Here is a 115,343-nt window from a genome sequence, read left to right as displayed (position 1 = left end):
TACAACGGCTGCTGCATCATTAGCGGCGTGTGAAGGTCCGGTAAGAAAATCAATCCCTTACGTAGTACAACCAAACGATATCGTTGTAGGTGTTGCTGATTGGTATGCAACTACCATGGCAGACGGATTTGATTTTGCAAACGTATTAGTTAAAACAAGAGAAGGGCGTCCTATTTTAGTAATGCCTAATAAAGAAGCAGGTGCAGATATTAATGCAAGAACCGTGGCTTCTATTTTATCTTTATATGATGAACGACTGCGTTTAAAAGATCCTAAAAAAGGAAGTGCTACTATTACTTGGTCAGAAGCTGACAAAGAAATTATGGCAACATTAAACGGGTTGAAAGAAGCAAATCAACCAGTAGTGTTACTAACAGGTACCCTTGCAAGTCCTTCTACTGAAAAAGTTATCGCTGATTTTATCGCAGCATATCCTAATGTGAAGCATGTAGTGTATGATGCCATTTCTGAAAACGGTGCACTAGAAGCTTTTGAAGCTATGTATGGCAAGCGTGCTTTACCGAACTATGATTTTAGTGATGCTAAAGTTATTGCTTCTGTTGGAGCTGACTTTTTAGGTGATTGGCATGGAGGTTTTGAGAAGAGTTATGTAGAAGGAAGAAAGGTGAACTCAGGCAAAATGTCATACCACGTTCAGTTAGAGAGTAACATGTCTTTAACCGGAGCGAATGCTGATAAGCGTCTGATTCTAAAGCCATCTAATCAGGTATATGCCTTAATCAATTTATACAACGAAATTACGGGAGGTAACTTACCTTCAAAAGCAACACCTGTAGATGCTGAAGTTAAGCAACTGGCAGTTGCTTTAAAGGAAGCAGGTTCTAAAGGAGTTGTGGTTACTGGAATAAATGATAAGAATGCACAATTGATTGCCTTAGCAATAAACAAGGCATTGAATAGTGATGTTATTGATGTAAACAAGCCGATTTATACTAGACAGGGTAATGATAAGGAAGTAGCGCAGTTAGCTGCGGACATGAAGTCTGGTAAAGTAGCAGGTTTGATTACGTATAATGTGAATCCAGTATATACATTACCGAATACGGCCGATTTTAACGAAGGATTAAAGAAAGTGAAGTTATCGGTTGCACTATCAACGCAAAATGATGATACCGCTAACATAACACAATATAGCTTACCTACACCTCACTATTTAGAATCATGGGGAGATGTAGTAATTGAAGAAGGGAAGTATAGTTTGGTACAACCGACCATACAACCATTATTTAATACGCGTCAGTTACAAGATGTATTGTTAAAATGGTCTGGAAGTACAACGAACTATTATGACACCCTGAAAGAATTTTGGGCGACCAATATTTTAGGAGGAAAGTCATGGAATCAAGCATTACATGATGGATTCTTTAAAGCTGAAGGAAGTTTAGACGCGCCAAAAGCATTAGAATCTTCAGTAGATTTAAGTGTAGTTGCTTCTGAATTGTTAACAGCAACGAAGACTTCAAAATACGAATTAAACTTATTTACCTCTACTGGTTTAGGAGATGGTAAACAAGCAAATAACCCATGGTTACAAGAATTACCAGATCCAATTACACGTGCTTCTTGGGATAACTACTTAACGATGTCAATGGCAGATGCCAGAGAGTTAGGTTTTGAGAATCCAGTAAAAGATAACGGAGCTATTGATGGTAATTATGCCAATGTAACCGTTAATGGAGTTACCATAAAAAATATCCCTGTAATAATACAGCCAGGGCAAGCTAAAGGATCTTTTGGTTTAGCTTTAGGATACGGTAGAACACACGGATTGAAAGAAGAAATGCAAGTTGGAGTGAATGCGTATCCATTTTACAAAGACGGAAGCAATATTCAGTACAACGTTTCTATAGAAAAAACATTAGGATGGCATAAGTTTGCCTGTATGCAGGTTCAAAGTACCTTAGCAGGGCGTCATGACATATTAAAAGAAGCTTCTTTAAAAGAAGTAAATGATAAGTCATTAGACCCAAAGCATACGTGGAACAAACCATATATGGTTTCTTATGACCACCAAGAAGTAGAAGGAAGTACCATTGATTTATGGGAAGACCATGATAGAAGTATCGGACATCACTTTAAATTATCTATTGACTTAACATCATGTACCGGATGTGGTGCCTGTGTGGTGGCATGTCATGCTGAAAATAATGTACCTGTAGTAGGGAAGCATGAAATGCGTGTAGGTAGAGATATGCATTGGTTACGTATTGATCGTTACTACTCTTCTAGAGTACAAGGAGATTTGTCGTTAGATGAGTTTAAGGAACAATACAGAACTAAACTAAACGAAAAATATTCAGCAAAGTACCCAGAGTCTTCAAAGGATGAAATTGAAGCGATGGTGAGCAAAGAGTTAGGGAATATCGCGAACCAAGAGTTGGAAAGAAAGTACACGGAAGATGTGTTAGGATTGAGCAAAGGAGACCTGTTTGATGCATTAGAAAATTCTGCAGAGAACCCACAGGTCGCTTTTCAACCAATGATGTGTCAGCACTGTAATCACGCTCCTTGTGAAACGGTATGTCCAGTAGCAGCTACATCGCACGGTCGTCAAGGTCAAAATCAAATGGCGTATAACCGTTGTGTAGGAACTCGTTATTGTGCAAATAACTGTCCTTATAGAGTTCGTCGTTTCAACTGGTTTAATTACTCAAACAATGACGAATTTGACTTCAATATGAACAATGAGTACGGTAAAATGGTGTTAAATCCAGATGTTGTCGTACGTTCACGTGGAGTTATGGAAAAATGTTCGTTCTGTATTCAATCAACGCAAGAAGTTATCTTAAAAGCAAAACGTGAAGGTAGAACTGTAAGAAAAGATGAATTTAATGATGCCTGCGCTTGTTCTGCGGCATGTTCATCAGGATCTATGGTGTTCGGAGACGTAAACAACCCGGAAGACCCAGTAACACCTTTAGTAGAAGACAAGAGAGCTTTCCACGTACTAGACTATATTGGAACAAAACCAAATGTAGTATATCAAGTGAAAGTAAGAAATACAAACGAAGCCTAATAATAATATAACTAAGTATATAGATTTATGTCGTCTCATTACGAATCATCTTATAGAGAACCTTTAATACTCGGTAGCAAGAGTTACCACGATATTACAGAGGATATTGCAAGGCCTATTGAAGGAAAAGCAAACAAGAATTGGTATATAGCATTCTATATCTCTTTAGCAGCAATGTTATGGGGGTTTGGATGTATCTTTTACACCGTAGGTACTGGTATTGGTGTATGGGGATTAAATAAAAACATTGGTTGGGCATGGGATATTACCAACTTCGTATGGTGGGTAGGTATCGGTCACGCAGGTACCTTAATCTCGGCCGTATTGTTGTTATTCCGTCAAAAATGGAGAATGGCAATCAACCGTTCTGCAGAAGCAATGACCATATTTGCCGTATTTCAGGCAGGGTTATTCCCAATTATACACATGGGACGTCCTTGGAATGGATATTGGGTATTGCCTATTCCAAACCAGTTCGGATCGTTATGGGTAAACTTTAACTCTCCTTTATTATGGGACGTATTTGCGATTTCTACCTATTTATCTGTATCATTAGTTTTCTGGTGGACGGGGTTATTGCCTGATTTTGCAACCATTCGTGATAGAGCTGTAAAACCTTTCCAAAAGAAAATATACGCCTTACTATCATTTGGATGGTCGGGTAGAGCTAAAGATTGGCAACGTTTTGAAGAAGTATCATTGGTATTAGCTGGTTTAGCTACTCCATTAGTACTTTCGGTACATACGATTGTATCGATGGACTTTGCTACCTCGGTTAATCCAGGATGGCACTCGACAATTTTCCCTCCTTATTTTGTGGCAGGGGCAATTTTCTCAGGGTTCGCAATGGTACAAACCCTTTTAGGGATCATGCGTAAGGTAACCAATATGGAAGCATACATTACTCGTTTGCATGTAGAGTACATGAATATAGTAATTATTTTAACGGGAGGGATCGTAGCAGTAGCCTATGCAACAGAATTTTTTATTGCATGGTATACAGGTTCACCTTATGAAAATTACACGTATTTATCATTTGGAGCAGAAGCTGGAGCTTATGGATGGGCATTCTGGTCATTAATGATTTTTAATATTATAATACCTCAGATTTTATGGATAAAAAGATTAAGAAGAAGCTTTATCGTTTCTTTCTTAGTGTCGATTGCCATTAATATAGGTATGTGGTTTGAGCGTTTTGATATTATCGCAATAGTGTTGAGTAAAGGACAATTACCATCTACGTGGTGGCGTTTTGAACCAACCTTTGTTGATGTAGGTATATTTATCGGAACTATTGGGTTTTTCTTTGTATTATTCTTATTATATGCAAGAACATTCCCTGTAATTCCTACGGCAGAGATTAAGACTATTTTGAAATCTTCAGGAGAAAACTTTAAAAAATTAAGAGAGGAGAACAATGAGCACTAATAAAGTAATTCACGCATTATATAATGATGATGATATCTTAATGGATGCCGTTAAGAAAGTAAAGGCTGATCATCACCATATAGAAGAGGTATTTTGTCCATTTCCAGTTCACGGATTAGATCAAGCAATGGGGTTAGCGCCAACGCGTTTGGCAATTACGGCTTTTTTATATGGAATTACCGGTACTTCAGTGGCTGTTTGGTTAACATGGTATACCATGATTGCAGATTGGCCTCAAGATATCGGTGGTAAGCCAAGTTTCTCATGGGCTTCTAATATGCCGGCATTTGTGCCTATTCTATTTGAATTAACGGTGTTTTTTGCAGCTCACCTCATGGTAATTACATTTTACATGCGAAGCAGAATATGGCCTTTTAAGAAAGCTGAAAACCCAGATCCAAGAACAACTGATGATCATTTTTTAATGGAAATTCCTGTTCATGGAAATGAAGAAGAATTAAAAAGTTTATTAGCAGAAACTGGAGCCGTAGAAATTAACGTAGTAGAAAAGCATTAATTAAGGAAAGTATGAAAAGTTTAAAAATAATTTTAGCTTTAATAGTAGTCGCAAGCATTGGTTCTTGTAATGACAAACGTAAACCTCAGGTGCAATATATGCCTGATATGTATGTGTCAGTTCCTTACGATGCTAATGGAGTTTCGTCTGCGGGTGGTGTAGTAGTGAACAGACAACCTGTAGCTGGTACGGTAAGTAGAAATGGTATCGTTGCCTATGATATTGCAGATACTAATGAAGGGTATGAAAAAGCCAAAACAGAATTAAAAAACCCATTAGAGCTTAATGAAGCCAACCTAGCGAAAGGAAAAGAGCTATATACCATCTATTGTGCAGCCTGTCATGGTAAAAAAGGTGATGGAAATGGAATCTTATCGCAAAGAGATAAATTTAGTGGAATACCTAAGTACAACGATGCGGCAAGAAATATTACAGAAGGAAGTATATACCACGTGATTATGCATGGTAAAAACTTAATGGGATCTCATGCTTCTCAGTTGAGATATGAAGAACGTTGGCAAGTTGTTCAGTATGTGGAAAAATTAAAAAGCGAATTAAAATAATTCTATAATAGATAGTTTAAAAGATATGTATCAGTTTACAGGAAAATTAAAAATATTTGCGCTCGCTTTAATGGTTATTGGTGTTCTAGGTACAGCGTGGAGTTTTATGACTACGCCTAGTTCTCTTGAAGAAGCAAAAGAAATTTTGGCAAAACAGCAGGATGCGCATCATGGAGGTCATGGAAGTGACTCAGCGCATGAAGAAGAGAAACATCATGCTGCAGAGACTAAAGTTGAAAGTCATGAAGCAGTAAAAGCACATAGTGAAGAAGGGAATGCTGAGCACGTAGAGGCAACTCATACAGAGGCTTCTGATGATAGTGCGCATGCAGCCGATACAGCACATGATGCTGAGAACGTAAAAGTAAGTACTGAAGTAGCTCATCACGAAGATAAGGTTACAGCACATCACGAAGAATCTAAAGATGCACATGGAGAAGCGCATGGTGAATCACACGATGCACACGCAGAACATGCCTTTCATCAAATGCAAAACAGACCTTGGTCGGCTTTTTATGTAGCCATGTTATTTTCTTTAGGAGTTACCTTATTAGTGTTAGCTTTTTACGCGGCACAAAGAGTGGCTCAAGCAGGTTGGTCAATTGCATTGTTTAGAGTAATGGAAGCAATCTCCAATAACCTACATTATGTGAGTGTTTTGATGCTTGTGTTTATCATACTAACAGTAATGCATCAAAATCATTTATTCCCTTGGATGGCAGACGGCGTATTTGATCCGCAAAGCTCAAATTATGATCCGATAGTTGATGGGAAAAAATGGTGGATGAATGTACCAGGTTGGGCAATGAGAAGTGTTTTTTACTTGGTAGTTTGGAATGTGTTTAGGTATATCTTAAGAAGAAAATCTATACAACAGGACAATGGAGATTTAAAATTACATAAGAATCTGTATAATATTAGTGTAGCATTTGTGCTTTTATTTATGATCACTGAGTCAATGATGTCTTGGGATTGGATTATGGGTATAGATCCTCACTGGTTCTCTACATTGTTTGGATGGTACGTATTAGCTACCTTTATTGTCTCTGCTTTAACAGTAATCGCTTTCGTAACTATTTATTTACGTGCGAAAGGAGCTTTACCATTTGTTAATGATAGTCATATTCACGACTTGGCAAAGTTTATGTTTGGTTTTTCTGTATTTTGGGCCTACCTATGGTTTGCACAATTTATGTTAATATGGTATGCTGATATGCCTGAAGAAACAACCTATTTTTTACAACGATTTAATGAATATAAATTACCGTTTTTAGGAATGGTAGTATTAAACTTTATTTTCCCAGTATTATTACTAATCAATAGTGACTTTAAAAGTATACCTTGGTTAGTACTTTTAGGAGGTATTGTAATCTTAATAGGTCATTATGTAGATTTATTTGTTATGATTATGCCTGGAACAGTAGGAGGTCAATGGGGCTTTGGTATAGGTGAAATGAGTGGAATATTATTCTTTATTGGATTGTTCATTTTTGCCACGTTTAGTGCATTTGAAAAGGCAAGTCCACTGCCTAAAGGGAACCCTTTCTTACATGAAAGTGAAACACATCATTACTATAACATCCAACACAGAGGAGAAGATAGTAATCATCATTAATAATAAAATTATAACAATAATAGTTTAGATATATTATGCTCGCTTTATTTTACATTTTTATAGCAGTTGCGATAGGAGTTAGCTTTTGGCAAATAACTCGTATTATGAATTTCCGTTCTGTAATTGCTACAGATAAAGACAACAATACTCAAGGTAAAATTGCTTTAGGGTTTCTTGTTTTTCTTTACGCAATGATGATTTATTGCCTAATTGGAATGAATGTTTATTTGTTACCAGAATCAGCTTCTGTAGAAGGAGAACACGATGATAACCTTTTTGATATTACATTTTGGTTGATTGGAGTTGTTCAATTCGCAATGCAATTTTTAATCTTCTTTTTTACGTATAAGTACAGAGGAAACAAAGATAAAAAGGCCTTGTTTTACGCAGATAGCCATAAATTAGAATTGTTATGGACCACCATTCCGGCGGTGACAATTGTTATACTAATCGGTTACGGTTTATGGCAATGGAACAATATAATGTATGTTGGTGACGATGAAAACCCAATTCTTATTGAAGTGTACTCACAACAGTTTAGATGGGATGCTCGATATGCAGGCCAAGATAATGAACTAGGTTTGGGTAATGTAAACTTCATTGATATTAACAAACAAAATACTATGGGAGTTGACATGTCAGACCCCAATGCTAAAGATGATAAGCAAGTTACAGAGCTTTATCTTCCTAAAGGCAGAAAGGTATTGTTCAAGTTTCGTTCACAAGATGTATTGCACTCAGCATACATGCCTCACTTTAGAGCACAGATGAATTGTGTACCAGGTATGGTAACTCAGTTTGCTTTTACGCCTAAGTATACGACAGAGGAAATGAGACAAAATTCTGAAGTGATTGCAAAAACCAAAGGAATCAATAAAATTAGAGCGGCTAAAGGAGAAGATCCTTATGAGTTTGACTACTTATTACTTTGTAATAAGATTTGTGGAGCGTCTCACTATAACATGCAAATGAAAATAACTGTTGTAGAGGAAGCCAAATACGAAGAGTGGCTAGCAGAACAAAAAACGTTAGCGCAAGTTATTAAATAAGATATTTTTAAAAATAGATATAAAGGTATAGATTATGTCAGATCATCACCACAAAGAAACATTTGTAACGAAGTACTTTTTCAGTACAGATCACAAAATGATCTCAAAACAATTCTTGATAACTGGAATGTTTATGGGTATCATTGGAGTATTTATGTCAATGTTATTCCGTTTACAGATTGCATGGCCAGAAACGTCTTTTTCGATAGTAGAAGCGTTTATTGGAGCAAATCATCAAACTGATGGAATTATGAATCCAGATATGTACCTAGCATTGGTGACAATTCATGGTACAATTATGGTATTCTTTGTATTAACAGCAGGTTTGAGTGGAACATTCTCTAACCTATTGATACCATTACAAATTGGAGCACGTGATATGGCTTCAGGCTTTTTGAATATGGTATCGTATTGGTTGTTTTTCTTATCATCGGTGATAATGGTAATTTCACTGTTTGTTGAAGCAGGACCTGCATCGGCTGGATGGACTATTTATCCGCCGTTATCAGCCTTACCACAAGCAATCCCTGGCTCAGGAACAGGAATGACACTTTGGTTAGTATCTATGGCGATATTTATTGCGTCTTCATTAATCGGATCGTTAAATTATATCGTAACCGTATTAAACTTGCGTACCAAAGGAATGAAAATGACTAGATTGCCATTAACAATGTGGGCGTTCTTTATTACAGCAATTATCGGTGTTATATCGTTCCCAGTATTATTATCAGCGGCATTATTATTAATTTTTGATAGAAGCTTCGGAACATCCTTCTTCTTATCGGATATTTTTATTTCTGGTGAAGTATTGCATTATCAAGGTGGATCACCTGTATTATTTGAACACTTGTTCTGGTTCTTAGGACATCCAGAAGTATATATTATATTATTACCAGCCTTGGGGTTAACCTCGGAAGTAATTTCTACAAATGCACGTAAACCTATTTTCGGGTATCGTGCCATGATTGGATCCATTATGGCAATCGCATTCTTATCAACGATTGTATGGGGGCACCATATGTTTATTTCAGGAATGAACCCTTTCTTAGGTTCTGTATTTACTTTTACAACGGTATTAATTGCAATTCCATCGGCGGTGAAAGCGTTTAACTACGTGACCACCTTATGGAAAGGAAATTTACAAATGAACCCTGCAATGTTGTTCTCAATAGGTCTAGTTTCGACCTTTGTAACAGGAGGGTTAACAGGTTTAGTATTAGGAGATTCAGCATTAGATATTAATGTGCATGACACTTATTTTGTAGTGGCGCACTTTCACTTAGTAATGGGAGTTTCTGCCTTATTCGGAATGTTTGCTGGTGTGTATCATTGGTTCCCGAAAATGTACGGTAGAATGATGAATAAGACTTTGGGTTACTGGCATTTCTGGATTACCATTATTTCTGCTTATGGGGTGTTTTTCCCAATGCATTTTATTGGGTTGGCTGGTTTACCACGTCGTTATTATACAAATTCAAACTTCCCAATGTTCGATGATTTAACCAATATTAATGTATTTATGACGGTAATGGCCATTATTGGTGGTGTCGCCCAATTAATATTCTTGGCGAACTTCTTTATTTCAATATATAGAGGGCAAAAAGCATCGCAAAACCCTTGGAAGTCTAATACTTTAGAGTGGACTACACCGGTAGAACATATTCATGGAAATTGGCCAGGTGCCATTCCAGAAGTTCATAGATGGGCATATGACTATAGTAAAACTGATGAAAATGGTGAATACCTGCATGGTAAAGATTTTGTATTACAATCAACACCATTATTAGAAGGAGAAGAACCTTCGTAACATAATAGCATAAAATTTACAAAAACCTTTACAGACATGTAAAGGTTTTTTGTTTTGTAACTTATACCATTTACCATTTGAATTTACCGTAATAAAACGTCCTTTTTCCCATTCTATTTCAATATATAAAGAAATCATAGCTACTGCTATTATTGATTTTTCTATCTCATATAAAGAAAAAAACACTCATTTTCTTTTACAGTAAATCGTATCAAACAATAACTGGTACTATTTTACTAGCATTTTGAAGCTTTTATAATCCTTTTTACCTCCCATTCTTACCATGTATGTACCAGGTGAAGTGTATGACATATCTAATGAATATTTATACATATCACCTTCTTTTGATATGTTATTAAATACTACCGTTTTACCTAAGATATCGTAAACTCTAAAACTGATAATGTCGGTATATGGCGTCGTTAATTGAAATTCAAATTGCTTATTAGCTAGAGTTAACACTTTTAATTCTGATTTGTTCAAGACAATATCATCTGTGCTTAATTCAGTGTCCACTATATTTACAATATAATCATGAACTTCCCCAAAGCGAAAATCAGAACAAGGATTATTGATATCACCTTGTGATGTTATATCAATAGCCTTAGCCCTTAAAACATAAGTTCCTAAATTGGCTGATTCAGGGATGCTAAAATTAAAGTCCTGTAAATCATTTGCTAAAGAGAATGATTCGCCCATAATTACTTGTTCAACAGATTCAAAGGTACCACTGTCGTCAAAATCTATCCAAACAGATAAACCTTCTCCACTTGGGTTGGTTTGCCAATTATGCTGGGCTTGTAAAAGATGTTCATCTGTAGCTTTATCGATGTCAGTTGATAAATGCTTTCTATCTACATAGCCCTTTATATCTCCTGTACTATTACAGCCATTGTCACCATTATCTGCATTAATGGAACCTAAAACAAACTTTTTAATTCCATCTACATTACATCCCTCTGTAGCAGTCGGAATACAATATTCTAAAGAGTTAGTTACGGTAATAGTGTTACTATTATTAGTGTTGTTTTCATCAGTGTCTAATTCAGTAAATGCTTCAATGGTATAGGTTTGGTTGTTGTTGGAAAAATCTGCGTTTTGAGTAAATGTATATTGAGCGGTACTATTTTGTGTAATTGTACCTGTATAAGTTTCAGTAATAATATTCCCGCCATCAATAGAATAGCTAACAGGGAAGTTAGATTGATTATTTTTGCCAAAATTTTTAATGCTTACAGTTATAGCTTCTGAGCTGGTTAAAGAACCATTAGTAGGTGCGTTAATACTTGTAATCCCTAGATCGTTGGTTAGAGGTTCGGACAGTTGAAAAACAGCGGCCATGTTACTTCTTTGATCGCCTTTAAAGAACTCACTAACAAACCAAAAATCTGAATTATTAGAAGGGTCAACAGTAAGATGGGAATAGTCTGCATATCGGTGTCCGGGACTATCAGTGTTACTTAGAACGATTAATTCTTCCAATGCAGTCATGGTATTTAACGGGTCGTCATGAAACCTTCCAGAATACCTTAGAGATATACGTTCTTCTGTGCTCAAAGAAGAGTAGCCCATTCCAATATTTCCATCACCATCCATCGCCATGCTTGCGGCAAAAGCATGTCTTCCCTCGGGAGCAGTATAAGTCCCTTCTTGATACACTGACCAAGGCTTTCCGTCTCCCTCCTGTCTTAATTCGTACCATCTAACACCTGCTAATTCGTCTTCGGAATTTGTATTTACGACAAAATTAAAAACAACAGAATTATGTGTGTCAAATTTTCTGAATTGAGCTTGATTCATAATAGCTCCTTGAATGACATCTATATCTATTCCATTGGGTTGCGTTAAGTTATGAAAAGATCCACCATCAAAAACAGAGATGAAAGGTGAGGTATGGATTTCAACGGGAGCTGATATTGTTGAATTACTCGAATCATCCCAATCAACATTTACAGTCCATAGTTTTAAATGGTCAGCATCAATGCCCTGCCAAGCATCGTCTTGCATATATACAAGGGTAGCATTACCTCTTGCTGGCAAATTACCATCTGTAACATTGAATACTTGAGGGCTAGCAAAACCATTTGTTACAATCCCTGGTAAATCAAAGGCTTGGATACCTGCATTAGGGTCTCCTGCAAGCATTTTATCTCTATCTAATACCCATATAGGTGCTGAACCTTGTGTATAGTTTGCGGTAACATAATATCCATCTGACCATATAGAAAACTTCGTGTAATCAGGAAACATTTCGGTTTGGAAAGAATCTGCACTATAAATATGCCAACCGCCGTTTACAGGATCGCTATTCTCGGATATAGCTACATGAAAGCCATTCGGATTATCTTCAAATTCAGTTACAATATATCTATCTACTGCAGCGTCGTAAAGAACTATTGGGTCACCATCTGCACCGCCAGGAAATAGTGTAGCTAAACTGGCCGCATCTGTGGCTGGAGTTCCATCTTTATTAAATATTCTGAAGGCAACATTCCATGCAGCAATGTAGTAATCTCTACCAATGGCCCCTGTAGGGTCAGACGGATTAGCGGTTAGATTTGTCGTTTCAAAAGTTAAACTTGTAGACCTTACACGTTGTTTAGCATGTCTATTTTGATGATGAACTAGAGGGTCAAATTTTTTCGGTAGCCCTTTACCAGGAACGACTTTGTTTCCTTTTCTTTTCTTGTCCTTTCCAAAACGATTGCTTTTATCAATTTTGGCAGGGATAAACGTACCTTGTTCTATTTGTTTTTTTATACTTGGTACAAATTGATATGTTAATTTTCCTTTCCAACTAACTTTGTTAGTTTTGTTTGGCCGTGAATTTTGCGCATACGCAATTGAAAGAAAAAATACTGTAATTAAAGATAATAAATGTTTACGGTTTCTCATGGTTAATTAGATATAAAGATTCCTATAAACTAAGTTTGATTACTATTTTATTATACAGCAGTAGTGATGTGAATAAGTTTTTAGTAGGTTAATAATTGATTCTGATGTTAAAACTACAAAAAAAAATCTCTTTAGGTGGTTTATAGTCAGTTATTTAGTTGTTTTCTTTATGAGTTCTATATTTTTGTGATCTCTGGTTAAATTAACACAGAATTTATAAAAGAAGTACCTGCCGGTTAATTGATATAGTATGTTGTTAGACAATGTGCTTTCTAGGGTTATTCATACGTCTTACAAATGGATTGTATAAGGCAAATTGAACTTTTTGGAGGTTAGCAGTTAATCATAAACATTAATGTTGGATATTAGAAAATAGGAGCACAAGAAAAATTCTGAATGTATCAGGTAGTTCAAGAATACATAATTTATGGAAGATTTTTATTTTGAGGGTTTAAATTTTAAGCGTAACTTTTATTACAAAATTAACGTATTATTTAAAGTATATTTGTAGACGTATGAATGAGCATTTAAATCCAGAAAAGAATAACTATTCGAATGAAGAAATTGATATCGAAAAGAAACTTCGTCCACTTTCATTTGATGATTTTACTGGTCAAGATCAAGCAATTGAGAACTTAAAAATTTTTGTAGAGGCTGCTAATCAGCGTGATGAGGCACTTGATCATACATTGTTTCATGGTCCTCCTGGTTTAGGAAAAACAACCTTAGCTCATATTTTAGCAAATGAACTTGATGCCGGTATTAAAGTCACCTCAGGGCCTGTATTGGATAAGCCAGGTGATCTAGCCGGATTACTTACCAACTTAGATGAAAGAGATGTACTCTTTATTGATGAAATTCATCGTTTAAGTCCAATTGTGGAAGAATATTTGTATTCTGCCATGGAGGATTTTAAAATTGATATCATGATTGAGTCAGGGCCTAATGCACGTACGGTTCAAATAAATTTAGAACCTTTTACGTTAATTGGAGCTACAACGCGTTCTGGCTTATTAACAGCACCAATGAGAGCCCGTTTTGGAATTAGTAGTAGACTACATTATTATTCAACAGAGCTACTAAGTACAATTTTACAAAGAAGTGCTTTTATTTTGAAAGTACCTACCTCGATGGAAGCTGCCATTGAAATCGCAGGAAGAAGTAGAGGAACTCCTCGTATTGCCAATGCTTTGTTAAGAAGAGTTAGAGATTTCGCTCAAATAAAAGGAGATGGCAACATAAATATAGAGATTGCCAAATACGCCTTAAATGCCTTGAATGTCGATACTCATGGTTTAGATGAGATGGATAACAAAATTTTAAGCACTATTATTGATAAGTTTAAAGGAGGCCCAGTTGGCTTAACAACATTGGCAACAGCCGTGGCTGAAAACCCAGAAACTATAGAAGAAGTCTATGAGCCTTTTTTAATACAACAGGGGTTTATAATGAGAACTCCCAGAGGTCGTGAAGTAACAGATTTGGCTTATAAACATTTAGGAAGAATAAAAGGATCTTCACAAAGAGAATTATTTTAGTTTTGATGTAAGATAGTATGCTGTATAAAGAATGAAACTTATAAAGAAACTTATACCTATTTTAGAATGGTTGCCCAACTACAAGAAATCTCAACTTCGAGATGATGTAGTTGCAGGGATAACAGTGGCCATAGTGTTAATTCCACAAGGAATAGCATATGCCTTAATTGCTGGGCTACCACCAATCTATGGTTTGTATGCCGCATTGGTTCCTCAATTGATGTACGCTATATTTGGGTCGTCTCGTCAAGTGGCAATAGGGCCCGTTGCGATGGACTCATTAATTGTTGCAACAGGAGTTTCTACATTGGCGTTAACAGGGTCTGAAAGTTATATAACCATTGCTATTTTGTTGGCATTTGTGGTGGGGATAATTCAGTTTTTGATGGGGATATTTAGATTGGGGTTTATTGTTAATTTCCTTTCTCGACCCGTAATTACTGGTTTTACATCGGCTGTGGCGCTTATAATAGGATTGAATCAATTTAAAAACTTGTTTGGAGTTGACTTTTTGCAGAGTGATCAGATTTATATTCTCTTTGAGGATATTATGAGTAGAATTCAATATTATGATAAGAATACAACTATTATTGGTTTAGTGGCTTGTGGTATTATTATTGTTTTTAGGAAAATAAATAAAAAAATACCCAATGCATTGATTGTCGTAATTCTAGGGATTGTTATTATAAAATACTTTGGGAAAAGCTGGGCAGGAGTGGCAATTATTAGAGATGTTCCTTCTGGATTACCAAGTTTCACCATGCCTGTTATAGACCTTGAACTGATTAAAGAGTTAATGCCTATAGCCTTGACACTTGTTTTAGTAGGGTACCTAGAAACTATATCAATAGGAAAAACCTTAGAGGCAAAACAAGATGAATACAGAATACGGCCCAATCAAGAATTGGTAGCACTTGGGTTGAGTAATATCGTCGGATCATTTTTCAAGTCCTATCCATCCGCATCGAGCTTTTCTAGATCTGCGATCAATTCAGAATCTGGAGGAAAAACAGGAGTTTCAGCGATTATTTCGGCTGTATTGGTCATATTAACCTTATTGTTTTTAACACCTGTGTTTTACCATCTTCCTAAAACGATACTGTCAGCCATAATTATTGTAGCTGTTTTTAACCTTATCAATGTGAAAGAAGCTAAACGATTATGGAGTGCTAATAACCTCGATTTTTGGTTGTTGCTGGCTACTTTTTTATCCACATTATTTTTTGGAATAGAATATGGAATTCTAACAGGGGTGGGGCTTTCTCTTATTTTGTTGATTTTTAGAACATCTAGACCTTATATTGCAGAATTAGGAAAGGTGCCGGATTCCGATTTCTACAGAAATAAAAATCGATTTAAGGAAGTTTTGATCGATAAAGAGGTTTTAGTATTTAGGTTTGATGCGCAATTGTTCTATGCAAATGCTAGTTATTTCAGAGATAAGTTAGAGGAAATGGTAGATAGAAAAGGAGAAAATTTAAAATTGATTGTACTAGATGCAGAGAGTATTAACCGGGTGGATAGTACAGGAGTTGAAATGCTTAAAGAACGTATCCGTTACTATAAAAAAAGACAGATAAATTTTTATTTCGCAGGAGTGAAAGGACCTGTAAGAGATGATTTGTTTAAAGGAGGGTTACTAGAAGAAGTGAGTTTAGCTCATTTTTTCATGAGGGCAAACGGAGCAGTTCACTTTTATAAGACAGGAGATAATTTAAATCAAAAAAAATACGCACAATACATACATCAAGCGTATGAATAATCATAACGATATGAAGATAGAACAAATATATACAGGTTGTTTAGCACAAGGAGCATATTACGTTGAAAGTAATGGAGAGGTAGCCATAATTGATCCATTAAGAGAGGTTCAATCGTATATAGATAAAGCGGCGAAAAATAAGGCACAGATAAAATATATTTTTGAAACGCATTTTCACGCTGATTTTGTCAGTGGACATGTGACTTTAGCTGAAAAAACCGGGGCAGATATTGTTTATGGGCCTACAGCAGCTACTAGGTACCAGGCTCATATTGCGCATGATGGTGAGGTTTTTACAATAGGAGATATTACGATTACCGTTTTGCATACACCAGGGCACACCATGGAAAGTACTACCTATTTGTTAAAAGATAAAGAAGGAAATAACCATGCTATTTTTAGTGGAGATACCTTGTTTTTAGGAGATGTAGGAAGACCAGATTTAGCTCAAAAAGGAGCAGATATGACGCAAGAAGAATTAGCAGGATTATTATATGATAGTTTGCGAACTAAAATAATGACTTTAGAAGATACTGTCATCGTATATCCGGCTCATGGTGCTGGATCGGCATGTGGTAAGAATTTGAGTAAGGAAACAGTGGGGACGTTAGGAGAACAGAAAAGAACCAATTATGCTTTACGAGAAGATATGACTAGAGAGGAATTTATTAAGGAAGTAACAGAAGGACTACTTCCCCCTCCTGCATACTTTCCATTAAATGTAAAAATGAACAAAGAAGGTTATCAGTCTATTGATGATGTTATTAAAAGTGGCTCGAAGGCATTGTCAGTTGAAGAGTTTGAGACGAAAGCGAATGATTCTAATGCCATTATTTTGGATGTAAGGCATCAATTTGAATTTATCAAAGGCTTCATACCGCAATCTATCTTTATTGGATTAAAAGGCTCTTTTGCCCCTTGGGTAGGAGCATTGATCAAAGATGTTAAGCAACCTATTTTATTGGTGGCTCCAAAAGGAGAAGAAAAAACGGCTATTACAAGATTATCGAGAGTCGGTTTTGATAATGTTTTAGGGTATTTAGAAGGTAGTTTTGACACTTGGAAAAATGAAGGTAGAGAAATTGATACGTTACAGTCTATAAGCGCTACTGCTTTAACAGATAAATTTAAAGATAACGAGCCTATATATGATGTTCGTAAACCGGGAGAATATACAAATGGACACATTGTAGATGTTCCTAATACCCCTTTAGATTTTCTCAATGACCACATAAGTGAATTTCCAACAAATAGAGATTTTTACCTTCATTGTGCAGGAGGATATCGATCGGTGATCGCTGCGTCGATATTAAAGGCAAGAGGATATCATCAGGTTATAGATGTTGCAGGAGGATATAAAGACATTAAAGAAACATCAATACCAAGAACAGTAGGTGAATGTACATCATCGGTAAAATAGAGAATATGAAATTGCTAAAAAGAGTTTTAGTTGTAGTAGTCATTGCTTTAACAAGTTGTAAAAGACAGGTAGATAGGGTAGGTGATATTAGTGTGGTCGATTTACAAACTATTTTAAACAGCAGAAATGATGTGCAATTGGTTGATGTAAGAACTCCCGTAGAATGGGAAAAGGGAGGCATTAAAGGAGCCTTAGAAATTGATGTAACCTCTAGTGATTTTGAAGATAAAACGTTGAAAAAACTAGATAAAAATAAACCAGTGTACTTGTATTGCCGATCAGGAGGAAGAAGTAAAATAGCTTCAGAAATATTACTAGAAAAAGGGTTTCAAGTATACAATATTGACGGAGGCTATTTAAAATGGCAAGAACACACAAAATAAAAAAAAGCGTGATAATAGAGTTATCACGCTTTTTTATACTAGAGTTACGTAATAATTAACTCAGTATTTTCTTAATTCTTCTAACAGCCTCACGTAACTGTAATTCAGAAGCAGCATAAGACAAACGGATACAATTTGGTGCACCAAAAGCCTCTCCAGTAACGGTTGCAACATTTGCTTCTTCTAACAATAGCATAGAAAAATCATTGGCATTTTTAATTTCTTTATTACAAATAGTTTTTCCGAAAAAGCTAGATATATCTGGAAAGATGTAAAAAGCTCCTTCAGGAACATTTAATTTAAAGCCGTCAATTTTACCTAATAGGCCTAAAATAATATCTCTACGGTGTTTAAATTCATCTACCATATATTGTACTTTTTCAGGAGCAGCTAATACTGCTGTAATGGCAGCTCGTTGAGCAATACAATTAGTTCCTGACGTAATTTGCCCTTGCATTTTAGTACAAGCTTTTGCAATCCATTCAGGAGCTCCAATAAAACCGATTCTCCATCCTGTCATAGCAAATGCTTTTGCTAATCCATTTACAGTAATCGTTCTATTGTACATGTTTTCGATGGCGGCAAAACTAAACAGTTTTTTCCCATAGTTTATATGCTCGTAAATTTCGTCAGATAAAATATAAATCTGAGGATACTTCTCTAGAACTTTAGCAAGTGCTCTGTACTCTTCTTCACTATAAATAGACCCACTTGGGTTATTAGGAGAGTTAAAGAAGATCATTTTCGTTTTTGGTGTAATAGCAGCCTCTAGTTGTGCAGGTGTAATTTTAAAATCGGTATCAATAGACGAAGGAATCTCAACAAATTTTGCTTCACATAAGATAGCAATTGCTGAATAACTAACCCAATAAGGAGCCGGTAATAATACTTCATCTCCTGGGTTTAGTAAAACTTGGGCTACGTTTGCTATTGATTGCTTAGCACCAGTAGACACAACAACTTGGTTTGGGCTATAATTTAAATTATTATCTCGCTTAAATTTCGTGCAAATCGCTTCTTTTAACTCTCCATAACCATCAACTGGTGTATATGAATTATAGTTATCATTAATTGCATCAATGGCGGCGTCTTTAATGAAATCAGGAGTGTTAAAATCTGGTTCTCCTAGGCTTAAGCTTATAATATCTTTCCCTTCAGCTTTCAGTTCTCTAGCTTTTGCAGCCATTGCTAACGTTTGAGAAACAGGTAAACTGTTAATTCTGTTTGATAATGCGTTTGACATTGTTTTAGTTATAATATTGGGTTGTTTATGTTATGCCAATTGAGGTTTTTTCCCTAATTCCGATAAATGTTTAAAATGCTCTATAACCGCCTTTCTAGTTGTTTTGTATTCGTTATACGGCAGGTTAAATTCTATGGCAGTTTCTTTTACAATTTTAGCCAATTTTTTATAATGAACGTGAGAAATATGAGGAAAAATGTGGTGTTCAACTTGATGATTTAAACCACCTGTGTAAAAGTTAACAAACCAATTTTTGGGTGCAAAATTAGAAGTGGTGTATAATTGATGGATAGCCCATGTGTTTTGCATATTTCCCTCATCATCAGGTAAAGGCATTTCAGTGTTAGGAACCACATGTGCTAATTGAAAAACAACACTTAAAATAATTCCTGCGGTATAATGCATAACAAAAAAACCTATCAAAACCTTCCACCAAGCAACATTTAAGATGAGAATTGGTAAAACAACCCATAAAGCATAGTAAATTACTTTTGAAATAACCAGTTTCGTCCATTCTTTAGCAGGGCTAGGAAATTTACCATAAGATAATTTTCTTTTTAGGTAACTTCGCATTTGCTTAAAATCTGTAGTGATTGCCCAGTTAATGGTTAATAACCCGTATAGGAAAAATGAATAGTATTTTTGAAATTTATGAATCCATAACCATTTTGCATGTTTTGAAAAACGAATAATTCTACCTGCATCGATGTCTTCATCGTGATCTTTAATGTTTGTATACGTATGGTGTAAAACATTATGTTGCACTTTCCAGTTGTATACATTACCTGCTAAAATATAGATACTGCTACCCATTAGCTTGTTTACCCATTTATTACTCGAAAATGACTCGTGATTGGCGTCATGCATTACATTCATTCCAACTCCAGCCATTCCAATTCCCATGACTATAGTTAAAATTAAGGTTATCCATTGCGACATATCTATGGTTAGAATTAAAACAAATGGAACAAGAAATAAAGAGAACATTATAATGGCTTTGGTATACAGTTTCCAGTTCCCAGTTCGTTTAATGTTATTTTCTTTAAAGTAATTATTAACTCTTTTGTTCAAAGTTCTAAAAAACTTTTTATTATCTATCCTAGAGAAGTTTATTGTCTTCATATACTGTGCTATTAAAAATACAAAAATAATGTTTTAAATGATGCCTACTCATTTAAAACGCGTTTTTAACGAGTTTAATATCTTTTTGTTTAAAAATAAACAAAACGAATTAGTTTTATATTTTTGCAATGAAAATTTTATTCATGGAAATTATAAAAAAATACTTTGCAAACCTGACGGAAATTCAAGAAGAACAATTTGCCAAGTTACAAGAATTGTATAAAGACTGGAACTTGAAAATAAATGTGGTTTCGAGAAAGGATATAGACGAATTATACCTACGCCATGTTCTGCACTCCCTTGGAATTGCCAAAGTAATGCAGTTTAAGCCCAAAACTAAGGTGTTGGATGTCGGAACAGGTGGTGGATTCCCTGGAATCCCATTGGCTATTTTATTTCCTGAAACTAATTTTCACTTGGTAGATTCTATTGGGAAAAAGATAAAGGTAGTAAATGAGGTGGTAGAAGGATTAGGCTTAGAGAATGTCAGAACTACGCACGGTAGAGTAGAAGAAGTAAAAGAAAACTACGATTTTATAGTGAGTAGAGCTGTGGCTCAAATGGAAACTTTTCACCGTTGGATTAAAAATAAAGTGCAAAAAAAGCAAAACCATGAGTTAAAGAATGGTATTTTGTATTTGAAAGGAGGCGATTTAACGGAAGAATTGGCCAAGTTTCCGAATGCGACTATATATGATTTGCCAAATTATTTTGAAGAAGATTTTTTTGAAACGAAAAAGGTGGTGCATATACCTATAAAATATAAAGGGTAGCAATCGTATTTCTGAAGTCAAATCACACTATTTATGATGTTAATTTACTCGCCATAATTGTTTACGATAAGTTCAAATGGTAAATGGGATAAACCGAAATTAAAGGGTAATTTCAAATCATAAGTGGTTTAAAAAGAAAATGGTGTCTTTTTTTTACAAGGAATAAACATATCGTTTAAGGTTACTAGCGCTTTTTTTATTTAAGGAAGTGCCTTTAAGTAAGGTAATTCTAGTTTGGAAATGGAAGAATTATAATCTAAAAACTTTGTGCGTTTCTGCTCTTCCGTTACTTTTAATCTTTAGAAAATACATACCAGATGCTAGGTTAGGTAATGCAATACTAATTGTAGTAGCAACTAGTTGTTTATTGCCCTGTAAAATAATTTGTCCCTGATTGTTATAAAGTTGGTAACTGACACTAGAATGCTGGTTGGGTGAATGTAGATTTAACGTGTCAGTAAATGGATTTGGATAAATAGACCATTTTGGGGTGCTATTATCTATAATGGATTCATTTGCAGACAAAGTATCGCTTAGGCAATCGGTAGCTACGGAATGTGAGTTTTTTAATAGTTCTGTGATTTTTGAATTGGTAAAACTTTGATGAGAGGTATTATCAAAAAAGGTGGTATCCACAACAAGGTTGCTAGCTCCTAAGAAATCTTGTAAAAGAGTGCCAAATACTTGTCTATAATCATACTGAATACTTTCTAGTTGATAGTTATTATTTTCAACAGCCTCCGATAAGTCTACATTAATTCCAGAGACTCCTCCTTTTACAGGGTTTCCAAAAACGAACATTGGGGCAATTTCACCGTGGTCAGTACCGAAATTTCCATTTTCTTTGGCTTTTCTTCCAAATTCAGAAAAAGTTAAGCCAACAACATCATCGGCAATAGTTTGTGCTGTTAAATCGTTTATGAATGCTTCAACAGATTCAGAAACCGTGTTTAAGAGGTCAAAATGCTTTCCTTGAATATCGTTATCGCCTTGGTTTTGAGTATTGTGGGTATCAAACCCGCCAATGCGAACCATGTATATTTTAGATTTTAACCCACCGCTTATCAATCGAGCAACTGTTTTCAACTGGTTGGATAAATCAGTATCTGGATATTCTGTTGCGTTATTCCCATTATTAAAAGCTGTTGAAATTGATTGTGAGTATTGGCTTGATAACTCACTTACATTAATTATATATTGCAATTCTTCACCAAAGTTTGAGTTAGGAATGTTAGAAGGGGGTGTTCCTCCCAAACCGTTTAATTCTGTGTAAAATCCGGCAGGATCTTGACCAGAGATATTAATAGATAACCCATGTTCTTCCTCACCATGAAATCCGAGTTCTGTTTTACTAGAGCCTATTTGAACGCCTAATGGATAATTTTCTTGCAATTCACCTGAATAATACTTTTCAACAAAGCGACCTATCCAGCCAGAATCCCTTCCATTTCCCCAGCTGTTTCCATCATTTCCCGTTGAGTATAAATCTTTGGAAGCAAAATGGCTTTTGTTCTGAGAAGGGTAGCCCACCGACTGCAATACTCGGAGTATACCTTTATCGTACATTGATTTAAAGCCTGTTAATGCAGGGTGTAAGCCTAACTGCTGGTTTTCAGGAAGAGTGCTGTCTAAGGTCATAAAACTATGATTTCCCGAATCAGGGATTTTTAAAGTAGGACGAAGATTAGCATATGCATCGTAATTATTAATTGGAATAAGCGTATTCAATCCATCGTTACCACCAGCCAAATTTATAAGCACCAATTTTCTATTGGATAAATCTCCACAATTAGCAACATCCACTGTTTTTAGCATAGCCCTTAATTCAAAAGGCATTAGACCTAATGCAGTTACGGCAGATGAGAGTTTTATAAAAGTTCGTCTTTTCATCGTGTTTAAAATTTATAATTATAACGATTACATTAATTGAAATTCATGTGCGTTTACCATTCTTGTTATCAGGGCGTTTAATCGTGTTTTTACAACAGAATCATCACCGTCGTTTTCGAATTTTAACCAAGCATTGGTCCAGTAATAATCAGGATAACCTTCAAGTAGGTTTTCTGTGAAATAACTTTTTCTTTCATCGTCAATACTTTCAACATATAAAAAATCGGCAAGTTCAGTTACTAAATCAACGGCACTTGAGGGGTTGGTTGTGTATGTTTTTATGAAATTTGGTACATCGAGAGTTACTCGAATTCTTCCATTATTACCGATTTTATTTCGTCCACTAATAAGGCATTCTATCATTTTATATCTTCCCAATACAGTATTGGAAGAAAACCAATGGCGATCAAAATCGGGTTCTTGATAATGACCAGGGTAACCAGCAACAGAATCAGGCTCCCAGAAATTCATACCAGTAGTAGCTAGAAATGAATTATGCATAAAAATAAAAAAAGTGTAGAAATAATCTATATCTATTGTCGGGTCTGGTATGTCCAGTCTAAAAAAAGATAAAGTCTCGTTAACTAGTTGTAATGAGCTTTTTACGATACTACCAATAATTTCATCGGTAGAGTTTTCGTCACTTTCATCAAAAAAGTGTTTGGAGGTAAGCAATGTTTTTACTGTTGGTAATAGTTCGTAATTGTTGTTTTTCAATTCGGTAGCTAAGGGCAATATTATGTCGTTTTCGACCTCATCATCCCATTCGCTTTTCACGAAAAATCGATATAATTTTCTGCAAAATGAGATGGCCGTTGCTTCTTTTGAAAATATCATTTCAACGTATTCATCAAGCTCCGCTGCAATGCCGTCTTCTGTATTTTTTCCCTCGATCACATAATTATCGAAAGCATGGCTAAACGTTTTGTCATTTGAATCGTGTTTGTTAACAGCAATTATTCCTTTTGGAAGATTAGTATCACTATCAATGACGCTTCTATCCGCTTTTGTTTTAATGCCTGAGAACACTTTAGCGGTTTGTTGTATGTCTATTTCAGTATAATTTGTGTAGTCTCCGTTGCCAATTTGCGGACCTTTTAAGATGGTGAACAATTCTAAAAACTCCCTTGCATAGTTTTCATTTGGATTATTCGCATTGTTTTGAGTATTGTCTAAATAATTCAGCATTGAATTATCAAACGTGATTTTTTTAGCTAAACCTTTAATGTTTCCAAAAGCATAATGCTCTAATAACCGTAGATGATCAAAAAAGAGTGTTGAAGGGCCAACGGCATTTTTAGCTATTGTAAATGACGTGTGTAAAAAGAAAGTGAGTTTTCCTTTTAATGATTGTTGCTTAAAGGTATTGTACCACCACCACGAGGTAAGAATTCTGCGTTTTCTACCTTGGCCACTAAAAGTGTTAGGATGTTCGGTTGAGGAGGTCCAATTACCGTCTGGAGCTCCTTCTGGCAGTGGGTCATATGGTTCTTCCCAACTATTGATTTGTGATTCAGTAAGTTTATTAAAAGCCTGCTCAGGTGTTAAATTGGCAAATTCTTTAATGGTCTCTATTGAATAACTAAATGAGGCTCTACGTAAAAAATGCTTGGCTTTACGAAGTCCTAAAACTTGAGTATATTGTTCTAAACTTTCCATTTGTAAGGGGATGATAGTACTACAATATAGGTGTTTATTTTTTAAGCAGCTGTTTGTTAGGTGTTAAAATAGTTTTCTTAGGTGAGAATTGAAATGATACTCATTGGAATTTGTCCAATGATTTTTCTAATTCCTTATGGAGTTTTGTATGCCCAGATAGATCGGTAAATTAATACCAAAAGGAATATTAGATGTTCCTTACAAGAAGAAAAAAATTACAGGTATATTGAAATTAATACCAACGTTTTTTGTTCTTTTTTGAATTGGCTGATTTTCTTCCTTTTTTATGTTTGCTAACCGTATTGGGTTGTTTTTTGGACTTGGGTTTTTGTATAGGGAATGGGTGGTCTTCAATAACAGTTATTGACTTTTGTAGCACCTCCTCAATAGTTTTGATATAGGTTATTTCATCTTCACTGCATAAAGAGAAGGCAATACCTGATTTTCCAGCTCTTCCTGTTCTTCCTATTCTATGCACATAGGTTTCAGGAATATTGGGTAAATCATAATTAATAACGGCGTCTACTTTACTAATATCAATGCCACGAGAAGCAACATCAGTAGCAATTAAAATAGTTGCTTTTTTGTTTTTAAAGTCTTCAATGGCTTTGTTACGAAGTATTTGAGTTTTATCGCCGTGTAAGCTGGTTACGCTATAATTATTTTTTTTAAGTGTTTGCTCCAGCTTGTCAACACCAAATTTTGTACGTCTAAAAATGATTATTTTTCCATGTATTGTATTGCGCAATAAATGCAAACATAAATCCGTCTTATTTTTTTTAGGCACATAATATAATAATTGCCCGATATTTTTAGCGGTGGTTTCTGTTGGGGAGACAGTAATTTTTTCAGGGTTTTGTAGCATCGATTTTGCTAGTTCAATTACCTTTTCAGGCATCGTAGCAGAAAACAGTAATGTTTGTTTTTTACGTGGACAGAGTTTTTCAATTTGTTGAACATCTTTGATGAACCCCATGTCTAACATTAAATCAGCTTCGTCTAAAACAAACGTTTCTAAAAAACTTAAATCAATTGCTTTCTGTTTATACAAATCAATCAATCTTCCTGGAGTGGCAATTAAAACATCAACCCCTTTATTTAAAACATCTTTTTGAGGCGTGGTTGAGATACCTCCATAAACCGCTGTACTTCTTAAATTAGTGTATTTACCATATGCTGTGAAGTTTTCTTCAATCTGTATGGCTAATTCACGCGTAGGGCTTATAACGAGAGCTTTAATTTTCTTTGCATTTTTTTCCGAATCCTGTTCTTTAAGTAAGCTTTGTATAATAGGTAAGGCAAAAGCAGCTGTTTTACCCGTACCCGTTTGCGCAGTTACAATAATATCTTTTTTATCTAAGACTATTGGAATTACTCGTTGCTGCACTAAAGTGGCCAAATGGTGTTTATTTTCGGTAAGTGCTTTTAGAATGGATGGATTTAAATGTAAATTAGAAAACTGCATTGATTATTTTTTTGCAAAGGTAGGGTAAAAGGACAGATTTATTTTCGTATATCACTTTAACTTTGAAATCGTTTACAGATGGATTAGATTAAGAAAAATATCGTATAATTTGAAAGTTAAAGCTTTTAATAGGTGCTTTTTTATAAATTTCTAAGCAAGTTGTTATTGGTATAGCGTATCAATACCCTTTAACCTTATATTTCTTCTTTAAGAACAGTTGTGTCATTAATAATCGTTGGAAAGATGGTAGGGGCAATTTTTTTTACGGGCTCATATAAAATAGATTCCTCTAGTTTTTCCTCACTAACAAAAGGTATCGTGTTGTTCATTTTTCCAAAAAGAATAAAAACCACACTTAAAATTAACCCAATTTTTAAAGCCCCAAAAACGCCACCTAAAATTTTGTTTAAAATACCCAAGGCTGCAAAATTTGCAATTTTAGTTAAAATTTTCCCTAGTAATGCCACAATCACAATAATGATCACAAAAGTAGTTGTAAAGGCAGCCAACGAAATATATTTTTCATCCCAATCGACAGAAGTCTTTAACCAATCGCCAACAAAGTAAGAAAAATGGATTGCTCCATATACCCCAGCTACTAGTGCAACTAAAGAAGCCACTTCCACGAAAAGCCCTTTCATTAACCCTCTTATAAACCCAAAGAGTAGCAAAGCAGCGATAATTATATCAAAAGTATTCATACATTCTATTTTAACATCGTATAAGGTACTGCGCTAGGATTAAGGCACTTAATATTTCGAGTTAATCCTAAACTCGATAAAAGTACAAAATTTGAGTTAACCATCTTGCCATTTTAGGGTGTGTGCTGCTATTTCTTTGATGCAATTCAGATCACTCTTCATGACATTTATAAAACGGTTTGTAGTATTTGTTTAGAAATTACTTTCCTTTATTTCTCACTTTTGAAATATCAAATGGCACTGTTTAATGTTAGGTTATTAAAAGAACAAACAAGAATCTCGACACCTACTTAACGTAGAAAAGAAAAATTTAATCGAGTAGCTAATCTTGATGTTTTTTGACTTGAACAACGAGCTTTGACATTTATGTAATGGTATAAAAAATATGTAATGAAAATGATGTCATAAACTGTAGTATTAAATTTACGATTTAGGTTTAGTTTAAAATTTCTAACCTAAGGAATATAAAGACCTATGAAAGTTATACAGAAATAATCAACTCATTTGTATCTTTGTGTTTTTTAAAAAACATGGACAGAAAAATCGAGTTAAAGGAAAAATGGGATTTCATTGTAAACAAGCTCTCTAATCAATTCGCAGACGGTGATGTGTTGGATGTAGACAGCGTTATTTATTTGATTGGTGTTCAGGAATTAGGTAAAGGTCATCAAGTGTTTAAAAAAGATGAAAAGGTAAATCTAATGCACATTGCAATATGCAAACTTCTTGAGCCTTATGGGTATTATGAGTTTGATTATTTTGACAATGAAGGCTGGCCTCATTACAAAACGCTAAACGAGTTACCTAGTTTAAAACCTGGTGAACAATCCGTGCTAATGAAAGAAGCTATAATAAGCTATTTTGATAATTTAGGTTTTATTGATTAATAATGGCTTTAATTTGTTTTAATATTAAAATAAATTATGTTGTTTTTCTGAGAAACTATTATATATTTACTGAACAATTTGGTTGTTTTTATCTATTTATTAAAAATAAATGGCAATTTTGGTACGCTTCTTGGAATATAGATTAAAAACAAACCCATTTTAACCCTTAAAACAACTTTATCAATATATTATGATTAAAAAAATATTAAGTTTAATAGTCTTTATATCCGCTGTGGCGAACGCACAGTATTCTATTAAAGGTACGATGACTCCACCAGAAAAAGGTGACTGGGTTATGCTTCATAAACTTCAAGGAATAAAACCAACGTATATTTCAAATACAACAATTAAGTTTGACACTATTAATGTGGGAGCCGACACGCAAGTTTTAGGTAAATTTTCTTTTGAATTACCTAAAAATACGCCATCAGGTGTGTATCGAGCCACTTATAGAAATAAAGGAGTAGGTTTTGTAGACTTTATTTTCAATAAGGAAAATGTGGAATTTATCTTCAATCCTAAATTTCCAGACCAATCTGTTGTATTCACAAGTTCAAGAGAAAACAAACTTTATAATGAGTTTTTAGAAGCCTATGCGTTACTTCAGAAAAAAGTAGATTCTCTTCAAATGGAATATATAAGAACGCCTAATAAAGACATTAAAAAGGCCTATAAAAAAGCATTAAATGAATTGAAAGACCTGCAAGAGATTTATGAAAATAAGTCTGAAGGAATGCGTACCAATAGTTTTATCAGAGCATCTCAACGTTATAACCCTTCAAGTGTGATGAGTAATATGCAAGAATACTTGACCTCTACCGTTGATAATTTCTTTGAATATATCGATTTTGACAATGGAGATTTATACAACTCTTCTTTCTTGTTTGATAGAGTGAGTGATTTCGTTTTCTATTTGAATTACTCTGATGATCAGGTAACACAACAAAAATTACACAAAGAATCAATTCAACGAATAATGGATATCGTTGCTGGCAAAAAAATAAAGAAAGAAATTATAGAATTCTTAGCTACTAGTTTCACGGAAAAAAGGAATTCGGAAATAGTTGATTGGTTGTTTAGCGAGTATTATGATAAGCTAGCGAATAAAAACGAAGGGTTTAAAACCAAAAAACTAGAACAGCTGAGTGTTTCTGTAGGAAGGATAGCTCCTGACTTTTCATGGAAAGAGGGTGAAAAAGAGTACACATTATCTTCCTTAAATGATGGAAAAAATTACCTAATTATTTTCTGGAGTACTGGTTGCCCGCACTGCGTGAAAGAAGTGCCAGAAGTACATGGTTTCATGCAGAATTTTAGCGACACATCTGTAATCTCTTTTGCTATTGAAGATGATGATGTCGAATTTAACAAGTTTAAAGGGAAGTTAGCTGGATGGCACAATGTTATTGGTACTCATCCTACGTACAAGTTTGATAATGAAGTGGTGAGGAAATATAAAATTGATGCAACACCTACTTATTTTGTGTTAGATGAAAATAAGAAAATTATAGCCATTCCTAATGCCATAGAAGATGTAAAAAAATTCTTTAAAAGTTTATAAAATACATTCACTTTTAGAAAACAAAAAAGAGACTACTTAGTTAGTCTCTTTTTTGTTTTCTAAAAGTGTAAAAATGCATCTTCAATATGCTTAATGATAAACTCATTCTTATTTTTGATAATGGCAATAATATCGAATTGAACTTCTATGTCTAAATCTCTTTCTATTACATAGTTGTCTGCAGCAGAGACTAGTAGTTTTATTTTTTTAGAATTAACGAATTCCTCAGGATTACCGAAATAATCAGAGGAGCGCATCTTAACCTCAATCACAGATAGCAATTCACCCTTCCTAGCAATTATATCAATTTCCGCTTTTTGATACCTGTAATTTCTTTCAAGAATTTGGTATCCTTTTTTCTTTAAAAAACCAATAGCTAACTCCTCTCCTTTTTTTCCTAATTCATTATGATGTGCCATTTTATACCTTTTTTATCCTTGAGTTTTCTTCTGAAATTGTGAAGGTGTGATTCCGATGGTTATTTGAAACCTTTTAATCAGCGTAATGAAATTAAAAGATAATTTCAAATTTCAATCAGTGTAACTTATATGATCCTAAGTTTGTAAAGAGTTATTTTTATAAACTTAGGATCGTATTACTCATTAAATGATAGCGTCGATTGCTGTTCTTTAATTTCTAATTTCACTTTTCTTCCCATAATTAACGCTCTGTTATCTGATTCGTGACCTGCTGGAAAATCAAACATGATTGGAATTTCCTTTGGAACTACATCTAGAATCAACTGCTCAATAGAATTTCCCCAAGGGGTCGTATTCTTTTTTATTTTTGTCATATCACCCACAACAATTCCTTTAACTTTTGTGAAGTAACCAGCCCTTTTTAAACTTTGAAGCATGCGATCTACTGCATATTTGTACTCTCCTATTTCTTCAATAAATAATACTTTCCCTTCTGTAGAAATTTGACTATTTGACCCTAGCATTGACGCAAGTATAGCAATATTGCCTCCTACCAATTCACCCTCAATAGTTCCAATTCTATTTTTTTTAGAAGAAGTCATTGTATAGGATAATTTCTCGCCAAATAAGGACTTTTTGAAAGTAGCTATTGTTTCAGAAATATCCTCGGATTTATCTTGCAAGCTAGTTCCCATCATTGCATGTAGTGTTTCAATTCCTAGATTGTGAACATGATTGTGAAATGCAGTAATGTCGGAATATCCGATAATCCATTTAGGGTGTTCTTTAAATTTTGAAAAATTCAATGAATCTAAAATTCTTACAGAACCATAGCCTCCTCGCGCGCACCAAATCGCTTTTATCGAAGGGGTATCTAACGCATCTTGAAAATCCTGACGACGTTCATCATCTGTTCCAGCAAAATGATAATTCTGACTGAACAGATGCTTGCCATACACTACTGTTAATCCCCAGCTTTCTGCTAAATCTTTTGCCCTATTAATTACCTGTGCTCTATTCTTTAAAATTCCGGCTGGTGCTACTAAAGCAATCGTGTCCCCTTTTTTTAAATAGGGAGGCGTTATTAATTTCATGGGGTTATTTTGAGCATTGACAATTGAAAAAATAAAAACGAAAACAAAAAAATAATATTCCTTTCTCATTCTAATAATGTTTTAGATACTAAAAGTACGCTATTCTATACATAGGTTATCTAAATTGCAGTAGTGATGTTTACGTAATAGTTCTTTTACAACTGTGTTTAGTTTTAAGCTGTCATTTAATTTACCGAAAGAATCTTTCAATTCTCAAAAAAACAAACACTAAGCAATAACTTTACTATCTAGCGTTATATACTACTCTAAAAATATTAGTTGTTTAATGGAGCACTTAAATACCGCTCCGCTTAACATTTTTATCATCAAAAATTATCGACCTGATCTTTTGTAGCCAGTGTATTCTTGACGCAATAACAAATAACGTATATATATGTAAATGTATTTATTTTCTATCAGTATAAAAAATTGCTTTTTCGTACTTTTGCGCTTTAATTTTTAGCGTAACATACATGAACACACCAAAAAGATATACAATTACAGCCGCATTACCTTATACCAACGGGCCAATACATATTGGTCATTTAGCCGGCGTATATGTTCCTGGAGATATTTACGCACGTTTTTTGCGTGCCACCGATAAGGATGTAGCCTATATTTGTGGCTCTGATGAACATGGTGTTGCGATACCAATGCGCGCTAAAAAAGAAGGTGTTTCTCCTCAAGATATTATTGATAAATATCACGGTATCATAAAGCAATCATTTGACGATTTTGGAATTTCGTTTGATAACTATTCTCGTACCTCAGCGGAGATACATCATCAAACGGCTTCTGAGTTCTTTAAAAAACTCTATACTGATGGTGAATTTATTGAAGAAGTAACAGAGCAATTATACGACGAACAGGCAAATCAATACTTAGCCGATCGTTTTGTGGTTGGTACCTGCCCTAAATGTGGAAATGAAGAGAGTTATGGTGACCAATGTGAAAAATGTGGAACCAGTCATAATGCTACGGATTTAATCAATCCAAAATCGGCAATTACGGGAAATGCTCCTTCTCTAAAAGAAACAAAACACTGGTTCTTACCTCTTGACAAGCATGAAGCTTTTTTAAAAGAATGGATTTTAGAAGGCCATAAAAATGACTGGAAACCTAATGTGTTAGGGCAAGTAAAATCATGGATTGACGATGGTTTACGCCCTCGTGCAGTAACTCGTGATTTAGATTGGGGAATTCCTGTTCCGGTTGAAGGTGCTGAAGGAAAGGTATTGTATGTATGGTTTGATGCCCCTATCGGATATATTTCTTCTACCAAAGAATGGGCTGAAAGAGAAGGTAAAAACTGGGAAGATTATTGGAAAAAAGAGGATACTAAATTAGTACACTTTATAGGTAAAGACAATATTGTTTTTCACTGTATTATTTTCCCTGCTATGTTAAAAGCTCACGGAAATTATATTTTACCAGAAAATGTACCCGCAAACGAGTTTTTAAATTTAGAAGGAAACAAATTATCTACGTCTAAAAACTGGGCAGTATGGTTACATGAATATTTAGAGGATTTTCCTGGACAACAAGATGTTTTAAGATATACCCTTACAGCCAATGCTCCTGAAAACAAAGACAACGATTTTACTTGGAAAGACTTTCAAGCAAAAAACAATAACGAACTGGTGGCGGTTTTCGGAAACTTTATAAACCGTGTTGTTGTTTTAACCAATAAATATTATGCAGGAGTTATTCCTGCTCCAAATGACTTTAGTGAAGTTGATGAAGATACGTTAGCTCAGTTGAAAGAGTTTCCTAATACCATAGCGAAGTCTATTGAGCGATACCGTTTTAGAGAAGCTTCTCAAGAGATGATGAATTTGGCACGTTTAGGAAACAAATATTTAGCAGATGAAGAGCCTTGGAAGGTGATTAAACAGGATGAAGAGCGTGTTAAAACTATTATGTACGTGGCATTGCAAATCGCCGCAGGGTTGGCTGTTTTATCAGAGCCTTTTTTACCATTTACTTCAAAGAAGCTCAAAAACATGTTAAATATTGGGGTGGAAGGCGCAGCAAACCATTGGAATGATGTTTCGGAAAAAGAGGTGCTCTTAGCCGCGAATCATCAAATTAATAAAGGTGAATTATTATTCGCCAAGATAGAAGACAAAACAATTCAAGTACAATTGGATAAATTAGAAGCTACTAAAAAAGCAAATGAAGCCGCTAACAAACAAGTAGAACCTCAAAAAGAAACCATTGAATTCGATGATTTTACCAAAATGGATATTCGTGTTGGCACCATCATAGAAGCGGAGAAAGTTGCTAAAACAAAAAAGTTGTTAAAACTTACCGTTGATGTAGGTATTGATACTCGTACTATTGTTTCGGGTATTGCCGAAAGCTTTAAACCAGCCGATATTGTTGGGCAGCAAGTTACAGTGCTTTGTAATTTAGCTCCTCGTAAATTGCGTGGTGTTGAAAGTCAAGGAATGATTTTAATGACCGATACACCTGATGGTAAACTAGCTTTTGTACAGCCTTCTAAAAAAGCAAATAACGGTGAGTTTATTGCGTAATAAATGCAACAAAATTATACTTTTATTATATTTACAACCTCACAATTTTTGTGAGGTTTTTTAATGAAGTGTATTATGAAAAAAATGCGTATTCTCAAGCTATGTATCAGACTCATTTGCTCTACCTTGTTTTGTCAAGAAAGAAAAGTAAATAGTACCTATCATAGTACTATTGGCGATTATATAAAGCAGAAAGCTGGAATGCTCATCGCTTCATTGGGTAGGGCTATTTATGCTAATACTATGTTATTTGCTTATAATTCTATGGAAAGGACAAAACCTGCAAAAATTGAATGTATTTTGGGTCAAAAATTCAAGCATGTTAAAGGAAAAATACAAGAGAATCTTTAGTTAGATATAAAATTATAGGGGTGAATATGACGTTTATACCAACAATTACTATTTAAAAAAGTATACAGACTAACAAACATGTTAAAAATAGCTTACCACGAAATATACAATCATCCATTACCAGAGAAACACCGGTTTCCAATGATCAAATATGATTTATTACCGCAACAATTACTTTTTGAAGGAACCTGTGTTAGAGCAAATTTTTTTACTCCTGAAATCCCTAACAATAAGCACTTTTTTACCGTTCATACACCAGCGTATTTTTTTGATTTATTAAATATTACACTTTCAAAAAAAGAAGAACGGCGTATTGGTTTTCCTCTTACAGAACAGCTTATTGCTAGAGAGATGGTTATTGCTGACGGAACCATGAAAGCCGCAGAATATGCTTTGAAAAATGGTATCGCCATGAATATTGCCGGAGGAACCCACCACGCTTTTTCTGATAGAGGGGAAGGGTTTTGTTTATTAAACGATCAAGCCATTGCTGCACGGTATTTGCAACAGAATAAGCTCGCTAACAAAATTCTAATTATTGATCTTGATGTACATCAAGGAAATGGTACCGCAGAAATTTTTCACGGAGACAATACTGTTTTTACGTTTTCAATACATGCAAAAACCAACTATCCTTTTCATAAGGAGCAATCGGACCTTGACATTCCTTTAGAAGATGGAACTGCAGATCAGGAATACTTAGCGGTTTTAAAAAAAACATTGCCGAAACTTATTCATGAACAGCAACCTGACTTTATTTTTTACCAATGCGGTGTTGATATATTGGCAAGCGATAAATTAGGGAAACTCAATATTTCTTTAAAAGGCTGCCAAGAGCGTGATCACTTTGTATTAGAAACATGCTTTGATCATAAAATTCCATTGGTTTGCTGTATGGGTGGTGGATATTCAGATGAGATTAAAACTATTGTAAAAGCTCATACCAATACCTTTCGTTTAGCTCAAGAACTCTATTTCTAAATATGACCAACCATAGGAAACGAACAGCCCAACTTTTGCGTTTAGGTCTTATAAAGTAGTTAATGTTTTATTAAATTCTAGTTTTAGTGCCAACTTCTCCGTATTATTGTGTGTCCTGATTATTAGTTAGTTATATCAATTCATAAAAGACAGATGGTATACTCACTAACCACGCTAAGTATTGTCGTTACGAACCCTTTAAAAACATATTGAATCTCAAATCAGGATACGCGGTATACGCGTCCTTTAGCTTTTATTTTACCAATTTAAGTTATAGGTTACTCATTCTTGATTACTACATATCTTTTTCGTTAAAAACGAACGAGGTATACCTGTTAGCGAGTTTTAAAATAACATAACACCTATAATATTATGAAATCAATTTTTAAAATATGGATAATAACCGTTTTTATTGTCTTACAATCTTCCGCACAGGAGACTAATTTTACTGAGGTTCAACTTCCATTTCCTAGTCCCTATGCAACTCTAAAACAGAGTGTCGGATTCACTCAATTTACTGTAAAATATTGCCGCCCCAATAAAAAGGGAAGGGTTATATTTGGCGATTTAGTTCCTTACAATGCACTTTGGAGAACAGGAGCCAACGAAAGCACTACCATCACTTCTAGCACTTCTTTTACGATTGCTAACAAAGAAATTAAAGCAGGTACCTACGCTATTTTTACAATTCCGAAGAAGGATCACTGGGAAATTATCTTATATGCTGAAACTGGTTTTGGAATCCCTGAAAAGTGGGACGAATCCAAGGTTGTTTTAAAGACAACCCAAGGCATTCAGAAAACAACTGAAACCATAGAATCGTTTCTCATTAGCTTTTCAAACCTTACCAACAATGGTGCTAGCTTAAATCTAGCATGGGAAAACACAAGGGTGTCTATTCCTATAGAACTACCTACCCAAGAAATCGCTTCTAGGAATATAAGGTCATTTTTATCTCCAGATGAACTTAATTATCGAAAAATTGCTCACTATTTAGTCAATGAAGGAATTGAATTAGAAAAGGCGATAGAAGTGAGCGATAAAATTATTGAATTGAACAAAGAGCATATTTCTGGAGTATGGGGGTATCACTTTAAAGCCATTGCCTACCGTAAATTAAACAAGATGGAAGCCTGTAAAAAACAAATAGAAGGCGGTATAAAATATGTGAATTCCTTAAATATCTCTGATGGGTATAAAAAAGAAGTTATAGGTATACTAAACAAGAACAAATAGAATATATAAAATGTACTTTTTCCCTTTCTATTTCAATAGAAAAAGAAATCATCATTTTCTTTTACAGTAAACTCAAACAATAACTGGTATGGTTTTTCCGGTTTAGGATAGTTGTATTCTATATACAACGAAGTGTTTGATTTTTAATTTCCAATGCATAATTTGGGTCAAATAGCAATAAACAAGTTAAAAAATAATTTAAGGGTACTTATTAAGTAAAAACATTCATTTACTATATTAGCAACCTCACAAAAAGTGAGATTTCTTTATTTCAAAAGTCACTTTATGCAACTGATCAATTATATAATTTCTCGAACACAGATTTCTGAAAAATCCATTCAGAATACTATTGAATTATTACAAGAGGATTGTACCATTCCTTTTATAGCTCGTTATAGAAAAGAAAAAACCGGGAATTTAGATGAAGTTGAAATCGGACAAATAGTTCAATTAAAAGAACTATTTGACACCCTTGAAAAAAGAAAAAAAGCAATTCTAAAAGTTATAGAAGAACAAGGTGCTTTAACTAATGAATTAAAGGTGAAAATTGAAAAAGCAGAAGATCTTATTACTATAGAAGATCTTTATCTTCCCTATAAGAAAAAACGTAAAACGAAAGCAGAAACTGCCAGAACTAATGGTTTAGAACCCCTAGCAAAAATCATCATGAGTCAACGTAATGATGATTTAGAATATATTGCAGAAAAATACATCAGTAATACCATTGATTCTGTTGAGAAAGCTTTAGAAGGGGCTCGTCATATAATTGCCGAATGGATAAACGAACGTAGTGATATTCGAAACATGATACGACGTGAACTGGAACGTTTTTCTGCCATTAACACCAAGGTGATTAAGACCAAAAAAGACGAAGAAAAGGCTCAAAAGTATAAAGATTATTTTGACTGGTCTGAAAACCTAAAGCGCATTCCTTCACATCGAATTCTGGCTATTTTACGAGCAGAAAAAGAAGAATTTATACGTGTTAAAATTACCATTGATGATGCTGCTATTTTGGAAAAAATAGACAACAAAATCATTAGATCGAATAATGAATCAGGCGCAGAAATACAACTGGCTATTGATGATGCTTATAAGCGCTTGCTACTTCCTTCACTAACTACCGAAGCATTGAATTTGGCAAAAGAGAAGGCAGATGAAGCTGCTATTAAAGTTTTTGCTAAAAACTTGCAACAACTTTTATTAGGATCACCTTTGGGCGAAAAACGCATTTTAGCCATTGACCCAGGATTTAGAACGGGTTGTAAAGTGGTTTGTTTAAATGAACAAGGAGCCTTATTACATAACGAGGCTATTTTTCCTCATGCTCCACAAAATAGAACTCAAGAAGCAACCTATACTATTGAACATTTGGTAAAAACGCACCATATTGAGGCCATTGCCATTGGTAATGGAACTGCTTCAAGAGAAACGGAGCAATTGGTAAAAAAGATTTCCTTTAGCACCCCGGTAGAAATATTTGTGGTTAGTGAAGCTGGAGCTTCCATATATTCAGCTTCAAAAATTGCACGTGACGAATTCCCTAATCATGATGTTACTGTTCGTGGTGCCGTCTCAATAGGTCGTAGATTAACTGACCCTTTGGCGGAGTTAGTGAAAATTGATGCTAAATCTATAGGCGTTGGACAATACCAGCACGATGTAGATCAATCAAAATTAAAAAAATCGCTAGATACAGTGGTAGCGCACTGTGTTAATAAAGTAGGTGTAAACATAAACACTGCTAGTGCTTCATTACTAAGTTATGTTTCAGGTATTGGGCCAAAGTTAGCAGAAAATATTGTGACTTACAGAAATGAAAACGGTGCATTTACCAATAGAACTGGTATTAAAAAAGTTCCACGTTTAGGAGGAAAAGCTTTTGAACAATCAGCAGGTTTTTTACGTATAAAAAACGGAACAAACCCTTTAGACGATTCGGCAGTACATCCTGAACGTTATACTTTGGTGAAACAAATTGCAAAAGATTTAGGCAAAAAAGTAGATGATTTAATAGGAAACTCTTCTGTATTAAAACAAATTAAGCTTCAACAATATGTTACTGATTCTTATGGCTTACCTACCTTGCAAGACATTGTAAAAGAACTAGAAAAGCCTGGTTTAGACCCCCGATCAAAGGCAAAAGCTTTTAGTTTTAATGAATATATTAAAACTATTGATGATGTTAAAATAGGTATGGTATTGCCTGGCATTGTAAATAACATTACTAATTTTGGTTGCTTTGTAGATATCGGTATTAAAGAAAGTGGCTTAGTTCATGTATCTAATTTAAGTAATACCTATATTCAAGATGTAAATGAGCATGTACGTTTACAACAACATGTACAGGTAAAAGTAATAGAGGTTGATGCAGCTAGAAAACGTATTCAGCTAAGCATGAATTTTTAATTCATCGAAACATACATTCTTTTTATCGAGTCTTTTGTTTATTTCACCTATAAAGTTTAATGGACTTTGTGCATTTTATTTACCTTTCTTAACGAAAGGAAACTAATAGACCTGCTTCGATGCAAAATTTTACTCATAGTATATTATCATTTAGAAGGAGCTATCTAAAAAGGGGAATCATGAATAAAACTGGCGACAAAATTCTCGATACATCTCTTTCGAGAAATCAATTGACTTCAAAAAAATTGAATACACTCTCAAAACAGAAATCAATAAACGTAATCACTAAAACCAACGAGTTTGACACCAAACAACCAAAAGTTAATAGCTTGTTTAAAACCATCATAGATCCATATATTGTAATGGACCTTTCAGGAAACGTTGTAAAAATGAATCAAGCTTCCATAGATTTTTTTGGTTTAGACAATACCATTACACAGTTCAATTTCATGAGCGTCTTGTATAAAAGTGATCTTTCCTATGCGCTAAAATCATTTAAAAACCTGGTAAAACTAGGAGTTTTCAAAAACTTTCAAATCCGTGTTTACAACAAGAGAAATACACTAAAATGGGTGGATATAAACTGTAATATTGTATATGATGTTGATGGGAAACCTGCTTTTGCTCAAGGAATCCTAAGAGACATCACACGGCAAAAAAAACAACAGCAATTATTTGAGGAGCAGCAAAACCAATTAAATGCAATTGTAGAACACTCTTCTTTAGGTATTATTTTAACAAAAAAAGGTAGAATTATTAAGAGTAATAGAGCGTTTCAGAATTTGCTAAACTATTCAGAAAAAGAGTTATTAGCCCTAACCATATTGGATATTTCTTGTAATGAAGATGCTCAAGAATCGTATCAACTCATGGAACAACTTGATCATGGTAAATTAGATCATTTTTCCCTTAACAAACGATATCTAACAAAACAAGGGAGAATTATTTGGGCCAAGACTAATGTTTCCGTAGTAAGCACGAACAACAAGAATGAACATTATCAGGTAGCCGTTATTGAAGATGTCACAGAAGATCTACAAAATCAATCAATGCTGAAAGCATTGAATAGTTTGATGTCTTCTATTCTCGGAAAAACAAATATCTATGAAATAGCATGGGAAATTACAACCAATACTACCAAATTATTAAGGTTTGAAGATTGCGTTATTTATTTGGTAAATTATAAAACCGGGAAATTAATACAGATTGCAGCTTATGGAGATAAAATAAGTTCAGAGAAAACTATAAAAAACATACTAGAAATACCAATAGGAAAAGGTATTGTAGGGCATGTGGCGAAGACTGGTAAATCGGAAATTGTTAACGATACATCAAAAGACAAACGATATATTGTAGATGACAAAATACGATACTCTGAAATTACCGTACCCATTATTTCCGATAATGAAATTATAGGGGTCATTGATTCAGAGCATTCAAGTAAAAACTATTTCACCAGTTACCATTTAAAAACATTAGAAACCATTGCAAATCTCGTAGCTACACAACTAAAAAATGCGCTTAATTTAGAGCTCCGTATGGAAGTAGATAAAAAAAATAAAGTGCTCTTAAAAAATTTAACACAGAGTAATAAAGAACTCAAAGATTTTGCCCATATCGTATCACATGATCTAAAATCACCTTTGAGAAGCATGAATGCTTTGGTTAATTGGATACAAGAAGAAACCGACAAAAGTCCCAATACAACTATTGTTGAAAACACTCGGTTATTACTGAAGAAAATTGATAAAATGGACCACCTTATTAATGGTATTTTAAAGTATGCCAGTATCGATCAAGTTGATTCTATTAAACGAAAAATAAACCTCAATCACTTGGTAAAAGACCTAATAGATACTATTTACATTCCAAAGCACATTTCAATTAATGTACTCAATAAATTACCTAAATTAAATGTTGATAAATTTAGATTGCATCAATTGTTTCAAAATCTATTGAGTAATGCCATTAAATATAGTAATCCACGAAAAGGAATCATCAATATTAGATGTCTTGAAAAAAATAAATACTGGGAGTTTAGCATTGAAGATAACGGTATTGGTATTTCCGAAAAATACCACAAAAAAATATTTGAAATTTTCCAGACCCTAGAGAATAACAAAAATTCTACAGGAGTTGGTTTATCGATTGTCAAAAAAATACTTGATCTTTACAAAGGGAAAATATGGCTTAACTCTGAGTTACACAAAGGAACTACTTTTTATTTTACCTTACCCAAATAATAATCCGTACTCAATAAAGCTTTAAAATTCCCAACTACAAAAATTCACTTGGTTGATAGAGAAAAAACCTTAGTAGCACCAAGCCTAACTGTAAACAACTTCAATTACCCCGCTAGGTAAATTGTAAACAGTATTAAAAACATCAAATATGACATTTCAAATGATATAATTTATTAGGTTTAGTTAATTTATCACTCTTAAACACTAATGATAGATCATATTAAAGCGGTTTGTTATGTGAAAAACGCAAGTCATCTACTCCAGTAAATCATTTTTATACAAAATTCATTCTATTATAAGATAGACTAAATACTGAATATGGCAAGAAGTTAACTAATAATAGACATGTTTTTATGCACGACTTTCTTAATCAATTTTACAATGAATGGGAAGGAGGAAAAAATATTTAATTAGATTCATCATCATAAAACTACACATTTGGGTAAAGGATGACAACCAATTACCTCCTATTTTTGTTGTAAATCTTATTATAATGGATGCAAGATATAGTAGAAATAGAATATACTTAACTAAAGAAGAACAAGAGGTAATTAAAAACTATCCAATAATCTTAGGGGGTTCTGGAATAGGAAGTGTAATCGCAGAGTGTGCTTTACGTTTAGGTTTTGAAAATATAACAATTATTGATGGCGATCAAGTGGAGATTTCAAATCTAAATAGGCAAAATTACACAGAAGATGATATCTCGACAGATAAGGTTAGTGCAATAAAGAAAAGGTTACTTTCTATTAATAAAAAAGCAAAAATAACTATACATCATTGTTTTTTAACTAAAGAGAATGTAGAAGGCTATATTAATGATCATAAAATTGCTATCAATGCTTTAGATTTCACTTCTGAAGTTCCATTGCTTTTTGATGAAGTTTGCCAAAGAAAAAATATTCCTGTTTTACATCCTTATAATTTAGGTTGGGGAGGCTTAGTGACAGTAATGGAACCTAAAGGATTATCATTACATTCGATTGAACAACCTAATGAAAAATTTAATGAAGTTAAAATGGTAAAATATGCATCTAGTTATTTGAAGTTTTGGAAAACTCCTCACGATTGGATTGATGAGGCTGTGGAAAAATACATAAAAGAAAAAGAAATTTCACCACCACAATTATCTATAGCATCTTGGGCGGTAGCTGCCATGAGTACGCATTTGCTATTTAATATTGCAACAAATAAAAAAATAAAAATTTTCCCTGAATTTTATTTATCTACAATTATGAATGATTAAATTAATTTGTTGTTTGTAGCGTAAGTAATGGCTTCCGAAATATTTGCCACACCTAATTTTTCAAACAGTTTTTTTCTGTGAAATTTTACTGTGTCTGGAGACACAAATATTGCTTCTGCTATTTCAGTTATAGTATAGCCTCTAGTTGAGTGATTTAGAATTTCTTTTTCTCTATTAGTTAATTTTAAAGCTTCGGTTTCTTTCCAAAAGTCACCATCTAAATCGTAATCAAATACTTTATTGTTTTTTTTATTTGTTACTCTAATATTACCCGATTTAGTTTCAGAAGAGAGAGAAATAATAGCAATAGCTTTCCATAATTTTCCTTCTGCTGTTAAAAATAAAGGTGTCATTTTGTGATTAATTAAAGTCTTCTCCCCTTTTTTATTAATTAAATGAAAATCATATGATATTGTATAATCTTTCCGTTCTTCAACAGGTACCCTCTCATAATACTCAAAACCTATAGTATTAATTTTCAAAAGAAGCTGTAAATCTTGTTCTGTTACATGTTTAAAATAGAACGCATATCCCATTTTTTTCACCTCTTCAGCAGTATTACCACATAAGAATAAAGGGTTGTCAGAAACATAATCAAAACCCTTTTTTTTATAATCAATTACATAAAGACTCTTATAAGTAGTCCTAGCAAAAGCATCAATTGATTCTAAATAATTCACAGCTTGTTTTTGATCCTCTTCAGAAACATTATCAATTCTGTTTATAAGCGAAAAAAAATCATCTATTTCTATCATAACAAAAGTTTTTATTACAAAGATAGTTTTTTTTGTAAATAATTCATAACTAAACTTTTGTGTAGTTCAATTGGTGATTTATCTAAATAGATTTGAGTGCTAAAATAAAATGCTATGATACTTGAAAAAAATTACTTAGAAATACTTCCAAAAAATCAATTGATAAATTTAGCAGAATTTGTCGTTACAGAAAACTTTAAACATCATTCAAATAATAAACTACCTAAGAATTATAAAAATGACGTCAATTCAATTTATAAAGAAGAATTAGGTTTTTATGAAAATTCTGAGGTTTTTACTACTAAAGATGAAACAGGGGGTATTTTAGGTGCTATTCGTGTTTTAAAATGGAATTATACTGATGTATTACCTCTTCAGAATGTTTTTGGAATAAACCCATTGTTAGGACTTAGCCAAACAAATATAAATAACATCTATCATATAGGACGATTTGCAGTAAAAAAAGATGTGCGTGACATTAATTTATTTAAAAAATTATTGGCGTGTGTTGCCAAACTTATATGCAATCACGCTGAAAATGTTGCTTTTGCTGAATGCGATAGTAAGCTATTAAGAATACTAAAGCTATTAGGTGTTAAGACTATAGTAATAGGTGAGCCAGTTAACTATTTAGGTTCTGAAACGATACCAATTGCAATGACGTATGACGGAATAATAGACTTCTTTAATAAGAATAAACATTTAGTAAAAATATTTTAGCAGAATCTTTTACACTACCCCAAGGTTTAGTTTTGAATACTTTAGCAAACAACTACTCTTTAGTGTAGCAATGAATTGAGTTAATCATATTAGCTTTGAAGAACAAATAATATCAATTATGAATAGAATAATCATCTTAACGCTTTTATTATTAACGAATACTTTAATTCATAGTCAAACTTATCGTGGAATTGTTATGGGTGTTCAAAACAAACCTATTGCTTTTGCAAATGTAATAGCTTTAAATAATGGTAAATTAATTACTGGAACTATAACTAATGAAGAAGGTAAATTTGAGATTCTAATTAATTCAAATAAATCTTTTATGGTTATAATCAGTTTTATTGGCTATCAAGATTGGAAAAAAGAAATTGTAAAAATTAAAAATACTGATTTAGGTACAATTATTTTAACAGAGAACAAAAATGAATTAGAAGAAGTTGTAATAACTGCAAAGAAACCAACTATTAAAAGAAAAGTAGATCGATTAATTTTTAATATTGAAAATAGTATTGTTTCTTCTGGAGGTGATGCGATTGATGTTTTACAAAAAACACCTGGTGTACGTGTTGATGGTAGTAGCATAGGGTTAATAGGTAAAAGTTCTGTAAGAATTTTAATTAATGACCGCCTCTCACCGTTATCTGGAGAAGACCTTGCTAGTTACTTACGCACATTAAGTTCTGATGACATTGCTAAAATCGAGGTGATTACAAATCCACCATCAAAATATGAAGCAGAAGGAAATAGTGGTTTAATTAATATCGTGTTAAAAAAGGTTAAAAGAGATTATTTTGGAGGAAATATTCGTTCAACATATAGGCAAGCAACATATTCAAGTGGATTTTTAGGTAGCGGTGTAACTTATCAGAAAAATAAACTGTCTTTATTTGCTAATGTTAATAGCGGAGATGGGTCTGTTGAATTAAATGAAACAAATAAAATCTTTTATCCAATGCAATCTTGGGATGCTGATACAAAGATTAGATATTTTACAAAATTTATTTCTGGAAGAGTAGGGATTGATTATAACATAACAAACAAAACTTCTATTGGGATTCAGTACATTGGCGCAACTAGTAGACCAGATAATAAAGAGCGAACAGTAACCAATATATTTAACAATTCAAATTCAATAGATTCTTTACTGCTTACAAATGCAAATTCAGATGTAAAAACCTATTATCATTCTTTAAATGCTCATTTAAAAACTGAATTAGACACACTTGGTCGTTCAATAAATATTGATGTTGATTACTTTACTTATAACAACAATCAGAATAGAAATAATACTACTGAAACATTCCAGAATGGAAATTTAGTTGATAACTCTACGGATATTTTTAGAAACACTTCGAAACAAAATCCTATGTCATTTACAACGAGGGTTGATTTGGAGTGGCCTACTAAGTTTTCTAATATAGAATTTGGCGGAAAACTTTCATACATAAAAAACAATAGTGATGTCAGTGCATTTAATTTTATAGATAATGTGTTTGTTATTAATCCCGATCAATCTAATATTTTTCAGTATAAAGAAAATATTCAAGCTATTTATGCAAGTGCTAGTAAATCGTTAAAAAAATGGGATTTCAAATTAGGTTTTCGTTTCGAGTTTGCACAAACTGAAGGGAATTCAATTACGCTGAACCAAACAAATAAAAATAGGTATAATAAGCTATTCCCAACGGCTTACGTTACTTATAACCCCAATGATGATAACTCATTGTCATTAAGTTATGGTAAACGAATTAATAGACCAAGTTATAGAGATTTAAATCCTTTTAGATGGTATTCTAATCCGTTTTCTTATACTGAAGGAAACCCTTTTCTACAACCTTCTTTTGTAGATAATTTTGAGTTATCTCACACCTTTAAAAATAATTTGAACACATCTTTTTATGCCTCTATAACAGAAAATGGAAGTGACCAAATTACTTTAACAGATAATGACACCAATATACAAGCTACTGTAAGGAGGAATTTTTTAGAAGAATATGCTATTGGAATTTCGCAATCATACACTTTTAAAAAAGCAAAATCGTTAGAAACCTATTTACAATATGATTTTAATTATTCAAGAATAAAATCTACACTACCAAATACAATTACAGAGCAAGATGGTTTTAACTTTTATGGAGGAATTGATAATTCATTCACTTTTAATAAAGATAAAACATTCTTAGGAGAGCTCAATTTCTGGTATTCATCACCAGGTGTGAGTGGTGTGGATTATATCACAGAGAGTTATTCAGTAGATTTAGGTTTAAAATGGCTTTTTTTAGAAAAAGACTTACAAATAAAACTAGTGTTTTCTGATATTTTTAGAACAAGTCAAGGTGCTATTATAAGTGTAGTTAATGACATAAGACAGGAGTATAGGAATTACTATGATAATAGACAACTAATAATTTCTGCAACCTATAGATTTGGAAACAAAAAATTAAGAAGCAAAAGGAAACAATTTAGTAATGAAGAAGAAAGAAGAAGAGCAAATTAAACCCTAAACAACAGATATATCTACAGATCTAAATACAGTCCAAAAAAAAAATCAATGACTTAAAACTTTTGATTTGTAATAATTTAATACTTAATAAAATGAAATTAAAATCACTAAAAATATTTGAAGTAGTAAACAACGAAACTGTTAATGTAATTACTGGAGGAACAGCTAACGATTCAAGAAGGCAAGATAACCCTGACAGTAAAAAACACGATAGACCAAGAGATCCTGAAGAACCTGAACTTTTATAGTTCTAACATTTTAAAAATGAATTTATAAGTGTTGATTTACATAAAAGGCCATTAAGTAATGAAACATTTCTAAATATGCTTGCAAGCGCTCAGTCCATAAAAGGTAAATGACTTAAAACTTTTGAACTTATTAATAATTAAAATTTAATAAAATGAAATTACAATCATTAAAATCATTCGAAGTATTAAACAACGAAACAATTAACGTAATTGCAGGAGGTACTGCTAGAGATTCAAAGAAAAAAGATGTTACATCTACTAGTCAAGATTCAGCAAGTAATGACGACTTTGGTAAAAAGTAGTTAGACAGTTATGATAGAGAGAGTAATTCTTTATTCTCTCTTTATAAAAAATAAGTATAACTTTTAAAATATAACAAAATGAAATTACAATCATTAAACTCATTTGAATTGTTAAACGAAGAAACAATTCATGTAATTACTGGAGGAAGTGCAGCAGCTAAACCATCTAAGAAAAAAGATGTTACATCTGAAAAGCAAGACTCTGCAAGCAATGACCATTTTAATGCAGCATTAGCTTAGTAATAAAAAGAAATGATAGAGAGGATAATTCTATTGTTCTCTCTTCATTTACTTAATGATTAATATTTAATTTTATAAAAATGAAATAATTATGGAATTACAATCATTAAACTCATATGAATTGTTAAACAAGGAAACAGTTCGTGTAATTACAGGTGGTACGGCAAGAAAAGATACCAAAAAAGGTGATGTGACATCAACAAGTCAAGATTCAAAAACAGATGATGGAACACCTAAGTTAGCTTAGTTAACAATTAATAAGCTTAAAAAAGTGAAGGGTGTACTGGCCAAAGTAACAACCCTTTCACCTAAATGAAATAAAATCATTAACTACAAAAATAGAAATTATGAAATTAAAATCATTAAAGAATAATATAATTCTTAATAAACAAGAATTAAACTTTATTACAGGAGGGACTTCTGTAACGGTTTCTAAAAAGAATGATATAAGAACAGATAGTGATAGAACTGACGGAGGTGGATGTATACCTCCTCATAATCAATAAATACTATGAAACTTAAATCACTAAAAAACATAGAAACAATTAACAAGGAAGAGTTAGTATTTGTTAATGGAGGAACCAGTTTAAGTTATAACCATACGAGAGGTCATGACACTTTAAGAAATGATTCGCTTAGACAAGATGGAGGTGGTTCAGATGAATAAATTCAGCAATTTTAAATAATCACCTATTTATCATGGAATTAAAACAATTAATCTCTTTTGATATTTTGAATACTCAAGGCTTACATTTTGTTTTTGGAGGTAAATTTACAGCAGTAGATTCCGAAGGAAAAGATAGTGCAAAAAGAGATAGTAAAAGAGGCGATAGACCTGCTCAAACAGGTGCATTTTAAAAAGTAATTTTTACTAACATAAAAATAATATTATGAAATTAATACAATTAGATTCTTTTGAATCTTTAAACAGTCAAGAACTACAATTTGTTGTAGGCGGAGCATTTGCCGCAGTAGAAAGCGAGTGTTGGGAGGATTCTACCAGTAAGGATAGTTATAAAAAAGATACTGGTGGATGCAGTAAAAGAAGAGATAAGCCAGCTTTAGCAGCTTATTAATATTCTTTTAAATAACTAGAGAAGGTAATAAAAACACCTTTTATTACCTTTTTCTTACTAAAACCAAATATTATGAAACTTAAAAAAACTAAATAAAAATGAAAATTAAGTTAACACAATTAGAACAACTTTCTACAGAAGAAACATTCTATGTTATAGGAGGTCAGGTAAACCCAGATAAAAAAAAGAAACGTAAAGCAAGAAGAGCTGAACGTAAACGAAAAAGAGCTGAACGAAAAGCTAGTAGAAGAGTTAGTTCAGACACAACAGACACATCAAAAAACGACACTTTTAAAATTTAATTTATGATTTTAGTACTATCTTTTGATCATTATGAACAAGGAACAGATCCTGTTATTGACTGGCTTATATATCATAAGGCAGATTTTGTAAAAGTAACTATTCAAGATTTAATACAGACTGATACTGCTTTTAATATTGATATTAATAAAGGAAAGGTTTTTGTAAAGGGAAAGGATATTACTGATGAAATAAAAGTGGTCTGGTATAGACGATTTGAAGCAGAGTTGTTAGTAAATATGCCTAAAGGAAAACATTCCGAACAAGCGTTGTTTGAGCTTAAAAACGAAGTAGAAGTTACAATTACTTTCTTAAAAAGAATCTTATCTAATAAAAAGTGGATGCCATATAATGATGGTATTAAATTAGATAAACTTGAGGTAACATTTTTAGCTGAACAAAATAATGTTAGAACACCAAAAAGTATTGTTACTAATAATAAACAAGATGTTATAGCATTTCAAAAAAATGTTAAATCAGATTTAATTACTAAGCCAATTAGACATAGTTCATATTTTATAGATGGAGAGTCTACTTATGGTATTTATACACAGAAAATTAAAAAAGAAAAGCTACAAGAATTACCTGAACGTTTTGTGCTAACACTATTTCAAGAATGTATAGATGCAGAATTTGAAATACGTGTATTTTACTTAGATGGGCAGTTTTATGCTACCGCAATTATCATTACTGAAAAAGAGAACAATGTGGTAGATGTAAAGCTAAACTATGAGTCAGAAAGTATTAATTGGGTTCCATATAAGCTTCCCAATGAGTATGAAAAGGAGTTAGACGCTTTTATGAAGTCAATTAACCTAAATACAGGTTCACTAGATATTATGAAAACTAAAGAAGGTGAATATGTAATGTTAGAAATAAATCCTGTTGGACAATTTAGTGCACCTGGGTATCGATGTAATTATAATTTAGAAGAGAAAATAGCTAATTGGTTAATAGATTATGACAAATAAAATAAAGAAAAGCTCTGTTTTTACAGAAGAGGAATTAAAGCGCCTTCCATTAACTTATAAAAAAATGGAAGGAGAAGAGACTAAAAGTGTTGGTGAGTTATATGTTGGGAGTTTGTATAGTATAAGTAATAAACATTTTAGTAAGAAGTATATGGTATTTAACTCTCATAAACCTATTTCAAATTTTTTAATTGATGATGACACAATCTAAAGACACCTATTTATTACTTTTTAGCTTTTGTAAAGTTGTAAAAGGAGAAGAAAAAAGCATTATATGTGATTTTCAAAAGGAAAAAATTAAATTTATTCCTAATGAAATGGTAACAGTCATAGAAATGCTTCAAGAACAAACTTTTGATTCAGTAAAAAGTCAATTTGTTGAAGATGTAGATATCTTTAATTCTTATATGAAATTTTTATCAGATGAAGGATTTGTTTTTTACAATGAATCTAATGAAAATTTTGTTGATATAGAGAATTATTGGGTAAGTCCAGAAATAATTAATAATGCAATAATTGAATATAGCTTTGATAATTATAATCTTACAGACGTTTTAATTCAATTAGATAATTTATTGACAAAATTTATAGAATTTCGCTTTACTACATTTGCAGAAGAAAACATCATAGAATTTACTAAAGTTTTAGAACATTGTACTACTTCGGTATTGAGAAGTTTTAGAATATATATACCATATGATTCAAAAGAAATGTCACAAAAACTAATTGAATTAGTAGAATCTTTTCCCGTTGTAGACTGTATTGTTTTTTATAATAGTAAATTCAATAGGTTGATAGAAAAAGACGACCAGCAAACATTCTTTATTACTCAAACAATTGAAGATATTACAAAGGCAAATATAGATCGTAAATTTTTAGTAAATAATATAGAGTTCTTCTATGAATGTCAAAAATTCAATCCATATTATAATAAAAAAGTGGCTATAAACTCTAAAGGGGAAATAAAAAACTGCATAAAGAATAAATCAGTTTTTGGAAACTTAAACGATTACTCTATTGCAGATGTTGTCAAGACTAATGAGTTTCAGGAGTTTTGGTTTGCGACACATGACCAAATTGTAGAGGTTAAAAACAGTGGATTAAGGTACAACTATATTATTACTAATGATTTGGAAAAAATATCTAATGGAAAATTCAAAATTATCATATAAAAAATTTCCTTTTTTTAAACAATTAGAATCTGCCGATTGTGGACCTACTTGTTTGAGAATGATTGCCAAGTATTATGGAAAAAAAGTAGATATACATAGTCTAAGAGAACTTTGCCATATTAACAAGAGTGGAGTTAATTTTGCAGATTTAATTGATGCTGCTAATAAATTAGGATTAGAAACAGTTCCTGTTAAAGTCACTCTAGATCAATTACTTTATGAAGCTCCTAGCCCTTGCCTTCTTCATTGGAAAGATAACCATTATGTTATTTACTTAGGGGTTACTAAAAAAGGAACCAATATTATTGCAGATCCTGGCTTTGGAAAACTTAAATTAAGTAAAGAAGATTTTTTAAAGTTTTGGAAACGTGATGCAAATGAAAAAGGTGTTGCTTTGCTTCTTGAACCAAATGAAGATTTTTCTAATGAAGAAGTAAAGGTTGAAGAAGACTTTAAAAAGGTCGAGTATTTTATGAAATACTTAAAACCATTTAAAAAAAAATTCATCTTTCTACTATTATTATTATTAGTTATTGCGGGGATTAGCGTTTTTTATCCACTAATTAATGAAAAGTTAGTAGATGATGGAATAAGTAATAATAACATTCAATTTGTTATATATTTATTAATAGCCCAACTTATACTATATACAAGTACAAATATTTTGGAATTTATTCAAGGGTGGATGTTTCTTGATGTAAACACTAAATTAAGTATCAATCTTATTTCAGATTTCTTAAAGAAATTGATAACGATGCCATTGTCTTTCTTTGATAGTAAGCTAACAACAGATATAATGCTTAGAGTTGATGACCATGATAGAATAGAAGAATTTTTCTCAAACCATTCTCTGCAGTTTTTAATATCTATTATTGTTTTTATAATATATTCTGTTCTATTATTAAGTTATTCTTGGCCTGTATTTGTGTTTTTTATAATTGTTTCAATAATATCAGTTTTGTGGGTGTATCAATTTCAAGGTCAAAGGAAATATATTGATTACAAACGTTTTGAAATAGAAACTGAAAATAAAAATATTTTATATGAGATCGTAAATGGTATTTCTGATCTTAAAATTAATAATGCTACGAATTATAAAACTGAACAATGGCAAAAAACAGAGACAGATCTTTTTAAACTAAATAAAGTAAATATGCTTTTAGAATTAAAACAAAGTATAGGGGTTAATTATTTATCTCAACTTAAGAATACTTTAATTATTGGTTATGTAGCATATTTAGTAATTAATCAGCAGTTAACTTTTGGTGCACTACTCAGTATATCATTTATCATTGGTCAATTAACACTTCCTATAGAAAGCCTTATATTATATTTATATTCTTATCAAGATGCATCAATTAGTATTGATAGACTCTCTGATGTGTATAGAAAAAAAGATGAAGAACAACTTTTTCTAGAGCACAAAGAAAATAATAAAAAGCAGGTGTCGTATAATAATAACTCAATTCAATTTTCGAATGCAAACTATTCCTATCTAGGACCTAATTCTCCTTCTTTATTCGAAAATCTGAGTATTGATTTTCCTCTTAATCAGGTTACAGCTATAGTAGGAACAAGTGGAAGCGGTAAAACTACTATTATTAAACTCCTTCTTAAATATTATCAATTATTAGAAGGTGAAATTAGGTATAAAGGAAAAAATATTGATTTAATTAAACCAGAAGAATGGAGAGACCTAATTAGTGTTGTTTTTCAGGAGGGATATGTTTTTTCTGATTCAGTAGAAGGAAATATTACATTAGGATCAGAATTTGATGAAGAGCGTTTTAAAAAAGCTATTCACCTTTCAAATAGTTATGAATTTATTGATAAGCTTCCTCAAAAAGAATTAACAAAAATAGGCGAGAATGGATTAGGGTTAAGTAAAGGGCAGGTTCAACGTATTCTCATTGCAAGAGCGATGTATAAAGATCCTGAAATTATTATCCTTGATGAAGCTACTTCTGCTCTTGACGCAGAAAACGAAAGAATAATTCATGATAATCTACAAGAATTTTTCAAAAACAGAACAGTAATAATAATTGCTCATCGTTTAAGTACTGTAAAGAATGCTGATAAAATAATAGTTCTAAAAAATGGAAAAGTTATTGAAGAAGGGTCTCACAAAGGTTTAGTTAGTGAAAAAGGAAGTTATTACCACCTGGTCAAGAACCAGCTAGAGTTAGGTAAATAAAAAACAAAAATTGGAGCAGGAGGAAATGGTGTTTCTGGAGGGCAAAAACAACGGATTTTAATTGCTAGAGCCATCTACAAAGACCCTAAATATATATTCCTTGATGAAGCTACCTCAGCACTTGATTCTACAAATGAGATGGAAGTACATAATAATTTACAAAAATTATTTAAAAACAAAACAGTTGTAATTATAGCCCATAGATTAAGTACTGTTCAAAATGCAGATCAAATAGTTGTATTGTCAAAAGGATCAGTTGTTTAGCAAGGAGCACATTTAGAACTGATTGATAAAAAAAGTCATTACTACACATTAGTTAAAAACCAATTAAATCTCTAACAATTATGATATCCAAAATTATAACAAGTAGCTTGTTCCTATTAAATTTAGGCTGTAACTCTAACAAAGGGGTTTTATCTTCTTCAAAATATGAAACCGTTTATTCAAGAACAATAGATGAAGAGCAATTTGAGTCAATTTATCAAATTTTAAAAGAGAATATTTCAGATTTTCCTATTACAAAGAAAAATAAACTTAATTATAAAACCGTAAGCAATAAATACTCATTGAATATATCCTTAAAAAAAATTATTTCAAGTTAGTATATAAAAGCAATGTTGGTTATGATGATAGAATTAAACTGATTAAGTCTAAAATAGAGGCTATTAAATAAAGATTGAAATATAAAATATAGATAGTATGAAAACTAAATTAATAATATTTGCATTCCTTTTAATTAAGGCTAGTTTATCTTTTTCTCAAAATAAAATTTCAGGGAAAATTATAGAACAATCAAAAGAGGCATTACCTTTTGCGAACATAATTTTATATCAATTAGAAAATAAAAAGATTCTAACTGGAACTACTAGTGATGATAGTGGACTCTATAATTTCAAAAATGTTTCGAACGGATCTTATTGGTTAGAGGTGGCTATTTCGGAGTGACATGCCGCGGATTTCGGTCAAAGGGTGCCACTTTTAGAGATGTTACAATTATAGTTAAAATTTAGGATTTATTGATTATTTAGGATTGCTTTTCTCAAAGATTCACCATCCAGTTTAATTCGATGTGAAGAATTTACAATTCGATCCAATATAGCATCTGCTATGGTTGATTCTCCAATGATGTCATACCAAGCTGATACTGGTATTTGTGAAGCTATAATAGTTGAAGATTTTCCATGTCTGTCATCAACAATATCCATTAAAGCTTCTCGTGCATGATTATCGAAACTTTGCAGTCCGAAGTCATCAAGTATCAGCAGTTCGGTTTTCAGGATTTTATTGAGTTCTTTCAGGTAAGTACCATCAGCTTTACAGAGTTTTAGTTTCTTGAACATTCTAGCGGTATTTTGATATAGTGTTTTATGTTGCATTATACATGCTTGATGTCCTAAGGCTTGTGCGATATAACTTTTACCAACACCAGAAGATCCTGTTAAAATAATGTTTTCCTTTCGTTTAATAAAATCTAGGGAAGCTAAGCGTTCCAACATGTTTCGGTCTAAATTTCTTTGAGAGGCATAATCAATATTAGTCATAGTAGCTTATTGTTTAAAGGTTGCTTGTTTTAGCAATCGTTCTATTTTTCGATTTTGCCAATCTTCCCATTGATGCTCTACCAATACAGCTAATTGCTCATCAAAGGTCATTTTCTCAGAGGTGTTTTGTGTTAACTGTTGATAATACAACTGTGCCATAGCACTAAGTCGCATAGATTTTAGTTTTTCTAATGTAGGATTTTGATTCATGATTATTGTAATTTAAGTTATTATTATTTGTAAGTAGATGCTCCTCGAATATTATTGTGTTTAGGTATATGAGAGGTGTTTTCTTCCAGTATTTCATAGAACAGAGAGTGTTTGTCCAGATTGTTTTTAAGTATATTTTGAATACGTTTGTAGCTTACAAGATTAAGTTTTAAGGCTTTTTCACATGCCTTGTTTAATCGTTCTGAGCATAGTTTTTATAGAGCTGAATAAGCCCCATAACTCTTTTATAACCAATCTCAGGATGTGTTCCATTAGCAATAATTTGCTTAACACACTGGGCTACATATTCCCCATGTTTGAATGCTTTGGTTTCAAAATATTCAGGACTCCAGTCTACATAATTTTTGTGAGTACTACTCAAATGTTCTTTATTGGTGTTATAAGAACCTCTAACAGGATTACGTTTATGGATAGCAATACGTTGGCGGTTATAATACACCTCTATGGTGGTTGATGTAGCTTCAATAGAAGTATGGTGTCCTATATAACGATAAGGAACACTGTAATAATTTTTGTCTGTTGAAAAATATACATAGCCCATTTTTTGAACCTTAGCTCTTCGGTACTCCTTAATTTGATAATGACTATTTGGCAACGGTCTTAAAAGGGCACGTTCATCACGTTGAAATAGCTCTTTACGACTGGCTTTTTTTCTTGTTAATAACATATCATTATACCGCTGTAAATGTAGCTGTATCTGCTTGTTCAGATCTGACAAACTAAAGAAAGTCATCTCATGCATAGGATAGTAAATTCGTTGATACGTTAGATGTACAGCGTTTTCAACCAAAGCTTTATCTTGAGGACTATAAGTTCTGGTAGGGTTTACAGCACAATGATAATGACGTGCAAAATCTTTAAAACTTCTGTTGATTTGTGCTTCATACTTACTAGACCTTGTCACAGCAGACTTTAAATTATCTGATACAATCACTTTTGGAGCACCTCCATAAAAACGTAAAGCATTTTCACAACAACGAATAAAATCTTCTTGTTTTTGGCTTTCACAAGCCTCAACATACGTATACTGACTACTGGGAAGTATGGCTACAAAAACCTCTACAGCTTCTAATTCTCCTGTTTCTTTGTTTAAAACATGAAGCTTTTTACCTGCATAATCCACAAACATTGCCTCACCGGCAACATGCTCTAGTTTCATAGAACCCTTTTCTTTTGGAAACTTCCGATGATAATGCTCTAAAAATTGGGTATAACTGTAAGGATTAGATACTTCATTACAGTAACATTGATAATGGTAGGAAAAAGTAAATCCGGGTTGATGTAACTTCCCTCTGAGTATATCAAAATAACTAACAAGTGTGTTATAACGCTCATTATCAATAGTGGTATGCGATGGAAATAAGCGTTCTAGTTTTAAATTATCGAACTCCAAAAGTTCGTCTAAGCCATAATCACTGGCTTTAAATAAGCGTAAGTATACATTTACCGTATTACGGGATAAGCCTAAAGAAGCCCCTATCTTACGATTGCTAAGACCGTCTAAATGTAAACTTAGAATTTGTTTTAAGTCCATAGGATCAAGTGTGTTTGCCATGCCGTTAGTTTTAAACAGCAAGGTAATTACTAACTCAATCTCTAAAAGTGGCACAAATCGAACCGTTAAAAATGGCTCGGTTTAAACCGAAATTACTGGCACTGTAACTCCGAAATCAATGGCACAAATCGAAACGGAATAACCAAATTCACTTGGTTGATAGAGAAAAAACCTTAGTAGCACCAAGCCTAACTGTAAACAACTTCAATTACCCCGCTAGGTACTCTTCCAAAATATAAAAGTTACAAAGCACTAATAATTTAACGTGATTTTTCTTTATACCCTTAAATTTAGCTATTTACTGCTGGAAAAACATAATAATACCGATTCTTAGGTAACATTACTCAATCATTTCCTTGCAGTTATGCTTGTGTATTACTTATAAGATCGCCAATGACAATAAATAATTTATGATCGGTCAATTGGCATGAGAAATGATATACCATTAATCTTTGACAGAATGATGAGATATTTTGCACTACACCATTTTATTAGAATGTTATCCGTCTAAATTAACGTGTCTTATTACATGGTATACTCGCCCCTATATCATTCAGATGTTTTTTTAAGAGAGATATTTCCAGTAACTATATTGTTGTTGATATCAATGCCTGTAAAGTGACCAACACCATGGTTATTATAAAACAAGTTATAGACTTTAATATAGATCGAAACCTTTTGAATAAAAAATATCCCAACCAAACTAAAATGAAGCTCTAAAATTTGCCCTTTATTTTCCAATGATAAATGATCATTTTCCACCATTACATTTGTTGTTTTGCTTATTGTGTTATAATGATATTTTTCTATCTGGAATTCGAATTTATGTTCCTCATCTCCAATGCTAAAAATAGCAGAGTAATCACTTGGTATTTTTGCAAAAATACTTGCATATGGGCTTTTTGACGATAATCTAGAAAGCTCTTTAGGTACATGGCTTAACGATATATAACGCTGCTTTATTAATTCTTGAGAAAGTATCGGATCAAACTCAAAAGAATTAGCTTCTGACTGCATTGCTTCACTACTCTCTTTTCTTACTATAATTAAATTTCCCGCGATACTATGATCGTATTTATCAAAAGAAGAATATGTCCCTACCAAAATAGGACGTTCGTTTATATTCGATTTTCCAACATAGAAAATAAAGTTTGCCCCTTCTATCTTTCCTTTTTTAGTGAAGAATTTTGCATCAAAATGCACAAAATTATTTTCTTGTTTAATTGTGCCAAACAGATTGTAATAAATCGGAGCCTCTGTTTTATTTCTATTTTGGTACACAAAAATTAGTTCAAATGTCTTCCAGTTATTGTAAATAAGTATTTGACCCTTTGTCATTTTCTTGTCCTCTCCATAGAAATAGCAAACATAGTAGCAATCTTCATTAGAAACGTAACTACTTATAAGCTCTAACTGTTTTTCTTTTTCTTCTTTTTCGTGAATTTCCTCTAGTAAAAACTCGAACACATCTTTATATCCTAGATAGTTAAAAAACAAAAACTTATACTCTCGGCTAATTTTAACAAGAGGTTTTCCTGTAGAAACTTCTCTCGTTTTATTATATAGATATTTTCCATTGACATATCCTTTTAATAACAACTCCAATTCACGCTTTATACTAGGTAAGTTAGGGTCAAAACTTCCAAACCCGTATAGTTGTGAATCCTTATAGTTTTCTGGAATAGCATTGTCTTTTTTAAACTTATTAGTAATCAATTTTAATAACGAATTAAAGACATATTTAGTTAGAACTAGTGTCTCGTGGTGTTCAATTTTGGAATGTTTTTCCATTAGTTTCCATAATTTAAAATTGGAATTACCAATTTAATAATAAATATTTGGAATGAACTATAAGGAACACTAAATCACATACTTTCGTCTTCAACAATCACTAAAAATAAATAACAATGAAAAGATTCCTACTAACAATTGCGTGTTTTATTCCTTTTTTGTGCTTTTCACAAAAAATTACAATTAGCGGTAACGTCAGTTCTGAAACAGAGTCATTACCAAGTGTCAATATTTTTGAAAAGGGAACATCAAACGGTACAGTTTCCGATTTTAATGGCGATTATACAATTACCGTAAACGATGGAGCGATCTTAGTTTTCTCTTTTATTGGCTATACTACTCAAGAAATTATAGTTAAAAAAGAAAAAAGAATTAATGTTGTTTTAACCGAAGACTCTGCCTATCTGAAAGAAATTGTTGTAAATGGTTTTACTAGTGTTGTTGGACAGGCACGCCGTAGGGCGGAATCTATCCAAAGCATACCAGAATCTGTTGTAACAATGACCTCAACAGATATAGAAAATGCTGGAATTACCAATCTACAAACCTTTTCAGCACAAGTGCCTAATGTTAACTTTAATACATCTCAAAATGTAGGGGTTAATTTTGTAACAGTTAGAGGTATACCTCAAATTCGCAACGGTGAAGCGCCTATTTCGTTTGTAATTGATGGAGTTACAGTTCCAGACTCTAATTTGCTAAACCAAGAATTGTTTGATTTGGCTATGGTTGAAGTTGTAAAAGGACCTCAAGGAGCACTATATGGTAAAAACGCGATCGCAGGAGCTATTAATATAGTAACTAAAAAACCTACTAATTCCTTTAGAAACAAGGTGAACCTTGGCTATTCTAATGGAAATACACTTAAAGGTCAAGGTGCTTTTTCGGGCCCAATTGTTAAAAACAAAGTATTTTATAGACTCTCTGGAAGCTATAAAAAATCAGATGGGTTGTTTTATAACATAACAAATAATACCGCTCCCGATTATTTTGATGATTATAACGCAAGAGCCCAGTTGTATTTTCATATTTCTGAAAATTTAAAAATTACATTAAGCGGTCAATACAACAATATTGAGGGTGGAGGTTTGTATTATCATATTCCTGCAAATAATGTGCCTGTGGTTCACCCAAATGATATAGACGATGTTGTGGCTACAGCAGATGTTCTCGGAGAAGCATTATTAAAAAATCTATTCGCATTTGCAAAATTAGAATATGATTTTGAAAACATGAAATTCCAGTCTGTTACTTCTTATAACGATGCAAAAAGAAATGGAACAGGTGACTTAGATCACTCAGCACCTCCGATATTGTTACAAAATCAAGACAGTAATTCGAAAGTATTTAATCAAGAATTTAGATTGGGATCAAAAAATACCAACTCAAAAATTTCATGGGATTTGGGGGCGTTTTATCAAAAAAATGAAAGATATCTTAAAACAGTGGCTCAAGCAGATTTTGGATTCTTCGCAGATCCAGTTAGTCCGACCGGAACTTTCAACGATTTAGGGGTATCTGATTTTACCAATACGTATAACACGATAGCTTTATTTGGTTTTATAGACTACAAGTTTTCAGATAAAATCACCTTCTCTCTAGGATTGCGTTTTGACAATGATCAAATAAAACAACAAAATCCTGCTTTAGGATCTAATGACTCTAAATCGGATAGCGAGTTACAACCAAAATTCTCAGTTTCTTATGCTCCATATGAAGATGTTTTACTATTTGCTAATTATGGAAGAGGGTATCGAGTTGGTGGTTTCAATGCAAAGAGAACAACAATATTCGATAGGGAATATAGTGCCGAAACCAGTGATAACTATGAATTAGGTTTTAAAAGTAGTTGGTGGGAAAATAGGTTTATATTAAATATAGCGGCATTTTATACTAATCTTGATAACCAACAACAATACGGACTTCAATTGACTCCTCCAGATATAATTTTAGGAAACTATAATTATGATCAAAGCTCGATTAAAGGTTTCGAAATAGATATGAAACTTAGGGCGTCGAAGTACTTAGATATTATTGCAAGCTATGGAGCTGTTGATGCAAAAATAATCAAAGCTGGAAAAGCAGGAGATACTGATAGAAGCGGTTTCAACGGAGTTCGAACACCTTTTGTTCCTCAAGACAGCTTTAACCTAGCGTTACAATCGAATTTCCCTATTTCTGAAGTTGTTAGTTTAAGAGGAATCTTAAACCTAAAAGGAACTGGAGAAATCCTATGGCATGAAGAACTACCTAATATTATAAGTCCTAATTATAATCTACTTGATCTTAGATTAGGAGCTACCTTTAATAAAAACCTAGACGTCACTTTTTGGGGAGCTAATATATTGGATGAAAAATATGCACAAGAATTTTATTCAAGTCAATCAATAGGAGGGCCAGGACAAGATCTTATTTGGCTTGGGAATCCAACCACTTACGGAATAGAGCTTTCTTACAAATTTTAATGTTTCATGACTAATTATTTGAATTGATATAGTAGTTAGTTTAATTAGAGGTGAAAGCCACTAATAATTATTGGTGGCTTTTTCATACATATAAAAACTATTTAATAATGAGAGTAGCAACAGATATAGGGGGTACTTTTACAGATCTTGTATGCCTGGAATTTGACAAAGAAACAGGTAAACCTACAGGAGTAAAAATAGCAAAGTCAGATACGACACCTTCAAATTTTGAACAAGGGATTTTAAATACCATAAAGAAAGGAAATGTTTCTTTAGAGGAAGTGGGCTTCTTTGCTCACGGAACAACAGTTGTAATTAATGCACTTACTGAGAGAAAAGGTGTAAAAACAGCTTTAATTACTACAAGTGGATTTAAAGATGTTTTAGAAATTGCTCGATGTAATAGACCTGATCTATTTAATTTCAATTTTGTAAAACAACCCCCTTTTGTTCCGAGATACTTAAGGTTTGAGATGGAAGAACGAATGGATTACACAGGAAAAATTCTCAAACCACTTGACCTCAGCAAACTTCAAGAAATTATTGCGATTTGTAAACAGGAAAAGGTCGAAGCAATAGCAATATGCTTATTGCATGCTTATAAAAACCCTGAGCACGAAATTCAAATTCTTAGAAAATTTAAAGAATTGAATAATTCCATTGAAATTATAGCCTCTCATCAGGTTACAAGAGAATGGAGAGAATACGAAAGAACAAGTTCCACTGTTTTATCTGGTTATGTTCTTCCAATAGCTAAAAAATACCTAAATAACCTTCAAAGTAAACTGGAGCAACAAGGGCTAAAAGAAGCTCCCTACATTATGCAGTCTAATGGAGGAATAACCACCATTAATGATGTAAAAGCAAACCCAATTACCATGGTCGAGTCAGGGCCTGCAAGTGGTATATTTGGCGCTATTGCTTTGGGAAAAGTTATCAATAAAAAAGATATAATCGTTTTAGATATCGGAGGAACAACCGCTAAATGTGCCTTAGTTGAGAACGGACAGGTTAAAATAACCACTAATTATAAAATAGAACATTCAAGAACAGAGGCTGGGTATCCCATACAAACCCCCGTAATTGATATCGTTGAAATAGGAAACGGTGGCGGTAGTATTGCCTGGGTAGATCAGGGAGGAAAGATGCATGTGGGGCCTAAAAGTGCTGGTGCAATGCCAGGGCCAGCTGCTTACGGAAGAGGTGGTACTAGTTTAACTACTACTGATGCTAATATCATTACAGGGAAAATACATCCTGATTATTTTTTAGGAGGAGAAATGCAACCAGATTTCAAAAGTATAGAAAAAGCTGCAGAGCCTTTATGTAAAACGCTTAATGGATCTAAAGAAGATATTGCCAAAGGCATATTAAGAATAGCCAATGCGAATATGGTAAACGCTTTGAAACTAATTTCTGTGAATAAAGGATATGATCCACGTGATTTTTCACTTGTAGTTATTGGAGGAGGGGGCGCTATGCACGGTGCTGATCTTGCTAGAGAACTTCAAATATCGGAAATTATTATTCCACCACATGCAGGCGTTTTTTCTGCTTTCGGAATGCTTATGTCTGATATTAGAAGAGATTATATAAGAACCAATGTGCTTGCGGTTGTAGAAAGTCAAAAATCAACTATTCTTCAAACTTTTTCTGAAATGAAAAATAATGCCTTAGAAAATTTTATTGCTGATAAGTATAAATCAGAAGAGGTGAATTTTACGTACTATGTAGACCTACGTTATGAGGGGCAAGAGCACTATGTTAAAGTATTATTGAAAAATTTCTCAAAAGAAACGTCATTAGATTTTATTGTAACTAATTTTCATAAAGAGCATAAGAAACAATATTCCTTTGAGCTTGATGCGGGAGTTGAATTGGTTAACTTTCATTTAGTAGCTGAAGTTGAGGTTGAAAAACCTGATTTCCCTAAACAACAAATAACAACAAAGAAAGTTGAAGACGCTGTATTTGACACTAGAGAAGTAGATTTTGATGATCTAGGTAAGCATCAAACCCCTTTTTACCATAGAGAATTGCTAGAACCAGCAATGATTATTAAAGGCCCTGCTATCATTGCCGAAAAAGCTACTACTACAGTGGTTTCGCCATTGTACGATGCTAACGTTGATATATACGGAAATTTAATGCTAATCTTAAAAAAAACAGCATAATGGAAAAATTTACACTGGAAATTATTCAAGATACTTTAGTTGCCGCTGGTGATGAAATGTTTCAAACCCTGCAAAGAACAAGTATGAGTCCTATTATATATGAATCTTTAGATTACGCTGTTGGAATTACAGATGAAAAAGGAGAACTATTGGCCCAAGGGAATGGGGTAACAGCTTTTTTAGCGGCCTTAGACGCTGTTGTTAAAGCAACAATTGAAAAATTTAAACACGAGGGAGGCTTAGAAAAAGGAGATGTTGTCATTGCAAATACACCTTATGCTGGAGGAGGAACTCATTTATCCGACGTTTCTGTAATTTATCCCGTTTTCTATGAAGATAAACTTGTTGCATATACTGTTAATAAAGCACATTGGACTGAACTAGGAGGTACCTTTCCTGGTTCTGTATCAACTATCGCTACGGAAATTTATCAAGAAGGTCTTCATTTACCATATATAAAGATTAAATCAAAAGGAAAAATTAATGATGCTATTATAGATGTTATAAAGACAAATGTGCGCTTACCAGACAGTACCCTTGGCGATCTTTTTGCAGGTATAGCTGCTGCAGAAGTTGGAGCAAAAAGAGTTATTTCTATCATCAAAAAATACGGATATACCACCTTTGTCAAAGCGAAAGAAGATTTCTTAAGTTATGGCGAACGAATGTGTATTGAAGCATTAAAGGAAATTCCTAATGGAGTCTATGAAGGTTCTTCTGAAATTGAAAATAACGGATTTAACGAAGGCCCTTTTCCTATAAAAGCAAAGATTACGATTACTGATACTGAGTTTATCGTAGATTTCAATGACTCACATCCTCAAGTTAAAGGAGCTACAAATTTATCTTACAGTGGTTTAGTTACAGGGTGCAGAAGCTTGTTCAAAGCAATTACCACTCCGCAAATGGATGCAAACGGTGGAGCTTTTCGACCCATGAAAGTTATTTGTAAACCAGGAACCATAGTGAGCGCTCAAGCACCATCTGCCGTTTCCATTTATTATGAAGTATTAATTACGGCAATTGATTTGGTATGGAAAATTTTAGCGCCTATCATTCCAAATAAATTACCGGCAGGACACTTAAGATCTGTATGCGCAACATTTATCTCAGGAATCCACCCAGATACCCAACAGTTTTTTATACAAGCTGAGCCTCTTGCTGGGGGGTGGGGTGCCTCTACAAATCACGATGGAAATAGAGGTCAGTTATCTTGTGGAAGTGGGGAATCTTATAATATCCCTATTGAAATTAGAGAAATGCGCTACGGAATTCAAGTAGAGCAATATGCTTTTCATAACGAAGGAGGAGGATATGGAGAGTTTCAAGGAGGGAATGGTCAATATTTAGATTATAAAATTACTGCTGAGGAAGCCCGTGTCACCGCAGCATTTCACGGAGAAAAAACAAAAACGTGGGGAATGAACGGTGGTTACGAGGGTTCGTATAATTATTTTATGATTATTCGAAAAGACGGAACTCAAGAAAGATATAGTATGGGAACAAACTTAGCATTAAAAAAAGGAGATATTGTACGTTGTGTTACTGCAACTGGTGGGGGTTATGGAAATCCTAAAAATCGCGCTGTAGATCAAGTGTTATTGGATGTTAAAAATGGATACATAACTCCTGAACAGGCTAATGAATTCTATGAAACTGATTTACATCAGATAATTTAAATTATCAATAACTGTTTTTTATCTAAAAAAACTTAACAAATGATGAATTCACTTAAAATAATGTACTTAAACCCTATAGGTTTTGATGCATATGATACTCTTTTCGCCGAAATGATTGAGAAGAATAAATTCCCAAATACCGAAGTACACGTAACCTCATTAACTTCTGGTGTTGGTTTAATGGATAATTTGGAATATAGAACGTATAACTTACTAGTCGCAACGGAATTGTTAAAAGCTACTCAACAAGCCTCAAAAGAAGGATTTGATGCATTAATTGTCGGGTGTTTCTATGATCCATATTTAATTGATCTTAGAGAAATTTCTGGCGAGATGCTAGTGATTGGCCCTTGCCATTCATCCATTGAAATAGCATTAAAATTATCAAACAAGTTTTCCGTCATTATTGGGCAAAAAAAATGGGAGAATGAAATGCAAACTACCATAAAAGAATATGGATATGGAGAATATTTGGCTTCTTTTAGAGATGTAAACATGAATGTTTGTGAATTTCAAAAAAATCATGACGTTACAGCTAGTAATTTGTTTATGGCGGCAAAAAAAGCTGTAGTAGAAGATTTTGCGGAATCTATTATTTTGGGATGTACCTGCGAGTTTGGGTTTTATAAAAACATCCAAAAAGAATTAGGAGTACCTGTTATAGACCCCTCTCTAGCTGCTCTTAAGCAGGCCGAGCAAGCAGCACTCTTAAAAAAACAATACAACTGGAAGCCTTCTCGAAAATGGAGTTGCCAAGCACCGCCTCATGCAGATATTGAGCGATTTGAGTTATTTAAAGAAGAATTTGTTTTTGGAAATAGAATTGTTGTGAAGTAGTATAACAAAAATCTGAGATCATTGGAAATTGTAAACCTCACATATCCGTCAGGCTCTGAAGAAGATTACCTAAAAGAACTTTTTGTTCACAATGATGATGCTTTTAATCTTCAATTTGGAACGGTATTTCTAAAAAAAGGAACTCGAATTCCGAAAGAAGGTTTTACCCATCACGATCAAAAGAAAATAGTCTTATTAATAGAGGGTAGTGTAAATATTTTATTAGAGAATCAACCAGATTGCAAAAGACATTTAGCTGCAGGCGAATCTTTTATGGTCGACTATTTTGAGGGGCATGGAGGAATCGTTGTTGAAGACGCTAAAATAATTTTTGTGCTATTTGGTAAAAAAGACAACTAATCATGAAATTAAAAAAAATCAATTTCCCTAAAGAAGGGGAATACTATAACAAGGAACTGCTATCTCATACAAATGCAGGGGTAACTACTTCATTTGGAACCGTATTTCTAAAAAAAGGAACTCGAATTCCTGAGGAAGGGTTTTCTACACATCCATTTAATGAAGTATCTATCATTACCAAAGGATGTATAGAGATGCTAGATAAAGACGGTTCGGTTTCAGGTTACCTAACAGAAGGAGTGGCTGTTTATATCAATGCTTTAGAGCCTCAAGCAGGTAACGTACTTAAAGACACAAAGCTAATATATGTTTTAAATCAAAAAAGCGAATCCGATAAATAGAAGAAAAAATGACTAACTCATAAATTATAAATTTATTTTTAAATGAAAGTTATTAGGTTTCATAAAATAGGTAGCCCAGAGGTTTTACAGTTTGACGAAATTAAAATAGCGCAACCTAAACGAACAGAGGTCGTAGTTAAAATTGAAGCATTTGCCCTTAATCAGGCAGATATTCTTTTCATTCATGGGATGCACTATACGCAACCTATCCTTCCTTCTAGAATAGGATCAGAAGCTACTGGAGAAGTTATTTATGTTGGTAAAGATGTTACTAAATTTAAAAAAGGGGATAAAGTTTCTTCAATTCCTTTCTTTACAAATCAATATGGAGTTCAAGGGGAATATGCTACCGTTCCTGAAATGTATCTAGCCAAAGTACCTGATAATTATAATACTGAAGAGGCAACATCCTTCTGGATGCAGTACTTAACAGCCTATTACGCACTATTTAAAATCGGGAATGTGCAAAAGGGAGATTATGTATTTATTCCTGCAACTTCTGGAACAGCCGGACAGGGGGCTTTAAAATTGGCAAAAGATGCAGGAGCTATTGTAATTGGTTCGACCAGAACTCCAATTAAAAAAGAGTTTATTAAAAGTTTAGGAGCCGATCATGTAATTGTTACACGAGAGGAAAATACATTAGAAAGATTAAAAGAAATTTCAGGGGAAACGGAAATTAAATTTGTTTTTGACCCCATAGCCAGTACTGAGTTTACTCAACAATATATATCGGCACTTTCTTTTGGAGGTACTGTTGCTATTTATGGCTTATTAGAAGGAACGTCTCCAAAGTTTCCTGTACTCGACTTAGTGCGTAAAAACGTAACACTCCACGCTTATTCTCTGTTTAATTATATTAGAGATAAATATTTGTTAGAAGAAGGGAAACAGTATGTGCTAGAAAGAATTCAAGAAGGAACGTTGAAACCTATAGTTGATCGTGTTTTTGATTTTAAGAATACTATAGAAGCTTATAAATACATGTTATCCAATAAACAGAAAGGGAAGATAGTAGTAAAAATTTAAACAACCTGTATGGCAGATAATATAGTTGCTAATAGGAAATAATATGATGAAAGCACAAAATGTATTTCCATTATTAACCAATTAAAAAACTAATACTTAAATAATCATTCATAAAAGAAAATATAAATTATCAGGAACTTATAGAAGAGCTGAAAATGGCCTCTAGGAAGGAATGTTTAGAAATACAGAAAGAAACAGAAACCGTTGAAGAGGGAAAAAAGTTGAGGTACTATTAGTTAATAAAAGCCCTTTAATTGATATTTCTTCTCTGTCTAAGCAGGAAAATATAAAAGTGATTTTTCAAGAAGGTATAGGAATAATAAATAAAATCTAGAATTATGAGTAACAATAAAAACAACACAAAATGGTATAGTCTTGCAGGCGTTTGGTTTGGAGGAGTTGTAAGTGTCCCTGCTTTACTTATAGGGAGTACGTTGATAGCCTCTCTTAGCTTTAATCAATCAATATTTACTGGACTTATTGGTTTTAGCTTCGTCGTGTTTTTTATGTCATTGTTAAGTATTGCCGCTGTAGAAACACGTAAAGCTACAGTTTCACTAGCCTCTAGCAGCTTTGGAAAAAATGGTGCAAAAATAATAGTTGGTTTAGTGATAGGACTCTCTACTTTAGGGTGGTTTGGTATACAAACCAATATAGCAGGAGCTTCATTTTCTAAAATACTAATTGAAATGAATGGTACAGAAATTCCCGTATGGGTATCTTCTGTTTTTTGGGGGATAATAATGGTACTTACTGCTGTATTTGGATTTAAATACTTAAAATGGCTTAACTACGTGGCAGTGCCAGCTATTGTACTATTACTTGTATATGGGCTAGTTATTACATTTAAAACACATAGCTTTCAAGAAATACTAAACTATACTCCAAAAGAAAGAATGCCTTTGTTACAAGCCATTGGTCTTACAATTGGCTTTATCTCTGTAGGAGGTGTTATATCTCCTGATTATAATCGTTTTGCTGCCTCAAAAAAGGATGCAATACTTGGTTCTATTTTTGGTATTATTCCCTCAGCCTTATGTCTATTGGGGATAGGAGCCATATTTGCTATTACCCAAGGAACTTATGATATTGTTGAGATTTTCTCTACTCTAGGCTTTCCTTTTCTTGCAATGTCAATACTTATTCTAGCGACATGGACATCTAACGTAATGAATATTTATTCTTCAGGGTTAGCATTTACTGATCTCTTGAATCTGAAACAGATATCACGATCTAAAACCACTTTGGTTACTGGAGTTATTGGAATTGTATTGGCCGCTATTGGAATACTATCACAATTTATGAGTTTTATTAGTTTACTTACTATCACCATCACTCCTATAGCTGGGGTAATGATTGCCGATTATTACCTTTCTAAGGTCTATACTGAAAACTATGTTTCATATAATTGGAACGGAATTGTTTCGTGGATTTCAGGTGTGTTAGTGATGCTGTTGATGGATTCAGAAATTAAAAATATACTTGGCATTGTGGTTGCTACCATAGCGTATTTTATAGTAACAAAATTGAGCAGGAATGAAAAAAATAGGGCTTAATGAAATTAACTATATCGCTACAGGAGCGGGCGGATTAAATGGAATAATACCAATTTCTATAGCAGCGTATAAACAAGTACTGCTTGTCGATGCAGATGGTATGGGAAGATGTTTTCCTCGGCTAGATTTGGTCACGTTCACCTTGCATAACATACCGGTATCTCCAATAACTCAAGCAGATGAAAAAGGAAATAATCTAATTTATTACCCTATTGATAACGCTTGGGGAAAGACCTTAGTCGGTGCTACTACAATTCAAATGGGGAACACATGTGCTATATGTTGCTATCCTATGAAGGGTGCTCAAGTCAAAAAAGCTACTGTTCATAATGTAATCTCTTACGCAAATACACTTGGAAAATCAATTATTGATGCTAAAGCAAAAGGGTTGAATCCTGTTAAATCACTTATAAATAACTCTTCTGTTATAAAGCTATTCACTGGGAAAAATACAGATGTTCGAATTAAAACTCAAGGACGTTGGAACGAGGGAATTTGTGAGATAACTGGTTTAGATGAAGATTCAAATTCACAAATGTTAATAGATTTTCAAAATGAATATCTGATTGCAAAATTTGGTTATAATGAACTGTATATACCTGTCGAAGATTTAAATACTAATAAAACGTAAAACAATGGAATATTATAAAATAGGCGTAGATGTAGGAGGCACCAATACAGACGCTGTATTGGTGACACATGACAACCAAATACTATCAAAAACTAAACAAACCACTACACTTGATATTAGCAGTGGGATAGAAAATGCTCTAAAAACGGTGATTTTAGACGGAGCCGTTCCTAAAGATGAGATTAAATATATTATGCTTGGTACCACCCATTGCACGAACGCACTAGTGGAACGTAAAGAATTGAACAGAGTTGGGGCTATCCGAATAGGCTTACCAGCGAGTAAGGCTATACCAACAATGACTGATTTTCCTTCAGATTTAAAATTGTTATTGAATAAGCATATATATATGGTTCATGGCGGGTATGAATTTGATGGAAGACCAATAAGCCCATTAGATGAAAATGAAGTGAAAGAATGTCTAAAAAAAATGAAAGGACAAATAGACTCTTTAGCGATTACTGGAATTTTTTCAAAGACATTACCTGATCAAGAATTGCAGGTCGCTACTTGGGCCCGTGAAGTGCTCGGAATGGAAACTAAAATTAGTTGCTCACACCAAGTTGGAGGGTTAGGGCTCTTAGAGAGAGAGAACGCAGTTATACTCAATGCGGCTTTACAAGGAGTGGCTTCTAAAATGGTGAATGCTTTTGAAGAAACGGTAAAGCGTTTAGGCTTAACTTCTCAATTATTTTTAGGCCAGAATGACGGTACGCTAATGTCTTTGAGAGATGTACAAGAATTCCCTGTACTCACTATTTCATCTGGGCCTACTAACAGTATACGAGGAGCAGGAGCTTTATCAAAGGTTAAAAATGGAATTGTGATTGACGTTGGAGGTACCACTTCTGACGGAGGGGTACTGGTTAATTTTTTTCCTAGAGAAAGTACCCAGTCAGCCCAAATAGGTGGCGTGCTAACTAATTTTAGAATGCCAGATGTAATCGCTGTTGGTATCGGAGGAGGAACAATTGTAAGATTCGAAAACAATCAATGTAAACTAGGACCGGATTCTGTTGGGTATCTACTGAAAGAAAAAGCAATTGCATTTGGAGGAGATAAGTTAACGCTTTCTGATTTTTTTATTGCTGAAAATCACTTAAAAATTAAAGACGCTCAAAATAACGTAGATGTACAACACAAAATTCAATCTGTTGTTGGTATTTCATATGCAAAGGCATTAAATGAAGTAAAAAATGCAATTAGAGAAGCTATTGAAAAGCTTGTAGATAAGTTAAAGACAAACGCTACAAACATACCTGTAGTAGCTTGCGGTGGCGGTGCTTTCTTATTACCGAAAGAAATATCTGGAGCCTCAGAAGTGATTTTTCCTGAGCATATGGAAGTTGCTAATGCCTTTGGTGCCTGCATTGCCCAAATTAGCAGCGAAGAAGAATTAGTTATAAACACTTCTCAAAATAATGAAGACAAAGCATTAAAAAATTTAGAGTTAAGTGCAGAAAAAAAACTATTAGAAAAAGGAGCCATAGCAAATAGTATTACTGTACTTACTAAAGAATCAATACCGTTGGCATACCTTCCAGGCGCGGTAAAATTAAAGGTAAAACTCTGTGGAGATTTAGCTGTTTAAATAGATGTTTAGGTAGTGATGTAGTTACTTTATATGTAAAATCATTTTATGACGACAAAAGCACCAAGTATTGTCAAAGGATCGAGAAAAACCGATGATATTAACTCTCTGAAACGAAGCAACTCAAAAATTAACACTCACTAAAGTTAATTGTGGAACTTCCTTCATAGAATCAGTATTTGCCGAAGTTATACACACTAAATATTATAGAAAAAGCAGATCGCTATAAATTGACGTGTACTTAAATTTCAAGATGTGGATCTGCAAGTAAACAGGCATAATACGAGCCTGTTATGGAATCTATTTCTATGAACGTACACATGCAAATTCACTTATTACATTTAAACTATTACCAAGTGATTTGTATCGTACTCCTTTTAAAGGGCAAATTGAGGAATATTATTTTAAAAATTATGATTAACTAATGAAATTCATTTTATGATAGAGATTGGAATTAAAGATTTAGATGCCATAGCTATGGGATCAACAGTTTTAGGAACAGGTGGAGGTGGAGACCCATATATTGGGAAACTACTAACTAAACAAGCTATTAACAAATACGGAAACGTAGTTTTAATAGACGCTAACAACCTCGACAATGATGCAGTGGTAGTATGTGTTGCTGCGTTTGGAGCGCCTTTGATATTAGTTGAAAAACTATTTTCTGGAGATGAATTTGTTCAAGCTTTTGATATGATGGAAAAGTACCTTGGAAAAAAAATAGATGCCATTATCTCAGCAGAAGCAGGAGGTTTAAACGGTGTGATACCTATTGGAGTAGCAGCTACCAAAGGAATTCCTTTGATAGATGCAGACGGAATGGGAAGGGCTTTTCCTAGACTTGAGATGACAACTTTTACTTTACATGGAATTTCATCCTCTCCGATAACGCAAGCAGACGAAAAAGGAAATCAAAACGTGTACAATGCTATTGATAATACGTGGGCTGAAACCCTAGTAGGAGCAACAGCTATTCAAATGGGAGGTTCTTGTGCTATCAGCTGTTTTCCGATGACTGGTGCCCAAGTAAAGAAAGCCGCTGTACACGGTATAATTACCTATGCTAGAAAAATAGGAAATGCCATTTTAAACGCAAAAAATTATAATATCAACCCTATAACAGCCTTAATCGAAACAGCAAGTGCGATACGATTATTTTCTGGTAAAATAAGTAATGTAAAAATTACTATAGATGGAAGATGGAACAAGGGAACTTGTGAAATATTAGGTCTTGATAGTGATAAAGGAAGTAAGCTTGTACTTGATTTTCAAAATGAATTTTTAATGGCAAAAAAGGACGGCAAAACAATAGCTTCTACTCCTGATTTAATATGTTTAGTAGATGCCGAGAATGGGTATCCGATAACGGTGGAAAGTATTCAATATGGAGCTAGAGTTGTTGCCTTGGGAATGAAAGCAAATGCGCAATGGAGAACCCCAGAGGGTCTCGTTTTAGGCGGTCCAGAAAAATTTGGATATAAAGAACATTTTGTGCCTGTAGAACAACTAAATCAGAATGGTTGATTTATGAGGTATACGTCAAAAGAATAGATTTAAGGTAAGGAGTATTTAGAATGATCCTCTAATATCATAAGTTTTTTTAGGCCTTTAATTGGTGAAATGTGGGGTAGAATACAGTTAATGTTTTATTAAGGTAAAGGGTATAAGATTCAAAAAAAACAGAAGAGTATACTACTATTAAATCGTGGGTATAGAAATTGAATTAGTTGTTAATTTTTTTAGTAAGCTTATATTATATCCTGTTTTTTAATTAGGTTAATAAGATTTTTATGATATTAATTTATCGATCGTAATTCTTTATAGTAAATGTCGATCTATAGGTAGCGCACAAATATGACTGTACGGAAGTGGTTGTGTAACGTTACCTAAGATACGGTATGATTGAGTAATTTTACCTAAGAATCGGTATTAGCAGAAATAGAGCTACTTTAAAAGGTAGCTCTATTTATTTTTTCTTTTTCAATTTTCGAAGAAATTAATCTTCATTTTCTTAATAGATATAGCAATTTCCCCCTCTATTTATGTCCTAACATAAGTAACTCGTTACAGACTACTTCTGTAATATATCGTTTATTGCCTTCCTTGTCTTCAAAGGATCTCGAAGTTAACTTTCCTTCAATGATTACTTCACTTCCCTTTTGAAGAAATTGCTCAACGATATCCGCTGTTTTATTCCATGCTATTATTTGGTGCCATTGTGTATCTGTTACTTTTTGGCCTTGAGAATTTTTGTACGTTTCATTAGTTGCTATCGAAAATTTTGCCAGTTTCTTATTACTTTCTAGAGTAATTATTTCTGGATCATTTCCTAAGTTCCCAATTAACTGTACATTGTTTTTAAGTGCATTCATAGTATTAATTTTATTCGTTAAACAGTTAAGATGTTGCCATTCATTGTGAATTGACACTGCAAAGATGCTTTACAAAACCTGCTCAAAACGGTTATTAAACGTTTGTTTTCGTTTGTAAATGAATGTAAACGTTTAATTTATTTTAATATCTTTATACCATTTACCATTTGAATTTACTGTAAAAGTAAATTCAAATGGTAAATGGTATTATTTCTATAAATTGTATAACAAATGAACGATGTTAAAAAATGCTTAGAGTGTGGCGAAAAAGTTCTAGGAAGAATTGATAAAAAATTCTGCTCAGATTATTGCAGAAACGCTTACAATAATAAAACAAATAAAGAAAGTAAAAATCTTATAAGGAACACCAATAACCGTTTACGAAAAAATTATAAGATCCTTTGTGAACTGAATACTTCGGGTAAAACAAAAGTAACTAGGCGTAAGTTGTTTGATAAAGGATTCGATTTTAAATTTATCACTGCTTTATACATTACGAAAAAAGGAAATACTTATTTTTATGTATATGACCAAGGCTATTTGGAACTAGAAAATGAATGGTTTTTGCTAGTTAAACAGGAATAATCAATACTTTTTATAAAGTAGGAAAAACATTAATTTCATGTTTACCTCGGAAGTTATTATGTGTCGTTATTTTATATTCATTATTTTAATTTTTACTATTCGGTTTGCAATCAAACCAATACATGTTGTCAAAATAGTGATACATAACGGGCTAATTAACGGAAATTCAGTTACAGAATTATCAAGTAATAGCTCCAATTCAGAAATTTGTACTATAGTCAAGATAATGATCAAAATAGAGAAAGTCAGTAGCGACATTAAATTCCGTTATTTTGATTTAGGATTATATCCAATCAGTAATTCTTCCGTATAGATAACCAAAAGCACAATGGTTACAATGCTCGGAACAAGTAACTTCCAATGATTATGTTTTTCTGCTATGATGGTGCCTAGTATACAATCAATAAAGGTTATCCATCCACAAATATATATGGTAACTACAACTAGCCCAATCCAAATTGTTCTTACCATTATTTCCAATGTCCTGATTTACAATCTATATTTAGGCTTCTAATTACACACAGTTAAAAAACTGTAAGCTTATAAGTAATGCTCTAAAAGTTATTTATTTCCAAGTATTTCCTTTTAACTTCATGGCAGCCTTTAGTACATCTTTTTGACTAATTTGCCCAACAAGTTTTCCGTTTTCAACAATAGGAAATCTTCTTCGTTTAGATTCCAAAAATTTGTTGGCAGCATCTAAGATATTCATGTTTCCATCAATAGTTTCTACTTCTTTTACCATCGCTTTACCAACCGTACTGTTCTTATCAATAGGTAGATTGTAATATCTGCTGTCCGAAATTTGTTTTATGCAATCTCCTTCAGAAATAATACCTATCAATTCATTATTTTCGTTCACTACTGGTCCGCCTGAAATTCTATTTTTAATTAATGTTTCAATTACATCTTCAATCGCTTGATGTTCTTTAAATGAAATAATTTTTGTTGTCATGTAATCTGACACCAAAATAGATTCTGATTCTCTTTTTTGAGGATTTGTACGTTTTCCCTGAAAGTTTATAATTCCCATAATTGTTTGACTTTTATGTATTAAATATACTGATTTTAAATTACGTTTAGTAACTATGTTAAAAAACATATAATTTGATTACTTTTATGTGAATAAAACCAACTAAATGAAAAAAACTAATACCTTCTTCGCAACCTTAATCATACTACTAACCATCTTTTGGAGTTTTAACGATAGTATCCCTTCTTTTTCACCAGAAAAAGAACCTGCACATGACACTATTTTTTCCATTAATAATGCGCTATATCATTTAAAAAACATTTCGAAGAGACCTCATTTCACAGGAAATATTGAACATAAAAAGGTTCAAGAATATATTGTAACAGAATTAAAAAAACTCGGATTACATCCAGAAATTCAGACACAAACGGCTATTAATAAAAAGTGGAAGGGAGGCACTACGGCAGAAAACATATTAGCTAAAATTAAAGGATCTAATAGTGGTAATGCTTTATTAGTATTAACTCATTACGATTCAAACCCTCATTCAGCCCTCGGTGCTAGCGATGCTGGAGCTGGAGTGGTTACGCTTTTGGAAGGAGTAAGGGCTTTCCTATCTAAAAAACAGCAACCGGTTAATGATATTATCATATTATTTTCAGACGCTGAAGAATTAGGTTTATTAGGGGCGCAAGCGTTTGTTGAAAATCATCCTTGGGCTAAAGAAGTGAAATTGGTTTTAAACTTTGAAGCGAGAGGAAGTGGAGGACCAAGTTATATGCTTATGGAAACTAATGGGAAAAACAAGAAGCTTCTTGACGAGTTTAAGAAAGCGAATGTAAATTTCCCAGCAGCAAACTCTTTAATGTATAGTGTTTACAAAAAGCTTCCTAATGATACAGACTTAACTGTTTTCAGAGAAAATGGCAATATTAATGGTTTTAATTTTGCGTTTATAGATGATCATTTCGATTACCATACTGAACAAGATTCTTACGAAAGACTTGATCGCAATTCGCTCTTGCATCACGCCGACTATTTTACAAACACACTGAATCACTTTGCATATAATGACTTATCTAGTTTAGATAGTGACGAAGATCTTGTGTTTGTTAATTTCCCATTTATAAAACTGCTAACTTACCCTTTTACTTGGATATTTCCTATGTTCATTTTTGCTTGTGTCGCGTTTATTATTGTTTTCCTTGTTGGACTGCGACGCCGAAAAATAACCATAAGGGGTAGTCTTAAAAGTTTTATACCTTTTACATCATCACTTATTCTTTCGGGAGGTCTGAGCTACCTTTTATGGAAATTAATTTTAGTTGTACATCCTCAATATTCCGATATATTACACGGTTTCACCTATAATGGCTACCAATATATTGCCGCCTTTACGTTGTTAACATTATGGTTATTATTTAAAATTTATAGCTATTTCAATGCTGAAAAGACCACCGATTTATATATGGCTCCTATAGTTTTCGGATTATTTCTCAATGCTTTTATAGGAAAGTATTTATTAGGCGCTGCCTTTTTAATTATACCTGTTCTTGCCGCTATTTTTATTCTAAGTATGCTGGTTTTCATGGATATTTCGAAAAGGACAAAACCCGTTCTTTTTGCGATCATATCAGTTCCCACAATTTATATGATGAGTCCAATGATTAAGCTGTTTCCTGTAGCATTAGGGCTAAAGACGATATTCATCTCCTCCGTACTTCTTGTGATCATGTTTGGATTTCTAGTCCCTATATTTGTTCATCATAAACAAAAGAGTATCTGGCAGTTTTTAACAGGTTTTGCTGCGCTCATTTTATTTAGTATAGCCACTTTTAACAGTGGGTTCTCTATAGACAAAAAGAAACCTAACAGCTTAGTATTTGTTCAAAATTCAGATGAAAACACTTCATATTGGGCTACTTACAACCAGGTGTTTGATAGTTATATTGAGCAAGTTTTTGATGCGGATTATACTAGTGGGGATATCCTGAACACAGAAGGAAAAAGTAAATACAATACACGTTATACTTATTGTAAAAAAGCCGATGATAAGAATATTCCTACCTCTACTATTAAAATAGATATCGATACCATAATCGACACTAAAAGAGAGATCCATTTTACGATTGTTCCAAACAGAAAAGTTAATAAGTATGAAATTTACAATAGTACTCCTTTTACTATAGAAAGTTTATGTGTTAATGGTGTGTTCTACGATAAAGGGATGTCTTTTGAAGCAAAAAGAGGTTCTTTACTGGTTTATCAAATGGCAAATTCCGACAGGGATCTAAGCATTACATTCACCATTGATAAAAACGTGAACCCTGAGCTTATTTTAAACGAAATATCATATGACCTCTTAGTGAATCCAACGTTTAGTTTAAAACCACGTGATGAAACCATGATGCCTATGCCTTTTGTTATTAATGATGCGATCATTACTACAAAGAACTTGGAATTCTAGTTAATACCAGTTATTGTTTGAATTTACTGTAAAAGAAAATGAGTATTTTTTTCTTTATATTGAAATAGAAAGGGAAAAAGGACGTTTTATTACGGTAAATTCAAATGGTATAATATATGTAATAATACAGGTTTATTACTTCTTAAAGAATTTGATCTTATACGATTTACAGATACATATTTCGTATATAGGTATTGAATTATTTTAAGTTAGTTTAAGGCATAAAACTTTAGCATAGCGAAGCTATGGTTAACTTTTATAACGCAAAAATAGCTATAAAAGAAATAATAGATATGCGAAATATGTATTTGTAAATTGTATTACTATGTTTAAAAGCAAGCTTGTCAAATTCTTTTTACTTCATGCGCTCTCTTATATTGGTGATCTTAGAAAGAGTTCTTTTTAGTAAATTAAGCAATGCCTGTTGATTTTCTTCTGAAGCTGGAGTATTGTTAGTGGTAATTGTATTGTTTATAGTTAAATTTGGTTGCACAGGGTTGTTAAAAGCATTTTTAAGAGCTTCTGATTTTTGTAATATTTTATGAGTATAATACAATAATACATCTTGATTGTTTGACCATTCAGGTAATGGAATGAGTTCTACATTTCTAATAAAGGATAAATCGATCTCTGGAATAATTTCTATCCATTCGGAGTACCCGAATCGAGATAATTTTACTTTGGTATTAGAAGCATCTGCCGGAGCGGCAAATAAAGATTTGTAAATTCCACTGTACTCTATGGTTTCTTGTATTACCACTTCTGGGGAGGGAACAAAGTCTGTGATAGTTATCGTGGTATCAGTTAAGTTTGGTAATTCAACGTATTTATAGATTCCAGTACTGTCAATATAACCAAACTCTATGACTGACGCATTAGCCACACTAATAGTTCCAGTGCTTTCTATACTCGTAAATTTAGTGCCAAATCGAAGTACGGTACTATTGATGGTTATTGTTTTAGTTCCTTCATCTACTGCAAACACGTCTGGAGCGGTTTGATCGAGGGTAAGATTCCAATCTTGTAATAAGATCAGACGGTTCCCGTTTGTTGCAAAGAAAAAATTCTCAATACCCAATGTTGTTAAATTGTCTACTTTGAAACTCTTAGCGCGATCAAATAATTTATCTAGATTATCGATTTGTGTGTACCCGTCTACTATCGCTTTGTTTGGCTCGGAAATAGCCGTATCATCGAAAACTTTAGTAGAGATAGAGGTTCCATTAATTCCTTTTAATTCAGTATCTGGGATGATTTGATACAAATAGTTATAGGCCCATAAATGGATGTCAAATAAATCACTATCGTCGTTATTTTTACCTCTGTAATCCCAAGCGTAGGTTCCACTATTTAAACCATTAGCGCCACCAGTGTTAGCAATATTAGCAGCGAGTAATATCTGCTGCTGAGGAACGTTCCCATTAATGTCGGTTTGAGCGATATATTCTTTGTCTGCTATATTATTTACAATATGCCCTTCTTGGTTGTACACTTCTCTATTTCCATTATTTGTGTCTTTAATATACATGGTAATTCCAGAGGCTGGATTATTTGCCAAATCACTTACGTTAAGATCTAATTCTTGATATACTAAAGCTACTCCATATCCAGATCCATTACCATCATTCTTATGGTTTCCGGCAATTAACTGTGATCCTGTCTTTGAATTAATTAATATAGGTCGACATCCCTGCCAGAATTTTATATCCTGAGTATTCCCTTTGTCTCCTCCAGAATACCCTCGGAAAGTAACATCGTAATTAGGAGTTGAACCAGAAAATGCGATAGCACCACCAGTGGTTTCAGGACTATAGTTGTCCATCTGCTGTGGTCTTCTTAAAAAAGTAAGATCTCCTTCCCCATTGCCTATAAATGTAAGACCGTCTACAAAGAAGTTATCTGATTGTTGTCTAACTTGAACTACATCCGATGTGGCGCTTCTTCGCACCAGTAGCACCGCATTTGTTATTCTAACGGTAGAGGTAGGTTCGGCATACCAAGGTAATTGTCCTACATCAATTGTAGCTCCTTTCCAGTTCCATGTAGCGCCATTACGTATGGCAATGGCGGCCGTGTTTACACCGCAGCACCCAGCATCTGTTGAAGATATAAAAACCCCAAGCCCTAGCGTTTGTCTAGTAACACCATTGATAATGACATCTTCTCCTAAATTGTAGGTTCCTCCATTTTGTATGTCGATAATAGGATTACCAGGATTATTAAATAATAATTGTTCCTGTTCCGGATTATGGTCTAAACTGCCTTGGATTACTAAACGTAAATTATTTAGGTTATAGGTAATATACTGATTTGAACCGGTTCCGTTTGAAGTAGTAGTTACACCTGTTATTCCCGATAACCCAGATAAGTCTGCATCTATTCCAGTTTGTGTGATGGTGCTTCCAGCTAAGGTGAAATTGGCGAGCAAGGGTTGCAACAGAATGCAATAAGTAAATACAAAAAGTATTTTTTTTATAGTCATGTGATTTAATTATAGGTTAAACCTTGCACTTGTGCCAATGTGTTAGGTTGACTTCCAGATCCAGAAGATCGGACTTCAGTATTTACGTTTGCTTTGTCATATCGGATAACTAAATAATCTGTTCCGTTCTCAGTCATCGATATATAGCAATAATCATCATCCTCAAAAATCAATTCGTTGTCTACATCTTTAAAAGTGGTAGTAATGTCATACACCGAGTTGCTGCTGTTAATCGTTAAAAAAGAGTCAGAGGTGGTTATATTTTTAATTGGGGTCATTATTTGCCATGAAGTGTCATCTCTAAAAAATATATGTTGTGTTGAAGTGTTGTATAAAACAGATCCTTCTTTAGGTAAAGTGATTGCATTCATCTCAGATGTTGAAGCTGCTGGCATTAAAAATACAGATTCTGCGTCTATTTGAGTAAAGCATAGGTAAGACTGTGCTATCATAAATAGCAAGGCAATTTTTTTCATATAGTAGTTGCTTCGTTGCATTAATTGATTTAAAATAAACTAATTAATTGATGCCAAATATACTAAAGATTTATAGCCTTTCAAAAAGTTGTGCTGTTTTCTGGAGTACAATTCACTCTTTTTGGGTGACTATTATCTTTCTAAAGTTTAACGAAAAGTAAACGAACTTATACCATCCTGATATTAGTTTGCCGACGATAATTGGTTATGGTGAATGCCGGACTATTGGTAAGACATAAACATGATTGGAAGGAAATAGATGCGTAATTTTAATTAAGAATCGTATTATTGATTAATTGACGCAATTTGAAACGTATATATGGCTCTTCACTGATTGGGGAAAATGATATAAAAAACAAAGATGTTCTTCTTTAGAACATCTTTGTTTTTAGTTTCTTGATACGATTTTTTACATCCAGTTTAAAAAGAACGAAGCTTAAAAACTCATACTAATATTAGCAGTGACACCAGTGCTTTCAGGAACATTTCTACAAACTCCACCAACACATATTAAACCTCCACGCTGCCTTCCATAGTTAAGGCCAAAACGATGTGATTTAAACGTATAACTTCCTCCAAGGTTGTAATAGTGAATTTTTTTGGAGATATCGGTGCTTCCATAATTGTAAATGTCGTTTACATAAAAAGCTAGGTTTGAGGAAGCGTTAAACTCTATAGTACCACCAACCCAATTTTTCCGGTCATCTTCGGTCCATAAATGTTGTGCTTCCATTCTTAAAGATTTGCCCTTGCCAATTTTATAGGTTGTTTCTGCTACAAGTATATTAGCATTTATCTCTCCTGATCGTTCTTCAATAAATTTTTGGTTATAGTATTGGTTTACGAAATAAAATATATTACTCCATTTCTTTGACCACTTTTTGCGTATCTCTAGGCTTATATCTGAAAAATATTTCTCGCCAAAACCAAAAAAAGAGGTTGTATAATTAATATTTTCAAATTCTGTAAAGTCAGCTGGCCCATTAAGTCCTGACCAATAGGAAGCATTAAGAGCAAGTTTAGTTCCATACTTACCACCAAAAAAAGTACCCTTTTTAACTTTGTAAAAAAGATCTAGCTGACCTCCTATTTCTCCAAATTTTGAAATAGGTTGAAGGAAAGACACTTGAGGCTGTGCTTGATAAACATAAATATTTGTCAGTAAATAATCGTGTTGTTTTGTGAGGCCTGGAACATAATTTATAATGTATTGATTGTAAATATTGCTAGAAGCTTCTCTTTCAGAATAAAAAGACATGTTTTCTAGTCGCCTGAAAGTAGCATCAATACCAAGTCCTTTTTGGGTAAATCCAACGTTTGCGTAAAATCCATTTCCAGGTTTGATACTTCTTACTTTACTGTCAATGAATAGAGCATCATCTCCCTTTTGAAGGTATTCTAACCCAGCATAAAAATTTCCTGAAGAAAAGTCTACCCTACCTCCAAACAAATTGGTTAAATCACTTAAATTAGGAGTGGGGTTGGTTTGTTTTTCTTGCCTTCCAACGTAACTAAGCCCAACAGTTAATGACGATTCTTTTAACTTTAAGAGATCAGATACGTGTACGTTTGCGTCAAAACCAAAAACATTGCCTTTTGAATGCTCGAATCCAGCTCGTTGTTTTCCATAAAGAGCGATTAACTCAATGTAATCAACAGGTGTATATTTAATACGTCCCCCTCGAAGTGCGTTATTGATTCCTAATTGCCTATCTTCCCAAGAGCGAAGTGCTAGCCCGCTTCCGAATTGCTCATAAAAGTGCCCAACCGTAATATCTAATTTTTTAGATTTATAACCAGCATAGTATAGGCCTAGGTTTGTTTTTTCAAAACCAGGAAAATAATTTAGAAGAGCCATCGGGGCATAACTCTCAACTTGAATTCCAGCGTAAAAGTTTTTGTACTCATAAAGTACTGATAAATAGTTGTTCGATCTAAATCGATTTGATTCAGTAAAAGGTCCAGTTTTTGAATCGTCTGTATAGTACTGAGAATTGGATTCTATTCCTATCGACAAATTACTATTTTCTTGAGCTTTTAACAAAGGGCTAAAGAGAATAGTACAACAGAATACTACGAGTAAGTTTTTCATTTTTCTGTACTATTTTTACTAGACATTTTCTGTATAATTTCATATAACTCATCTTCAAAACCAGGTGTGTAACCAGAGTGCCTATAGGCTATTTTTCCATTTTTAACTATGACTAAATGAGGAATAGTATTGATGTTTAAGGCCCTTTTGAGTTCTTGGTTTTTATCTATTAATATTTTGTATTCCCATCCTTTACCATTCACTAAAGCTTTAACTCGCTTTTGTGATCTTGAATCATCGGTTGAAATGGCAATCAATTCAACGTTGACCTCTTCTTGCCAATCCTCATATACTTCACTTATAGCATCTAATTCATTCAAGCAAGGCACACACCATGTGGCCCAAAAAGTTAATATCGTTATTTTATTGTTGTCGATTTCATCGGCAATATTTACAGCCGTACCCTTGATGTTCTGAAGACTCTTGTTAGGGATTTTCTGTTGAGAAAAGGACATGATTGTTGTTAGTAATAAACAACTAAGGAATTTAATTTTCATAATTAGTATAGTTTAAAATTGTTCGTTTAATTGAACAAAAAATGGGTGTTTTTACCTTGAAACCCAATTACATTTTGAACAGATTAAAAGGCAAATAAAATAAAAATATTGAATTTTTCAATAGATTTAGTAATAAAAAATTAGAAAAACGAATTGAATTAAAATGATTTATAGGGATATGTTAAATCGAGTTTGAATTTTTTACCGCTCGGATTTTGTTAATAATTTCACTTTATATAATACACTAGTAATCAGAGGTGTAATTTACGGTATTAAAATGAAACACGGATTAAAATCATTTTAATTTTACAGCAAAAATTATACATTTTGTTTTTATGAAGAACGTTACAGAATTGAAATTTATTACGAAATAATGAGTTTTTTAACAAAAAAATTAGGGTAAACAAGAAGATTCATGTTGTATAACAAACATTAGTGACTAATTAAAAATTTAAAAAGCAAAAAATGAATAATTCAAACAATTTTTTTTTAAGAAATGTACTCTTTATTTTCCTTATTTGTGGTCTGATTTCATGTTCGCCTTCGGATTCAGGTTCAGACCCAGATACTGATGGAGGAGATATCAGTGAGGAAAACGTAAATTCTGTATTTCTAAGAATGAATAAAAATTCTGATTTTCTTTATTTAGGAGAAGAAGTTGAGCTTTCAATTTTGGTAAATGAATACAAAATTGTAAAAGACGAAGCTGAATTCTTTGTTAATGGGGAAAAAATAACAGGATATAAATTTACCCCTGATGCTGAAGGTGATTTCGAAATCAAGGCTTCATACAAAGGAGTTGACAGCGAAAATAAAATAGACATTAGTGTCGAGGAAAAGGGCGAGGTATTTGAAAAGAATGTAGTAATTGAAGATTATACTGGAGCATGGTGTGGTTATTGCCCTAGAGTGTCGTATGCCATAGAATTAGTTCAAGAAGAATCTGAAAACGTACTTGCAATTGCAGCACATTATAATGATGCGATGGAAAATAGTTATGCAAATGATTTGAAGAGCTCATTTCCTGTTGATGGCTATCCAACTGCTTTCGTAGACCGTAAGGATAGATGGGACTACCCTGAACCCCATAATCTTAATCAGGTTTTAGGTTTGTTAGATACAGGAGTTGCTTGTGGGATAAAAATGGAATCTACAGTAAGTGACACTGAAATGCAAGTAAATGTTGAGGTGAAGTTTGGAAACTCGATAAAGAAAGACTTAAAACTTACGATTTTAACGTTAGAGGATGGTGTCGTTTTAAAGCAATCAAATTATACGAGTTATTATGGAGGAGTAGATCCAATTCAAGATTTTGTACATGATCATGTTTTAAGACATGCATTTACCAATGTACTTGGAGAGAGCATTAGTAGTTCGTCAACGTTAAAAGGAGGTCTTTATGAAGTAGATTATACTGCTAATATACCTTCTACTATTCAAGATCGAACTAAGTTAAGCTTTGTTGCGATAGTTTCTGATGCAATGACCAAGGAAGCTATTAATGCAAGAAGTGTTAAGGCGAATGACACCAGTGATTTTCAATTAGAAGAATAAGAATAGTTGTAGAAAATAGACTTAGTCACTTTATATATTATAGAGTTTACAAAGTGAATTCAAGAGTGCACTAGCTTTTTAAGTTTAGTGTACTTTTTGTTTATTTGAGAATGAGTCAAGTTATTTGACTATGTAAACTCAAGCAAAACTTAAAGAACAATTAAATACGTTATCTCATGCCCTTGAATTTTTTTTGGAACTTGTGTTGGTATTCATGAAACTCTCACAATGATAAGAGTTAGTTTAGTATTTTGATGCACGGGCTACTCGTTATTGTTTTGTTTAGTAAGGTTACGCTATATCTCGCCACAAAACGAAAAGCATAAACATTTTTTAGAATTGTAGATCACATGAATATTTATTTACGTATTACAAGAGCGTACAGGTCTGTTGTATTATTTGGAATTTTCTACTGAGAAAATGACATGATTATTGTTAGGAATAAACCACCACGAAATTTATTTTTTATAATTAATATAGTTTTAAATTGTTCGTCTGATTGAAACAAAAAAGGGTGGATTGAACTCAAAGTTCAATTTTTATGTTGATCAGGTGAATGGGCAAATAGAAATATTAAATTATTCGACAGAGTTTGGTAATGAAAAAATAGATTTTCTCAAGATAACTTATGGCGATATTCTAATGCAGTTTATGATTTGAAATTACTGTAAAATAAGATGATTATTTTTTTTCCATTTTCTAATGAAGAAGAAAGAGAAAAGGGCGTTTTATTATGGTAATTTTAATTTGTACCTAGTATAGATTTAGAGTTAACCTTCTTCGATTAAAAAACACAAATCAACTTTAGAATTTGTCAATAGCAAATAAAAAGCTGTTATCTATTGGGTTTTACCAATTAATTCAATCTGCTAAATTCGATTTTAACTTTAGTAATGATTTAAAAACAAGGGATGTAATTTATACACTCCAAAGTTAGAGTTGAATTAAAATTGTTTCTATTTAACAACAAAATTTATACATTTGTTTTTTATGATACATGCTGTAACCTTAAAATTAATTGTGATATCTTAAATATTTTCACAATAAAAATCAGAGGAAACAACAAAAGTCATGTTTGAGATAAAAATAATAAACTAACTAACTAATTAATTTAAAAAAGTAAAAAATGACCAAAACAAGTAGTTTTTTTTTCAAAAAAGTATTTTTTATTGCCCTTATCTGTGGCCTGGTTTCATGTTCAGGTTCAGGTGAAGGAGACGCTCCTAGTGAGGAAATTGTAAATTCTGTTTCACTGAGAATAAGTAAAGAACAAGATTTGTTGTATATAGGTGAAGAAGTTGAACTTTCAGTGGTGGTAAACGGCTTTAAAATAGTAACGGATGGTGCTGATTTCTCTGTGAATGGAGTGGGAATATCAGGATATAAATTTACACCGACAACAGAAGAAGATCTTGAAATAAAGGCTTCATATAAAGGTGTGGAAAGTAGTAATAAAATCAATGTTTACTCTGAGGTAAAAGGTGAAGTGTTTGAGAAAAACGTAGTAATTGAAGATTATACTGGTGCATGGTGTGGTTGGTGTCCTAGAGTATCACATGCTATAGAGTTGGTTAAAGCAGAAACAGCTAATGTAGTTGCAATTGCTGCGCATATAGGTGATGAAATGGAAAATAGTTATTCACAGAGCTTAAAAAATTCATTTGAAGTTTCAGGGTATCCGACGTCTTATGTAGATAGAAAGAGCCAATGGGAGTATCCTGAGCCTCAGAATATAAGTCAAGCTTTGGATTTAGTAGGTAATGACATGCCTTGTGGAATAAAAATGGAATCTACAGTAAGTGACACCGAAATGCAAGTAAAAGTTAAGGTAAAGTTTGGTAATTCAATCAAAAAAGATGTGAAATTAACTGTTTTAACTTTAGAAGACGGTATTGTTTTAGATCAAGAAAATTATACTGATTATTATGGCGGAGTAGATGAGATTCAAGGTTTTGTGCATGATCATGTATTAAGACATGCATTTACCAATGTACTTGGAGAGAGTATTAGTAGTTCGTCAACGTTAAAAGGGGGGCTTTATGAAGTGGATTTTACTGCTAACATGCCTTCTGAAGTTAACGATAAAACTAAGTTAAGTTTTGTAGCTATCGTTTCTGATGCAACAACCAAGGCAGCTATTAATGCAAGAAGTGTGAAGGCGAATGATACAAGTGACTTTCAGTTAAAATAATAACATAACAATTGTATAAATAAACTCAGTAACTCTTTTTGCTGTAGAGTTTACGAGGTGAATTTAAGAGTGCACTAACAATTTTTTAAGTTTAGTGCACTTTTTATTTTAATTTTGTAGTGAACCAAGCTATTTGATTATGCATACTCAAACCAAATTTGAAGAACAATTAAACGCGTTATCTCATGCCCTCGGCGCCTTTTTGGGGGTTGTTGGACTTGTGTTATTGTTCATGAAAAACTCTAGCAAAGCTTGGAGTGAGTTCAGTATTCTCATTTACGGAGTATCCGTTATTGTTTTGTTTAGCGCTTCTACCTTATATCATGCCACAACATCTGAAAAGAAAAAACATTATTTTAGAATTATAGATCATACGAGTATTTATTTGCTTATCGCTGGAACTTACACGCCTGTTGTGTTATTACTACTATCTTTTAGTAAAGGATGGTTGTTGTTTTGGTTGGTTTGGGGTATTGCAGCTTTTGGGGTGGTTTTAAAGTTGTTTTTTACAGGGAAATTTGAGATATTCTCAACACTACTTTATCTAGTGATGGGTTGGTTAATTGTTGCTGATATTGGAGCCTTGATGGAGGTTTTAGACCCAAATGGCTTGAAGTTACTTATTACAGGAGGCTTGTTTTATACCATAGGAATTGTTTTTTATGCGACTCATAAAATCCCTTTTAATCATGTTATTTGGCATCTTTTTGTGTTGGCTGGAGCTGTGAGCCATTATTTTATGATTTTGTATTACGTCATATAAAAAAGCAACCTCAAACGAGATTGCTTTTATGTTAATGTATATATGGTCGATCTGACCTAGCCCTATCCTAAGAAAGGGTAACGATAATCAGTAGGAGAAACAAAGGTTTCTTTTATCAAGCGAGGAGATACCCAGCGCAATAAATTTTGAGCGGAACCAGCTTTGTCATTTGTTCCCGAGGCTCTTGCTCCGCCAAATGGTTGCTGACCAACAACAGCTCCTGTTGGTTTATCATTCACATAGAAATTTCCAGCACAGTTTTCTAATGCTTTAGTAGCCTCAGTTACCGCATATCTATCTGTTGAGAAAACGGCTCCCGTTAAGGCATATTCAGAAGTTGCATCAACTAATTTCAATGTTTCAGACCAATCTGCATCTTCATAAACATATATGGTTACTACTGGACCAAATAACTCAGTTTCCATAGTAGTATACTTAGGGTTACTGGTTAAGATTACTGTTGGTTCAATAAAATATCCTTTCGATTTATCGTAGCTACCACCTGCAATAACTTCTGCATCTGCATCTTTTTTAGCTTGATCGATATACTTCGCTAATTTATCGAAAGAGCCTTCATGAATTACTGCAGTTATGAAGTTACTCATATCTTCTGGTGATCCCATTTTAAAAGAAGCGATATCTTCCTTTACAAATTCTAGTACCTCATTAGCCATAGATTTTGGTAAGTATACTCTTGAAGCAGCAGAACATTTTTGTCCTTGGAATTCAAAAGCACCACGAGAAATACCTGTAGCTACTTGTTTTGGGTTGGCTGATGGGTGTGCTATAATGAAATCTTTACCTCCAGTTTCACCTACAATTTTTGGATAAGTTTTATATGTATGAATATTTTCACCTATTTTTTTCCAAAGTTCTTTGAATACATAAGTAGATCCTGTAAAGTGGATTCCTGCAAAGTCAGGAGACGACAATACTACATCGGTAATTTCAACAGGATTTCCATAGATTACGTTTATAACGCCGTCAGGTACACCTGCTTCTTTAAATACGTCAATAATTATTTTTGCTGAGAAAATTTGGCTGTCAGAAGGTTTCCAAACAACAACATTTCCCATCATAGCAGCCGAGGCTGGTAAGTTAGCAGCAATTGCTGTAAAGTTAAATGGAGTTATAGCGTACACAAACCCTTCCAAAGGTCTATACTCAACACGATTCCATATTCCATCATCTGAATTAGGTTGTTCGTTATAAATCTCACACATATATTCTACGTTAAAACGTAAAAAGTCAATTAATTCACAGGCAGCATCAATTTCTGCTTGATGTACAGTTTTTGATTGCGCAATCATTGTTGCAGCATTTATTTTAGCACGGTACGGTCCAGCAATTAACTCAGCAGCACGTAAAAAAATCGCGGCTCTTTGTTCCCATGGCATTTGTGACCATTCTTTGCGAGCCTCTAAAGCATTCGCGATTGCTTTTTCAGTAAGAGTTGCATCCCCCAAATGATATTGGCCTACAACGTGTTGATGATCGTGAGGAGGGGTAATGTTTTGAGTTTTACCCGTTCTGATCTCTTCGCCACCAATATGCATTGGTATATCAACAGATCCGTTAAAATATTCTTTATATTGTTTTGAAACCGCTTTTCTTTCAGGTGAACCAGGTATATATCCTTTTACTGGTTCGTTAATGGCAGTTGGTACATGAAAAAAACCTTTTCCCATTTTGTATGTTGTTTATTTAATTTATTTCTTTGTTCGAGTTAAAAGTCGAAAATTTAACTTGTAGCTTACAAAGCTACAAAGAGGCCACAAAGTTACATTTATTTTTAGTAATAAATAAGTGGTTTGTATGTCTTATTTACTCAAAAACTAATACAATATGTGCACAGTAACTTATTTGCCCTTAGGAAATAATGATTTTATCTTAACGTCTAATAGAGATGAAGATCCAAAAAGACAAACGATAGCGCCTAAGAGTTACGTGGAAGATGGTGTTGAATTGACATATCCGAAAGATGAGTTGGCTGGTGGAACCTGGATTGGTTTAAGTGAGAAAAACAGACTAATCTGTTTGTTAAATGGGGGTTTTGAAAATCATAAAAAAGCGAGATCATACAGAATGAGTAGAGGCACCATAGTAAAACAATTGTTAAAGGTGCCAAATGTAGTAACTGAAATTGAGAGCTATGATTTTGAGGGTATTGAGCCATTTACAATTGTTTTAGTAGACTGGAGTAGGGACCTTTTGGTCTATGAATTAGTTTGGGATGGACAAATGAAGTTTTTTGAACGATTAGGACAACAACCCGAAATATGGTCGTCTTCGACCTTGTATACTAAAGAAATGAAAGAATTACGACGTGATTGGTTTCAACAGTGGTTAGAGCGTAATGAAAAGTTTAAGAAGTCGAGTATACTTGCATTTCATCATGATGAGACACATGGTAATCAAGATGTTACTTTAAAGATGAAAAGAAAGTACGTAGAAACAGTAAGTGTTACCTGTGTTGTAAAGAAAGGAGAGGACGTTTTAATGGAGTATCTAGAAAACAATAAGATGAAATAGATACAGGATTGGGGGTTGTACCAATTCTGATGTTAATTTACCACCCATAATTATTTATAATAAAGGCTCATCTATAGGTAATACATAAGCATGGTCACAAGTAAATGGTGGTGTAACTTTGCCTAAGAATCGGTATTGTGAAGTTTTGATTTTCTTTTAGTATAGCGTTTTTTATACCAGTTATTGTTTGAATTTACCGTAAATTCAAAATGTAAATGGTATTGTTTTCTTAATAAGGGGTTTTGTGTCCGTTTTTAGTCTAATACAAAGCAAAAACTACAGCAGAAAGTATCACTATGCCAAAAGAGGTTAGGGTTATGAAAAAAGCGTTCGCTATGCAATATTTAAAAAATGTTTTGAAATAACCTTGACTATAAAAATTTTTCATTGCCATGTACAGGTATATTCCAAACAAACAAAGAAAACTTAATGAAGTGTTTTCAAGATCTATCGCAGTAAATATACTAATTAGCAAGAAAATAATTAATAATAAGAAAAAGACGGTTTGAATATGAAATACGAAAACTAGGTGTTCTACATAGCTACGTTTCCTTCTTATATAAACTATCTTCAGGCAAAGTGAGAATAGAGGTAAGAGAATAAATAATGCCACGGAACCCAAAGACACCATTTGTTGTGCTAGTTTATCACGTTCAGTTTTATTTTTAATAATTTTATTAGCGATGATCGCTCGTGAGTACCAAAATCTATTGGAAAAATTCTTTGATAAATTTAGGCTCTCTAATGCCTTGTCAGTGCTCGTATCTGGATTTGTTTTATTGAATTTTAAAAAAAGATCAAAGAACTTATCTACTCCAGCGAAAGTGATTTTGGTATCTGTGTTGCTTGTTTGTGTCTTGGTAGTGTCTTTCTTCCCATTTGAGTGTTGAATGTTCTGTATATTCTGCAATAAAACATTGTTTATGGAGTCTCTTTTAGGTTTATCAGCTAATTCAAACTTAAAATTAGAGTTGTTTTTTGTTTGAGCTTCGTTAAGGCTGTCAATTTTTTTGTACGTATTTTGGAAGCTCAAAAGCAAAAAAAAGAGAATAGAAACAGATAAGTAAAACCTAAAGGGATTAGAATATCTAGTGCGTTTACCAGTAACATAATCTTTTGAAACTTTACCTGGCTTAATCAATAAGGGTATTAGAGTTCTCCAAAACTTGGCATCCCATGAGAAAAGGCCTCTGAACATTTCATTTATAAAACTCCAAAAAGTAATCCTACTACCTTTATTTTGCTGTCCGCACTCAGGGCAAAAATTTTCATTTCCATAAAATGGATATCCGCAGTCTAAGCAATTGGTATCCTTCGTAGTTACCTGTTTGTTCTTGTTTGCCATTATTTAGTTAAGAGTTGGTAGGGTGGTCAATTGAAATGTAGGTATCGTTACAAAGAAATTTTCTGAAGAAGTTTTGTTCATCATTTTATATTTACCGCCCATAGCTCCTAAGGGGGATAGTAAAAAGCAATTGGATTTATAGTTGTAAATATCGTTAGGTTTTATGATAGGAGTTTGTCCAACAACACCCTCTCCAGATATATATTCAGTGTTGTTTAGAGCGTCAAAAATAGTCCAAAAACGTTCAAGAAGTTGAACGGTGCTGTCAGATTTGTTTTCAATTGAAATGAAATAACTAAAAGCGAAATAAGTTATATGACCGCGGTACATAGTGCCGTTATATGCAGTCTTTACTGAAATCTTAATGCCTTTTGTTATTTGTTGGAACATGAAATAAAAGTACTATAAAATATAACTTTCTACAAGTTTGAGTTAAAATAATTATCTATTTTGATTGAAGTAACCAACGCCAACGCCAATAACTCGATCATAAAATCCACCAAAAGGTTTGTAATAAATTATGGCTGTGTATTCATTTTCAGTTTGGAAGAACGATCCGTTAATTTCGTTAAGATTGATATTTTCTTCGTTGTCAAGAACAACGTAAGAGTAATTATAAAACCCCTGTTTTAGTAAAATTTTAGTTTCGTAGGTTTCTGTAGTGTAGTTATAAGTCATGAGATTCTCTTCTTCTAACATGAAATTGTTGAAACCTCCATATACGTATACTTTTTTGCTGTGATAAGGTTCGTTAGTTTCTAATGAAAAATGCACAAGCGTATAATCAGCTTCTACTTCATTATTATTTGCGTCTAGTGTGTTAACGATAAAATGACCATTGATATCAGGGCTATAGGTGTAGGGGCGATTTCCTCTTGGTTCATCCGTAAATAAATAAGAATTATAGATGTCTTTTCTTTCAACTTTGGCAATATTAAGACTTGTGTTTCTTGCATATTTTGTATCGAAATTTAGAAATTCGTTATTGCCGGGGAAATTAGTTAGTTGTGTGTGGTTGTATAAAAGCTGATGAGGTTTTATAAAAAGCGGTTGTATACTGTTTATTTGCGTGTTCCAGTCGTTGTTTTGAAGAAGAACGGCATTGATTTCCTGACTGGGGTTGTTGATGGTTAAATTTGAGTGATTTACTGAAAACTGAACCGTTTGTTCTTTGTTGTCTAGATTATTTCTGCTTCTTAAGACAGCAACACCCACAAGGGTTAAGTCTTCGTAGAAAACACATCTACGGGTAAATATTGTTTCGTAATCTTCATCTAAAATTGAAATTAAATAATTTCCACTTTTTAAAATTTTAGTATTCAAATTAGGTAATTTTACAGAGTAGTGGGTATACGATTGAAGCGTGTTAAATGAATTAGTAACGTTAATTATGGTGTTTTGATCAAATCCATCAATATATTGGTTGGTTGATAAATTACTAGGTTTCCAGTCATGTGTCATGTGCTGTATTTTATAAGAATACTCTTTGTTATCGGCATCTAAATCATCAAAAGAGAGCTCTAAAGATTCCCCAAGTTTGAAAAAAGGGACAAAGCTTTTCGGATTATGAAGAGGTCTTAGTTGGATTGTTTTTATGTTTTGAGAATTAACAGAAGTAAAGATTAAAACCAAAAAAAAAGTAAATGTGTTTTTGCTCATGATTCACAAAAATATCAAAAAAGAAGCAAAAAAGAAGCTATTTTATTTAGAATAAGTATAAATAAACTGATTTACGGAAGATAAAAAAGGTTTTGCACTTATGTGGTTTTCAAAATTTTTAAATTTGCATGTTTTTTAAGAAAATCAAATTAATCAGTTACTATGTCAAAAGACATCCGTATTAAAAAAGGCTTGGACATCAAGCTCGTTGGTGAAGCAGAACAAATTACTACCGAACTTTCGTTAGGTAATGTTGTTGCAATAAGGCCAGATGATTTTCACGGCGTAATTCCAAAAATTTTAGCAAAAGAAGGGACAGAAGTAAAAGCAGGAGAAGCACTTTTTCATGATAAAGGTGACGAACGTATTTTATTTCCTAGCCCTGTAAGTGGTAAAGTTTTTGAAATTGTTCGTGGAGCAAGAAGAAAAGTTTTAGCAATTAAAATCGCTGCTGACGGGAAACAGGAGTTTAAAGATTTTGGTAAAAAAGAGGTTGATAGAATGTCAGGAGAAGAAGTGAAGAGTTATCTTTTTACTTCAGGATGCTGGCCGTTTATTAAGCAACGTCCTTATGATGTGGTTGCGAATCCAAATCAAGCACCTAAAGCTATTTTTGTGTCAGCTTATGCAAGTGCGCCATTGGCTGCGGATTACGATTACTCGTTAAAAGGGAAAGAATCAGAGTTGCAAGCTGCCCTAACTGCGTTAACAAAGTTAACAGAAGGGAAAGTGCATGTTTCAATAGCCGAAAACTCAACATTATCTCCATTTAAAGAGTTAAAAGGGGTAGAGTTGCATAAGGTTTCAGGACCACATCCTGTGGGTAATGTAAGTACGCAAATAGCCCATATCGATCCTATTAATAAAGGAGAAGTAGTGTGGGTAGTTTCTCCGCATGATCTAGTAGTGATTGGAGAACTGTTGTTAACAGGTAAGTTGAACCTCACCCGTACCATTGCTTTAACAGGGTCTAAGTTTAAGAAAGCTAAGTATGTTACGGCGCTCGCTGGTGCACAGGTGTCTGATATCGTGAAAGAGAATTTAGATTCTGATAATACACGAATCATCAGTGGAAATGTGTTAAGCGGACTTCAAGTAAATGAAAATGATTTCTTAGGCTTTTATGATAATCAGATAACGGCTATCCCTGAAGGTGATGACTATGAGTTGTTTGGTTGGAATAAACCGGTTTTCGATAAAGTTTCAACCTCAAGAGCGTTAACGTTTTCTTGGTTAAACCCGAGGAAAAAATACGATTTAAATACAAATACCAATGGAGAACATAGAGCTTTTGTTGTAACAGGAGCTTACGAAGAAGTATTTCCGTTAGATATTTACCCAATGCAACTATTGAAAGCATGTATGTATAAAGACCTAGATGAAATGGAAGGGCTTGGTGCGTATGAGATTGCGCCAGAAGATTTTGCATTGACAGAGTTTATTTGTGTATCAAAACAACCTCATCAAAAAATAATTCGTGAAGGATTAGATATAATGAGAGAAGAATTAGGATAAGAATATGGGCTTAAAACAAAATTTACATAATTTAAAAAAGAAGTATGAAGGAACTAAAATGGCACCGCTATTTAATGGTTTTCATACATTCTTATATTTGCCAAATGAGACTACTCATGGAGGAACTCATATTAAATCGGCAGATGATCTTAAGCGTACTATGAATACGGTAATCATGGCATTAGTGCCATGTTTGATATTTGGTATGTTTAATGCAGGGTATCAACATCATGCAGCTATAAATCAAAGTTTTACTTCAGGAATGTCATTCTTTAGTACAGATTTTTGGAATTTAGATAACCTACTCATAGGAGCTGTTAAAATATTGCCACTAGTAATTGTATCGTATGTTGTTGGTTTGGCGATAGAGTTTGTTTTCTGTATTATCAAAGGGCATGAAATAGAAGAAGGATATTTGGTTACAGGGATGTTAGTCCCGTTAATTGTACCAGTTGATTTACCATTATGGATGCTTGCAGTAGCGGTAGCTTTTGGGGTATTGATCGGTAAAGAAGTGTTTGGAGGTACAGGAATGAATATCTTAAATCCAGCGTTAACCATACGTGCATTTTTGTTCTTTGCTTACCCAACATGGATGTCGGGAGATAAAGTATGGGTGCACGATGCAGTGACAAGAACAGGCACAGCTGATGCTATTTCTGGAGAAACTATTCTCGGAAGCTTAGCGCAGTCGCAACCATTGAGTTATTCGGTTTCGGATATGTTTTTTGGGTTTGTACCAGGTTCGGTAGGTGAAACATCTACCTTGTTAATTTTACTAGGAGCAGCCTTTTTAGTTTTTACGAAAATTGGAAGCTGGAGAATTATGCTATCTTCTGTAATCGGAGCGTTAGTAATGGGATTCATTTTTAATTTTGTGGTAGATGCGGAGATAATTACTGAATCAAGTAAGTTCTATGGATTAATGTCTCTAGACTTTTGGAAACACCTAATGATTGGTGGATTTGCATTTGGTGTTGTATATATGGCTACCGATCCAGTGACGGCGTCACAAACGAATAAAGGAAAGTGGATCTACGGATTTTTGATTGGATTTATTTCAATTATGATTCGTGTGTTTAATCCGGCATACCCAGAAGGAGTCATGTTAGCAATCTTATTAATGAATGTATTTGCTCCGACAATTGACCATTATGTGGTACAAGGAAATGTAAAGAGAAGATTAAAACGTGCTAAAGTTAAAACTGCCTAAATTATGAGTAAGAAGACAGATAGTAATTTATATACAGTACTTTTCGCTATAGGAATGGTATTGGTAGTAGGTGCATTATTGGCTTTTACAGCAGCATCGCTTCGTCCAATGATTGATGCAAATGTGCGAATAGAGAAGCAACAAAATATTTTGTATGCAATGGGTGTCAATGAAAATGATGAAAGTAGCGCTGTTTTTGTTTCAAAAGACAAGGTAGCTGATATTTTTACTAAATATATTAGAAAACAGTTAGTTCTTGAAGGGAGTAAAGTTTCTGAAGACGCGAAAGCTTATTTAATTGATGTTAAAAAGCAACAAACACTTGCTAAAGAAGGAAAAACAAGAAAATTACCCTTGTTTATTGGAGAAAAGGATGGAAAAACCTTTTATATAGCACCAATAAGAGGTAAAGGTCTTTGGGATGCTATTTGGGGATATGTTGCCATGGATAAAAACATGGTAGTTCAAGGGGTATTCTTTGATCATAAAGGAGAAACCCCAGGTTTAGGAGCTAATATTAAGCAACGTTTCTTTATGGATGATTTTACAGGAGAAGACTTAATGAGTAGTGGAGAATTTAAAGGGATTACTGTAGCAAAAGGAAACGGAGATCCAAAGAATGAAGATAAAACTGATAATGAAGTGGATGCTATAGCAGGAGCTACAATTACTGGTGATGGAGTTTCAGCAATGATAAAGTCGGAGCTTGCAAAGTATGTACCTTATTTTAAAACATTAGAATAATTATGGGATTATTATCAAAAAAAGACGTAGCGTTAATTAAAGATCCGTTAGCAGATAACAACCCTATTACTATACAAGTATTAGGTATTTGTTCTGCCTTGGCCATTACAGCAGAATTAAAGGCGTCAATAGTGATGTCTGTTTCGGTATTATTTGTATTAGGAGTTGGTAACGTGGTTATCTCTTTGTTGAGAAATATTATACCATCTAAAATTAGAATTATCGTACAGTTAATTGTAGTTGCTGCTTTAGTAATTATTGTTGATCAGGTACTTAAGGCATTTGCTTATGAACTTAGTAAAACCTTGTCAGTATTTGTTGGTTTAATTATCACCAACTGTATTATTATGGGACGTTTTGAGGCATTTGCCTTAGGAAACGGACCATGGAAGTCGTTCTTAGATGGAATTGGTAACGCTTTAGGGTATGCAGTAATTTTGATTATGGTAGGATTCTTTAGAGAATTATTAGGTTCTGGTACCTTACTAGGATTAAAAGTGTTAGGAGATCCAATAGAAAAAACAGGATTGTACGCTATCGGATACGAAAACAATGGTTTTATGTTATTGTCACCAATGGCATTAATTGTTGTAGGTATTATTATATGGATACAACGTAGTAGAAACAAAGCATTAATCGAAGACTAAGCAAGTTAGTGTACATTAAAAATATAGAAAAATGGAACATTTAGAATTATTTTTCAAATCAATATTTATAGATAACATGGTATTTGCGACATTCTTAGGAATGTGTTCGTACTTAGCGGTGTCTAAAAAAGTATCAACAGCTGTAGGTTTAGGAGCAGCGGTAATTTTTGTATTAGCAGTTACAGTTCCTATAAACTGGTTGTTAGATCAATATTTATTACAACCAGGAGCTTTATCTTGGTTAGGAGAAGAATATGCGGTGTATGACTTGAGTTTCTTGTCATTTATTATGTTTATTGCAACGATTGCAACAATGGTACAATTGGTAGAAATTATTGTTGAAAAATTCGCGCCGGCTTTATATAACTCATTAGGTATTTTCTTACCACTTATTGCTGTAAACTGTGCAATTTTAGGAGGTTCATTATTTATGCAATCACGCGAAATACCAACGTTAGGTCTATCGCTTGTATATGGTATTGGATCTGGAATAGGATGGTTTTTAGCGATTTTAGCTATTGCTGCAATTCGTGAAAAAATCCGTTACTCACAAGTGCCACCTGCACTTAGAGGCTTAGGGATTACGTTTATTATTACTGGATTAATGGCAATCGGATTTATGAGCTTTGGTGGGATGTTAACAGGAGGAGATGATGCAAGTAAGAGTAAGGAAACAACCACAGCTGAAGTAAAGATTGAAGAGAAGAAAGAAAAGCCTAAAAAAGAGGCGAAAAAACTAGCTAATAACACTAAAGAAATTACAGAATAATGATAGTATTACAAGTGAGTACAGGAGGAACGGTACTAATTACGGTGTTAGCATTTTTAGCGGTAACCTTGTTATTGGTGACTTTATTGTTATTTGTAAAGCAAAAGTTAGCTCCGTCTGGACCTGTGAAAATTACAATTAATGGAGATAAAACAATTGAAGTACCATCAGGGGCAACTTTACTAACGACCTTAGGTAACGAAAAAATATTTTTACCATCTGCATGTGGTGGTGGTGGATCTTGTATTCAATGTGAATGCCATGTTAATGATGGTGGTGGTGAAGCTTTACCAACAGAAACACCTCATTTTACACGTAAAGAGCTTCAACATGGAGCACGTTTAGCATGTCAGGTTAAAGTGAAGCAAGATATGGATATTTCAATTCCTGAAGAGATTTTTGGAATTAAGAAATGGGAAGCAACCGTGGTACGTAATTACAATGTAGCTTCTTTTATAAAAGAGTTCGTGGTTGAAATTCCAGAGGACATGAATTATAAAGCGGGAGGTTACATTCAAATTGAAATTCCACCTTGTGAAATAAATTTCTCTGACATGGATATTACAGCACATCCAGAGGAACATAGCACTCCAGATAAGTTTCAAGAAGAATGGGATAAGTTTAAGTTATGGCCATTGGTAATGAAGAATCCTGAAATTGTGGAAAGAGCGTATTCTATGGCTTCTTATCCTGCAGAGGGACGTGAAATTATGTTAAACGTTCGTATTGCAACACCTCCATTTGATAGAGCAAAGGGAGGATGGATGGATGTAAATCCTGGAATAGCATCTTCATACGTTTTCTCTAGAAAGGTTGGAGATAAAGTAACTATTTCTGGTCCTTATGGAGAGTTCTTTATTAATGAATCAGAGTCAGAAATGCTATATGTTGGTGGTGGTGCTGGTATGGCGCCAATGCGCTCTCATTTATACCACTTATTTAAAACCTTGAAAACAGGAAGAAGAGTTTCGTATTGGTACGGAGGACGTTCAAAACGTGAATTGTTCTATCTTGATCATTTTTGGAACTTGGAAAAAGAATTCCCAAATTTTAAATTCCATATCGCCTTATCTGAGCCATTGCCAGAAGATAATTGGAAAGTAAAGGATAGTATGGATGCAGAAGGAGATGGTTTTGTTGGGTTTGTACACAATTGTGTAATTGATAACTATTTGAAGCATCATGATTCACCAGAAGATATTGAATTATACTTCTGTGGACCACCTTTAATGAATAAAGCAGTCGAGAAAATGGGCGAGGATTTTGGTATTCCAGATGAAAATATCCGTTTTGATGACTTTGGAGGATAAAATATTGTTATAAAAAACCGACGCAAAAGCGTCGGTTTTTTTTTGTAATACCATTTCAGTTTTGAAATTATGGTAAAAGAATAGGATCATTTTTTTCTTTATAAAATTAAGTAATGCCTTAGTTTATGGTTTCTTTGTCTAAGGAATAAGAAAGGCAAAAAAATTGTTTTATTACGGTAATATTAATTCATAGATCATAATTTTTATGGTAAATACGAATCTGTCAGTAAAAATCAAGCACTACTACAAGGAAATTATACGATTTATAGATAAATATTTCGTGTATAGGTATTGAATTATTTTAAGTTAGTTTAAGGCATAAAACTTTAGCATAGCCAAGCTATGGTTAAGTTTTATAACGCAAAAATAGCTACAAAAGAAATAATAGATATGCGAAATATTTATTTGTAAATCGTATTATTGGGTTATTTCATTTAAAAATGGGTATAACAAGAGTATAAAAGTTCATTTGGAAACAAATACAGTTCATTCGGAAACTAATACTCACAGGTTTTAACTAAATTCCTAAAATTTGCAACATGACTTGCCATTTTTTTTTCCCCCGATGGTATATGTGTATCAATGAGTTGTAAATAGTAAGCGGAAAAACAATGAACTGTCCAAAATGTAATTCGATGATTGTTTATCGAATAAGACGAAAATTTCTTGAGAGAATATTTTTATCCCAAACCAAAAAGTTTAAATGTAAAAGTTGTAGTATTAAATTTCTGTATTCAAAAGTATTTCAAAAGGCAATTCTTACCATTAGAAGTTAGTTTAAAGAAAAGGTGTTTAGAATATTCAACCCTTCAGGGTTTTTAACTGATTGATAATTGGATGGTTACTAGTTGTTGTGGTGTGTAATACATAATGTAGTTAACAAAACAATATACCATATTTTCTGGGTTTTAAAATAGGAATTTTCCTGTTTTTTAAACTTACTTTTTTTTTTAGGTTTACAGAAGTCTAACCTACGCTATATAATTTATGAAATGCCCAAAATGTAATTCTAAACTGGTAAAAAGAGTAAAGAGATCCTTCTTTGAAAAACTATTGTTATTCCCAAAAAAATATAAGTGCAAAAATTGTAGGACTAAATTTTTCGGAAAGTTTATTCTAATTGAATCTGACAACCGTACCTTTGTTAAAATTTTTAGCAAATGGTTTCTTTTCAAGAATTAGACTTATCAAATCCACTACGAAATTCTATTGAAGATCTAGGGTTTATACACCCTACTCCTATTCAAGAACAAGCTTTCCCAATAGTCCGTTCAGGGAAAGATATTGTTGGTATTGCTCAAACAGGTACAGGTAAAACATTTGCCTATATGTTACCTATATTAAGAGATTTGAAGTTCTCAAAGCAAATACATCCAAGGGTATTGATATTGGTACCCACAAGAGAGTTGGTTGTACAGGTTGTTAATGAAATTGAAAAATTAGGAACTTATATGACTCTTAGAGTGGCTGGGGTATACGGCGGAGTGAATTTAAACCGACATAAAGAGCTTGTATTGAAAGGGGCTGACATTGTTGTGGCGACTCCAGGTAGGCTTTATGATTTAGCGGTAAGTCAAGTGTTAAAACTAAAATCTATTCAGAAATTAGTTATTGATGAAGTAGATGTGATGCTTGATTTAGGGTTTAGATTTCAGTTATTGAATATTTTTGATTTGTTGCCAGATAGACGTCAAAATATTATGTTTTCAGCAACAATGACTGCTGATGTTGAGGAATTAATAGACGATTACTTTATTGCGCCTAAAAAGATTGCAATTGCAGTAAGCGGGACTCCCTTAGATAACATAAATCAGGTAGCCTATAGTATTCCTAATTTTTATACTAAAATTAATTTATTAAAGGAATTTTTAGCTGATAGAAGCAACTTTAGTAAAGTTTTAGTCTTTGCGCCTAACAAAAGAAATGCAGATAGAATTTTTGATCTTGTAGAAGAAGATTTCCCAAGGGAAGTATGTGTAATTCATTCCAATAAGACACAAAATTATCGTTTGCGTTCCATAGAGGAATTTAACAAGGGAAACCATAGAATTTTAATCGCTACTGATGTTATCGCACGTGGTTTGGATTTGGATGAAATTACACATGTAATTAACTTTAACCCGACTCAGTACCCTGAAAATTATATGCATAGAATAGGTCGTACAGGCCGTGCTGAACATAAAGGGACATCCATTTTATTTGCTACAGAAAAAGAACAAGAAGCAAAAGAACGTATAGAAACATTGATGGAGTATGTTATTCCTTTAGAACAAATACCAGAGCATGTAGAAATATCAAAAGAATTAATAGAAGAAGAACGACCAGAAGAAGATAGACTGCAATCAAAAAACAGAACTTCTCAAGAATTTGTTCCAGGGCCTGCTTTTCACGAGAAGAAAGATAAAAACAAAAAGATCAACCTAGGAGGGTCATATCGAAGAGAAATTACTAAAAAATATAAAAAGCCTAAAACTAAAGGCGATAAAAATTTTAATAAGCGCAATAAGAAGAGAAAATAATGCGAGCACTCACAAACCAGGAGCTACATAATTTAGGAATGAATATTGCTGGTAAAAAGCTACAGGAAATGGGTTATGAATTTGTAGCGGTGAATAGTACCTTAAAAAAACACCCTCAATTCGTTTTATTTAAAAAGGGAGAACCAACGATCTTTGTGTTGGTAAAGGTTAGTAATAACGTTCAAATACCCCTTAAGCACGATGCTGTATGGATGCAAACATTTAAAGAGCATGCTAAAAAACAAAATGCAATAGTTTGGTATGCAGGTATAGGTATTGCTAATGCGGAGAGTGTTGATTTACCGGTTTTTAAAGATAGGCCATATTATGTCGCTTTTGAAGGGTTTGAAAAGATTATTTAGATAAATACCATTTAGCATTAATTTGAGTTAAATTATAATTAATTTCTATCCATTTACATAAAATTCTCGAAAAACTAGTAAAAAGGGGAAAAAGAATGTGGTTTTCAGTTAGTTATATTGTAGATTTGTAATGGGAAATCAATAAATTTATTAATTATGATTAAAAAATTACTCAAGGGTATTCGGAACTTTTTTAAAAACTTATCACTGATCTTAGCAGAATTTGGCAAAGGTGCTGGATATGCGATCAATCATTGAAATTAAAAAGTTTTGAATAGAAAACACTCGTTTTTAAGAAAAAGCGAGTGTTTTTTTATTTGATTTTTTAAAATGGAAAAATAAGTAATAGTCCTCTTTGTAAATTAACACCCCAACAGGTATTATTGATAACTACATACTATTGCAAAAGAGAATTTTACTGTAATTCAAGGCAGGTTTAATGTGCTTCGAGCCAATTTTCTCCAATACCAATTTCCACATCCAAAGGAACTTCAAGTGTAAAGGCGTTTTCCATTTCTTCTTTAATAATGGGTTTTATAATTTCTAATTCGTCTTTGTGAGCATCAAAAACCAATTCATCATGTACTTGTAATAACATTTTAGATTTGAATTGCTCTTGTAAAAAACGATGGTGAATATTGATCATAGCTAGTTTGATGATGTCAGCAGCACTACCCTGTATTGGCGCATTAACAGCGTTTCTCTCAGCAGCACCACGCACAATAGCATTACGAGAGTTAATATCTCTCAAATAGCGCCTTCTATTTAATACGGTTTCTACATAGCCGTTTTCACGAGCAAAATCTACCTGCTTAGACATATAATTACGCAACTTAGGGTAGGTTTCATAATATGCATCTATAAGTACCTTAGCTTCTTTTCTACTCAAAGAAGTTTGGTTACTTAAACCAAAGGCAGAAACGCCATAGATAATTCCGAAATTGACTGTTTTAGCATTGCTTCGTTGTTCTCTGGTAACTTCATCAATAGGAACATTAAAAACTTTTGAGGCGGTAGAAGCATGAATGTCCTCTCCATTCTGAAAAGCCTTGATCATGGTTTCTTCTTTACTTAAAGCTGCAATAATTCGTAATTCTATTTGACTGTAATCAGCGGCTAATAAAACATAGTTTTTGTCTTTTGGAATAAAAGCCTTACGAACTTCTTGCCCTCTTTTAGTACGAATAGGAATATTTTGTAAATTCGGGTTATTTGAGCTTAAACGCCCAGTAGCAGCTACTGCCTGAGCATAAACAGTATGTACTCTCCCCGTTTTAGGGTTGATTTCATTTGGTAACGCATCAACGTATGTGTTTTTCAGTTTTTTATATTGACGATATAATAAAATATCAGCGATAATTTGATGGTCTTTTAAAGAGGATAATACATCTTCAGCAGTAGAATATTGACCTGTTTTTGTTTTTTTTGGTTTATCAACAAGTTTTAATTTTTCAAATAAAATTGGTCCTAATTGTTTCGGAGAAGCGATATTAAACTCTTCTCCGGCTTGTTTAAATATTTGTTGCTCTAATTTTTCAACATCATTGGTAAGCTCCGTAGATAGTGATTTAAGAAAATCAGTATTTACATTAATACCTTCAATTTCCATGGCAGTTAATACTGAAACTAAGGGAGTTTCTACGTCATTAAATAACTTCGTTACATTACCGCTTTCTAATTCTTTAGTAAAGTGTTTTTTTAATTGAAAAGTAATATCCGCATCTTCTACGGCGTACTCACGCTGTTTTGAAATCTCAACATCACGCATAGATAGTTGATTTTTTCCTTTTTTACCGATTAGGTCGGTTATTGAAACAGGTTGATAATTTAAATACGCTTCAGAAAGAACGTCCATATTATGACGCATATCTGGATTTATCAAATAGTGTGCAATCATGGTATCAAATAACTGTCCTTTAACAGGCACGTTATAGTTAGAAAGCACTTTAATATCGTATTTTAAATTGTGTCCTATTTTTTCAATATTAGCATTTTCGAAAAAAGGAATAAATTCATCAAGAATATGTTGGGTTTCTTCTTGGTTTTTTGGGAAGGTTACATAATACCCTTTACCAGTTTCCCAAGAAAAAGCAATTCCTATTAGTGCTACTTCCAAGGCTTTTAAACCTGTAGTTTCTGTATCAAAACATACGGAAGTTTGTTGCAATAGTTTTTCAAGCAGTAACTTCCTGCTCAGTGGGGTGTCTATTAACTGATATAAATGGTCTGTGTTATCAACTGTTTTAAATCCATTTATAGAATTTTCTTCAGCAACCGTTCCTGTGCCAGGAGTCGCAAATAAATCAAATTGTTGAGAAGAGGTGTTTTGTATACTCTTTGCAGAAGAACTATTCGAAATACTATCTGTATCATTCGAAACATGAAACGTTTTCTTTAAGCTTTCAGCGAGCCTTCTAAACTCTAATTCATTAAAAACGTCAATAGTTTCTTCTAAATTAGGTTGCTCGAATATAAGTTTATCTTCTTCTAACTCAACAGGAACATCTAACATGATGGTTGCTAGTTTTTTAGAGAGTAACCCTAATTCTTGGTTGGCTTCTATCTTTTCTTTCATTTTACCTTTTAGCTCATGAATGTGTTCAAAGAGACCTTCCATGCTGCCATAAGCAGCAATAAATTTTTTAGCCGTTTTTTCTCCAACACCAGGTAAACCAGGGATATTATCGACAGAATCGCCCATCATTCCTAAAAAGTCAATGACCTGTTCAGGTCGCTCAATACCGAACTTTGCTTTAACCTCTTCGATACCCCATTTTTCATAACCATTTCCCATTCTTGGAGGGCGGTACATAAAAATATGTTTTGAAACCAATTGCGCATAATCCTTATCTGGAGTCACCATATACGTTTCTAAACCAGCTTTTTCCGCTTTCTTAGCGAGTGTGCCAATAATATCATCAGCCTCATATCCTTCATTAACGATGGCTTGAATATTCATAGCTTTCAGTATTTTCTCGATATAAGGAATAGCAATTTTTATAGCCTCTGGGGTTTCTTGTCTATTCGCTTTATATTCCGGAAATACTTCAACCCTGTCAACACTGCCTCCTTTATCAAAACACACAGCTAAATAATCTGGTTTTTCACGTTTGATAACATCTAAAAGGGAATTGGTAAAACCGAGAATAGCTGAAGTATCCAATCCTTTTGAGTTAATTCTTGGGTTTTTTATAAAAGCGTAATAGCCTCTATATATTAAAGCGAATGCATCTAGTAAAAAAAGTCGTTTTCTGTTTGCCATCTTGTTATGTAAAACCAGTTGAAATAGTATTGTTTTTCAGATAGATTACGAAATTAATCTAAATTAATTGTTCTTGTAAACTCTGCAGGTAAAACTACGAAACTTTAACAAGATGTTAAAAATTGATTTGCAGATTTACGAGTATCTTTACTGGGATTTAAAAATGGAGTTATGTCACGTTTACTGCCACTTATTATTGCGTTTACCATTATTGCTGCTTTTGAAGCTTATACTTTTCAGACAATTAGGGTGTTAACCAAGAATAAGACTTTTAGGTATGGATGGTTACTTCTGAGTTTCGCAGCGTATATCAACTTCTTTTATGTGTTACTTTCTTCTAATCGAAGCTCTGGACAAACACGAGAGTTTCAGTGGGCATTTGGTTTCTTGTTATTAGTTTTATTGCCAAAATTAATTATGCTTTTTTTTATGCTAGGCGAAGATTTAATTCGTTGGATGCGAAAAGGAATTTCGTATTTTTCTTCTGGAGAAACCAAGATGTTAGAAGGGCGACGTAAGTTTGTGTCTCAAATAGCGCTAGGGCTAGCTGCATTGCCTTTTGCTGGGTTGTTGTATGGGATCTTTAAAGGAAAGTATAACTATAAAGTGCTAAAATACCAGTTAAGTTTTAAAGATTTGCCTGAGGCATTTGATGGTTTTACAATTACACAGATTACAGATATTCATTCAGGGAGTTTTGATAACAAAGAAAAGATTGCCTATGGTGTTGATCTAATAAATCAGCAAGCGTCGGATGTTATTTTGTTCACAGGGGATATTGTAAATAATTTTGCCCATGAAATGGATGATTGGGTTTCATTATTTTCAACATTGAAGGCACCTATGGGAAAATATTCGATTCTTGGAAATCACGATTACGGCGATTATTCAACATGGGATAAGGAGGAGAATAAAACAGCTAATTTTAATTCGATTAAAAATATACATCCTCAAATTGGATTTGAATTATTATTGAATGAGCATAGATATATTGAAAAGAATGGGCAGAAAATAGCTTTGGTGGGTGTTGAAAATTGGGGTAAGGGATTTAATAAAGCAGGAGATTTACAAAAAGCATCTTCAGGAATTAAAAAAGAGGATTTTAAAATTTTATTAAGTCACGATCCGAGTCATTGGGAATACAAGGTTAAAAATGATGATTTTAATTATCATTTGACATTGAGTGGACACACACACGGATTGCAATTTGGAATTGAAATACCTGGTTTTTTTAGATGGAGCCCTTCACAATATGTTTATAAACAATGGGCTGGTGTGTATAAGGAGTTTGGCAGATATATTAATGTAAATCGTGGTTTTGGATACCATGCTTTTCCGGGTAGAGTAGGGATTTGGCCAGAAATATCCGTAATTGAGTTAAAAAAAGGCTGATTTTAATCCTTTTTAAAGCTTAAATAATATATTAGTAACAAAAAATTAGTACTTTTAAGCGGTTTATATTAAAAACGTACGTTAAATGACAAAATTTGGTGAAATCATAAGTGTTAACAAACCAGTGTTAATTGACTTTTATGCGGATTGGAGTGAATCTGAGCCAAGCCTAGACACGTTGCGTGATGTTGCTGCCGCTTTAGGAGACAAAGCTAAAGTTATTAAAATTGATATCAGAAAAAACGAGATTTTAGCAGATGCATTACGAGTAAAAGGAAATCCGACGTTTATGATTTATAAGAACGGTGAAATGAAATGGCGACAAACTGGTGATCAGGACGCCAATACACTGATAGGTTTAGTACAGCAATATGTTTAAGATATAGCTTTAAAAGAATATCCTTTGTTGGTAAATTCTTTTAGTACCTTAGGTAAGCTGTAATATAATTTTTCTTGTGCTTTTATACTATCATGGAAAACAACAATACTTCCACTTTCTGCATTGTTCAATACATTGTCTAAGCATTTTTCTTTAGAAATAGATTGGTCAAAGTCACCAGAAATAACATCCCACATAATAATTTTATATCCTTTTTTCAGAAGCTGATTACCCTGTGAACGTTTGATTTTTCCATAAGGAGGGCGGAAAAGCTTAGTTGTTGGAGTGGTGGTTATATACGAATTACTTATGGTTTCCCATTTTTCAATATTAAGGAGGTACCTTTCTAAGGTTGTTTTCCGTCCATTTAAGTGGTTAAAAGTATGGTTACCTATACTGTGACCATCTTTCAGGATTTCGTTGAAAATACAGGGGTGTTTCTTTATGTTCTCGCCGATGCAAAAAAAGGTAGCTTTAGCGTTATAGAGTCTCAATTTGGATAGTACAAACTCAGTAACTTCTGGAATTGGACCATCATCAAACGTTAAATAGATTTCTTTCTTGTTAGAAGAAAAAGACCACGTAAATTTTGAAAATAACTTCGCAATAATACGTGGTGTTTTTATAGGATATAACCTCATCAGTTATGGCTTGATAGTATCCAGCTCTAATTCTTGGCTTGATGGATCTTCATCATCGGGCATTAGATGTCTGAATAATCTAGCATGACTTACATAGTCTCTAAAGATCTTGTTAGTATAGTCTTCGTCGCTATCATATTCACTGATTTGTTGTACAATATTTTGATACATATATAAATAAGTATCTATATTTTCTATAACCAACTGAATGTCATTAGTTGAAAAAGTATCGTAGTAACGGAGGTTTTGTTGGAAAATATCAATTAAGGTTTCGGCAGTTTCTCGTGCTTTATCTTTGTCACCAATTCTGTAATATAATTCAGGGTACCCTAAAGAGAGGCTAAAATGCCCAAAATCCTTTATCGGCATTTTGTATAATGATAAATCCAAAACATCTTTAGCGTTAACAGAATCATTAGATTTTAAGAACTCTTCAGATAAACGCATTAAATTATTACGCAGTGAAATAACATTACGCTTACTTTGTTCATCCAAATAAATCTCACCGTTATTAATAGTTTTCCAGTCCCACTTCTTAATATTGGCATACATTTTTTCTGGATCTATACGTCCCATTTCAAACATAGATCGTCCTCTGTTTGGCGTTTTAATCGGAACTAACTTATACGACATACCATCTAACTGCAAATAGTCTTTTAACCAAATATATTCTTCATCAGCACTAGCGCCTCCTGTAAAATAAATTGGACGTTTCCAGTCGAAGTTGTTCAGAATATCCAACATTAAAATTCGGTTTTTAGAAATACCTTGCCTATCAATACTGATATCGATATAATTGACAATTTTATCAGCATCTTTCATTGCTACCAAGCCAGTTTCAAGTACATTCTTTTTATTAACAGGAATTCGAATTTTGTTAGTTGGGTAGAATTTTTCTTTTGCGCCATCACCAGCATCTAAATAAGTAGCATCGTTGTCACTGGCAATCCAACGCATAAAATCATTTATTTGAAGAATAGAATCCTTTAATTGTGGTATGGGGTAATAATAGGCTAAATCTAAGGTGCCATACTTATACTGATCATGAGTTAATTTAGAAGGAATAGGGTCCGCATCATAGGTTTTCTTCTTCATTTGATCAATATACCAATCTGTTTGAAATAGACTTGTATTCACAATCTTTATATCCCTTCGAACGCCCTCTATTTGTTGCATGTACCATAGAGGAAAGGTATCATTGTCTCCTATGGTAAAAATAATAGCATTAGGATCGCAGCTTTCTAAGTATGTTTGCGCATTTAACTGAGCTAAATACCTGTCTGATCGATCGTGGTCATTCCAGTTTTGGAATCCCATTAGTAATGGTACAGCGAGTAATGAAATAGAAGAAACTCCAACAGCCACCATTTTTTTATTGGCGTAATTTTTAAAATAGTCATACAAAGCCAGTACTCCAAAACCAATCCAAATAGCGAATACATAAAATGACCCTACTACCGCATAATCACGTTCACGAGGTTCAAATGGTTTGGGATTGGTATAAAAGATAATAGCAAATCCAGTAAAAACAAAGAATAAACACAACGTGTATAAGTTTTTCCTGTCTTTATTAACTTGGTATAACAAGCCAATAATACCGAGAATTAACGGAAAAAAGAAGTACGTATTTCTCCCTTTATTATTTTTGATATGATCAGGGAGACTCTGTTGAGAACCTAGTCGCATTTCATCTATAAAATCAATACCACTTAACCAGTTTCCATTTTCAAAATCTAGATGTCCTTGAATATCGTTTTGACGTCCTACAAAATTCCACATGAAATAACGGCCATACATATACCCAAATTGGTAGTCAACCATGAATTTTATGTTTTCAACAAAGGTGGGGCGTCTTTTACTGCCAGCCGGGATTCCTGCAATTCTTTTGTAGTGTTCTTCAGAAGCCGGATCAACCATTCTAGGGATAAGTCCTTTATGTTTACTCGACCAGTTTGGTAAAACGTTTTTGTATCTATTTACAACGACATACTCACCATTTTTTTTCTCATATTTAGGTTTGTCATCTTTATATGGTTTCGCTGCATCTTGTTCTCTATTATAAGCAAAAGAGTAATACTTGTCATAAAACACATTTGCATCACCATACTGTTCTCTATTGTAATAGGCCAATAATTCACGAGCACTTGATGGGTTATTTTCATTAATAATTGTATCAGCATTTGCACGAATAGGTAACATTAACCAAGACGAGAAGCCTATCATAATGAATAAAACTGACAAAATTAACGTGTTGGCTGCAATTAAGTTCTTTTTTCGGGTGTATTTCAAAGCAAAGTAGAATAAACCAATTAACACAATCCCGGCAATTATAGTTCCTGAATTATAAGGCAAGCCTATTTGGTTAATAAAGAATAGTTCTGAAACACTAAAGAATTTTAAGGTAAATGGGAATAGGAACTTAAAAACAAGAGCTAAAACTAAAATTGAGATAAAGGTAGCAATAGCGGTAGTTTTTGTTGTGATGTTTTTATACGTTTTAAAGAAATACAGCATTACAATAGGAGGAATTACCAGTAATGACAGTATATGTACACCAAATGATAAACCAACTACAAAACTGATAATAACTAACCATTTGTTACCTCTAGGGGTGTTCAGTTCTGATTCCCATTTAAGCCCCAGCCAAAACAACAAAGCCATTAAGAATGATGACATGGCATATACCTCACCTTCTACAGCGCTAAACCAGAAACTATCTGAAAATGTATAGGCTAAAGCACCTACTAATCCACTTCCTAAAACAGCGATAGCTTCATTTTTACCAAACGTACTATTTTTAACAACCATTTTTTTTGCCAAATTGGTGATGGTCCAAAACATAAATAATATGGTAAAAGCACTTGCGAGCCCAGACATGAAATTTACCATAAATGCCCAGTTACTTGGGTCATTACTAAACATAGCAAAGAAGGCTCCAAGCATCTGAAATAAAGGAGCACCTGGAGGGTGTCCTACTTCTAAATTTACAGCAGTTGAAATATATTCACCACAATCCCAAGAGCTTACAGTGGGTTCAAGGGTGAGTGTGTAGGTAATTAGAGCCACGGCAAATGAAACCCATCCTAAAATAGTATTCCATTTTTTGTAGTTAAATTCGTTCATATGGTTTTTTAATAAGATGTTGCGAATGTACTAATAACTAGTGTGTTTTAAGTAAGGCAAAAATATAATTTTGATTTGTTTTTAAAGAATAAAGTTCTGTTAAAAGAAAAAAAGCAAAAATAATTTGTCAAAATAATTTTATAGTATATATTTGCACCCGCAATGCTTAATTGGCCTATGGTGTAATGGTAACACACCGGTTTTTGGTACCGATATTCAAGGTTCGAGTCCTTGTAGGCCAACAAGAAATCCTTACGGAAACGTAGGGATTTTTTAGAATTTAATGTTTTTTGCTAATAAAAGTATAAATTTTTATATTTGTGTTAGTTAGGTATTGGCCTATGGTGTAATGGTAACACACCGGTTTTTGGTACCGATATTCAAGGTTCGAGTCCTTGTAGGCCAACAAGAAATCCTTACGGAAACGTAGGGATTTTTTAGAATTTAATGTTTTTTGCTAATAAAAGTATAAATTTTTATATTTATGTTAGTTAAGTATTGGCCTATGGTGTAATGGTAACACACCGGTTTTTGGTACCGATATTCAAGGTTCGAGTCCTTGTAGGCCAACAAAAAATCCTTACGGAAACGTAGGGATTTTTTAGAATTTAATGTTTTTTGCTAATAAAAGTATAAATTTTTATATTTGTGTTAGTTAGGTATTGGCCTATAGTGTAATGGTAACACCCCGGTTTTTGGTGCCGTTATTCTAGGTTCGAATCCTAGTAGGCCAACAAAAAATCCTTACCATTTAAATGGTAAGGATTTTTTGTTTTAAACCGTCAATTACTTTCTTACTATTACCAATAAAAATAGTATCATCTATAATAAAAACAGGTCGTTTCAAAAACGTGTATTCATCTAAAATATATTGTCTATAATCCGTTTCGGTTAGATTTTGATTTTTTAAATCCATTTCTGTGTATAATTTAGCTCTTTTGTTGAACAAAGCTTGATAGCTATTACTAAGATTATACATTTCCTCTAATTGTTCTACAGTTATAGGAGTTGTTTTTATTTCCTGCTTTTCAAAGCCTTCAAGGTTAACTTCTTTTAAAATTCTTCTACAGGTATCACAAGTTTGTAAAAAATAAACTTTCTTCATTTTATGATGTAAATGTTTAACAATATCTTTGAGCTAAAATAAACAGAAAAATGGATATACAATTCGAAGCTCTTCATAAATCTAGAGAATTGGTTATGAAGATGATAGATGGGTTAACGATGGAGCAATTGCATACAATACCTGAAGGATTTAACAATAATATTGCTTGGAATGTTGCACATTTGGTGGTAACACAACAGTTATTGCACTATAAGTTATCTAATTTACAATGTTTAGTCCCTGACGATTTAATTGAAAAGTACAGAAAAGGGACAAAACCTTCTGAAAATTTCACTGAAGAAACTTTTGACGAGGTAAAAGAGTTATTTATAGGGCTACCGAACACCTTGAAAGAAGATTTTGAAGCCGGTATATTTGTCGATTATAATGAATATGAAACGAGTACTGGTTTTGTGTTGAGTTCTTTTGAGAGAGCGGTTGCTTTTAATAACTTACATGAGGGTATTCATTTGGGTGTAATCATGGCTATAAGAAAATTGGTGTAAACTTTTGTAATTTTGTTACAAGTAAAATAGTATAGAGAATGGAATTTAATACAAAAACAATACATGGAGGTCAGCAACACGAAGAAGCGACAGGCTCAGTGATGCCTCCCATATTTCAAACATCTACGTATGCACAGTCGAGCCCTGGAGTGCATAAAGGATATGAGTATTCAAGGGCAGCTAACCCGACAAGAACAGCACTTGAAAATGCATTTGCTGCGATAGAAAATGGTACACATGGATTTGCCTTTTCTTCTGGCCTTTCTGCAATTGATTGTGTATTACGATTGTTGAATCCAGGCGATGAAGTAATTGCTGGGGATGATTTATACGGAGGAACGTATCGTATGTTTACTAAATTATTTCAAAAGTACGGACTGCAGTTCAAGTTTGTTGATATGAATGAGGTATCGAACGTAACCAATGCTATGTCAAAAGCAACAAAACTAATTTGGCTAGAGACACCTACAAATCCATTGATGAAAATTGCCGACATAACGGAAATAACTAAGGTAGTTAAGGCGTATAGTACTGATATTTTAGTAGCTGTAGACAATACATTCGCAACACCTTACTTGCAAAGACCATTAGATCTTGGAGCTGATATCGTAATGCATTCTGCCACCAAATATTTAGGAGGTCATTCAGATTTAGTAATGGGTGCCTTGATGGTCAAAGATTTAACATTAGCAGAAGAGTTGCATTTTATTCAATTTGCTGGTGGTGCCGTGGCTGGACCAATGGATTCTTTTTTGGCATTACGAGGTCTTAAAACCTTGCACTTGCGTATGCAACGTCATTGTGAAAACGGAAAAGTTATTGCTGACTACTTAATAAACCATCCAAATGTAGGAGAGGTGTATTATCCAGGTTTAGAAAATCATCCAAACCACCATATTGCAAAAAAACAAATGAATGACTTTGGAGGAATGGTTTCTTTCCGTTTAAAAGATGAAAGCCAGAAAGCTGCATTTACCTTTTTAGAAAATACAAAGGTATTTACGCTGGCTGAATCTCTAGGAGGTGTGGAGAGTTTAGTAAATCATCCAAACACGATGACACATGCGTCTATTCCTGAGGATGAACGTTTAAAGATAGGTATTACAGACTCTTTAATCCGCTTAAGTGTTGGTGTTGAAGATATCGATGATTTAATCGCTGATATAGAGCAAGCGCTGAATAAATAGAGCGTATTAGTTTCTACAATTATAAATGCACTGAATTTCAGTGCATTTTTTGTATGTGTGTTTTAGGATTTAGAGTACCTTATAATTTGGTGTACTCATCAAACGGGATCGGATCAGTATTGGGTGGATAGGGTAACAGCACTAGGAAAAAGTTCAAAATTAAATAAAGATTCTGTTTCAGGTAGGGTAGAAACAAAAAATATACCTTTTGGTATATTTTGTTATATTTGTATGGTAGTACCAATGTTTCTTTAAAACTACAGAAGGATTTTTCCAACTATACTCTAGTTTTAAAGAAACATTGGCATTAGTATGTAAAAACCATAGTTACCTATAACATTATTGGAGGAAAGCTATAATATTTGAAACCATGTCGAAATCTGAAAGAACCAAGGCACACATTATAGAAACAATAGCACCAATTTTCAATAAAAATGGATATTCAGCAATGAGTTTGTCTAAAATAACAGCAGCTACAGGTTTAACTAAAGGTGCTATTTATGGGCATTTTAAAAATAAAGAAGAACTGGCTACCGAAGCATTTTTGTTTTCTATACGTAGGGTACTGAAAGATTTAAATAATGAAATTAATAAAGGCGAAACACCTTTAGCTAAGTTGTTGAATATAGGGTCCTTCTATAAGGGGTATTATTATTATAGTAAACAATACGGAGGTTGTCCGATTTTAAATATTGGTGTCGATTCAGATCATCAGAATACGATTATCGCTGATTTGGTACGATCATATAATCACAGAATTTTGAAACAATTTTCATTGCTAATAGAGGCCGGAAAGAAATCTAATGAAATTAACGCTTCAATTGACAGTATGGCATACGCAAAACGGTTCTTTTATATGATTGAGGGCGCAGTATATATGGCACATATAATGAAAGATGATAGCTATTTGCTTGATGTCTCTGAAACAATGGAATATATGATAAAACAGCATATGATAAAATAAATTTTTTTAATCATAAATATACCGAACAGTATATTTTTAAATCTTAATACTATGAAATTACCAAAAATCTTAGAAAGTAAAACAAAAATTAGATTTCAAGATTGTGATCCTTTTAATCATTTAAACAATGCTTCTTATTTTAATTATTTAATTAATGCTAGAGAAGATCAGTTAATAGCAAATTACAATTTAGATATTTATACGCATGGAAAAGAAACAGGTAAAAATTGGGTAGTCGCTTCACATCAAATTGCCTATTTGAAACCTGCGATTTTAATGGAAACAGTAACTATCGATTCGCAATTGATTGAATACGGAAACAAGAAATTACTCGTAGAAATAAGAATGTGGAATGAGTCGAAAACTGAACTCAAGGCTGTAATGTGGAGCTCATTTGTGTATTTCAATTTGTTGACAGGGTCATCAGAGAAACATTCAGAAGATTTATGCAGACTATTCGAGAATGTTGTATTACCTCTTGAACAAACAACATTTGAAGAAAGAATGCAGAGTTTGCGATATCAAAAAGTATAAAGGGTTTATTATCCTATTTATGACTTTTATAAAGTCAATAGAGGGGGAGTATAAAACTCCCCTGATTTTAGTGTTTCTTTTTATTTGCCAAACAAACGCTGAAAAAAGTTCTTTGTTTTTTTGGTAGCGTCTTTAATTTCCTCTTCTGCATCTTCTGCAAAGTCAGCGATATGTTCACTAGCTTCACCAACAATTTCCGATGCTTTTTCTGAAATGTTTTCAAGAACATCTTTGGCATCTTCAGCAAACTCATTAGCTTTCGCTTGTATGTTTTTAGCTTGATCACTTTCTAGTATTTCAGAAACTTTTTCTTTAGTGTCTTCAGCGAACTCATTAGCTTTTGCTTTCATGTTTTTAGCTTGATCGCTTTCTAGTATTTCAGAAATTTTTTCTTTAGTATCTTCTGCTAAATCTGTTAATTTTCCTCCTATGTCTCCTGCTATTTCCGATACTTTCTCCGAAGCTGATGCCACTGATTTTTTGGCATCTTCAGCAAACTCATTAGCTTTCGCTTGTATGTTTTTTGCTTGATCGCTTTCTAGTATTTCAGATACTTTATCTTCCGCTTTCTTCGTGAATTCAGAAACTTTTTCTGAGATCTCATTCATCGTTTCTTTAGTTTTGTTGACTTCTTCATTAAGATTTTCATCTAGTTTTTTGTTTTCTTCAGACATTTTATTTTAATTTATTCATTAATATTATGGATTATAATTTTTAAAACCAGGGCTTTTGGTTTATTTGATATAAATGAAAAAATTCCTCGTCTGATTTTGACAAATACAGAATGCCTTCAATAAAACCAATAAGTGACATTAATCCAGAAAATATACCACAGGTTATAATGGTTAATATTATGGTAATCAATAAGGTAATTATGCCTTCTTTTGTATAACCCAAAATAAATTTATGAACACCAAGTCCACCAAGTATAATGGCAGTAATACCTGCTAAAATTCTTTTGTTATCTTGTTGAGGTATTCGTTTTCCATCTTTATCTACGATTTCCATTTTTATAAGTTTAGAAGTAGTGCTTAAATTTATAAAAAAAGACTTGCTTTTAGGTGTTTATAATTAAATTTTCTTTCAA

Annotated in this window: 99 protein-coding genes, 4 tRNA genes and 2 pseudogenes (1 of these 105 cut by a window edge); 75 read left to right on the top strand and 30 right to left on the bottom strand. The window is 33.2% G+C overall.

The genetic code is table 11. The annotated features are described in order from the left end of the window. The 7 genes in view from AC2TDS_RS10190 to AC2TDS_RS10160 are tightly spaced (at most 35 nt apart) and all read left to right on the top strand, a layout consistent with a single transcriptional unit that may run on beyond the window. Nucleotides 1-3,037: the 3' portion of a TAT-variant-translocated molybdopterin oxidoreductase gene (locus AC2TDS_RS10190; RefSeq protein ID WP_484735484.1), read on the top strand. The gene continues 179 nt to the left of window position 1, outside the view; 3,037 of the gene's 3,216 nt are visible here — the last part of the coding sequence; its start codon lies beyond the left edge, outside the window; it ends in the stop codon at nt 3,035-3,037. A 27-nt stretch (nt 3,038-3,064) separates the two neighbouring features. Further along, entirely contained in the window at nt 3,065-4,465 is a 1,401-nt protein-coding gene (gene nrfD, locus AC2TDS_RS10185) for an NrfD/PsrC family molybdoenzyme membrane anchor subunit (RefSeq protein ID WP_484735483.1), read from the top strand. Beyond that, nucleotides 4,455-4,982, top strand: a complete 528-nt coding sequence (locus tag AC2TDS_RS10180; RefSeq protein ID WP_484735482.1) for a DUF3341 domain-containing protein — start codon at nt 4,455-4,457, stop codon at nt 4,980-4,982. The genes nrfD and AC2TDS_RS10180 overlap by 11 nt, the downstream gene beginning before the upstream one ends. A gap of 11 nt (nt 4,983-4,993) precedes the next feature. Further along, entirely contained in the window at nt 4,994-5,545 is a 552-nt protein-coding gene (locus AC2TDS_RS10175; protein ID WP_484735481.1) for a c-type cytochrome, read from the top strand. 25 nt (nt 5,546-5,570) lie between these two features. Next, nucleotides 5,571-7,160, top strand: coding sequence for a histidine-rich protein (locus tag AC2TDS_RS10170; RefSeq protein ID WP_484735480.1), 1,590 nt, complete (start codon nt 5,571-5,573; stop codon nt 7,158-7,160). A gap of 35 nt (nt 7,161-7,195) precedes the next feature. Continuing rightward, nucleotides 7,196-8,209: a cytochrome c oxidase subunit II gene (locus AC2TDS_RS10165; protein WP_484735479.1), complete on the top strand. Its 1,014-nt coding sequence runs from the start codon at nt 7,196-7,198 to the stop codon at nt 8,207-8,209. 34 nt (nt 8,210-8,243) lie between these two features. Further along, entirely contained in the window at nt 8,244-10,016 is a 1,773-nt protein-coding gene (locus tag AC2TDS_RS10160) for a cytochrome c oxidase subunit I (RefSeq protein WP_484735478.1), read from the top strand. A 228-nt stretch (nt 10,017-10,244) separates the two neighbouring features. Here the strand turns inward: AC2TDS_RS10160 and AC2TDS_RS10155 are convergent, their stop codons facing one another. Then, on the bottom strand, nt 10,245-12,911 hold the full coding sequence (locus tag AC2TDS_RS10155) for a GEVED domain-containing protein (protein ID WP_484735477.1): 2,667 nt from the start codon (nt 12,909-12,911) through the stop codon (nt 10,245-10,247). A 515-nt stretch (nt 12,912-13,426) separates the two neighbouring features. Here AC2TDS_RS10155 and ruvB point away from each other — a divergent pair. From ruvB to AC2TDS_RS10135, 4 genes are read left to right on the top strand one after another with little or no spacing between them, the layout of a single operon-like run. Next, complete coding sequence (gene ruvB / locus AC2TDS_RS10150; RefSeq protein ID WP_484735476.1) at nt 13,427-14,449, top strand: Holliday junction branch migration DNA helicase RuvB; 1,023 nt, start codon at nt 13,427-13,429, stop codon at nt 14,447-14,449. 31 nt (nt 14,450-14,480) lie between these two features. Further along, the gene (locus AC2TDS_RS10145; protein WP_484735475.1) at nt 14,481-16,211 is read left to right on the top strand and encodes a SulP family inorganic anion transporter; all 1,731 of its coding nucleotides are present in this window, start codon (nt 14,481-14,483) and stop codon (nt 16,209-16,211) included. A gap of 10 nt (nt 16,212-16,221) precedes the next feature. After that, on the top strand, nt 16,222-17,631 hold the full coding sequence (locus AC2TDS_RS10140) for an MBL fold metallo-hydrolase (RefSeq protein WP_484738933.1): 1,410 nt from the start codon (nt 16,222-16,224) through the stop codon (nt 17,629-17,631). Nucleotides 17,632-17,636: 5 nt separating this feature from the next. Further along, entirely contained in the window at nt 17,637-18,014 is a 378-nt protein-coding gene (locus AC2TDS_RS10135) for a rhodanese-like domain-containing protein (protein WP_484735474.1), read from the top strand. A 55-nt stretch (nt 18,015-18,069) separates the two neighbouring features. On the opposite strand, the gene AC2TDS_RS10130 is transcribed toward AC2TDS_RS10135, so the two are convergent. Together AC2TDS_RS10130 and AC2TDS_RS10125 are read right to left on the bottom strand one after the other, a co-directional pair. Beyond that, complete coding sequence (locus AC2TDS_RS10130) at nt 18,070-19,257, bottom strand: pyridoxal phosphate-dependent aminotransferase (RefSeq protein WP_484735473.1); 1,188 nt, start codon at nt 19,255-19,257, stop codon at nt 18,070-18,072. Nucleotides 19,258-19,287: 30 nt separating this feature from the next. Next, nucleotides 19,288-20,379, bottom strand: coding sequence for a fatty acid desaturase family protein (locus AC2TDS_RS10125; RefSeq protein WP_484735472.1), 1,092 nt, complete (start codon nt 20,377-20,379; stop codon nt 19,288-19,290). A gap of 143 nt (nt 20,380-20,522) precedes the next feature. Here AC2TDS_RS10125 and rsmG point away from each other — a divergent pair, with 143 nt between their 5' ends. Beyond that, the gene (gene rsmG, locus AC2TDS_RS10120; RefSeq protein ID WP_484735471.1) at nt 20,523-21,152 is read left to right on the top strand and encodes a 16S rRNA (guanine(527)-N(7))-methyltransferase RsmG; all 630 of its coding nucleotides are present in this window, start codon (nt 20,523-20,525) and stop codon (nt 21,150-21,152) included. A 249-nt stretch (nt 21,153-21,401) separates the two neighbouring features. Here the strand turns inward: rsmG and AC2TDS_RS10115 are convergent, their stop codons facing one another. From AC2TDS_RS10115 to AC2TDS_RS10100, 4 genes are all read right to left on the bottom strand, one after another. Continuing rightward, complete coding sequence (locus AC2TDS_RS10115; protein WP_484735470.1) at nt 21,402-23,042, bottom strand: DUF1501 domain-containing protein; 1,641 nt, start codon at nt 23,040-23,042, stop codon at nt 21,402-21,404. Between the two features lie 27 nt (nt 23,043-23,069). Beyond that, on the bottom strand, nt 23,070-24,701 hold the full coding sequence (locus AC2TDS_RS10110; RefSeq protein WP_484735469.1) for a DUF1800 family protein: 1,632 nt from the start codon (nt 24,699-24,701) through the stop codon (nt 23,070-23,072). A 232-nt stretch (nt 24,702-24,933) separates the two neighbouring features. Further along, on the bottom strand, nt 24,934-26,166 hold the full coding sequence (locus tag AC2TDS_RS10105) for a DEAD/DEAH box helicase (protein ID WP_484735468.1): 1,233 nt from the start codon (nt 26,164-26,166) through the stop codon (nt 24,934-24,936). A gap of 194 nt (nt 26,167-26,360) precedes the next feature. Then, a complete protein-coding gene (locus AC2TDS_RS10100; RefSeq protein ID WP_484735467.1) occupies nt 26,361-26,867 on the bottom strand; it encodes a CvpA family protein in 507 nt (168 codons plus the stop codon). Between the two features lie 530 nt (nt 26,868-27,397). On the opposite strand from AC2TDS_RS10100, the gene AC2TDS_RS10095 reads away from it, so the two are divergent. Together AC2TDS_RS10095 and AC2TDS_RS10090 are read left to right on the top strand one after the other, a co-directional pair. Then, a complete protein-coding gene (locus AC2TDS_RS10095; RefSeq protein WP_484735466.1) occupies nt 27,398-27,754 on the top strand; it encodes a hypothetical protein in 357 nt (118 codons plus the stop codon). 190 nt (nt 27,755-27,944) lie between these two features. After that, nucleotides 27,945-29,315 carry a redoxin domain-containing protein gene (locus AC2TDS_RS10090; protein WP_484735465.1) on the top strand — a complete coding sequence of 457 codons (1,371 nt, stop codon included), beginning with the start codon at nt 27,945-27,947 and terminating at the stop codon, nt 29,313-29,315. Between the two features lie 59 nt (nt 29,316-29,374). On the opposite strand, the gene AC2TDS_RS10085 is transcribed toward AC2TDS_RS10090, so the two are convergent. Together AC2TDS_RS10085 and AC2TDS_RS10080 are read right to left on the bottom strand one after the other, a co-directional pair. Next, entirely contained in the window at nt 29,375-29,734 is a 360-nt protein-coding gene (locus AC2TDS_RS10085) for a YraN family protein (RefSeq protein WP_484735464.1), read from the bottom strand. 176 nt (nt 29,735-29,910) lie between these two features. Further along, a complete protein-coding gene (locus tag AC2TDS_RS10080) occupies nt 29,911-30,828 on the bottom strand; it encodes a S66 peptidase family protein (protein ID WP_484735463.1) in 918 nt (305 codons plus the stop codon). A gap of 473 nt (nt 30,829-31,301) precedes the next feature. Between AC2TDS_RS10080 and metG the strand changes: the two genes are divergently transcribed. The 7 genes from metG (at nt 31,302) to AC2TDS_RS10045 (ending at nt 41,831) form a co-directional block, all read left to right on the top strand. Further along, nucleotides 31,302-33,365: a methionine--tRNA ligase gene (metG, locus tag AC2TDS_RS10075; RefSeq protein ID WP_484735462.1), complete on the top strand. Its 2,064-nt coding sequence runs from the start codon at nt 31,302-31,304 to the stop codon at nt 33,363-33,365. 75 nt (nt 33,366-33,440) lie between these two features. Beyond that, nucleotides 33,441-33,716, top strand: coding sequence for a hypothetical protein (locus AC2TDS_RS10070; protein ID WP_484735461.1), 276 nt, complete (start codon nt 33,441-33,443; stop codon nt 33,714-33,716). A 78-nt stretch (nt 33,717-33,794) separates the two neighbouring features. Beyond that, nucleotides 33,795-34,697, top strand: coding sequence for a histone deacetylase family protein (locus AC2TDS_RS10065; protein ID WP_484735460.1), 903 nt, complete (start codon nt 33,795-33,797; stop codon nt 34,695-34,697). A gap of 372 nt (nt 34,698-35,069) precedes the next feature. Further along, on the top strand, nt 35,070-35,933 hold the full coding sequence (locus AC2TDS_RS10060) for a DUF2911 domain-containing protein (RefSeq protein WP_484735459.1): 864 nt from the start codon (nt 35,070-35,072) through the stop codon (nt 35,931-35,933). 285 nt (nt 35,934-36,218) lie between these two features. Further along, nucleotides 36,219-38,342, top strand: coding sequence for a Tex family protein (locus AC2TDS_RS10055; RefSeq protein ID WP_484735458.1), 2,124 nt, complete (start codon nt 36,219-36,221; stop codon nt 38,340-38,342). Between the two features lie 179 nt (nt 38,343-38,521). Beyond that, on the top strand, nt 38,522-40,585 hold the full coding sequence (locus AC2TDS_RS10050) for a PAS domain S-box protein (RefSeq protein WP_484735457.1): 2,064 nt from the start codon (nt 38,522-38,524) through the stop codon (nt 40,583-40,585). Between the two features lie 385 nt (nt 40,586-40,970). Next, on the top strand, nt 40,971-41,831 hold the full coding sequence (locus tag AC2TDS_RS10045; RefSeq protein WP_484735456.1) for a ThiF family adenylyltransferase: 861 nt from the start codon (nt 40,971-40,973) through the stop codon (nt 41,829-41,831). On the opposite strand, the gene AC2TDS_RS10040 is transcribed toward AC2TDS_RS10045, so the two are convergent. After that, complete coding sequence (locus AC2TDS_RS10040) at nt 41,828-42,586, bottom strand: helix-turn-helix transcriptional regulator (protein ID WP_484735455.1); 759 nt, start codon at nt 42,584-42,586, stop codon at nt 41,828-41,830. The two genes, AC2TDS_RS10045 and AC2TDS_RS10040, sit on opposite strands and share 4 nt — an antisense overlap. Nucleotides 42,587-42,700: 114 nt before the next feature. Between AC2TDS_RS10040 and AC2TDS_RS10035 the strand changes: the two genes are divergently transcribed. The 18 genes and pseudogenes from AC2TDS_RS10035 (at nt 42,701) to AC2TDS_RS09950 (ending at nt 53,260) form a co-directional block, all read left to right on the top strand. Then, on the top strand, nt 42,701-43,306 hold the full coding sequence (locus tag AC2TDS_RS10035) for a hypothetical protein (protein ID WP_484735454.1): 606 nt from the start codon (nt 42,701-42,703) through the stop codon (nt 43,304-43,306). A 118-nt stretch (nt 43,307-43,424) separates the two neighbouring features. Further along, complete coding sequence (locus AC2TDS_RS10030; protein ID WP_484735453.1) at nt 43,425-45,806, top strand: TonB-dependent receptor; 2,382 nt, start codon at nt 43,425-43,427, stop codon at nt 45,804-45,806. A gap of 98 nt (nt 45,807-45,904) precedes the next feature. Then, entirely contained in the window at nt 45,905-46,060 is a 156-nt protein-coding gene (locus tag AC2TDS_RS10025) for a hypothetical protein (RefSeq protein ID WP_484735452.1), read from the top strand. 152 nt (nt 46,061-46,212) lie between these two features. Then, entirely contained in the window at nt 46,213-46,362 is a 150-nt protein-coding gene (locus tag AC2TDS_RS10020) for a hypothetical protein (protein WP_484735451.1), read from the top strand. 78 nt (nt 46,363-46,440) lie between these two features. Continuing rightward, nucleotides 46,441-46,602 carry a hypothetical protein gene (locus AC2TDS_RS10015; RefSeq protein WP_484735450.1) on the top strand — a complete coding sequence of 54 codons (162 nt, stop codon included), beginning with the start codon at nt 46,441-46,443 and terminating at the stop codon, nt 46,600-46,602. A gap of 91 nt (nt 46,603-46,693) precedes the next feature. Further along, nucleotides 46,694-46,849, top strand: coding sequence for a hypothetical protein (locus AC2TDS_RS10010; protein WP_484735449.1), 156 nt, complete (start codon nt 46,694-46,696; stop codon nt 46,847-46,849). A gap of 100 nt (nt 46,850-46,949) precedes the next feature. Further along, nucleotides 46,950-47,108, top strand: a complete 159-nt coding sequence (locus tag AC2TDS_RS10005; RefSeq protein WP_484735448.1) for a hypothetical protein — start codon at nt 46,950-46,952, stop codon at nt 47,106-47,108. 5 nt (nt 47,109-47,113) lie between these two features. Next, nucleotides 47,114-47,269: a hypothetical protein gene (locus tag AC2TDS_RS10000; protein ID WP_484735447.1), complete on the top strand. Its 156-nt coding sequence runs from the start codon at nt 47,114-47,116 to the stop codon at nt 47,267-47,269. Between the two features lie 32 nt (nt 47,270-47,301). Continuing rightward, entirely contained in the window at nt 47,302-47,460 is a 159-nt protein-coding gene (locus AC2TDS_RS09995; protein ID WP_484735446.1) for a hypothetical protein, read from the top strand. A gap of 32 nt (nt 47,461-47,492) precedes the next feature. Further along, nucleotides 47,493-47,678: a hypothetical protein gene (locus AC2TDS_RS09990; protein WP_484735445.1), complete on the top strand. Its 186-nt coding sequence runs from the start codon at nt 47,493-47,495 to the stop codon at nt 47,676-47,678. Nucleotides 47,679-47,776: 98 nt separating this feature from the next. Next, entirely contained in the window at nt 47,777-47,980 is a 204-nt protein-coding gene (locus AC2TDS_RS09985; protein ID WP_484735444.1) for a hypothetical protein, read from the top strand. A 3-nt stretch (nt 47,981-47,983) separates the two neighbouring features. After that, nucleotides 47,984-48,949: an ATP-grasp domain-containing protein gene (locus AC2TDS_RS09980; RefSeq protein ID WP_484735443.1), complete on the top strand. Its 966-nt coding sequence runs from the start codon at nt 47,984-47,986 to the stop codon at nt 48,947-48,949. Then, a complete protein-coding gene (locus tag AC2TDS_RS09975; protein WP_484735442.1) occupies nt 48,939-49,160 on the top strand; it encodes a hypothetical protein in 222 nt (73 codons plus the stop codon). The genes AC2TDS_RS09980 and AC2TDS_RS09975 overlap by 11 nt, the downstream gene beginning before the upstream one ends. After that, a complete protein-coding gene (locus tag AC2TDS_RS09970; protein ID WP_484735441.1) occupies nt 49,144-50,121 on the top strand; it encodes an SPASM domain-containing protein in 978 nt (325 codons plus the stop codon). The genes AC2TDS_RS09975 and AC2TDS_RS09970 overlap by 17 nt, the downstream gene beginning before the upstream one ends. Next, nucleotides 50,096-52,315, top strand: coding sequence for a peptidase domain-containing ABC transporter (locus AC2TDS_RS09965; RefSeq protein ID WP_484735440.1), 2,220 nt, complete (start codon nt 50,096-50,098; stop codon nt 52,313-52,315). The genes AC2TDS_RS09970 and AC2TDS_RS09965 overlap by 26 nt, the downstream gene beginning before the upstream one ends. 3 nt (nt 52,316-52,318) lie before the next feature. Beyond that, a pseudogene (locus AC2TDS_RS09960) lies at nt 52,319-52,654 on the top strand (ATP-binding cassette domain-containing protein); the annotation flags it as partial. Between the two features lie 5 nt (nt 52,655-52,659). Then, the gene (locus tag AC2TDS_RS09955; protein ID WP_484735439.1) at nt 52,660-52,917 is read left to right on the top strand and encodes a hypothetical protein; all 258 of its coding nucleotides are present in this window, start codon (nt 52,660-52,662) and stop codon (nt 52,915-52,917) included. A gap of 97 nt (nt 52,918-53,014) precedes the next feature. Then, on the top strand, nt 53,015-53,260 hold the full coding sequence (locus AC2TDS_RS09950; RefSeq protein WP_484735438.1) for a carboxypeptidase-like regulatory domain-containing protein: 246 nt from the start codon (nt 53,015-53,017) through the stop codon (nt 53,258-53,260). Between the two features lie 68 nt (nt 53,261-53,328). Here the strand turns inward: AC2TDS_RS09950 and istB are convergent. The 3 genes and pseudogenes from istB to AC2TDS_RS09935 form a co-directional block, all read right to left on the bottom strand. After that, nucleotides 53,329-54,066, bottom strand: a pseudogene (gene istB, locus AC2TDS_RS09945) (IS21-like element helper ATPase IstB). Between the two features lie 193 nt (nt 54,067-54,259). Next, the gene (istA, locus tag AC2TDS_RS09940; RefSeq protein ID WP_484735437.1) at nt 54,260-55,642 is read right to left on the bottom strand and encodes an IS21 family transposase; all 1,383 of its coding nucleotides are present in this window, start codon (nt 55,640-55,642) and stop codon (nt 54,260-54,262) included. 549 nt (nt 55,643-56,191) lie between these two features. Continuing rightward, a complete protein-coding gene (locus tag AC2TDS_RS09935) occupies nt 56,192-57,433 on the bottom strand; it encodes a hypothetical protein (protein ID WP_484735436.1) in 1,242 nt (413 codons plus the stop codon). A gap of 116 nt (nt 57,434-57,549) precedes the next feature. Here AC2TDS_RS09935 and AC2TDS_RS09930 point away from each other — a divergent pair, with 116 nt between their 5' ends. The 11 genes from AC2TDS_RS09930 (at nt 57,550) to AC2TDS_RS09880 (ending at nt 71,620) form a co-directional block, all read left to right on the top strand. Then, nucleotides 57,550-59,898 carry a TonB-dependent receptor gene (locus AC2TDS_RS09930; protein ID WP_484735435.1) on the top strand — a complete coding sequence of 783 codons (2,349 nt, stop codon included), beginning with the start codon at nt 57,550-57,552 and terminating at the stop codon, nt 59,896-59,898. Between the two features lie 107 nt (nt 59,899-60,005). After that, complete coding sequence (locus tag AC2TDS_RS09925) at nt 60,006-62,072, top strand: hydantoinase/oxoprolinase family protein (protein ID WP_484735434.1); 2,067 nt, start codon at nt 60,006-60,008, stop codon at nt 62,070-62,072. Further along, a complete protein-coding gene (locus AC2TDS_RS09920) occupies nt 62,072-63,751 on the top strand; it encodes a hydantoinase B/oxoprolinase family protein (protein WP_484735433.1) in 1,680 nt (559 codons plus the stop codon). Before AC2TDS_RS09925 ends, AC2TDS_RS09920 begins: the two co-directional genes overlap by 1 nt. Before the next feature lie 39 nt (nt 63,752-63,790). Then, nucleotides 63,791-64,588 (top strand): aspartate/glutamate racemase family protein, encoded by a 798-nt coding sequence (locus tag AC2TDS_RS09915; RefSeq protein ID WP_484735432.1) that lies wholly within the window; start codon nt 63,791-63,793, stop codon nt 64,586-64,588. Nucleotides 64,589-64,609: 21 nt separating this feature from the next. Next, nucleotides 64,610-64,948, top strand: a complete 339-nt coding sequence (locus AC2TDS_RS09910; protein ID WP_484735431.1) for a cupin domain-containing protein — start codon at nt 64,610-64,612, stop codon at nt 64,946-64,948. Nucleotides 64,949-64,950: 2 nt separating this feature from the next. After that, nucleotides 64,951-65,289: a hypothetical protein gene (locus tag AC2TDS_RS09905; protein WP_484735430.1), complete on the top strand. Its 339-nt coding sequence runs from the start codon at nt 64,951-64,953 to the stop codon at nt 65,287-65,289. A 42-nt stretch (nt 65,290-65,331) separates the two neighbouring features. After that, entirely contained in the window at nt 65,332-66,318 is a 987-nt protein-coding gene (locus AC2TDS_RS09900) for a zinc-dependent alcohol dehydrogenase family protein (RefSeq protein WP_484735429.1), read from the top strand. A 338-nt stretch (nt 66,319-66,656) separates the two neighbouring features. Next, nucleotides 66,657-67,874: a cytosine permease gene (locus AC2TDS_RS09895; protein ID WP_484735428.1), complete on the top strand. Its 1,218-nt coding sequence runs from the start codon at nt 66,657-66,659 to the stop codon at nt 67,872-67,874. Continuing rightward, nucleotides 67,855-68,505: an S-methyl thiohydantoin desulfurase family protein gene (locus tag AC2TDS_RS09890; RefSeq protein WP_484735427.1), complete on the top strand. Its 651-nt coding sequence runs from the start codon at nt 67,855-67,857 to the stop codon at nt 68,503-68,505. The genes AC2TDS_RS09895 and AC2TDS_RS09890 overlap by 20 nt, the downstream gene beginning before the upstream one ends. A 4-nt stretch (nt 68,506-68,509) precedes the next feature. Beyond that, nucleotides 68,510-70,096 carry a hydantoinase/oxoprolinase N-terminal domain-containing protein gene (locus AC2TDS_RS09885; RefSeq protein WP_484735426.1) on the top strand — a complete coding sequence of 529 codons (1,587 nt, stop codon included), beginning with the start codon at nt 68,510-68,512 and terminating at the stop codon, nt 70,094-70,096. Nucleotides 70,097-70,534: 438 nt separating this feature from the next. After that, nucleotides 70,535-71,620 carry an S-methyl thiohydantoin desulfurase family protein gene (locus AC2TDS_RS09880; protein ID WP_484735425.1) on the top strand — a complete coding sequence of 362 codons (1,086 nt, stop codon included), beginning with the start codon at nt 70,535-70,537 and terminating at the stop codon, nt 71,618-71,620. Nucleotides 71,621-72,132: 512 nt separating this feature from the next. On the opposite strand, the gene AC2TDS_RS09875 is transcribed toward AC2TDS_RS09880, so the two are convergent. Continuing rightward, entirely contained in the window at nt 72,133-72,468 is a 336-nt protein-coding gene (locus tag AC2TDS_RS09875; protein ID WP_484735424.1) for a single-stranded DNA-binding protein, read from the bottom strand. 231 nt (nt 72,469-72,699) lie between these two features. Between AC2TDS_RS09875 and AC2TDS_RS09870 the strand changes: the two genes are divergently transcribed. Then, nucleotides 72,700-73,053 carry a hypothetical protein gene (locus AC2TDS_RS09870; RefSeq protein WP_484735423.1) on the top strand — a complete coding sequence of 118 codons (354 nt, stop codon included), beginning with the start codon at nt 72,700-72,702 and terminating at the stop codon, nt 73,051-73,053. 267 nt (nt 73,054-73,320) lie between these two features. On the opposite strand, the gene AC2TDS_RS09865 is transcribed toward AC2TDS_RS09870, so the two are convergent. Both AC2TDS_RS09865 and AC2TDS_RS09860 read right to left on the bottom strand, forming a co-directional pair. Further along, nucleotides 73,321-73,524, bottom strand: coding sequence for a hypothetical protein (locus AC2TDS_RS09865; RefSeq protein WP_484735422.1), 204 nt, complete (start codon nt 73,522-73,524; stop codon nt 73,321-73,323). 94 nt (nt 73,525-73,618) lie between these two features. Continuing rightward, nucleotides 73,619-74,086, bottom strand: coding sequence for a CBS domain-containing protein (locus AC2TDS_RS09860; protein WP_484735421.1), 468 nt, complete (start codon nt 74,084-74,086; stop codon nt 73,619-73,621). Nucleotides 74,087-74,192: 106 nt separating this feature from the next. Between AC2TDS_RS09860 and AC2TDS_RS09855 the strand changes: the two genes are divergently transcribed. Continuing rightward, a complete protein-coding gene (locus AC2TDS_RS09855; protein ID WP_484735420.1) occupies nt 74,193-76,493 on the top strand; it encodes a M20/M25/M40 family metallo-hydrolase in 2,301 nt (766 codons plus the stop codon). Nucleotides 76,494-76,848: 355 nt separating this feature from the next. Here the strand turns inward: AC2TDS_RS09855 and AC2TDS_RS09850 are convergent, their stop codons facing one another. The 4 genes from AC2TDS_RS09850 to AC2TDS_RS09835 form a co-directional block, all read right to left on the bottom strand. After that, nucleotides 76,849-78,975: a hypothetical protein gene (locus AC2TDS_RS09850; RefSeq protein WP_484735419.1), complete on the bottom strand. Its 2,127-nt coding sequence runs from the start codon at nt 78,973-78,975 to the stop codon at nt 76,849-76,851. 5 nt (nt 78,976-78,980) lie between these two features. Beyond that, nucleotides 78,981-79,451 carry a phage tail-like protein gene (locus AC2TDS_RS09845; protein WP_484735418.1) on the bottom strand — a complete coding sequence of 157 codons (471 nt, stop codon included), beginning with the start codon at nt 79,449-79,451 and terminating at the stop codon, nt 78,981-78,983. Between the two features lie 436 nt (nt 79,452-79,887). After that, nucleotides 79,888-81,543, bottom strand: a complete 1,656-nt coding sequence (locus tag AC2TDS_RS09840) for a DUF6029 family protein (RefSeq protein ID WP_484735417.1) — start codon at nt 81,541-81,543, stop codon at nt 79,888-79,890. After that, nucleotides 81,540-82,040, bottom strand: a complete 501-nt coding sequence (locus AC2TDS_RS09835; RefSeq protein ID WP_484735416.1) for a TlpA family protein disulfide reductase — start codon at nt 82,038-82,040, stop codon at nt 81,540-81,542. The genes AC2TDS_RS09840 and AC2TDS_RS09835 overlap by 4 nt, the downstream gene beginning before the upstream one ends. A 465-nt stretch (nt 82,041-82,505) precedes the next feature. Here AC2TDS_RS09835 and AC2TDS_RS09830 point away from each other — a divergent pair, with 465 nt between their 5' ends. The 3 genes from AC2TDS_RS09830 (at nt 82,506) to trhA (ending at nt 86,548) form a co-directional block, all read left to right on the top strand. Beyond that, complete coding sequence (locus AC2TDS_RS09830; protein ID WP_484735415.1) at nt 82,506-83,594, top strand: Omp28-related outer membrane protein; 1,089 nt, start codon at nt 82,506-82,508, stop codon at nt 83,592-83,594. 1,126 nt (nt 83,595-84,720) lie between these two features. Further along, nucleotides 84,721-85,785 carry an Omp28-related outer membrane protein gene (locus AC2TDS_RS09825; protein ID WP_484735414.1) on the top strand — a complete coding sequence of 355 codons (1,065 nt, stop codon included), beginning with the start codon at nt 84,721-84,723 and terminating at the stop codon, nt 85,783-85,785. A gap of 139 nt (nt 85,786-85,924) precedes the next feature. Next, a complete protein-coding gene (gene trhA, locus AC2TDS_RS09820; protein ID WP_484735413.1) occupies nt 85,925-86,548 on the top strand; it encodes a PAQR family membrane homeostasis protein TrhA in 624 nt (207 codons plus the stop codon). A gap of 62 nt (nt 86,549-86,610) precedes the next feature. Here the strand turns inward: trhA and pruA are convergent, their stop codons facing one another. Further along, nucleotides 86,611-88,236 (bottom strand): L-glutamate gamma-semialdehyde dehydrogenase, encoded by a 1,626-nt coding sequence (gene pruA, locus AC2TDS_RS09815; RefSeq protein WP_484738903.1) that lies wholly within the window; start codon nt 88,234-88,236, stop codon nt 86,611-86,613. 157 nt (nt 88,237-88,393) lie between these two features. Here pruA and AC2TDS_RS09810 point away from each other — a divergent pair, with 157 nt between their 5' ends. Continuing rightward, a complete protein-coding gene (locus AC2TDS_RS09810; RefSeq protein WP_484738902.1) occupies nt 88,394-89,080 on the top strand; it encodes an NRDE family protein in 687 nt (228 codons plus the stop codon). Nucleotides 89,081-89,339: 259 nt separating this feature from the next. Here the strand turns inward: AC2TDS_RS09810 and AC2TDS_RS09805 are convergent, their stop codons facing one another. From AC2TDS_RS09805 to AC2TDS_RS09795, 3 genes are read right to left on the bottom strand one after another with little or no spacing between them, the layout of a single operon-like run. Then, nucleotides 89,340-90,425 (bottom strand): DUF3667 domain-containing protein, encoded by a 1,086-nt coding sequence (locus tag AC2TDS_RS09805; protein WP_484738901.1) that lies wholly within the window; start codon nt 90,423-90,425, stop codon nt 89,340-89,342. 3 nt (nt 90,426-90,428) lie between these two features. Continuing rightward, nucleotides 90,429-90,815 carry a Co2+/Mg2+ efflux facilitator ApaG/CorD gene (apaG, locus tag AC2TDS_RS09800; protein ID WP_484738900.1) on the bottom strand — a complete coding sequence of 129 codons (387 nt, stop codon included), beginning with the start codon at nt 90,813-90,815 and terminating at the stop codon, nt 90,429-90,431. Between the two features lie 51 nt (nt 90,816-90,866). Continuing rightward, on the bottom strand, nt 90,867-92,084 hold the full coding sequence (locus tag AC2TDS_RS09795; protein WP_484738899.1) for a type IX secretion system plug protein: 1,218 nt from the start codon (nt 92,082-92,084) through the stop codon (nt 90,867-90,869). A 162-nt stretch (nt 92,085-92,246) separates the two neighbouring features. Between AC2TDS_RS09795 and AC2TDS_RS09790 the strand changes: the two genes are divergently transcribed. The 9 genes from AC2TDS_RS09790 to AC2TDS_RS09750 all read left to right on the top strand — a co-directional run bounded on the left by AC2TDS_RS09790 (nt 92,247) and on the right by AC2TDS_RS09750 (nt 101,163). Beyond that, entirely contained in the window at nt 92,247-93,599 is a 1,353-nt protein-coding gene (locus AC2TDS_RS09790; protein ID WP_484738898.1) for a Na(+)-translocating NADH-quinone reductase subunit A, read from the top strand. Nucleotides 93,600-93,603: 4 nt separating this feature from the next. Then, nucleotides 93,604-94,812, top strand: coding sequence for an NADH:ubiquinone reductase (Na(+)-transporting) subunit B (locus AC2TDS_RS09785; RefSeq protein ID WP_484738897.1), 1,209 nt, complete (start codon nt 93,604-93,606; stop codon nt 94,810-94,812). Nucleotides 94,813-94,815: 3 nt separating this feature from the next. Further along, complete coding sequence (locus AC2TDS_RS09780; RefSeq protein ID WP_484738896.1) at nt 94,816-95,556, top strand: Na(+)-translocating NADH-quinone reductase subunit C; 741 nt, start codon at nt 94,816-94,818, stop codon at nt 95,554-95,556. A gap of 2 nt (nt 95,557-95,558) precedes the next feature. After that, the gene (locus tag AC2TDS_RS09775) at nt 95,559-96,203 is read left to right on the top strand and encodes an NADH:ubiquinone reductase (Na(+)-transporting) subunit D (protein WP_484738895.1); all 645 of its coding nucleotides are present in this window, start codon (nt 95,559-95,561) and stop codon (nt 96,201-96,203) included. Between the two features lie 31 nt (nt 96,204-96,234). Then, nucleotides 96,235-96,972, top strand: a complete 738-nt coding sequence (gene nqrE, locus AC2TDS_RS09770; protein ID WP_484738894.1) for an NADH:ubiquinone reductase (Na(+)-transporting) subunit E — start codon at nt 96,235-96,237, stop codon at nt 96,970-96,972. Next, complete coding sequence (gene nqrF / locus AC2TDS_RS09765) at nt 96,972-98,282, top strand: NADH:ubiquinone reductase (Na(+)-transporting) subunit F (RefSeq protein ID WP_484738893.1); 1,311 nt, start codon at nt 96,972-96,974, stop codon at nt 98,280-98,282. The genes nqrE and nqrF overlap by 1 nt, the downstream gene beginning before the upstream one ends. Nucleotides 98,283-98,893: 611 nt before the next feature. Continuing rightward, complete coding sequence (locus AC2TDS_RS09760; protein ID WP_484738892.1) at nt 98,894-99,058, top strand: hypothetical protein; 165 nt, start codon at nt 98,894-98,896, stop codon at nt 99,056-99,058. Nucleotides 99,059-99,442: 384 nt separating this feature from the next. After that, complete coding sequence (locus AC2TDS_RS09755) at nt 99,443-100,801, top strand: DEAD/DEAH box helicase (protein WP_484738891.1); 1,359 nt, start codon at nt 99,443-99,445, stop codon at nt 100,799-100,801. Next, complete coding sequence (locus tag AC2TDS_RS09750; RefSeq protein WP_484738890.1) at nt 100,801-101,163, top strand: DUF8840 domain-containing protein; 363 nt, start codon at nt 100,801-100,803, stop codon at nt 101,161-101,163. The genes AC2TDS_RS09755 and AC2TDS_RS09750 overlap by 1 nt, the downstream gene beginning before the upstream one ends. Nucleotides 101,164-101,599: 436 nt before the next feature. Here AC2TDS_RS09750 and polA read toward each other — a convergent pair whose 3' ends face one another. After that, nucleotides 101,600-104,425 carry a DNA polymerase I gene (gene polA, locus AC2TDS_RS09745; protein WP_484738889.1) on the bottom strand — a complete coding sequence of 942 codons (2,826 nt, stop codon included), beginning with the start codon at nt 104,423-104,425 and terminating at the stop codon, nt 101,600-101,602. A 171-nt stretch (nt 104,426-104,596) separates the two neighbouring features. On the opposite strand from polA, the gene AC2TDS_RS09740 reads away from it, so the two are divergent. Then, entirely contained in the window at nt 104,597-105,817 is a 1,221-nt protein-coding gene (locus AC2TDS_RS09740; protein WP_484738888.1) for a metallophosphoesterase, read from the top strand. Between the two features lie 85 nt (nt 105,818-105,902). After that, nucleotides 105,903-106,196, top strand: a complete 294-nt coding sequence (locus AC2TDS_RS09735) for a thioredoxin family protein (protein ID WP_484738887.1) — start codon at nt 105,903-105,905, stop codon at nt 106,194-106,196. Here the strand turns inward: AC2TDS_RS09735 and AC2TDS_RS09730 are convergent. Together AC2TDS_RS09730 and AC2TDS_RS09725 are read right to left on the bottom strand one after the other, a co-directional pair. Next, nucleotides 106,193-106,837, bottom strand: coding sequence for a polysaccharide deacetylase family protein (locus AC2TDS_RS09730; protein ID WP_484738886.1), 645 nt, complete (start codon nt 106,835-106,837; stop codon nt 106,193-106,195). The genes AC2TDS_RS09735 and AC2TDS_RS09730 overlap by 4 nt on opposite strands. 3 nt (nt 106,838-106,840) lie before the next feature. Next, nucleotides 106,841-109,960 (bottom strand): protein O-mannosyl-transferase family, encoded by a 3,120-nt coding sequence (locus AC2TDS_RS09725; RefSeq protein ID WP_484738885.1) that lies wholly within the window; start codon nt 109,958-109,960, stop codon nt 106,841-106,843. A gap of 171 nt (nt 109,961-110,131) precedes the next feature. On the opposite strand from AC2TDS_RS09725, the gene AC2TDS_RS09720 reads away from it, so the two are divergent. From AC2TDS_RS09720 to AC2TDS_RS09705, 4 genes are all read left to right on the top strand, one after another. Next, nucleotides 110,132-110,202 (top strand) — tRNA-Gln (locus AC2TDS_RS09720). A 93-nt stretch (nt 110,203-110,295) separates the two neighbouring features. Next, nucleotides 110,296-110,366, top strand: a tRNA-Gln gene (locus tag AC2TDS_RS09715). A gap of 93 nt (nt 110,367-110,459) precedes the next feature. After that, nucleotides 110,460-110,530: transfer RNA gene (locus tag AC2TDS_RS09710), tRNA-Gln, on the top strand. Nucleotides 110,531-110,623: 93 nt separating this feature from the next. Beyond that, nucleotides 110,624-110,694: transfer RNA gene (locus AC2TDS_RS09705), tRNA-Gln, on the top strand. 17 nt (nt 110,695-110,711) lie between these two features. Here AC2TDS_RS09705 and AC2TDS_RS09700 read toward each other — a convergent pair. Next, the gene (locus tag AC2TDS_RS09700) at nt 110,712-111,065 is read right to left on the bottom strand and encodes an arsenate reductase family protein (RefSeq protein ID WP_484738884.1); all 354 of its coding nucleotides are present in this window, start codon (nt 111,063-111,065) and stop codon (nt 110,712-110,714) included. Nucleotides 111,066-111,115: 50 nt separating this feature from the next. Here AC2TDS_RS09700 and AC2TDS_RS09695 point away from each other — a divergent pair, with 50 nt between their 5' ends. The 4 genes from AC2TDS_RS09695 (at nt 111,116) to AC2TDS_RS09680 (ending at nt 114,256) form a co-directional block, all read left to right on the top strand. Then, nucleotides 111,116-111,571 (top strand): DinB family protein, encoded by a 456-nt coding sequence (locus AC2TDS_RS09695; RefSeq protein WP_484738883.1) that lies wholly within the window; start codon nt 111,116-111,118, stop codon nt 111,569-111,571. A gap of 38 nt (nt 111,572-111,609) precedes the next feature. After that, complete coding sequence (locus tag AC2TDS_RS09690; protein WP_484738882.1) at nt 111,610-112,758, top strand: cystathionine gamma-synthase; 1,149 nt, start codon at nt 111,610-111,612, stop codon at nt 112,756-112,758. Nucleotides 112,759-113,128: 370 nt separating this feature from the next. Then, nucleotides 113,129-113,722, top strand: a complete 594-nt coding sequence (locus AC2TDS_RS09685) for a TetR/AcrR family transcriptional regulator (RefSeq protein ID WP_484738881.1) — start codon at nt 113,129-113,131, stop codon at nt 113,720-113,722. 51 nt (nt 113,723-113,773) lie between these two features. Next, entirely contained in the window at nt 113,774-114,256 is a 483-nt protein-coding gene (locus AC2TDS_RS09680; protein WP_484738880.1) for an acyl-CoA thioesterase, read from the top strand. A gap of 80 nt (nt 114,257-114,336) precedes the next feature. On the opposite strand, the gene AC2TDS_RS09675 is transcribed toward AC2TDS_RS09680, so the two are convergent. Both AC2TDS_RS09675 and AC2TDS_RS09670 read right to left on the bottom strand, forming a co-directional pair. Then, nucleotides 114,337-114,930 carry a hypothetical protein gene (locus AC2TDS_RS09675; RefSeq protein WP_484738879.1) on the bottom strand — a complete coding sequence of 198 codons (594 nt, stop codon included), beginning with the start codon at nt 114,928-114,930 and terminating at the stop codon, nt 114,337-114,339. A gap of 40 nt (nt 114,931-114,970) precedes the next feature. Continuing rightward, nucleotides 114,971-115,264, bottom strand: coding sequence for a TM2 domain-containing protein (locus AC2TDS_RS09670; RefSeq protein ID WP_484738878.1), 294 nt, complete (start codon nt 115,262-115,264; stop codon nt 114,971-114,973). Nucleotides 115,265-115,343: the final 79 nt, after the last annotated feature.

It is taken from the genome of Tenacibaculum profundicola, assembly GCF_057220795.1.
This window is presented reverse-complemented; position numbering and strand designations above follow the sequence as displayed.

What these genes read in the sequence shown, in the direction of transcription:
- nrfD (WP_484735483.1), top strand. Translation starts at nt 3,065, where the DNA reads ATGTCGTCTCATTACGAATCATCTTATAGAGAACCTTTAATACTCGGT.
- AC2TDS_RS10180 (WP_484735482.1), top strand. Translation starts at nt 4,455, where the DNA reads ATGAGCACTAATAAAGTAATTCACGCATTATATAATGATGATGATATC.
- AC2TDS_RS10175 (WP_484735481.1), top strand. Translation starts at nt 4,994, where the DNA reads ATGAAAAGTTTAAAAATAATTTTAGCTTTAATAGTAGTCGCAAGCATT.
- AC2TDS_RS10170 (WP_484735480.1), top strand. Translation starts at nt 5,571, where the DNA reads ATGTATCAGTTTACAGGAAAATTAAAAATATTTGCGCTCGCTTTAATG.
- AC2TDS_RS10165 (WP_484735479.1), top strand. Translation starts at nt 7,196, where the DNA reads ATGCTCGCTTTATTTTACATTTTTATAGCAGTTGCGATAGGAGTTAGC.
- AC2TDS_RS10160 (WP_484735478.1), top strand. Translation starts at nt 8,244, where the DNA reads ATGTCAGATCATCACCACAAAGAAACATTTGTAACGAAGTACTTTTTC.
- AC2TDS_RS10155 (WP_484735477.1), bottom strand. Translation starts at nt 12,911, where the DNA reads ATGAGAAACCGTAAACATTTATTATCTTTAATTACAGTATTTTTTCTT.
- ruvB (WP_484735476.1), top strand. Translation starts at nt 13,427, where the DNA reads ATGAATGAGCATTTAAATCCAGAAAAGAATAACTATTCGAATGAAGAA.
- AC2TDS_RS10145 (WP_484735475.1), top strand. Translation starts at nt 14,481, where the DNA reads ATGAAACTTATAAAGAAACTTATACCTATTTTAGAATGGTTGCCCAAC.
- AC2TDS_RS10140 (WP_484738933.1), top strand. Translation starts at nt 16,222, where the DNA reads ATGAAGATAGAACAAATATATACAGGTTGTTTAGCACAAGGAGCATAT.
- AC2TDS_RS10135 (WP_484735474.1), top strand. Translation starts at nt 17,637, where the DNA reads ATGAAATTGCTAAAAAGAGTTTTAGTTGTAGTAGTCATTGCTTTAACA.
- AC2TDS_RS10130 (WP_484735473.1), bottom strand. Translation starts at nt 19,257, where the DNA reads ATGTCAAACGCATTATCAAACAGAATTAACAGTTTACCTGTTTCTCAA.
- AC2TDS_RS10125 (WP_484735472.1), bottom strand. Translation starts at nt 20,379, where the DNA reads ATGAAGACAATAAACTTCTCTAGGATAGATAATAAAAAGTTTTTTAGA.
- rsmG (WP_484735471.1), top strand. Translation starts at nt 20,523, where the DNA reads ATGGAAATTATAAAAAAATACTTTGCAAACCTGACGGAAATTCAAGAA.
- AC2TDS_RS10115 (WP_484735470.1), bottom strand. Translation starts at nt 23,042, where the DNA reads ATGAAAAGACGAACTTTTATAAAACTCTCATCTGCCGTAACTGCATTA.
- AC2TDS_RS10110 (WP_484735469.1), bottom strand. Translation starts at nt 24,701, where the DNA reads ATGGAAAGTTTAGAACAATATACTCAAGTTTTAGGACTTCGTAAAGCC.
- AC2TDS_RS10105 (WP_484735468.1), bottom strand. Translation starts at nt 26,166, where the DNA reads ATGCAGTTTTCTAATTTACATTTAAATCCATCCATTCTAAAAGCACTT.
- AC2TDS_RS10100 (WP_484735467.1), bottom strand. Translation starts at nt 26,867, where the DNA reads ATGAATACTTTTGATATAATTATCGCTGCTTTGCTACTCTTTGGGTTT.
- AC2TDS_RS10095 (WP_484735466.1), top strand. Translation starts at nt 27,398, where the DNA reads ATGGACAGAAAAATCGAGTTAAAGGAAAAATGGGATTTCATTGTAAAC.
- AC2TDS_RS10090 (WP_484735465.1), top strand. Translation starts at nt 27,945, where the DNA reads ATGATTAAAAAAATATTAAGTTTAATAGTCTTTATATCCGCTGTGGCG.
- AC2TDS_RS10085 (WP_484735464.1), bottom strand. Translation starts at nt 29,734, where the DNA reads ATGGCACATCATAATGAATTAGGAAAAAAAGGAGAGGAGTTAGCTATT.
- AC2TDS_RS10080 (WP_484735463.1), bottom strand. Translation starts at nt 30,828, where the DNA reads ATGAAATTAATAACGCCTCCCTATTTAAAAAAAGGGGACACGATTGCT.
- metG (WP_484735462.1), top strand. Translation starts at nt 31,302, where the DNA reads ATGAACACACCAAAAAGATATACAATTACAGCCGCATTACCTTATACC.
- AC2TDS_RS10070 (WP_484735461.1), top strand. Translation starts at nt 33,441, where the DNA reads ATGAAAAAAATGCGTATTCTCAAGCTATGTATCAGACTCATTTGCTCT.
- AC2TDS_RS10065 (WP_484735460.1), top strand. Translation starts at nt 33,795, where the DNA reads ATGTTAAAAATAGCTTACCACGAAATATACAATCATCCATTACCAGAG.
- AC2TDS_RS10060 (WP_484735459.1), top strand. Translation starts at nt 35,070, where the DNA reads ATGAAATCAATTTTTAAAATATGGATAATAACCGTTTTTATTGTCTTA.
- AC2TDS_RS10055 (WP_484735458.1), top strand. Translation starts at nt 36,219, where the DNA reads ATGCAACTGATCAATTATATAATTTCTCGAACACAGATTTCTGAAAAA.
- AC2TDS_RS10050 (WP_484735457.1), top strand. Translation starts at nt 38,522, where the DNA reads ATGAATAAAACTGGCGACAAAATTCTCGATACATCTCTTTCGAGAAAT.
- AC2TDS_RS10045 (WP_484735456.1), top strand. Translation starts at nt 40,971, where the DNA reads ATGGGAAGGAGGAAAAAATATTTAATTAGATTCATCATCATAAAACTA.
- AC2TDS_RS10040 (WP_484735455.1), bottom strand. Translation starts at nt 42,586, where the DNA reads ATGATAGAAATAGATGATTTTTTTTCGCTTATAAACAGAATTGATAAT.
- AC2TDS_RS10035 (WP_484735454.1), top strand. Translation starts at nt 42,701, where the DNA reads ATGATACTTGAAAAAAATTACTTAGAAATACTTCCAAAAAATCAATTG.
- AC2TDS_RS10030 (WP_484735453.1), top strand. Translation starts at nt 43,425, where the DNA reads ATGAATAGAATAATCATCTTAACGCTTTTATTATTAACGAATACTTTA.
- AC2TDS_RS10025 (WP_484735452.1), top strand. Translation starts at nt 45,905, where the DNA reads ATGAAATTAAAATCACTAAAAATATTTGAAGTAGTAAACAACGAAACT.
- AC2TDS_RS10020 (WP_484735451.1), top strand. Translation starts at nt 46,213, where the DNA reads ATGAAATTACAATCATTAAAATCATTCGAAGTATTAAACAACGAAACA.
- AC2TDS_RS10015 (WP_484735450.1), top strand. Translation starts at nt 46,441, where the DNA reads ATGAAATTACAATCATTAAACTCATTTGAATTGTTAAACGAAGAAACA.
- AC2TDS_RS10010 (WP_484735449.1), top strand. Translation starts at nt 46,694, where the DNA reads ATGGAATTACAATCATTAAACTCATATGAATTGTTAAACAAGGAAACA.
- AC2TDS_RS10005 (WP_484735448.1), top strand. Translation starts at nt 46,950, where the DNA reads ATGAAATTAAAATCATTAAAGAATAATATAATTCTTAATAAACAAGAA.
- AC2TDS_RS10000 (WP_484735447.1), top strand. Translation starts at nt 47,114, where the DNA reads ATGAAACTTAAATCACTAAAAAACATAGAAACAATTAACAAGGAAGAG.
- AC2TDS_RS09995 (WP_484735446.1), top strand. Translation starts at nt 47,302, where the DNA reads ATGGAATTAAAACAATTAATCTCTTTTGATATTTTGAATACTCAAGGC.
- AC2TDS_RS09990 (WP_484735445.1), top strand. Translation starts at nt 47,493, where the DNA reads ATGAAATTAATACAATTAGATTCTTTTGAATCTTTAAACAGTCAAGAA.
- AC2TDS_RS09985 (WP_484735444.1), top strand. Translation starts at nt 47,777, where the DNA reads ATGAAAATTAAGTTAACACAATTAGAACAACTTTCTACAGAAGAAACA.
- AC2TDS_RS09980 (WP_484735443.1), top strand. Translation starts at nt 47,984, where the DNA reads ATGATTTTAGTACTATCTTTTGATCATTATGAACAAGGAACAGATCCT.
- AC2TDS_RS09975 (WP_484735442.1), top strand. Translation starts at nt 48,939, where the DNA reads ATGACAAATAAAATAAAGAAAAGCTCTGTTTTTACAGAAGAGGAATTA.
- AC2TDS_RS09970 (WP_484735441.1), top strand. Translation starts at nt 49,144, where the DNA reads ATGATGACACAATCTAAAGACACCTATTTATTACTTTTTAGCTTTTGT.
- AC2TDS_RS09965 (WP_484735440.1), top strand. Translation starts at nt 50,096, where the DNA reads ATGGAAAATTCAAAATTATCATATAAAAAATTTCCTTTTTTTAAACAA.
- AC2TDS_RS09955 (WP_484735439.1), top strand. Translation starts at nt 52,660, where the DNA reads ATGATATCCAAAATTATAACAAGTAGCTTGTTCCTATTAAATTTAGGC.
- AC2TDS_RS09950 (WP_484735438.1), top strand. Translation starts at nt 53,015, where the DNA reads ATGAAAACTAAATTAATAATATTTGCATTCCTTTTAATTAAGGCTAGT.
- istA (WP_484735437.1), bottom strand. Translation starts at nt 55,642, where the DNA reads ATGGCAAACACACTTGATCCTATGGACTTAAAACAAATTCTAAGTTTA.
- AC2TDS_RS09935 (WP_484735436.1), bottom strand. Translation starts at nt 57,433, where the DNA reads ATGGAAAAACATTCCAAAATTGAACACCACGAGACACTAGTTCTAACT.
- AC2TDS_RS09930 (WP_484735435.1), top strand. Translation starts at nt 57,550, where the DNA reads ATGAAAAGATTCCTACTAACAATTGCGTGTTTTATTCCTTTTTTGTGC.
- AC2TDS_RS09925 (WP_484735434.1), top strand. Translation starts at nt 60,006, where the DNA reads ATGAGAGTAGCAACAGATATAGGGGGTACTTTTACAGATCTTGTATGC.
- AC2TDS_RS09920 (WP_484735433.1), top strand. Translation starts at nt 62,072, where the DNA reads ATGGAAAAATTTACACTGGAAATTATTCAAGATACTTTAGTTGCCGCT.
- AC2TDS_RS09915 (WP_484735432.1), top strand. Translation starts at nt 63,791, where the DNA reads ATGATGAATTCACTTAAAATAATGTACTTAAACCCTATAGGTTTTGAT.
- AC2TDS_RS09905 (WP_484735430.1), top strand. Translation starts at nt 64,951, where the DNA reads ATGAAATTAAAAAAAATCAATTTCCCTAAAGAAGGGGAATACTATAAC.
- AC2TDS_RS09900 (WP_484735429.1), top strand. Translation starts at nt 65,332, where the DNA reads ATGAAAGTTATTAGGTTTCATAAAATAGGTAGCCCAGAGGTTTTACAG.
- AC2TDS_RS09895 (WP_484735428.1), top strand. Translation starts at nt 66,657, where the DNA reads ATGAGTAACAATAAAAACAACACAAAATGGTATAGTCTTGCAGGCGTT.
- AC2TDS_RS09890 (WP_484735427.1), top strand. Translation starts at nt 67,855, where the DNA reads ATGAAAAAAATAGGGCTTAATGAAATTAACTATATCGCTACAGGAGCG.
- AC2TDS_RS09885 (WP_484735426.1), top strand. Translation starts at nt 68,510, where the DNA reads ATGGAATATTATAAAATAGGCGTAGATGTAGGAGGCACCAATACAGAC.
- AC2TDS_RS09880 (WP_484735425.1), top strand. Translation starts at nt 70,535, where the DNA reads ATGATAGAGATTGGAATTAAAGATTTAGATGCCATAGCTATGGGATCA.
- AC2TDS_RS09875 (WP_484735424.1), bottom strand. Translation starts at nt 72,468, where the DNA reads ATGAATGCACTTAAAAACAATGTACAGTTAATTGGGAACTTAGGAAAT.
- AC2TDS_RS09870 (WP_484735423.1), top strand. Translation starts at nt 72,700, where the DNA reads ATGAACGATGTTAAAAAATGCTTAGAGTGTGGCGAAAAAGTTCTAGGA.
- AC2TDS_RS09865 (WP_484735422.1), bottom strand. Translation starts at nt 73,524, where the DNA reads ATGGTAAGAACAATTTGGATTGGGCTAGTTGTAGTTACCATATATATT.
- AC2TDS_RS09860 (WP_484735421.1), bottom strand. Translation starts at nt 74,086, where the DNA reads ATGGGAATTATAAACTTTCAGGGAAAACGTACAAATCCTCAAAAAAGA.
- AC2TDS_RS09855 (WP_484735420.1), top strand. Translation starts at nt 74,193, where the DNA reads ATGAAAAAAACTAATACCTTCTTCGCAACCTTAATCATACTACTAACC.
- AC2TDS_RS09850 (WP_484735419.1), bottom strand. Translation starts at nt 78,975, where the DNA reads ATGACTATAAAAAAAATACTTTTTGTATTTACTTATTGCATTCTGTTG.
- AC2TDS_RS09845 (WP_484735418.1), bottom strand. Translation starts at nt 79,451, where the DNA reads ATGAAAAAAATTGCCTTGCTATTTATGATAGCACAGTCTTACCTATGC.
- AC2TDS_RS09840 (WP_484735417.1), bottom strand. Translation starts at nt 81,543, where the DNA reads ATGAAAAACTTACTCGTAGTATTCTGTTGTACTATTCTCTTTAGCCCT.
- AC2TDS_RS09835 (WP_484735416.1), bottom strand. Translation starts at nt 82,040, where the DNA reads ATGAAAATTAAATTCCTTAGTTGTTTATTACTAACAACAATCATGTCC.
- AC2TDS_RS09830 (WP_484735415.1), top strand. Translation starts at nt 82,506, where the DNA reads ATGAATAATTCAAACAATTTTTTTTTAAGAAATGTACTCTTTATTTTC.
- AC2TDS_RS09825 (WP_484735414.1), top strand. Translation starts at nt 84,721, where the DNA reads ATGACCAAAACAAGTAGTTTTTTTTTCAAAAAAGTATTTTTTATTGCC.
- trhA (WP_484735413.1), top strand. Translation starts at nt 85,925, where the DNA reads ATGCATACTCAAACCAAATTTGAAGAACAATTAAACGCGTTATCTCAT.
- pruA (WP_484738903.1), bottom strand. Translation starts at nt 88,236, where the DNA reads ATGGGAAAAGGTTTTTTTCATGTACCAACTGCCATTAACGAACCAGTA.
- AC2TDS_RS09810 (WP_484738902.1), top strand. Translation starts at nt 88,394, where the DNA reads ATGTGCACAGTAACTTATTTGCCCTTAGGAAATAATGATTTTATCTTA.
- AC2TDS_RS09805 (WP_484738901.1), bottom strand. Translation starts at nt 90,425, where the DNA reads ATGGCAAACAAGAACAAACAGGTAACTACGAAGGATACCAATTGCTTA.
- apaG (WP_484738900.1), bottom strand. Translation starts at nt 90,815, where the DNA reads ATGTTCCAACAAATAACAAAAGGCATTAAGATTTCAGTAAAGACTGCA.
- AC2TDS_RS09795 (WP_484738899.1), bottom strand. Translation starts at nt 92,084, where the DNA reads ATGAGCAAAAACACATTTACTTTTTTTTTGGTTTTAATCTTTACTTCT.
- AC2TDS_RS09790 (WP_484738898.1), top strand. Translation starts at nt 92,247, where the DNA reads ATGTCAAAAGACATCCGTATTAAAAAAGGCTTGGACATCAAGCTCGTT.
- AC2TDS_RS09785 (WP_484738897.1), top strand. Translation starts at nt 93,604, where the DNA reads ATGGGCTTAAAACAAAATTTACATAATTTAAAAAAGAAGTATGAAGGA.
- AC2TDS_RS09780 (WP_484738896.1), top strand. Translation starts at nt 94,816, where the DNA reads ATGAGTAAGAAGACAGATAGTAATTTATATACAGTACTTTTCGCTATA.
- AC2TDS_RS09775 (WP_484738895.1), top strand. Translation starts at nt 95,559, where the DNA reads ATGGGATTATTATCAAAAAAAGACGTAGCGTTAATTAAAGATCCGTTA.
- nqrE (WP_484738894.1), top strand. Translation starts at nt 96,235, where the DNA reads ATGGAACATTTAGAATTATTTTTCAAATCAATATTTATAGATAACATG.
- nqrF (WP_484738893.1), top strand. Translation starts at nt 96,972, where the DNA reads ATGATAGTATTACAAGTGAGTACAGGAGGAACGGTACTAATTACGGTG.
- AC2TDS_RS09760 (WP_484738892.1), top strand. Translation starts at nt 98,894, where the DNA reads ATGAACTGTCCAAAATGTAATTCGATGATTGTTTATCGAATAAGACGA.
- AC2TDS_RS09755 (WP_484738891.1), top strand. Translation starts at nt 99,443, where the DNA reads ATGGTTTCTTTTCAAGAATTAGACTTATCAAATCCACTACGAAATTCT.
- AC2TDS_RS09750 (WP_484738890.1), top strand. Translation starts at nt 100,801, where the DNA reads ATGCGAGCACTCACAAACCAGGAGCTACATAATTTAGGAATGAATATT.
- polA (WP_484738889.1), bottom strand. Translation starts at nt 104,425, where the DNA reads ATGGCAAACAGAAAACGACTTTTTTTACTAGATGCATTCGCTTTAATA.
- AC2TDS_RS09740 (WP_484738888.1), top strand. Translation starts at nt 104,597, where the DNA reads ATGTCACGTTTACTGCCACTTATTATTGCGTTTACCATTATTGCTGCT.
- AC2TDS_RS09735 (WP_484738887.1), top strand. Translation starts at nt 105,903, where the DNA reads ATGACAAAATTTGGTGAAATCATAAGTGTTAACAAACCAGTGTTAATT.
- AC2TDS_RS09730 (WP_484738886.1), bottom strand. Translation starts at nt 106,837, where the DNA reads ATGAGGTTATATCCTATAAAAACACCACGTATTATTGCGAAGTTATTT.
- AC2TDS_RS09725 (WP_484738885.1), bottom strand. Translation starts at nt 109,960, where the DNA reads ATGAACGAATTTAACTACAAAAAATGGAATACTATTTTAGGATGGGTT.
- AC2TDS_RS09700 (WP_484738884.1), bottom strand. Translation starts at nt 111,065, where the DNA reads ATGAAGAAAGTTTATTTTTTACAAACTTGTGATACCTGTAGAAGAATT.
- AC2TDS_RS09695 (WP_484738883.1), top strand. Translation starts at nt 111,116, where the DNA reads ATGGATATACAATTCGAAGCTCTTCATAAATCTAGAGAATTGGTTATG.
- AC2TDS_RS09690 (WP_484738882.1), top strand. Translation starts at nt 111,610, where the DNA reads ATGGAATTTAATACAAAAACAATACATGGAGGTCAGCAACACGAAGAA.
- AC2TDS_RS09685 (WP_484738881.1), top strand. Translation starts at nt 113,129, where the DNA reads ATGTCGAAATCTGAAAGAACCAAGGCACACATTATAGAAACAATAGCA.
- AC2TDS_RS09680 (WP_484738880.1), top strand. Translation starts at nt 113,774, where the DNA reads ATGAAATTACCAAAAATCTTAGAAAGTAAAACAAAAATTAGATTTCAA.
- AC2TDS_RS09675 (WP_484738879.1), bottom strand. Translation starts at nt 114,930, where the DNA reads ATGTCTGAAGAAAACAAAAAACTAGATGAAAATCTTAATGAAGAAGTC.
- AC2TDS_RS09670 (WP_484738878.1), bottom strand. Translation starts at nt 115,264, where the DNA reads ATGGAAATCGTAGATAAAGATGGAAAACGAATACCTCAACAAGATAAC.